The sequence below is a fragment of the Chryseobacterium sp. C3 genome (genome assembly GCF_014218905.1).
In the GTDB taxonomy this organism is placed as follows: Bacteria; Bacteroidota; Bacteroidia; order Flavobacteriales; family Weeksellaceae; genus Chryseobacterium; species Chryseobacterium mucoviscidosis.
Genome location: NZ_JACLCU010000009.1, coordinates 1 through 115,343, shown reverse-complemented (window position 1 = coordinate 115,343; position 115,343 = coordinate 1). Strand labels below are relative to the sequence as shown.

Below are 115,343 nucleotides of genomic sequence, written 5' to 3'. Positions count from 1 at the left end.
ATTCATTAGCATACAGCCAAGCCAATTGCGAAGCTCTCAAAAAGGATAATGAAACCTTACAATCGATGAATAAAACTTTGGCTTCAGAAAATGAATACCTTAAAAAAGTACTTGATATTAACAAGCCAATTCTTGAAACGGAAAAAGAAAATTCTTCATTCAAAATAACAAAAATTGTTGGAAATAAAGCCGAAAAAAGCATTGCCATTACCTTTCTTGTTGAAGCAAAAGATGAGAACAAAAAAATGACGATTGAGGATATTTTCACAGTAGATATTGAAGGAAATGAATATAAAATTGACTTTTTCAAATCCAGCAAGCCATATCCGGAGTTAGCATTGAATGTACCTGTTAAACTTACTTTCTCATTTAAAGACATACAAGGCGAACCTTTATTTATTAAAATTTTCAGGTTTAAAACCACTTCACAACCCGAAAGAAATTCTTTTGAAAAAACGAAATCGAATTTAGAATTTAGGGATTTAAAAGTCTTATGGAATTAATAATACTTTGAATAATAAAATTCAAGGTATTAAATAAAAAAGACCGCAACCTTTTTTAAAAACACAATGCAAAAGCTTCGGAATGTTTTTCAATGGGGTTGCCCCACTTTCAGCAAAAATGCGTTTCCGACCGCAGGGAGGAATTGCATTTTTGCCGCCCGAATTTTCTATGGCGGCAGAAATCATGCAATTTTTATGGGTTGGGAATGAAAGTTTTTAAGGTTAAGGAAAAATCCTCTATTCTCGGTTAATCCGTTTCTGAACAAGCTCCACAGCAAGGAGCTTCCCATTTGTGCCAATGTTGAGTTGATAAACAAATCCTGCTTTTCCAGTGCTTCTGCCAGTGAACAACTTGGTGTATCATCGGACTCTTCGGATTGTTTTAACAAATCCCCAAATTCATCAGTGACAAAAGGTAAATGATCTATCGTTTCATATTTCTCGGAATTGGGCTGTTTGATAGTTCCTACAGTAGCTAATATTGCCTGTGCAGTATTTTGATTATTCCCATAATCCAACCAATATAGGGGACGGTCAGCATAATAACGACCATTATTTAACCTTTTCAGTATATCAGCAATTTCAAATCTTGCACTCACACTGTCAACACAGGATATATAAATATTTGCAGAAATATTTTCGGAAAATTTTTCCGATTCATTCATTTTAAATTTTTGTGTTTCTGCTTTCCAGTTTGTCCCCATCCACCGATTAGCACGGTTGATTAACGCAACAGACTTATATAATCCTGTTTCTGATTCGGCAAAACGCTGTCTCCCTAAATTAGCTTCGGTAATAATATCATCATCCCAAAGTCGCACGGATAATCCTGCATGTCCTAATTGAATCAAACTGTAATTCATTTCCATTAATGCAGTTAATACTTTTGAACCTGTTCCTCCTGCACCGATTAGGTTGATGGTGACAGGGTTTGTAGAATTAATCAGGTAATTATCTGTAAAATGCACTTTTATTTTGTTGTTATTCATGGCAGTAAATTTTTAAGGGTTTTATTAGTTATTTTTAATATTTCTTTTGGAAAGCTTTTATCTGTATTTATCAGCTCTTTCCACATATTTACACAGTTGCTATTGGTAGGATTATGGTTTAAATGGCTGAACCTGCTGTTAAAAAAATAACTTTCCCAAGCTTGTATAAATTCTTCAACCGACGCCGAATTTTTAATATCTACACCAACTGTTCCCATACAGACACTTCCGTTTTCATACACATTAAAAAAAGGAGCATGAAATAAAACTGTTTTTTCTGTGGGTCTTTTGTCTGAAGTGAGAGCAAATACGGTAAGATGTTGCTTTGAAGCCATCCACAGCATAGGTGGAGTATGTGCTACACCATTAGGAATTTCAAGGGATTCGGTAAAGAATAGTTTTACTTTTTTGGCTTTGGTATACCATATCACTGAACCCTTTTCGGTAGGATTGATATATAAAACATGGGTGGGCAGAATACTTTCAGGTTTTAAAAATGCTTTGCTTTTTTCTTTTTCCGTATTAAGGGATTTTGCCAATATTTTAGCTTCCCTTTCACTCAGAGGGTGAGCATTAATGGGATTTCCGTTTTTATCCATATCGAAATGCTCCACATAGGTGTCCCCATTATCATCTTCGTTAGCCTGATAAATGATGAGTGCTGAAACGGGATGGTATAATGTTCCAAAATGATGGGTTATATCTTTCATGATGTTATATTTAAATGGTATTATAGTTTAAATGCTGTTCAGAATATCAATTAATCGTTCAATCAGGGGAAAAATGCAGTTTTCAAAATCAAGGTTATCATTGCTGACATTTGTTCCGTCAAATCTTTTTTGGGTGGACGGTTCTTCTATTTCCGTACATTCCTGAAATTCAGCATTAACAGAATCAAATAAAGTCTGAAATAATATTCCTTTATCATCTGCACAGAATGAAACATATTTTTCCATTGTGATGGTTCTTTCATGATAATTCTCGTCGTAGTCGTCATTATTTGTATTTCTTTCTTTCCTCTGAATATTTCTGTAAATAGTGGCATTGGGAAACATTTCGTAAAGAGCAAGGGTATCACAGGCTAAAAGGAGACAATCGGTTTCAAATGAATCTCTATTTTCAAAACGGTTGATCCTCTCTTTAAATAAGGTTAAATTCTGTGGATTGTATATTTTTTGTTCCATATAGTCACCAATCCACTCGCTTTGCCTTATTTCACGTAAATATTCAGGGGTATCTTCGGTTTCATCATTAATGAGCCAGTCCGAAATCATTTCGTACATCCAGCACAGGTAGCTGTCCTGCTGTCTGTAATAAGGGACATCTGCAATGTGATAAAGGTATGAGCAGACGGATTGCAAAAGCTGTGTAGCCTGTTTATAATTTGGATTTTTAGATAATCGGTACAGTGGAACGATTGGAATGTAATATAATGTTGCTCCTGTATTATATCCTTCTTCACTTAACAAGTACGTTTTCTTGTTATCCTGTACCAAGCGGATTTTCTCCCAATTCTTAACTTTAATTTTTAACTGCTTTTTGAGATCCTCTAAAGCAAAAGCAATATTGTAAGGAAAACCTAAGTGTTTTGAATGTGCAGGTGTGATTCCGTAATGTTCAGCCAATTGGGAAAGGGACTGATAAAAATCCCTTTCCATTTGGTCTGTTTCCTCCCAAGCCTGTACGGATGGTGTGTCTTTTAGTTTGGGCAGGAACGAACAGTTTAAAAAAGCATGGGTAGCATGGCTATCGGTACTGCTTTCATTTTGTCTTTCCGTATTTCGCCTGCATCCTTTGGTCTTTGCATCCAATGGGCGAACTCTCCCAACTGTTTGTGCAGTTGCTTTTGTTTTTGCTGTTCGGGAAGCTCTATTCTTCCTGATATGATTTTTCGTTGCATTCATCATAATTTAGTGATTGATATTGGGTAAATAGTGGTTGGGTTTTCAACTGATTTGCAGAAAACCCAACCACATAATTTTATCAGCCTTTCGTTCCCATTACACTTTCAAAACGGTATTCTACCGTGTCATTCCTGATTTGTGGTGCAGAAACTTTTGCAGTGGTTAAAATCGGATAGGTATTGGCGTAAAAATTCATCACGGCTTCTACACTCCATTTCGGTTCTGGGTCTGTCAATCGGATTTCCTGTCCGTTATCTATCAGGATAAAAACTCTTTCTAATTGGGTTGCAAGTAACATAACTGTTGATTTTCTGATTTGACGTATTTTATTTTACTATTTTTCTGCGCTTCATCTGCAGTCCGATGATTGCTGACAGTGGGCAATTTTCTATTGCCATTATCTGTTGTATGGCTCCCTGTTTTCCGCTCATAGAATTTATTTGAAGTCTTATTCTACCTTTATCATGTTGTAAGGTTGCTATGTAGGTTTCTATAATCATGGCTGTGGATTAAAGGTTATGGTAGGCGTTTTTTCCTCACTGAAAAGGTTATGTGTAAAGTGCCTTTCATATTCATCCTGCTTTTTGCGGATATTTTCTGCATAGTCGGGATATTCAGAAGCCTTTGGAAGTGCTGACCATGCCCCTTTGTAGTTGCCTTCTTTTTCGAGTTCTTCTGCTTTTTGAAAAGCATCTTTGCATTTTTTTTCTTTGGCTTCCTTTTCTTTTTTCTCCTTATCGGATTTTTCTTTTTCCATTGCGGATTGCTTTTTGGCTTCTTCTAATTGCTTCATAAAGGTTTCCATATCGACCATCAGTCCCGAAGCGGTTTGTAATGGGGCTTTAATGTGTTCAAAAAATCCGGCATCAAGCTCGTCTGCCGTTCCTTTAAGGTTAAGAGGAGGAATGATATTTTTTGCTTTATCTCCACATCCATCATTTTGTACTAATATGGAAGCCACTATTTGACTTTCGTTGGCTTTGGTAATGGCTAGAATCAGCTTACTGTTAATATCCATTTTGGCTATCAGATTGAAAAAATTGGTTTGCATAATTTGTTGGGTTATGGATTAATTACAAAATGAGTATTGAAGTCTATTAGTTCCCATAATGAAAACTCCACTGTCCTAAATTCTTCTTCCGTATGCTTTCCATAGGCTTTATAAATGGCATTTCCATCCTTAGATATCTGCATCTGGTAATGACACAGACTATTTTTAGGTTGTTTCATTTCTTTTAAATCCTCTTTCTCTAATTCAATGAAAACTCTGTTTCTCTCAGAGAGCCATTCTTCAACCACAGGATAATATACTTTCGAAAATCTAAAGAACTCCACATGGGTGTCGAAATAGTTTAGAGACTTTATATCTTCATCGGTTTCAATGATTTTTATAACTTCAAGGCGTTTCTTTAGGGTTTGTTTCCACTCCCCTGTAATATTGATAATAGCAAAGTCGCAAGCATCCCATTCACTGTTGGTTTTTGCTTTTACAAGTAAATATTCCGTTGATATATCAGATCGTTTCATTTTTTTGTTTTTTTATGTTATGAATTATTCTTTACAGAGGTAAAAACCCCATTTATGTAGTAGCCGATAAGTGTTTCCCAAAGACGTATCAGGCTGTTTGTATCTACATAATACTTTTCTGATCGGTTACAGTAAATTATATATACAGGCACATCTGCGTACTCTTTATTATAGCTATACGCTTTTGCCAGTTTTTTGGCTTCGGTTCTTGATTTTGTTTTCATTTTCAGGGATTTTCATAAATATATGTTCCACTTGTTTTGAGAGGGTTTGCGCCTTGTGTCAATCGGATTTCCTTGTTAAATTTTAGTGACAAGCTTCTTGCATAGTGTATCGCAGTTGCCCTGTCACACTGGATTTTGAGGTATATTGCTACCTGCTCCCATTCTGTTCGGTCATTTCGAGACTTCATCTGAAAATTATATTGTGATTCCATAAGTTTTTAAGATAATCTTGGGGTAATTATTAAAATGGTAAATCATCATCTATGTCCCCTGCAAAAGGGTTACTTGATTCTTGCATTGCGTTTTGTTTTGGTTCGCTTTCAGAATTTTTACCGCTACCATGAAGCTTAATATCTGAAGTATGGAAGTTCAGTCCTGAATGGATTTCCCCATCCTTCCCTATCCATGCATTTGAGCTTATTCTGCCTGATAATTCTACTAAAGTTCCTTTGGTAAGGATTTTGGCAACATTCGGGCTTATCCAGTACGAACAATTGTAATAGGTTGTCAGCTCTTTGCGTTCTCCCTGCTTGGTCTTGTAGCTGTCATTGATGGCTACTGAAAAGTTCACGACCTGTCTGTCGTTTTTTAATGTGTTGATCTCTGCGTTTTTGGTAATTCTACCGACAATTGTGTTCATAATATTTTGTTTTAATTGTTAAAAATTGTTTTTGCTAATTGTAAAATTTCGAGTGATTTGATTCGGTATCGAGGACACTCGGCTTCTTTCTTTTTCCTCTTCAAGGCTTGAAAAGCACTATTTTGTTGTTGTTTTTGTTGTTTTTTCTGCTGATGTTAAAGAGCACTTTGTTGAATTTGATTCGTATAACTGAGGTTCCGGCTTTTTCCTTGCCAATGACCATAGTACAGGTTCAAGCACTTAAAACCGAAATGGAAAGCATTGAAATAGAGGCTCCGAAATCTTTTTGTCCGAAGGATTTAGGAGTGTCTGGAAAAATTGTTGGAGCGAAATGGAAAGAATTTTTGTAGAAACCCAAAAAGATTTTTTTAAGTGAATGAACCTGAACTACATTTGCAATCGTAAAAGCTAGACCGCTTGTTAGCAGAAGGTTCAACAAAGTTTTGACATTAGCGAAAGACCATTGAAAATCAATTCGATGAGGTCTTTATCTAGTGTTTTAAGGAATAATTATGTTTTTTTTTTAATTCATTTTATTAAAAGAGCAAGAAAAACGACTTTAAAAGAGTTTTTGCATATAAAATCTATTATTTTATATTTGCAGCTTTAAAACATAAAACGATCTTTAATGAAAGAACTATTAGAAAAAATTAACACAGAATTCGAAGCTTTTAAAACTGATTCAAATCTTCAGTTTGAAAAAGGGAACAAAGCAGCCGGAACAAGAGCTAGAAAAGCAGCTTTGGAATTAAGCAAGATTCTAAAGGATTTTAGAAAAATTTCCGTTGAAGAAGCAAAAAAATAGTCTAAAGCTCCCAATTTTGGGAGCTTTATTTCTATAGTATCATTACAATTTAGTTCTTATAACTTCCTTTGGCAAAACCATTCATTAAGATCCTTAAAATCTCGATAAATTAGAGAACAATCCTCTACATGTTTATAATTCATTAATATTTTGTTTTTAGTGATATTTCCATTAGAATCATTATCAAGAAAAAGGTAAATTTTATCGTATTCACTAAGTGTTTTTATTGCTTTGAAAAGCATTACCGTAGAATTGAGAATCAAATAATCAGAATTTTTAGTTTTTTCTATATTTTTGAAAGTTAAATAATCTAAAAAACCCTCAAATACCGTAATTTCTTTATTGTTTTGTTCTCCATGGATCAAAGTCATATCCTTTTTTCCCAGACAGATTTTAGAATACGAATTGCGGATTTCAAAACCACCTGAATTATTTTCAAAAGCAATTCCGAAATAATTTTTCCCGTTTAATTCGTAATGCAGTTCTCTAACCATATCTATCTGCTGATAAACTTTCCTTAATTTCAGGTATTGAATTAACACAGGATGCCCAATTCTTTTTACTTCCAATATCCTGTAATGAGGCCCTGTTGTAATCTCTTCCTTTTGTTGTTGATCCTGTATTGAAAAATCAAATTTTCTAAGGTATTTCAAAGCTTCCGAAACAGAACATTTGTTCACCTGCTGAACAATAGAAATGATATCATAACTCTTTCCTGTTCCAAAATCAAATGCTTTATTTTTAATAAAATCGACAGAAAGACTGGGAATCTTTTCGTCCCTGTCCAGCGCAAAATAAAAGGCTGTTTTCCCGTTTTCTTTCACAGGAAAAAGATTGAAGGATTCTAAAACCGTCCGGATTCCGACTTTTTGCTTGATTTTTTCGCAATTCATTTTTTTTCTTTTTAAAGCAATTTTTTACCCTGGATTTTCCTTTTAATAAAAAAAAGACTTTTATTATCTTTTAAATAAACTTTTAATAGTTCGTGGTATCTGCCTGTCGCAAAGCGTTTGCAATGATTTTCAAATGAGCGCAATTCCGAATTTAGAATGAGTGCAATTCCGAAATACAGATGAGTGCAATTCCGAAAAGATGCCCTTTACCGCATGAGTGCAATTCCGAATTAAACTTTGTTCTCACCACTTATTTTTACTGTATCTACCATTTTCATCGGCTTTGCCATCCCTCAATGAGTGCAATTCCGAAATCAGCATCATAAAAATCTAAATTTTAACATTTTCTTAACTTCAGCGAGTGCAATTCCGAATTCCGAATGAGTACAAATCCGAAATACGAATGAGCGCAATTCCGAAATCAGAGAATCACAGGATAACCATTGGGCAGTATTTCCCCCATTTTTGTTTCCCTGTAGAATTGTATAATAAGCGCCTGCATTTTGTTTAAAAAAGCCGTTCCCTGATAATTCGTGGATTTTATTCCTTCCAGCCTGTTCATCCTTATAAATTCGCCAAAAGCCTTTTCTATAAGTTGACGAGTTTGCGGAATAGTTTTGTATTGGTAGGAAAACTGGAGTATTTCGCGTTGTCCCAGACCATACCTTTTCTGAAAATAATAGAGTCTCTTTGCAATTCTTGATTTCTCCGCTGTGTGCTCCGACATATTGGTACCGCTTACCATTTTATTGTAAAAAGGATGAATGAAAATAGAATCGCCTTTGTAATGATAATTGAATGAAAGGGTATTGTACTTGTTGAAATTTATTTTTGCAGTTTTGAGGAACTTGAAACAAAAATCATTCGCGGTTTTATAGTTCAGCCCAAACTTTTTGTTCAGTGACGAAAGTTTTATCATGGTTCCATCTTCAGGAAGTTTTGAAAGCCAGATGGCAAAAATAATGTGCTTGTTGTTTCTGATATTATACACCAGATTGTAAAGGATGTAGTTATATTCAGGTATAATCATCAGCTTTTTCAGCCAGTAGCTGCTGATAAGAAAGGAAGTATATCCCCTTTGGTCATAACTTGGTGTGGAAATAAGCCCACCGAATGTTCTAATCTCTTTTCCTTTTGAGTTTACGGATTTATACCAGCCCATTTTGAACCGGGCAAGAAACTCATAGGCTTCTACAACCTGTTTGGTTGAGCCACTCGGAGAGATTTTGCTGTTCCGGATTTTAATAGAGGCAAAAATATTATTTTCAGTTTCAAATTCTTCATCAAATAAAGAGAGCTGCTTTGGACGGTCTTCAGGGCGGAACTGCTCACTACTGATAATCGAGATAATATTAAAAATAACACGAAGCGCATTGATGGGAATATCAGCCGCCTCCTGATCTTCAAAAATAAAATCGTCCACAAAATGATTGCCCAAGCGTATTCTTTCGGGAATTCTCTCATCTTTATCTTCAAATATCCTCCTGACAAGCCTTACATCTTTTTCCGGAATAGCCATACTTTATATTTTAAGTGCTTTTAACTTTGTTATTCTAACAGAACTCTATTCTTTGCAAGACCTACAGCAATTTAATTTTCTCACTTTTTAATGTTTTTGAACCATCGATAAGATTATAATACAGGTAATCTCCTGTTTCATCAGCTCTGAAAACTCTTTTCTCCACTTTCCCGAAATTGGGTATTCTAACTTTTTGAATTCCTTGATACTCGGCGATAATGCCATTGAGGCTTACTTTTTGTCCTGGCTTTATATCTGATAGTTTCATTTTTTATCGTTTTAAAATTTTAAATAGATAAACATCAATACTTATGTTCATTAAAGGATCATTTTGGAGGTTTAATAACAGGGATTGAATCTAAAGACAATTGTCCGTTATCATTCCTGTTTTTTATATAGGGCAAAAGATTTTTCAGTGAGGATTTCCAGTTGGTTATCGGTTTTCCTAAATTATTGCACCAGTTACTATTTGCCCATAAAGCGTACCTCTCCTTAATAGCGGAATGCATAGATTCTTCATAGCCGCTCAGCGTTTTAGCATAGTCTATAAATTCTTCCAAAGAAGGGATGTTGGCTATTATTTTAAAAGGATGCCTATTATCAAAGGATGCCTTCTCTTTCTGTTCTGTAGTTTCGGGAGTATTGATGACGGGTAAACCATCCAATGGCAAATTTTCATTTTTTTCTATTACCGGAATCCGAAGGTTATTTTTTCTTTTTGCCTTTTGGTCTTTTTCATCCTTTTGGATTGATAAAGAATAATCTGGCACTATTCTGTAAGAACAGGAGTACCCATTTTTACTTTCGTACCGGACCAGCCCTGAGTTGAGCAGCGCTTCTTTTGCAGATTTTACCGTTTTTCTTGTTAGTCCTAGTGTATTACCAATCGCTACGTCGGAAACAGTAACATCATATCTGTTATTATCGTTCGCTAATTTCAGCAAATACAGGTATATTGCAACAGCAGTGGTACCCAGTTGCGCTTTTGGGCCAGATTCCCAAAACTTTTGTATAAGTTCCTGATAATACATCGCTACTTCCGGGCAAAAAGCTCTAATACTTTTTGCTTATCAATGATGATAATTTTGCCCTTTTGTATAATGGCTTCATCCAACATTCCGGAGGATTTGATTTCCGAAGCTTTTGAAACAGAACAGCCCAGAACTTTGGCTAATCCTTTCAGTCCGTATTCATGCCTGTTTTCCGAACCAAAGTTTTTGATAATTTCCAAAAATTCCTCAACCGTCAGTTTCCAAAGGGGTGTTTGCGGATCTATCTTTTTCATTTTCTTTCTCTTATTAATTTTAGCTACCTTTTTTTTCCTTAGAAATCCAATTCCTTGCAGCAGCCTGCCAGCAGTTCATTAATTTCCCGTCACTTAATTTCCAACCCTGAGAATCATAAAAGGAATAAAACCCATATGCCTGAGCAGAAGGTAGATCACGTTCATTAAAATATAATTCTACTTCATGAAATTCAGGTGCAGAAAAGTTGTTTTCTTTTGGTAGTAATAATTCTTGCTCCGGGAATACTTTATGTACAGAAATTCCAGATTCCTCAAAGTCAACAATATCAACCAGGCTTCCAATATAAGGGTCGTAACTGGGGGAATACATAATGAATCCTGCCAGATGTAGTTCTTTAATACACTTATGATAGGTTCCAAGGGATTTTACCTTACCCAATCTCATGACCTCACCACGATAAATACGAAAGGGGCTTTGAAACCGGTTCATGCTCCAGCACTGAAAAAGCGCAACATAAATACTGATATGGGATGGATGTAACCGGTTATCTTTAATCACATGCGCAAAAAAATTGATGATATCTTTGGTCTGATTCATGATTTCCTGTTTTCTGTGATTATTTAGAATCTGTAAGCAACTTCTCAATGTCTTTGTAATTATAATACAAGATCCCCCCTATCTTCGTATAAGAAAGGGTTCCGTTGATTCTAAGATTCTGTAAGGTCCCGGAAGAAATATTCAGAAGTTTTTTGACCTCCGAAGTACGAAGCCATAATTTTTGTTCTGTCGTTCTTACCTGAAGCAGGGCTTTAATATCATCCAGCAGCTCAATCTTAAATTGCTGGAGGTCTTCTTTTGTGATAATGGATACTGTCATGATTTCAAAAATTATTTTATTTGACAAATTTTGGGAATCATGCGGGATTTCTTTCGGTAGGTCTTCGGTACTACCGAAAGATTTTTATATACCCCTTATCAATAAAGAAATTGTGGGAAAAGTACTAATAATATGATTTATTGTGTACAAACAGGGAAAAATGGCTATTGATCACCATCTTGGAATGATTGATTCAAATGATCACTAAGCAGCTGAAGGAATTTAGTAGGGTTGGTTTTTCTGCTTTTTATCTCATGAAGTGTCTTATAAAAGTTTCCCAGGTTAATATTGAGTGACTTTTCAGTAAATTTAATAATCTCACTAAACTCAATATTGCCACCATTAAATGAACGGGTATTGTGGAGCGCATATAGAAGTTCCACCAAAGCAGATTTTGACGCAGACCATTGCAGCGGGGATTTATCGGTTATCTTTTCGTATACATACACATTAATTTCTGCAATGGATTTCAAAAGATATTTTTCCAATCGGTCATTAGCCATAATTTGGGAAATAAGGTGGTCATGTGAGGTGGCAAATTTTTCATCATAATCATAAAGACCGGCTTCTATTTTCGTTTTCAGATCAAACTGATTCCGGACGAAATATTTTTGATCAAGATAGGTGGCTCTACGTCTATAGTACTCATAAAAATCGATGTGGTTTTCATAAAAATTTTTCAACACTTCCAATTCGCATTCAAAATATTCTTTCAGGCTTAATTCTCCTGCATTTGGTTTGGCCGCCTCAATTGATAAAAGCTTTGAAAAATAAATAAACTGCGAGATGAAAACGGGCTTGATGTCCTTGAAGAAATAAACTTCGTCGGCAACCGTTGAAAACTGATATAAGCTTACCTCCTGTTTAATGATTCTTATTACAGAATCAATTTCCATCAATGATCTCTCATATAAATCAATAGGATTATTTTTTTGATCAAAACTAATCTGTTCAAGCTTTTTCCCTAAACTAGTCTCTAATCGCTTACACTTTTTAAAAAACGAATTGGCATGCATATTTTAAATAATAAGTATGAATTTTAAAGAATTATAACAAATGTTTAATGATAAATTACACAGCATGAAACCCAATAAAATTATGAATCACCAAACTCATCATTGATTTTTTGAATATATTCTGAAGGCGTTAAAGCTGTTAATTCAATAAAAAATGTAGAAAATTTGGGTCTTGTGGAAAATCCGCATTCATCGGCTATCGTATCAATGGAATACTTCCTCCATTGCACATTGGTTCTTAGCATTTCTTTAGCATAGTCGATCCGTAACCTATTGATGTACGTATTAAAATTAGCTCCTTTATATTCATTTATAACCGCCGATAAATAAGCAGTATTCGTTTTCAGCCTTTTCGCGAGCTGATTTTGAGTAAGCCTTTTTTCTAAATAAAATTTGTTTCGCTCCATAATTTCGAGCTTTTCCAATATTTCGTTTGTCAGATTCTCAGGCAACTTGGAATGTTTTATTGAAACTGTGTCTTCATGGACTTCTTTTTCTAAAATCGGGTCGTTAACAATTTGGTACTTTTTAGCACCTTTTCTTACCTTATAATACCTTGCGGATATTACGAGCAAAGCACCGAAAGAAATTCCTGCAATAACATATCCATAAAAAGCTGAAGATTCCAGTCTTTTTTTGGATGTAAGCAAGTCATTGGTATCATATTCTTTAATGATTTTTCCTGAAAGGTATTTAAAATCATTATGCATCATCCGGTCAAACCGCAGTAATTGTTTGGTATAATACAATTCTTTCTTGTTATCATTTTTATCTTTGTAATGTGTGATAAGCAGCTCAAACGCTTCCCTTACTGAAGGATGTGCAAAATTTCGTCCCAGAAATATACTATCTACTTTTTCTAAATAATTAATACCTTCATTTTCATTGTGATTTCTTAATAGAATTTTACCTTTTAAAAAATAGATCAGCGATGCATTGGTAAAATCACTTTTCTTTTCAATGCCTGCCAAAGCAATATTAAAATTCGACAATGCCTCTCGGTCATTTTCTCTTAGGTAGTCTAGAATCCCACTCAGCTTATAAAAATAGCTTCTTTCTATATAAAAATTTTTATCCTCGGCCGAAGCCTCCAATCCTTCATTAATAAGATCGGAAACCTCATTTATTTTTGATTGATAAAACAGACAGATACCCATCTGATGAAGGCTGTTCAAATATCCCTTCTTCATATTGTATCGAAGATTGGGAAAATCTGTGGGAACGCTTGTATCTCTATAATAAGATCGGCACTTTGAAAAAAGTGTAAAGGCTTCTTCATAATATCCTAGATAACTTTTGACAACTCCTATATGGTACATATTCTTATGATACAAATAGGGATCTTTACTTTTGTCTAAATATTGCCAAGCCTGCAGATACTGATCAAGAGCCTTCTGATATTTTCTGTAGGTAAAGTAGTAAACACTTCCTTTTGTTAGATAGGAATTTCCGATAAGATCGGGGTCATTTGTTTGGGAAGCAGCCCATACAGCACTATCTGCATATTCTATTTTTTTATTTCTCGAAAAGCTCACGGCGTCCCGATATGCCTGGGTCAGTTCCTTATAATTTTTAAATGCTTTCGCCTCTTTAATATAGATATTGACAAACTCAAGAGCACGTTCATCGTTTTCTTCAAAATTATCATAACGTACCCTGTAATCAGAATATCTCTGACCATTAACCAAAAAGCAAAATAAAACACAAAAACAGAATATTATTTTCAAAATAAAAATAATTTAACAGAATAATGTTAATTATATTATAAATATGATTCAAAATTAAGCAAAATGAATCAAGCAAAAAATTATTTCTACACTTTAGGAATCATGCATTACGAATACAATAAAACTATCTGACTTACAATCAATTAACTCATTAATAAACGAGGATCCGATTTATAAATCGGATCCTGAAAATTTATAAATCGAATCCATCACCCTTTTTTTTCGAAAAATTCATGCTCTAAATTCGCTTTCAGAATTCTAAAAAACTACCGGCCGGGATTGTTAATTATTTAATCCCAAAATCATGAAAACCAAAATATTAATACTGCATATTGTTGCAGGAATTTTACTTTCATTTGTTATTTTATCCTGTCGTGAAGAAAGCCTTCCGCAGATTCCTTATCCGGAGATGCCTGTTCTTACGACTGAAAGAATGGTCTTAAAAGCAGACAGTACTCAACTTGAAAATGAATTGGAAACCAGTGAAAAAGATCCGCCAAAGGACCGGGACAACTGGAAAACCAGTAAGTAACCAAATTTTGAACCAACATGGAGACTCAGGTGCAACTCATCATTGAATCGGGAATGGCCTGTCCCGTTAGTGGAATATGGAAAACCATAGGACCTCTTACTACTACCATCCCGGTAAATGAAAAATCTGCTATGCCTACCTATTGTGGCGTAAAAGTACTCTGGATATTATTATACCATTGTTAAAATCTTATTATGAAAAAGAAACTAACACAATTTCCGATATGGATTGCTTATTTTTTTATCCTGTTGTTTTGCTACGCAGCCATCAGCAAAATATTTGATTTTGAAAATTTTCAGGTGCAGATTGCCCAGTCTCCATTGTTAAGTGCTTATGCTATAATAATTACCTATGGAATACTTTTCCTTGAACTATTGGTCTGTTTCTTTTTGATATTTGATAAAACGAGATTTATTGGATTGTACAGTTCCTACATACTGATGGTTCTCTTTAGTATCTATATTTATCTTATCCTCAATTATAGTGAGTTTATTCCCTGTTCCTGCGGTGGGATTCTTGAAAAAATGGATTGGCAAACACATCTCATTTTTAACATAATATGCGTTGTGGTTGTCATAGTTGCTCTTAGTATAGACACCTATGTAAACCACAAAAAACAGGGGAAGCTCTTCTTCAGCCTTCTGATCACAGCAGGGCTCTGTATTACCGGAATGCTCATCATGTATCAAAAGTCAGAATATATTCTTAAGAAAGATAATGGTTTTCAAAGAAGATTTTTACAGCATCCTATCCTTAAAAATGGGACTTATGATTTAAAACTGAACTCCTATTATTTTGCCGGCTTTTCAGGCGACACCCTATATCTTGGGAATTACACAGCGCCGTTCTCACTCACAAAGATTACCAATTTTACGGGAATGGAACGAAGAAATCTGCAACTCGGCCGCACAGACATTAATTTCAGGTCTCCCCTGCTTGAAGTTACAGACAGTCTTATCACATTGTATGACGGAACAATCCCGATCATTTTTGAAGGAACAACCGGGAGCAATAAGCTCACTGAACAAAATATTGGAAAAACTTATTTCAGGAAAATCGAACGAATTGATTATAATCACTTTCTCATAGGTGCTTTCCACCGCAAAAAGCAGATTCAGAGTCTGGGGATTATCAGTAAAGGGAGCAAGGATTCTGTAAGGTTTAATCCACAGCTTTTGGAAAAGCATAAAGAAGGTTTTTTTGAGCCCGATGGACAATTAAATTATGATCCTTTTACAGGTAAGGTTGTTTATGTTTACCATTATAAAAACATGTTTGTAGTTACTGATCGAAATATTAAATCAAAACATGTATTCAGGACTATTGATACCGTCAGCATTCCACGGCTAGGCCTTTCCCACTTAGCCGATGGCAGCAGAAAACTTAACAATCCTTTGGTGGTTAACAAAAGGTCAATTGCCTATAAAGGGGTTTTGTTTGTGGAGTCGGACCGCAAAGGAAAGCTGGAAAAAGACAGGGGTAATAAAGCAATTATACTTGATCTTTATTCTATTCAAGAGCAGAAATACCTTGGCAGTATCAGTATTCCCAACAGAAATAAGGAGCAACGTGTACAATTTACTATACAGGGAAACCAATTGTATGTAATGATAGAAAATGAACTGATCAGATATCGTTTTGCGCAAAACATCACTCAACATTTCATTTCAGGGGAAGCCGAAAACCTGTACAAAGAGTAGGCACCAATAATAAATTTATAACAATGAAAAAAATGAGAAAAATCGCATTGCCATTGGCTATCCTGTTAATCGGAGCAGGCAGTGCGTATGCTACCAATGTAGCATCAGAGACTAAAAAAGCTGATATTCCTGGATGGAAAATTGATCTCGAAAATCCGGAACAGCCTTGTGTCATGACAAGTCAGCTTTGTACGACAGATAATACTGGTATTGTCTGTACAGTAAGTGACGCTTCTGGTGTCCATGACCTGTATGAATCCAGTTGCGAAACTGAATTATTCAGAATTCCTTAACTGTTAGTTATTACCAACTACTAAAAGAAGGGTGCGCTTTATTGAGCACCCTTTGTGTATTTCTGTATCCAGGGGATATTTTTTTTATTCTTCAAATGATAATTAAACCAATCCAGAATTTTAAGGGTCAGGTCTTTCTGAGCTTCAGCCTTGCTTAAACTGTGGCCTTCTTTATCATAAAACAAGGCAATAACAGGCTTGCGGTATTTCCTTAAGGCAATAAACATCGACTTAGTTCCTTCAGGGCTAACATTTCCGTCATCAGTCCCCGTCCACAACAGCATGGGTGCACTGACATTCTGAACAGACATGATCGGATTATTTTTGATGTATTTTTCCGGATTTTCCGCCACCGTGGCTTTGAACCAGTACTGACGGCCTTCATATCTGTAATAGTCGGGAGCATTAAAATGATAATTATACGCATAGTAGGTTCTTACCACATCCGAAACTGCTGATCCAGAGACATAGGCTGCAAAACGGTTCGAATGTCCGGCAATAAAGTTAGTTTCATAACCGCCAAAAGACTGCCCCATGAGCCCGATCTTTGTCATATCCACATTCCTGATTTTCTGTAATTCGTCTAAGGCATTATTAATGCTTTCCAGTGCTGAAATTCCTGCTCCTTTGTCGGATTGTGAGATATCAGCAAGCATTACGGCAAAGCCTTCCTCCATCAATAATGGAATGTTCAGTCCGGTCGGATTCGAGAAGGAAGGCCGCAGAAATCTTTTGGTCATATAATCTTGCTTCTCATATACATGGAGCACTACTGGGTATTTTTTTGAGCGGTCATAACCAAGCGGCATATACAAAGTACCGCTTATGGTTTCTCCATCCGAGCCTTTGTAAGAAATTTTAATCAGCTCTGCCTGTTCAAATTTTTGATTATTCTGATCTGAAACATACATAACCTTTGCGTCTTCTTTTCCTTTCTTTACCACGAGTCTAGGGCGCTTATTGTAGTTTTCTTCAATCCAGTAATAATTTTCACCCTGATTCATCTTTTTAAATTCCGTGATCTCATCAAGAGTCGGCTTTTGGATGATATGCAGCTTCCTGTTTTTTAAACTGGCATAGCTGGTATGGCTATTCTTCGGATTCGTGATTTTTACCAGCAAGCTCTTTTTGATATCTGCTGTCCTGAAGTCTCTACCGTATCCTAATTCCGTACTGGTTCTTGTAAAATCCACCATCTCGATTTCTGAATCATCATTGGCGGTAAACATTTCTTTCATTCTCTGAGTGGCCAGATTATATTCCAAGATCCTGTTTCCTCCTACCCACAGAACTTCTTTCTCAGAAGTAAAATAAGGAATCATAGCAGCAGAAACCTTTACATCTTCCATCACCAGGGTTAGCGTATTGTACAGCTGCCAGTTGTTTTCCCTCTGGATTAACAAATACTTACCGGATGGTGAGATGACCATCTGTTTCCGTAGATCCGTAATCAGGGTATAGGTACCGGTTACCGCATTCCACAAATACAGCCTGTCAAAGCTATTCCCTCCTGCTTTATCCATTTTGTCGACTTGCTGTTTGTCGGTTTCATACATCAGGTAGCGTGAATTGCCGATAGCAGTCTCCCCGAAATATCCGGGGCGGGTCATCAGGACTTGCTTACCGCTTACCGGCTCCCAGTCCACCCGGATAAATTCTGTGATCGCCTTTGCATGCTTTTTAAGGTCGAAGTCCGTTCCGTACCAGATATCAACCATTCCTTTTGAAGGCGGGATTTTCTTTCCTAATTTAAGGACAATACTATTATCAGAACGCGAAGGATTTAAGGTCATCTGATCATAGTCGGCGTACCCACTTCCGTCAAATATATATTGTTTTTTATCCTGAGAAATATTGCATAATTTGGTTTTTCCTTTCTTTCCGGTCTGAATTAGGAAGCCTTTCTGTTTCATGCCGGAAGGCAGAACATTGCTCAGTTCATCACGGGTCGAAAAGATCCCTTCAAAGATCCCTTTATTCAAAATCAAAGCTTCATTCAGATCACCTGTTTTCTTTTTAGCGATGGTCTCTTCACCTTCGGAATAGATATGCTGAATACCGGAAATGGTTTGCCTAAGGTTCGTATCATCATCATAAACTTCCAGCCTGTTTCCTTCTTTTTCGGTATACAGTACCATAAGAGTATTCTGCTGTTTATTGTAGATGCATTTTTTGACATGATAAAAAAAAAGGGATTTTCCTGTTTCGGGATTAAGGTATTCTAGGGTATCTTTTGCCTGTATCACAAGGTGATTCCCCACAAACATGATAAAATCAATATCTTTTCTTTTTTGTCTATTGTCTTTATCCACTGTGCTTTGCAGCATCATTTTCTTTGTCCCGTCAGAAGTGAAAATATACCATGCCAGCCATTTGCCGTTATCAGAAGCTTCGGGAAATTTCATTTCTTCGGTATCCTTAACCAGCTTTTCCAGATGCTCATACCGCTGGGCTGAAAGGTTTTGTGGCATAATAATGAGAAGAAATATCCATACTACTACATAGAAACTTCGCCTTAGGAAAGATTTGAAAGTGATATAATCAATATGTGACGCTTTAATATCCATCATTTTGTGGTGTTAAGTGACTATTCAAAAGCATTTCTTTCTGCGGGAGTGGCAGATATTGATTGGCCAGTTTCCAGTTAGGCTTTACCGTTTGTAAAAGGTCCAATTGTCCCCATCTTTTAAGGTCAATAAACCGGCTTCCGTGTTCTGCAAAAAATTCTTTTCTTCTTTCATTTTTTATTTCTTCCATCGCTTGGGCCTGTGAAATAGAGGTATTGAGAGGTGTTAGCCCCGCCCTTTGTCTTGTCTGATTGATAAAAGGAACTGCCTGGGCTGTTTTGTTCTGCATGGTTAAAGCTTCCGCCAGCATCAGGTACACATCTTCCAGTCTGTAAATGATAGAATACTCTGTCGTATTAGTAGCGGTAGTCACCTTATATTTGGTCTGTTTGTAATTGATCTGGGAACCAAATATCACTGGTGTGAAATAGTTTTGTCTTCTGAGGTCAGCCGAAGAAAAGGAAGCGATTAGATCCGGATTCAAAATAAATGAGGTAGGTGCGCCCACAAAATTATAAAGTACAGCTTCGCTTGTCGGGTCAGTATTGTTCTTAGGTTTCAGCTGCCAGATAATATGCTTTCCTGCTTTCTGAAATACTTTGGAAAGGTCATTTTGAAAAACATAGTCAGTATTCTGGATGACCGTTTGGCATAAGGCTTCTGTTTCCTGCCATTTTCCCAGCATCATTTTCAATTTAGCCTGTAAAACCAAGCCTGCTGCTTTGTTGACATAAATCCTTTCTGCATTCCGGTATGCTGAAGGCAGAAAGTTCACCGCTTCCAAAATATCGGCATCCAGCCTTGGCAGAAATTCAGTCTTAGGCATTCTGCTTAAGGTCGAATTATATACATAATCTGTCGTAGTAGTATATGGAATCTCCCCGTACATTTGGTACAGGTAATAATAGATAAGGCATCGGATGAGCATTGCTTCGCCCTTTATTCTGCTTTTTGCTGCTAAAGAAAGGCTTTGGGATTTTTCTACCCCTTCTATGATACTGTTGGCCATATACACCTGCTGATAAGCCGTCGTCCATACCTGGCTCACGGTAGCATTGGTCGCCAGCGGCTGGTTATGGTAGATATCCAGGATTCCGTTTCCGGCACTGGTAAAAACGCATGTAATATCATCGGTATAATTTCCCAGTAAAGCACCGGAGCCATCTGTGGTGCCGCTGATCACGGAACCGGTCCATAGTCCGGAGTACAATCCTGCGAGTGCCGCATCTGCGGTTTTCTCATCTTCAAATACCTGCTCTGTGGCCAGTTGGTTGTTCGGAAAATCTGTTTCTATAAATTTCTCACACGATACTGCGCTTAAAGCAGCATAAAGCATCAAAAGAAGTGCTATTATAGAGTTTATAATATTTTTCATTGTTAGTTGCTAAAAGTTATTACATATAAAATCATCAATCATCTCAATCGTTAATGATTTCAAATCATTAATGTTAATTGTTAAAAAGTCACCTGGAATCCTAATGAATAGGTCTTTAGCGGCGGAAGGTAGCCTACGAGGTAAAACTCGGGGTCCATTCCAAAATAATTGGTGATGGTCATAAGGTTTTGTCCTTGCACATAGATCATAGCTTCTTTGATGCCCATCTTTTGCATGGGAATGCGGTAGTTCAGCTGTACATTCTTAAGCCTGATATAGGAAGCATCACTTATTGCCGCTGTTGAGTTCTGAAAGAACCCGTGCAGGGAAAGCTTCTGGGGGTTGTATCCTGCTGAATATTCCATATAGCTGCCTCCTGGGTTAGATGGTGACCATGCATCCAGTACTTCTACGGGCTGATTGCTGAGTGCTCCGGGCAGAAGCATCTGGCGGTTGTAATTCCAGTTTCTCTGTTTTACAAACTGCCACAGGAAAGAAGCTGACCAGTTTCCCCACCTGAAATTATTCGACCATCCTCCGAAAAACCGGACACCCAGCTTTTCCACTGCCTTATTATCATCGGGGGAGGTAATCTTTCCGTCACCATTAAAATCCTTAAACTTATAGAGTCCGGTGGCAGGGTCTATGCCTTCATACTGGTACACCCTGGCAATGGTGGTAGGATATCCGATCACATACTGATTGGAATAGGTAGAGCCTTCGAGGTTTGGAAATTCTACAAGCGTATTATTGGGAATGCTTAGGTTAAAAGAGGTGTCATATCTGAACTTTCCTTTTCTCAAAACCTGAACCGAGGTATCTAATTCCCAACCTGTATTCCTGATCTTTGCCGGAAGATTAGACTGTACTGAAGGAAAGCCCGTGGTGGCTGGAAGCGGAATTCCCACCAGCTGATTGGAAGAAGTATTTTCATAATAAGCTCCTGAGAAATTAAAGCGTCCGTTCCAGAGTCCTAATTCCAGTGCCAATTCTTTTTTCAGGGTCTTTTCCCAGCTGAAATCAGGGTTATACAAACGGGCCGGATTTAAACCGGTCTGCCCGTTATAAATACCCGATGAAATGATATAGGTATTGAGATACTGGTAATCTCCTATTTTATCGTTCCCCGTGGTTCCGATGCTTCCCCGAAGCTTACCCAGACTCAGCCATTTTACATCTTTCAGAAATGGCTCTTCTGAGAAAAGCCACGCCGCGCCTACGGCTCCGAAGTTTCCGAAACGGTTATTAGCTCCAAAACGGCTGGAACCGTCACGCCTTCCGGTAAGATTCACAATATATCTTTTTTTCAGCTGGTAGTTAAAGCGGGCAAAAACGGCTGTATAGTTATACTGGCTGCGAACCTGGTCGGAGATGGTTTTTACGCTGGCGGCTCCAATATTATCAATCAAAGCATTGCTCTCAAAGCCTTTTCCCTGGATAGCTCCCTGTTCCGATTGTGTTTTTTGCAGGGTTGCTCCCAATAAAAATTCAAACTGGTGATTTCCGGTTTTGTAGGCTCCCACCAGCTGGGGTTCGAGGATATAGGAAAAGTTCACCTGGTTATTCCGGGAAGAAGTGGAATTCATGCTGGTCTGTCCGAAAGAAGGATTATTGATCGTATGAGGCTTTATCGATCGTTCTTCGAAATTCTGATAGCTAATTCCGGCGTTCATTTTTAGAGAAAGAAAAGGAAACAGCTTATAAGACACATTCAGCCCGTTATTAAAAAAGGCGGTCTTATTGGAATACTCACTCAAAAGCGAAGCCACCGGATTGTTAAAGGTTCCGTTCTCCCAGTTGATGCTCCCATCTGAGGTATAGAGTGCCGGAGCATTGGGACTCAGCATAATGCTCTTTAGCGTAAGATCATCATTCTGCACATTGTTTTGCTGAAAAGAGAAGGTGTTCACCAGGTTAAATTCCAGTTTTCTGTCTGGAGTAAGATAGCTGAAATTGGCATTAATATTATTGGTTTTATATTTAAAATCAGCTGGCAAAACAGTAGTCTGCTCATTATGGCCGTAACTGATTTGGTAAGAAAAGTTTTCAGAGCCGCCACTCATGGACAACTGAACGCTGTAGGCATCTGCCATGCTTCCGATCAGTTCTTTCTGCCAGTCGGTGTGTCGGGATTGATCCCAGGTTCCATTGATGTCATACATGGTAGCAGGATAGGCTACATTATCATTCTGGAATGCCTGACGACGCATACTGATGTACTGCTCCGTGTTCATCATTTCCATAGGCCTAGTAATCCTGCTTAAGGAATACGAGGTATTAAGCTTGAGCTCAGATCGTCCTTTCTTTCCTCTTTTAGTGGTTACAATGATCACCCCGTTGGCTCCTCTTGATCCGTAAATGGCTGTTGCATCAGCATCTTTTAAAATCTCAAAGCTCTCAATATCATTCGGATTGATGGCATTCAGGGGATTGATAGAGGACCACGGAAGGATTTTAGTGGAATACAGCGAAGGGGTCTCGGAAGCCTGAGGAACTCCGTCGATAATATATAAGGGTTCATTCCCTTCACGGCGGATACTGTTCTTTCCCCTGATCTGGATATCGAATCCGCCTCCCGGGGTTCCGGTATTCTGGGTAATGCTTACTCCTGACATTCTTCCCTGAGCAGCGGATAGCACATTGGTGACAGGCTGGTTTTCGATATCCTTAGCTGAAACTTTGGCTATGCTTCCGGTGCGTTCTTTATCTTTGACCTTATAATATCCTGCATTTAGCACTACTTCTTCAATGCTGCTTACTTTTTCCGAAAGAGGTTTATTTAAAGGGGATAAGGTATCGGTCTTTTCCCTGAGTACGGAAGCTTCAGGGGTATTCTTTCGGGAAATAGTATCAGAATTGCTCTGTATCTGTGCATGAAAAGAGACGCCTGCTACCGTCAGCATAACGACACATGAAACGTGCCCTATGCTGGTATAGGATTTTTTCATAAATTTGAAAAGTTTAATTCGTTAAACGACAGCTCTTTCTCTACGGTCTGCAAACTTTAAAGGAAAGGGCTTTTTTATTTCTTATTGTTCTGTAACAAAAAGATAACTAAGTATCATTATAATAGGTGCTGCTTATTTTCATTTGATGGTCTTTTATGGTTTCATTGTGTTTTTAAATATTGTCTAGGAGAAGGTTTTGGGAGATTACAAAACCTCCAACCTAAACACATCATAAAGAATTAATATGAATGAAATTAACCTCGAGTGTGAACTGTAAAGCTCCAATGGATGCGCTGCCATTGTATCCTATCTAATCTTTATAGTAAAAGCAGCTTAGAGAAATGTAGAGAAGGCGGACATCATTGAAAAAACAGCGTGGAACTCTACCTACCGTATCAGAGGTACTGGCATACCCTTTACCACGAATAAGAGAGCCCACGCTTAGAACGTGAGCAATCTGCTTATTGTCTTGTGGTAAAATGAAAAGTGCCAGTTTTCTGATACAAGATTCTAAGCGAATAGCTTCTAATATTTTTTGAAGTTTCGCAAAATTACAATTAAGTAACTTCTTTCACAAAGATAAGAAAAAATATTTTGGTATACAAAACTATACCAAAATATTTTTCATTATGTGCTTAATTGCATTTATGATTAAAGAAAGTGAAAAAATTATAATTATAAAAACTGCAATTACTTTGCGTAAAATGCTAAGTAACAATAAGAGTTCCTCAGCGAAATCGAATGGTAGTGTGGACATAGTCAATAGTTATGATAAAATAGCTGCAAACTCTAATTCAGAACTGACCAAAGCTACAGTAAATGGTGCTTTTAGCGGAAAGAAAAGGTCAACGATGGCAACTATTGTTCTTATTATTGAGTCAATGGGTTATAAAATGATTGATTTTGCTGAAATTTATGATAAGCTTTCGGAAAGAGATGTTAGTAAATTCAGAGAAGAAATGCTTAAAAAAAGTTAGTAAATTCCATAATTACATTTCAACCATTTTGCTATTTGTTAATAGACTGCAAGCATTTTATGGGAATAATGATAAAAGAATTAGAGAGCAAATTGCTCTCTAATTCTTCTAAAATATAAAATTGTACAATCTATTAAAATTGACCAGTGTTCAGTTGATTTTGGATGAATATAAATCGCCTTTTTCAATACCCTTTCTTAAAGGTCAGCTAAATCTTGCTGATAATACTGCATGTATCGCCATCGTAAAAAATCCACTCTTGGCCGTTATCATCGGTAAAATGAATTTCTTTATTATCAGGATAATAAAGCCCTACGAATCTTTCTCCTATTCGTATTGTAGAGCCTTGTTCTAATTCATGTTCAATTTTTAGAACTTCAAAAATAACATGATACTCAGTCATTATACATTTAATAATTTCTCATCGAACCATACATCTTCATAGCCTTTATTATCTATCAGAAATCGATTTCCTGCTGGAAGTCCTAAATATGAAATAACAAAAGAAGCATTTTCCAATAAATGATATGCGTGTGAAGGCTGAAAAAAATCAAATGCTTCTGAGTATTCTCCTGACCAAATATACCAACCATTTAATGTTTCTGTTCGAGGATGTCTTAATCCATTTATTTGAATATTGGGATTAAAATTTCTGCCCAATGCAATTAGCGTATCTAATTCAACCAAATCTGATATTTGAGAATATTTCATGCAAATTTTTAGTTGTTTTTCTAAATAGTCTTTATTCATCATTCAAAAAGATTTAATACTTTCCAATCTCCGTTTTTAGATCGCCATACCCATAATTTATTGAATGTAAAATTTCCGTTTTGATAGATAACTTTTTCTTCAATTAATCGCTGATTCTGTTTTTCTTCTACAAGAGCAAAACACCTTTCTATATTTTCGAAATTTGGAAATTCGTTTGATTGAAAAGTTTCGACTAAAGATGATTTTAATACTTCTGATATTTTACTTTTTGTCTCTTCGGTAATAATTGCGCCTCTTTCCTCCAGTAAATTTTCAGCTTCCATTTCAAAATCTTTACAAGAAATGACACCTTTTAAATCGTTATCTGAGTAATAATTTTCAATTTTAATTATAGCACCTTCGGGTGTAGTCAAATCCGGCTTGAAAAAATCATTACCAGCATCAATTTTTACTCCAAAATCAATATCAAAGTTTAGTTTTGCTTCATCATCAAGAGTATCTCTATAATGCCGTATAGTATAGCCACCGATTAACCTTCCATTCTCAATAATCATCCAATCAATAACATCATTTATCAGGATTTTTTGAGAATTACCGTTTTCTGCTAAGTTGCCTAAATAATAATTTTCTTCAATTTTTACATTTTCTAACCATACATAGACATTTTCAGAGTTTTTAAACTTTACAGACTTATATCCTGAAAACTCATTATTTATCAAATGGTTAAAATACCAAAGTGTATTTTTAGCTTTATATAAATGGTATGTATACTCTTTTGTTTCTTTTATTTTTCCACTATTTTTCATTCCAAAATGTCTTTTATCCACTGTGCGGATTTTAAAAATCGTTTTGCTGTATCGTCACACCATTGCACTCCATAATCAAATGCATAGATTTTACAGTTTTCATTTTTTAAAACGGTATGTACAATTTGTAAAAGCATTTTGTTATCAATAATTGCAGATAGTTCTTGAAATTTATTATTCCAACTGGAATTAGGATTAGCACCTCTGGCAGTATCTAAAAAATTAATTAACTGAATTTTTATCTTAAAGTCATTCCAATTATCTTTTAAAAAATCCAAATTCAAAATATCATTAATAATCTTATAGCAACCTTGTTTATTTTCTACTTGAAAGTTCTTCAGATAGGAAATTAATTCGGAATCTGTTTCTGATACTGATTTTAAAATCTTTTTAAAACAGATAATATCATGATGATAGGTTTTCTGATATATAATGTGTAATATATTTTTCAAAGTTTCAAACTTAACTTTGGTAGTAGCCTGTTTGAAAATACCACGAACATTTTCTATTTTTAGTATATCTTCTAAAAAGTTGCTATTGGGAGAAACAAAATAATTATCCCGGAGATAAATGGTAACATTGAAAAAATCTTCTGGTGAATAAACTAATTTCTTATCATTAACAAGTTTGGGTATCAAATTCTCTCTAAGTAAAAATCCCAACCTTGCAACATAAAGTGATCTTAAAAAAGCACCGTTGAATTCATTATTGTAATTCAATAATTTTGGAAGAATATATTTATAACTTTTCCTTTCGATTTCTGATGAAATAAGCTCGTTAAATTTGGCTTCTAATTCTTTTTCAGTTATTAATTGCTCTTCATGGTTGCTCGTTGCTTCTTCATGCTTCAATAGTAATAAGTCAAACCAAAATTGTATATTAATAAAATCAGTTTCTGAAATATTTAGCTCTTTGGCTAAAATTTTTGATTTTGCCAGTTCATCATTTTTAAAAGTCAAATATGGATTATTGGTCATAGTTTTTTTGCATTTTTTGGGACTTTACCTTCTAAAAATTCTTTTCTCTGTATTTCATCGCCTAAATCCATTGTAAAATTCGTCCATCCTCCAAAAAAGTTTTTAAGTGCCATATTCCATTCTCCTGTGACATAGTCTGAGAATTGCCAAAGAATATGATAACCATTCTCATTTGAAAATCCTTCATTATCTGCCTGAAAAATCCCGCCAACTTTACTCCAAATAACAGATTTGATAGTTTCAACAATAGAAAAATTTTCTTCTTTCATTGATGCATTAAGAAGCTGAAAAGCATAAATAACTTTTACTTTGTCTAAATATTTGTAGAGCCATTTAGAGGCAGAAACTGGCTTATATTCTAAAATCTCGTCTCTAAATTCTTCAATCTCTTCTTTGCCAACCCCTTCATTAGTTGTATTACGCTCAATTTGCATTAGATAATCGTCATTCAAATTCGACACATCAATAACAGTCCAATTATCAGGAGTCTCATTTTTATAAATACTAAATTTAGCGGATAAGCCATGATCATTCAATAGACTAATAATTTCATCAAGATGAATTTTATGGTCTGATGTACCTAATATTCTTATGTAATATGGCATACTTTATACTCAAGTAATATTTTTAATTCCAAAAGTGTTCAAATAATTGAGGACAAAGTTTTTTCATACTTTCAGGGTTTTCTTCTTTCCAATCAAATTCAAACTGAGGATAATTTCCTTCGGTTGTTTTAAAATTTTCATAGTCAATAAAATCATATAAGCTTTTCCCTGTCTTTTTATTAAATGCTTCTAATGCAACATACCAAAAACTTTCAAAGTCAAACATTTCATCCTCACCATTTTCTTTTTGACTTATAAGGGTGTTTGGATTTTCTTTCGCTTTATAATAGACATCTTTTCCTCTTGAAATAACCCAATTTCTAAAATATTCAAATCCATCATCCGAACATCCACCATTCATAATATATCCTGCACACCACATTTTTGAATTATAAGTGTCATACAGCAATTTGTCTGTTCTTAAACGAAAGCCAATAATTTCTTTAAGCGTTAATTTCTGAATTTCCTTTATTAAAAAAGCCTCTTGATTTTTTTGATTATTGGTATTTTTTAATGAATTATCAATTATATTCCAAAAAATATTTTCATCTAACATTTCAGCAGTTTTTTCAATATTGCTAAAATTTGGTTGACTGGATATTTTTTTGTCTAATTGTGATTTTCCAAAAAGTTTTCCGAATAGTCCCATAGAATTATTATTTTCAGTATTTGAACAACTTAAAAGTATTATTGAAATTGTAGCTAATAATAGTTTTTTTGCATTTTTTAATTAAATTTTCTCATTGGCGGTGGAGGTAATCGTTTTTGTGGCAGATAATTATCTATTTCATTTTGCTTTAGAATATCATTTTTTATTGCTTCAAAATCAATTTTAAACCCTGATGTTATTGCTATTTCGTCTTGTTTGTATATTTTTTCAGTCAGCAAATCCATAATTTCACTAAATTCAGGACTCATAAAAGGCTGAATAAAACACAGTCTTTCATCCTTATTTTTAACTTTGAAATTAATGTAATTTCTGCTTCCTGCATAGTAACTGTTATTTTCTAACTGCTTTTTGTCTACGAAATTTTGCAATTTGCTGGAAGATAATTTATTTACTTTTTCAATCTCTTCTTTAGTGAGTTGGTATTTATAAAAAACGGTATCATGATATCTCTTCAAACATACTTTTAGTATTCCGTTTTTATCTAACGTTGAATATGAAGATATTGAGACAGTACTGTTTTCAATATCATAAACAACAAGTTTAAAATTAGATAATTTGTTCTTTTGAGGATTTATTGCAACACTTAATATAAATAAAATGCTCAGGATTAAAGCACCAATAAATAATAATTTCTTCATTTTAATAAATTTATTCTGTGTTTGAATGATTTTAGAGTTTTAGTTTCCACTTCTCCACTCATGTAATACCATTTGAGCAGTAAAGGATTTATATAATTATTTTAAGATGATTTTGCTGCACCAGATTTCATTCCTTTTGTGTTAAATGATTTTAGAAACGTTTTCCATAGAGCCATTCATTAAGAATACCACCTGAACTTTTTAATCCTATTACATCCATTATTCTTTCAAAAAATCCACAGATATATTCTCTGTCTTCAGTATCTAAATTAAAAGAATCAAATTTTGAAATATTTTTTCTCATTAAATCCTGATATTGGTTATTGTTATATCCATTTTTAGCTCCTTTTTTAAATTCGTCAATGACTTCATCTAATTTTTTGGATAGAGCTTCTCTTTGTTGCTCATTTGCAAGACCCGGATATAACCCCTCTTGTTTAAACTTTGGTGCTTTTCTTAACTGTTCAAGTTTTTCAATTATCATTCCTGAGTTTTCATTTTTATTGCAGGAATAAATTATTGAGGAAAGAAGCAGAATTAAAATAACTTTTAAAGGAAAGTTTTTTCTAAGTATCATTGCCAAATTGTTTTATATAAATTCATTTTTTTTAAAGAAAATTTCGATATCGGATTTGAATTTTTCAGCATCAAAATCCTTGATTTTCTTTGAGAACTTGTCTAAGTGATTAAACGAATCTAATATCTTTAATATTAAAATCTTTTTACTATTTTCATCAGATGCCTCTACAAATTCATCATATAGATCATAGTCGAATTTAATATCATAACTAAAAGTTTTTATAATTTCCATAGGAAGCCCTGTAATGCGGTTTTTAGAAGCCTTATAAGCTGTATATTTAGGCTTTCTTTCTTTATACCATTCTTCATATCCGGGCTTTGTTTTAACTCCAACAAAACCGATAAGAAATGTTTCGATATCGGAGCCATAATTTTTGTCCTTTAGATAATTTTCTAAATCATTTGATACTTGTTGAATAATATCGCTTTTCTTTCCTGATCTTGTGTCTACTTCTTGTGTTATTGCAAATTTCATAATATTTTATCTGAAAATTTTATTACCCGGAGGTAGTGTACCATTTTGAAAGAAATAATTATAAATTTTAGTTTTTTCCATCATTTTAATTTGTCTTTGAGTTCCACTAAACTCATTTCGTTGTATAAGTCGTGCTTGATTTAATTCTCCTTGGGTATATCTACCTGTTGATGTAGTTTCCCCATATTTCCAGACATCTCCTTTATTCAAAAACGTAGAGCCTGTTGGAGTGGAAAAGCCAGAAGAATAAATAGGATATTGTCCAGATGCAGATGCACGTAATGAGTATTGCCATCCAGTAGGGCCATCCGGCTTTTCTTCTATTTTAGACATTTCATAATCCATTTTCTGGATTAATGCCCCTGTTGCGTAGATAGATAATATCCCTGCCGCAACAACATCCGCAGGAACATCTTCAGGACCACCTCCTACTGTAATTGCTCCTGCTGCCGCTGTAAGCCCTTGCTTCATTGTTTTTCCGGAATTATCTACTGCATAATCAGCATAGTCCACACCTCCTAAAAGCTGTGTTCCATTCTTCAAAACAAAGCCGTGATCTCCTAACTGATAATGGTTTCCGTCTGAAGCTGTATATGAACTTCCAGCCCCTCCCGGAGCAATATGCTGAGCACCTTTTCCATAAGCCTTTTCTGCTTCTGCTTGATTGGTAACACGACTGTCATAAAAAATTGCATTAGCCGTTCTTACCCAGTCTTTAGCTTCTCTCCCATCCGGATCAACAAACCGCGTGGGATTGTTAAAGGCAAAGTTGTAAGGTGTCCAGTTTGAAAACTCCTCACTCAAAGGATCTGGCGAAAACCAACGTCCTGCGGTATCGAGATAAGGCTGAGCATCCGGATCACTCAAATCTATTTCCCTGAACTCAACAATATCTCTTGTTTTTCTGTTGAAGCGTACAGAGCCAATATTGATGATACTGTCAATATCGTGAACCTCTAAATATTTTCCTTTGCTTAACGTAGCTATTTTAGGATAGAAACCATACTTTCTAAAAGGGTTAGCCAGTTCAATATTTTTTCTTCTTCTTTCGGCTTCCTGTGGAGAAAGTGAATCTCTGGACTTCAGAACTTCGCTCATATAAGGGCGTGATCTTTCTTCTCTTGTCAGCTTTACAGGATTAATATAAGGCTTTTCTGGCTTTTGAGTAGTCTTGCTTTTTACCTGAGCATGGGAAAATCCTATCAGCAGGAAAAAGATAAAGTAAAATAATTTTTTCATGATTGTGATTATTTGCTAAAGTTATTTAATAATTTTTTATTCTCATATTTATTTCTCTCTGTTTTTAGAGATACAAGCCATTCCAGATACATTTCTTCAGGCATCTGCCTGTAACCGATATCGTAGATATGACCATTTTCCTTTTTCATGAGTTCCATGAGTTCTTTTGCTTTCGGGTCTTTCAGGGCTATTTTAATGTTTTCCGGTACATCTTTGCTCAGGTTCAGTTTAAACATAATACTTTCAAACTGTTTTTTGTGGGTTTCAGCCCTTAAAATAAGAGCCTTTGCAAAATTGGGATAGACTTCTACTGACCTGTTTAAAAGTTTTAAAACAAATTCACCATCGTTCCCGGGATAACTTCTGTTATATGCCTGAGCGAGATCAAAAAGACATAAGGCAAGGCTTTCCTTGTTATTAAGAGCTTTCATAAACACCCCATTTTTAATGGCATCCAAATGAATATACCCAGAGGCCATTAGCCAACCGTCTTCCGGAAAAATACCACTCGTAAGCTCAGTATTAAACCAACCGACAGATTTAATATTATGTTTTATATAGACATGATTAGGAGCTAATGCAAGGTTGGCATCTGCACCTAATTCCTCCGCTAATATTTTGTACAGATAAGGCATAGAATTACAATTGCCTTTTTTGGTGGCCAGTAATTTAGATACAAACAGGTTAGGAAGGTCATTATGCCCAAAAACATCGGTAAAATCATATTCAAAGGGCTTATACTGAATAACAGAATCTTTTACAGCAACTGGAATAGTCCTGCACATGATAGAATAGACCGCAGAATATTTGCTTACCTTTTCCTTATCTGCTTCTTTATATTCCAGATCTCTATCTTTTAAAATACTCTGTGCAAAGTTCTTTAAAAATCTGATCTCCTTATTGAGTGCCGTAGTATCGAGTTTACCCTGATAATAGGCTTCTTCCACACTGAAAACAGCATCTTTAAAGCTGTATTTTTGCCTGCTTTCGAGCATATTGTCAATGGTCTGGTAGGCATCATTATAAAACTGGTTGTTTTGAGCTTTGGCTGTTCCGGAACAGAGCAACCAAATAAATATTGTGAATGGTAATAAATTTTTCATAGATATTAATTCATTATGTTTTAAGATAAAATAGTCTTCGTCTTTCTTCCTCTTCTTTCTTTTTCTTCTCTTCAATCCGTCTTTTTTCTTCCTGTGCTTTTTTCAGTTCCTCTTGTTTTTTTCTCTGCTTTTCAGCATTCATCTGCTTTATTCTTTCCGCAATTTCCTCGCTCTGTTGCCTATTGGCTTCCCTACCCATATTGCCGAGCCATTCCGAATAGGCAGAGCTTGACATGAATTTGAATCCTAAATTATCAATCCTGTCAAACTGTGCTTTAGTTTCCTGAAGTAATTCAACTGCTTTAGGAAAATAGCGGATGTTTTGCAGTTCTTCCGGATTTTCTGCGTTTTTAATTCCTAAATTATCGGTAACGTGCTTAAATCTTGCCTGTTGGTACATAGATTTGAGCAAATTGGCGTACATATTATTTGGGGAGTATTCCAAAGATTTATCCAATGTTTTACCTACAAATTCATCCATTCCATATTTATGAATGTAGCCGTTCGCCAGATCAGCATAAAATTGTGACATGAGTTCTTTTTTACTCAGACTGTTCATGTATAAGTTATTCTGCAAGGCTTCCGAGCCGATATATCCGGACTCCAAAATCATGGAATTAGTTGTGAAAATTCCGTTCGTCAGCTCGATGTTCTGCCACTGATCCTCACTATCTAAAAATTTAATATAGGTGTGGTTCGGAGCAGTAGCGAGAGAAGCCTGTGCGCCCATTTGCTCAGCGATCATCAGATACAACAAGGGCATTGAATGACATTGCCCCTTTCCTGTTTTCATGAGCTTTGTAGTAAACATTTTAGTCCAGTCTTTCGCCCCGAAATAATCGTCAAAATCATATTTGTAATTTTTTGAAAAGTGCTTAAACAGGGCAATGTTTTTCATGGTGTTGTCTTCAGTATCGAGCTTGTCAGTTCTCATTTTCTGAAGTACCTGTTTTGCTGTTTGTTGTATTCCGGCTTTAAACTGCTTAAAATTTTGTTTACCACCATAAAAAGCATTCTCTACGATAAAATTAGCTTCAGTTGTTGAATAGTTTTCAGAATCAAGAGCTGAAAGTTTATCAAAGGCATCATAATAGGCATTTGTTCCTGCCTTTCCTGAAAGGGAAGGCAGATTATATCCGGAATCTTCCAACGCCTTTACCCTGCTGTAAAATACAGCTCTTTCGGCTTCTGCCTGTTCCTGTTCAAACCGCCTGATATCTTCCTGCGCCCTTTTTACATCCTGTTGATATGCTTGGGGAGTTCTTATATTATTATTGTAGTTCTGGGGAACTACGGGAGTTGTACTGTTCCTTTTGGGATTTATAAAGCTCTGGTCAGAATAATTCTGAAATGTAGAGGGATTGGGATTTTCCATAGTTGGTAACTTAGGAATCTGAGCGAATCCTAAGGAGCTTAAACAGAGGAAAAAGGATTTTAAATAAAAATTTTTCATTGTATATTGTGATAACTGCAAAAATAAGTCTTTTTAAAATCACCCAATAGTGATCACTCAATATTCTACTTTACAAAACTAAATCAGATTAACGTCAAAACTTGACGTAAAATCTTTTATTTTCATTATTTGTAATTCTAAGAAAATTAGAAGAAATACATATAGGTATTTACACTCTTTTTCTTCCCGTATTTTTACGGATATTTTTCTTAACAATAAAAAGAGCGTGAATTGACATCACCCTCCGTTCAGGCTACTGGAATAGCCTACTAAAGAAATGAGCAAAACACGCCCCGAGAGGGCGCATCTTACAGTCATAATTCTTTAGTGATAATATTTCCAGTATTTGAACGAAGAAAATGAACTGCTTAACGCAATATTTTTATATGTATTTTCAGGCTACTCTTATAATTTTCTAATTTTAGATTTAAAACAAATATATTAAGAAAAGGTGGATCAAAAAAAATAAATGTAATTTCTAATAATATCTCTTTAAAATTGTTTAACTTAGAAGATGTGTAATAACATAGAAAAAATAGTATTTGATGCACTGTTTTAAGTAGACTTTATATATAAATGAATCGGAACTAATTCCAAAGAGACATTTAACAATTCTCATTGGGAAAACTAGGCAAACCACAGATAACAATAAAACCCTTTTGTAATTTTCGATTTTTTCACGATACTTACCATATTAGTGCTTGAAGATATTTCAAATCTTCCATAAAACTTTAATATATATGCATTAAAATACGAATGAAGTTACTATCTTTGATTTGTAAAATGAATCAAAAACCTACATTTTCAAAGTGAGTAATTCGGTGAGTAGCCTGAGACTCAGCTTTAAAAGATGTTGATAAATAAAGAGGTTTAAAGAGACGGTTCGAATCCCTCCAACTCCACCGTAATGAAAGGTTATGACACCTTTTAACAACTAAAACCCCTTTATATCAATGATATAGAGGGGTTTTTAATGATCCTTTTTGTTACATAATATCTCATTAGATATTATGTTGGTGGTAACACTGGTGGTAACAAGAATAAATCTTATATTATGTCATAAATATTTTCCTCATTATTATCCATTTTATGTATTATATGTATATTTGATAAAACAAATAACCTTTAAATTAGTTATGCCGATTCCTGATTTTGATCACAATCACGTCATACCACCACACTTAGGAGATCCGTCAAATAGAAGTGATGTTTCTCCTTTTGAGTGTACAACATTTGAATTATGTCAAAAATTTAGTACATCAAAAGAAAGAATTGAGATTTTACAAAAATTTTTGGATTTTCGAAAAAGGACTGTTAATAGTGGTATAAAAGTGGGTTTCCAATGGTTAGATGGAAGTTTTTTAGAGAATATTGAAGAATCTGAGGGTAGGAATCCGAATGACTTAGATGTTGTCACCTTTTATGGTGGACTAACAATGAATGATCAATTTATGGCAAAGACGTTTTTTCCAGAATTCTTCAGCCCTAAAATGGCAAGAGAGAAATTCTTAGTAGATCATTATGCCATTGACTTTAATTTTGATCCCGACGTTACTATAGACCAAACAAGATATTGGTTACAGCTATTCACTCACAAGAGGAATGGAATTTGGAAGGGAATGTTGAAAATTCCTTTAAACACCCTGAAGGATGATGAAAATGCATTAAACTACCTAAAGTCACTCTGATGAGTTTACACAATAGAATTCAATATTTAAATACGCAACTAATAGATTTAAATCGACTGTTAGAAAAAGTTGGTGATCATCCATTAATGGCAGAAGGACTTAAAGAAAGAATTGAGATGATAGAGGATGAACTTAAATCGATTCCATTAGAATCATTTGAACCATCTCTTCAACTTCTCTTTAGTGGTGATGCTGTTTTAGGTTCAAAAGGTATAAAATCAACTTTTTTAAGTAAGATAATGCCTCCACTCGAAGCTTTAGTAAAAACCCAATTAGCATTTAACAAATATGGAAAAGTTGGAAGGCGTGGGAGAGCAAGAAAAAGTTCTAATGCCGAATTATTCCTAACTGCCCTACCAAAAGGATCTTTCGGGATTGAACTATCACGATTAGATTTTGATGAGGAAGACTTGTATGATATAGTTGACACTTCTGATGCAATGAAAGATGTTATTACCCTGATTGCAAATACTACCGAGAGTGACCAATTATTTGAGAGTACAATCGAAACAACTCCAAAAAGAAACCTAAATAATCTTAAAAGGTTTTTACAGGAGGTTTCAAATGAAAGATCTATCTTAAAGATGGATAGTGGTAATGTACATATTGAATTATCAAAGGAAAAAATAGATAAGGCAGCTAGTAGAGTATCATTTGCACTTAAAGAGGACAATGAAATTTTTATTACCGGTACTTTTCGTGGAGTGCTATTAGATTCTAATAGATTCGATATTCTTGATGATGAGGGGCAACAAATTTCAGGATCAATAAGTCATGATCTTGATGAAGAACAATTGATCGAATATGATAAGAAATTTTTGAACAAATATTGTAGAATTCATTTACGAGTTTATAAGACAAAATTTAAAACATTGAATGAACGTACAGATTATGAATTGTTAGAAATTGTGGAGATTTAAAAACACAAGAAACTTGTATCGTTAAACCTTAATGTCTTTTGTTATATTTGGGATAATTAAGATGAGCCTCACGGTATTTACATAGTGTTCTTCTTGAAATTGGATATCCACTAGCATTTAAAATCTCGCATAGCAAGGTATCGGTATATCGATATTTTGGATCTTAATTAATTATTAAATCAAGCATTATACTCGAAATTTCGAATGCTGAATTACCGTCTACACCACCGGAATGAAACAGTGATTTTAAATTTTTCAAATATTAAAGAGCTTTACTTTTATTGCCCGCCACCTTCTTACTCCTGCTCTTTCGGTATTCCCAAGGCGAAACCGCATTCTTATCCATCCACAAACCAAGCTTTTTTGCTTTGGCGGTATCCTGTAACTTTTGCAGATCAATATTCTTAGAGGCTTTAAAATACCACCATCCGAAACCTGCCTTTATGATTTCTTCGGAAAGATATTTGTTATGATCATAAAAAATTTTGGCAACAGTTCTTTTGTATCGGTCTTTTGCCGTTCTGTAAAATGTAACTTTTTTGCCAAATACAGCATCACTGGTAAATTGTTTGGAATTTTTACCAAAAGCCTGACCTTTTTCAGGGCAATCGACTTCCGCAAGCCTTAAAGTTTCCTCGGTATTGTCGGATAATAACACAACTAACGTATCGCCGTCTTTTATCCTAATTACTTTACCTTCCGTCTGTGAAAAAATAAATATTGAGAATAAAAGAAACTGGATAAAAAGGATTTTTCTCATGAAAACAAAGAATATATAAAATAAAAAGAAGCTGCAAAAGTATAAATAATAAAGCTCTGATATAAAAAATACCATTTAAAATGCTTAATCAGACGGATTCTGTATTCAGGATAAAAAATGATGAATGATAAAGTTAAATAAGACAATGAAACGTTAAAATATAAACCCCTGAAAACTAAAACACTAAACCCACAATTTACAAAATACTCTCATGCAAACCACAAAAAAGACTAAAAAAATGTTTTATCGTAAAGAATTTTATATATTTGCACCATCTAACAATTAAAAAAAAATTTACTATGTCAGACATTGCATCAAGAGTAAAAGCTATCATCGCTGATAAGCTTGACGTTGAAGAAACAGAAGTAACTCCAGAAGCTAGCTTCACTAACGATTTAGGAGCTGATTCTTTGGATACAGTTGAACTTATCATGGAATTTGAAAAAGAATTCAATATTCAAATCCCTGATGATCAAGCAGAAAAAATTACTACTGTAGGACACGCTATCGCTTATATCGAAGAAGTAGTAAATAAATAATATTCTTCAACAAATAAGAAAATTAAACAAAGTTTATGGAATTAAAAAGAGTAGTTGTAACCGGTTTTGGAGCAATAACACCAATTGGAAATAATGCAAAAGAATACTGGGAAAATCTTGTGAAAGGTGAGAGCGGTGCTGCTCCTATTACTCTTTTTGATGCCACAAACTTTAAAACTAAGTTCGCTTGCGAAGTTAAAAATTTCAATCCATTAGACCATTTCGACAAGAAAGAGGCTAAAAAAATGGATAGAAATACACAACTTGGGCTTGTTGCTGCAAGAGAAGCAGTAACCCACTCAAGAATTATTGAAGATAACGTAGACAAAAACAGAGTCGGAGTAATCTGGGGTTCAGGAATCGGAGGTTTAGAGACTTTTGAGACTGAAGTTTTAGGATGGGCAAATACGGAAATTCCGAGATTCAACCCATTCTTTATTCCTAAAATGATTGCAGACATCACTCCGGGACATATTTCTATAGAATATGGTTTCCATGGTCCGAATTACACTACTGTTTCTGCATGTGCGTCTTCAGCAAACGCTTTAATTGATTCCAAAATGCTGATCCAGCTTGGAAAAGCAGACGTTATTGTGTGTGGAGGCTCAGAAGCAGCCGTTACAGCAAGTGGTGTCGGTGGTTTCAATGCAATGATGGCACTTTCTACAAGAAATGATGATCCTAAAACCGCTTCAAGACCTTTCGACAAAGACAGAGATGGATTTGTTCTTGGGGAAGGAGCAGGATGTATTATCCTTGAAGAATATGAGCACGCCGTAAAACGTGGTGCTACAATTTACGCAGAATTAAAAGGTGGAGGTCTGAGTGCAGATGCACATCACATGACAGCACCTCATCCTGAAGGTTTAGGCGCTTATCTAGTAATGAAGAACTGTTTGGAAGATGCAGGATTAACTGCTGATGAAGTAGATCACATCAATATGCATGGTACATCTACTCCATTAGGAGACATTGCAGAATCTAATGCCATTTCAAAATTATTGGGAGAACACGCTTTCGATATTCAGATTAATTCTACAAAATCAATGACCGGCCACCTTTTGGGTGCTGCAGGAGTTATTGAAGCTATTGCTGCGTTGGGAACTATTATTCATGGTATTGTTCCTCCTACCATCAACCATTTTACTGATGATGAAAATATCGATAGCAGACTGAATTTCACATTCAACGAAGCTGCTAAGAAAGATGTAAAAGTAGCCATGAGTAATACTTTTGGGTTTGGTGGGCACAATGCCTGCGTTCTATTTAAGAAAATCTAAATCTACTGAATGGAGTTACAGAAATACTTTTCTAAATTCCTTCTCAAAAAAAGAAAAAGACAACTAACGGAGAGAGATTATTTTCTCATTACTGAACTCAGCAAAATGCTTGGAACTGAGGTACAAAATGTTGCCCTCTACCGCGAAGCTTTTTCTTTAAAAAATTCTTCTAAAAACAAAGACAGCAATTACGAAAGGCTGGAATTTTTAGGAGATTCTGTTTTGGGTACAATTATTTCTTGTCATTTGTTTCATACCTATCCTCAAGCCAATGAAGGATATCTGACGCAGATGAAATCTAAGATTGTTAATAGGAAAAATCTTAATAAATTAGGAGAAGACTTAAAACTTACCAATCTTCTGCAGAAACAAAATTCTGTTGTTGCTTTAGGTGAAAACATCTCCGGAAATTTATTTGAAGCTTTAATTGGTGCTGTTTATCTAGACTTCCAGTATGAAACCTGTAAAAAGATCATTCTGGAAAGATTACTTACGCCTACAGAAATTAACAAACTAGAAAATAAAATTGTAAGCTACAAAGGTCTTCTGCTGGAATGGAGCCAGAAGAAGAAACTGAATATAAAGTACGAAACTTGCGAAGAAATTCAGGTAAATAAATCGATTGTTTTCCGATGTCATGTTTGGCTGGGAGAAGAAAAAATCGCGAATGCCACAGAAACTTCCAAGAAGAAAGCCGAAGAAAAGGCAGCCCAAAGAGCATTTTATATTTTAAACAAAAAAGAAAATATACTTGGAAATCCAAAGACTTTATGATATAGATGATATTGAATTTGAAGATATTACCATCGGATTGGTAAGATTAGCAAAGAATATACCCGATCATGAGTTTTTCTATAAAGTAAATCAAAACAACGATCTTACATTCAAAAGAATTGAAGATGTTATTCTTCATGGATCTTATTATGATTACTTTTTTCCAAGATTTGAGGCTTACCACAAATTTACAAAGACTTGTTTTACCTTCATTTCGAACAGATCTGCAGAAAGTAAACAAAAAAAATTACAGACTGAACTCTTCTCGGAAGAAGAAAACATTAAATTTTTATTAAATAATCAGGTAGAAGTGCAATATATTTTGCACAGTTCGGAACAGTTTCCTGATTTTTCCGTAATTTTGCTCCCTGAAAATCTTGTGTTTCCGATTCAAGATTATACATTAGGTTCTGAGGAAGAACTTTATCAAATTATCCAGTATTATGAATAAGTATTTAAAGAAGACAAAAATTATTGCAACGCTTGGTCCGGCTTCATCGTCGAAGGAAGTAATGTTAGGGTTAATGAAAGCAGGTGTTGATATTTTCAGAATCAATTTTTCACACGCTGATTACGACTTAGTTCGTTCAAATATCGAAATCATCAGAGAACTTAATAAAGAATATGGTTTCTCGGTTGGTATTTTAGGAGATTTACAGGGTCCGAAACTAAGAGTAGGCGTTGTAAAAGAAGGTTCTTACCTTAATCCGGGAGATATCCTTACTTTCACTAATGAAAAAATTGAGGGAGATTCTACAAAAGTGTACATGACGTACCAACAGTTTCCGCAGGATGTGAAGGTTGGAGAAAGAATCCTTATTGATGATGGTAAACTCGTTTTGGAAGTTACCGAAACCAATGAATTAGATACTGTAAAAGCAAAAACCATTCAGGGAGGACCATTGAGTTCTAAAAAAGGAGTAAACCTTCCGAATACGAATGTTTCTCTTCCTGCATTAACAGAAAAAGATATTCAGGATGCCAATTTCATGCTGGATCAGGAAGTAGACTGGATCGCACTTTCATTCGTTCGTCATGCACAGGACATTATTGATCTTAAAGAATTAATTTCAAAACATCCGAACGGAAAATTCAAAACGCCTATTATTGCGAAAATTGAAAAGCCGGAAGGGGTAAAAAATATAGAAGAAATTTTACTGGAATGCGACGGTTTAATGGTTGCACGTGGAGATTTAGGAGTGGAAGTTCCGATGGAAGAAGTTCCTGCCATCCAGAAAACGCTGGTGGAAAAAGCAAGATTCTATTCCAAGCCGGTAATTATCGCTACCCAGATGATGGAAACGATGATTAACAGTTTAACGCCAACAAGAGCGGAAGTAAATGACGTTGCAAACTCTGTATTGGACGGAGCAGATGCCGTAATGCTTTCAGGAGAAACTTCTGTAGGAAGATATCCGGTTCAGGTTGTGGAAAATATGGCGAAAATTGTAAAGAACATTGAAACTACGCATTTTTACCAACACAAAAATGAGCCTATCGAAAAGGATTTCAACTGTATTGATGATCGATTTATCACCAACAGAGTTTGTCTTGCTGCTGTAAGAATCGCAAAAACAACCAATGTCTCTGCAATTGTTACACTGACAAGTTCAGGCTATACAGCGTTCCAATTGGCAGCTCACAGACCGAATTCTCATATTATTGTTTACAGTGGAAACAAGAGAGTAATTACCATGCTGAATCTTCTTTGGGGAGTTCACGCTTATTATTATGATATGAAGAAATCTACTGATGAAACGATTATCCAGGTAAATATGTTAACGCATAACTATGGCTACATCGAGTCGGGAGACTTTGTCATCAACATCAATGCAACTCCATCTTACGAAGGCGGAAAAACAAATACCTTAAGATTAACGACAGTTTAATTAATACAAAACTGTTAATTATAAAACAAAAAACTCACGAAACTTATTCGTGAGTTTTTTTATTTTTCAGAGCCAAAAGCGGAAAGAATAAATATTGAAAGCTCATTAAGCAGCACTTCCATCTCCCCTCTTCAAACTTCCCTTCTACTCATAATTTCCTACCACAGTTCTTGCCGTTACAAATTCACGTAAAGCCAATAAAGAAAGCTCTGTTCCGTAACCTGAAGCTTTTGATCCACCGAATGGAAAACGAGGATCTGAACTCGTCATTCTGTTGATATTAACGGTTCCCGATTCAAGATTTTCTATGAAGAATAGTTGTCGTGACTGATCTTTTGTCCATACGGAATTTGAAAGTCCAAAAGGAATATCATTCGCCATTTTTAAAGCTTCTTCGTCATTTTTAGCAATCATCACCATTCCCAAAGGTCCGAAAAGCTCTTCCTGCAAAATAGGATTTCCTTCCTGCACACGAATTAAACCGGGTCTGAATTCATTTTCAGAAATTCTTTCCAGAGGAAGAATGATTTCAGCTCCGTGTTCCAGTGCTTTCTGAAACTGTTTTTCCAGTTCATCTGCCAGATCCGGTCTTGCCATTCCGGCAATTTTGGTTTCTTTATCCATCGGATCTCCAACCTCATATTTTTTATATTCTTCAATAAATATAGGAAGAAAAGCATCTTCAATTTTTTCATCAATGATGAATCTTTTTGCCGCGGTACAGGTTTGTCCGCAATTCTGAAGTCTTGATTTTACCCCTGCTTTTGCCGCTTCATCCAGATCTGCGTCGTCCAATACAATAAATGCATCACTTCCGCCAAGTTCAAGCAATGATTTTTTGATATTTAGTCCTGCAATAGAAGCTACTTCTCCTCCTGCTTTTCCGCTTCCTGTAAGACTGACTCCTTTTACCGCATCATGTTCGAGAATTCCTTTTACTTCTTTATGGCTTACCTCAAGATTCTGGAAAATTCCTTCCGGAAATCCTGCTTCCAAAAGTACTTCTTCTATAGCGTTTCCGCTTCCAAAACAAATTGAAGCATGTTTTAAAACAACGGTATTTCCGGCTAAAATCGCAGGAACGGCAAATCTCAAGACCTGCCAGAAAGGGAAATTCCAAGGCATTACTCCTAAAATTACCCCTTTTGGAACATAATGAACTTCAGAATAAGAAAATTCGGAATCGATTTTCTCTGGTTTTAAAATATTTTCAGCATCTGCATAATAGTTCATCATTAAAGCACATTTTTCAACCTCAGCAATAGATTCTGAAATAGGTTTGTTCATTTCCTGAGTAATGATTGTTCCAAATTTTTCAGAATTGTTCTTTAAGATTTCCGCTGCTTTAGCAATGAGTTTCTGTCTGTCTTCGAATGGTACTTTTCTCCATTCTGAAAATGCCTTATCTGCTTTGATAAGTTTATTTTCAATTAATTGTTCCATACTATAATTTCTGTTTTTAAATTCAGTCTGTGCCGAATTTAATTAATGCTTTTCTTCAAGCATCTTGGAAGCAACAAATCCTGTTCCTTCGGGTTATATAAAATAATGATTTTTTCTATCGGAATATTGTTAAATTTTATGTTAAATCATAAACCATTCATTTATAAGTGTTGCGGCAAGTCTCGCCGTTCTTTCCTGAATATCAAACTGCGGATTTAACTCTGCCACATCAAGTGCCAAAAGTTTTTCACTTTTCAGAATATGTCTGTAAAAATGCATGAATGTGGCATCAGCAAAAATTCCGTTATAAGCGGAAGCGGAAACTCCGGGAGCAATGGAAGCGTTGAAAACATCCATACAAATCGTAAGATACAGATAATCTACACTGTCGAGCAGATCATTAATTCTTTGGTAAACGGAAGGTAAATTTTCAAAGAAAAGTTCATCGGCAAGAATATATTTCATTCCGTACTGATGAGCGGTATCAAATAATTTCAAAGTATTTGAATTTCTCTGAATTCCGATATGCAGCGAATGCATTTCGCCTTCCTGAGCAATTTGCCAGAATCCGGTTCCGGAACTCGCTCCTACTCCATTTTCAGGCTGTCTGTTATCAAAATGAGCATCAATATTAATCATTCCTATTTTCTGTTCAGGAAAAGCTGTTTTTAAGCCTAAATAATGTGCATAAGTCACTTCATGACCTCCGCCTAAAACTACAGATCTCCCTCCTTTCAGTAACACTTTGGAAACATTTTTGGCAAGACTGTTTTGCGTATTCTCTAAATTCCCGTCTTCACAGGTAATATTTCCAAAATCCAGCAAAGAAAAATCAGGACGGATTACAGGAAAATTCGACATATTTTTACGGATAATATCCGGAGCATGTTTTGCGCCCTGCCTTCCCTTATTCCGTCTAACGCCTTCATCTACAGCAAATCCATGTAAAACGAAATCTTTAGGTGAAATAAGATCGTAGTTATTTTCTTCTTTTACCCTCTGAAATATTCTGTGGAAAAGAAGTTCTTCTCCGTCTAATCTTCCCTGCCAAATATTATTCATACTAATTTATGTTTTGTGATTTTGTTATTCTTTATACCTATAAATACTTATGAGGAATTTAATGATAAAATATATTATTAAAATAAATACGATGAACCAAATTATTAAAATAGCTGCATTTAAAATATTATTGGAATTGCTTTCTATTTTCTCTGTAAAAATTGCAAAAACGCCAACAAAAGACAGAAAAACAAATAATATCATTGATACTAAAATCAATAGGAAATGAATGATGATCTTTTTCATCTAACCTTAATTTTTAGCTTTATAATTTAATTATTTAATCCTGCCAACTAAATTTATGAATACACTTTTTAATATTTGGAAAACACTAAACACACATCTTGTTAAGAAATAAAAAGATATCAATATTAATAAAAGAAAACTTATAAAAACAAAACCTGAATATATAAGATTCAAAAACTGTCCTCCGGTTTTTATATTTCCAATATTAACCCAAAGAGATTGCAAGATAGAAAGTACATTTAATGATATTATAAGAAGTACGAAATAAATTACAAGATTTTTAATTCCTTTCAGCATGGCAAAGTTTTTTATAATAATTTACCATCAATATAAACCTTGTCCGCTTTCAAGCTTCCCTGATTATAAAGGACATTCTGGAAATTATTGGTTTTGAAAGTCACAAAATCTGCTTTTTGTCCTTCGGTTAATCTTCCTCTATCTTCCAGACCAAGCGCAAAAGCCGATCGGAAAGTCATTCCTGCTAAAACTTCTGCTGTCGTCAACTTTTCAAATGTTGCCAGAATGGAAGCCTGAGTAATTAAATTTCCCATCGGCGCAGAACCTGGATTCCAGTCACTTGCGATCGCTACAATCGCTCCTGCGTCCAGTAATTTTCTAGCCGGCGTAAATTTTTCTCCCAATCCTAAACTTGCACCCGGTAAAGCAGTTGCCACTGTATCGGACTTGGCTAAAAATTCAATATCGTCATCAATAGTAGCTTCCAGATGATCGGCAGATTTTGCCCCCACTTCAACTGCAATTCTTGAACTTCCCGGAGTAAACTGATCTCCATGTACGGTAATTTCAAAACCCAATTCTTTAGCTTTTAGCAAAAAGTTTTTGCTTTCTTCGGGCTGAAATGCCGATTTTTCAATAAAAATATCAACCCGCTTCGCCAAATCCTCTTCTCTTACTTTCGGTAAAATTTCCGTTACAATATAGTGCAAGTACTCTTCATTGCTTCCTTCAAAATCTCTTGGCTTCAGATGTGCGGAAAGACAGGTTGGAACCAGACTTGCTTTCGTCTGTTCCTGCGCTTTTTTAATGATGCGAAGCATTTTCAGTTCGTTTTCAGCGTCTAAACCATAACCGCTTTTTACTTCAATGGTTGTAATTCCAAGAGAAATTAAAAAATCAATTCTTTCCAGCAAAGTTTTTAACAATTCTTCCTCCGATGCATTTCTTGTATGCTGCACCGAGCTCCAGATTCCTCCCCCGCTTTCGGCAATTTCGAGGTACGTTTTTCCTGCGTTACGCATGGCAAAATCATTCGCTCGGTTTCCGCCAAAGCAAATATGCGTGTGGGAATCTACGAAAGCCGGAAGAACAATCTGCTCTCCTTCTACCGTTTCAATTTCTATATTGTGGTTTTCGGATTTTAGAATCTCAAAGTTTCCGACTTTCTCAATTTTATTATCAATTAAAATTCCTCCATCGGGAATGATTTCAAGCTGTTCGTCTGAAAGTTTTCCTCTTAAAGGAAGGTTTGCAAGTGTTACCACCTGCTTGAAAGGACCAATTAGTTTCATTATTATAAGATTAAGATTGAGGCTTAGATTAAGGATGAATTCTGTTTAAATGATTTGTTATCTTATTTAAATCATGTACAACTTCATTAATTAAATTTTTTATTTCTAAGCACTCATTTTCTGAAAAATATTTTACTCGGCTTCCGTATATCAAATGGCTTTTTGTCTCAAATGCAGATCCTCTGGAAATATCATAAAACCTGCTTTTACCTTTCGCTGTTCTTCTCCCAAAACCTTCAGCAATATTTGCTGAAATACTTTCCGCTGATCTTCTTAATTGTGAAGTCAATGCATAATCTTCTTTTTTGGGTAAACTTTCAGACATATTAAAACATTTTTCAGCAATATCCATTGCCTTTTGCCAAACGGGCATCTCAGTAAAATCTTTTATCATTTGTTATTACTATTTTGCCTCTCAAAAATACTTAAAATATATCAATATTGTAAAGCACAAATACACTTCCCCATAACCTTTAATTAAATCTCAGAATTCCACTAAAATTAATCTCAGCCTCAATCTTAATTTTTACCTCAATTTTCCTATCTTTACGGTAAATGAAATTGAATTAATGCCCGATTTTTTACATCCAGATAAAGACAATTATTCCCGCGAAGAACTTGCGCAGGAAGAACAGATTCGTCCCCAGAGTTTTAAAGATTTTGCCGGACAGAGAAAAACATTGGAAAATCTTGAAGTTTTCGTGACGGCTGCAAAAAGGCGTGGCGGAGCGCTGGATCATGTTCTTTTACACGGTCCTCCCGGTTTGGGAAAGACCACTTTGGCCAATATCATCGCGAATGAACTTGGGGTAAACTGCAAGATAACTTCGGGACCTGTTTTGGATAAACCCGGAAGTTTAGCCGGTTTATTAACCAATCTGGAAGAAAATGATGTGCTTTTCATTGATGAAATCCACCGTCTTTCTCCTGTTGTGGAAGAATATCTGTATTCTGCAATGGAAGATTATAAAATTGATATCATGCTGGAAACCGGTCCGAATGCGAGAAGTGTACAGATCGGGCTGAATCCTTTTACTTTGGTGGGAGCTACAACCCGAAGCGGAATGCTTACAAAACCGATGTTGGCAAGATTCGGAATCCAAAGCAGACTGGAATATTATACCATTGAACTTTTGTCGATGATTATTATCCGAAGCGCAAGAGTTCTGGGCGTAAAAATTTATGAAGATGCGGCCATTGAAATTGCGAGAAGAAGCCGAGGAACACCGAGAATTGCCAATGCTCTTTTGAGAAGAGTAAGGGATTTTGCAGAAATAAAAGGCAATGGCGAAATTGAAATTAATATTACAAAATATGCTTTAAATTCATTAAACGTTGATGAATTTGGTCTGGATGAGATGGATAACAAAATCATGCGTGTCATGATTGAAAATTTTAAAGGAAAACCTGTGGGAATTTCGGCTTTGGCAACATCTATTGCAGAAAACCCTGAAACTCTGGAAGAAGTTTATGAACCTTTTCTAATTCAGGAAGGATTTATCATCAGAACTCCGAGAGGAAGAGAGGTTACCGAAAAAGCATACAAACATCTGAATATTGCGGTACCGAGAAATCCGGGTGAATTGTTTTAAGTTTAACTTGATTTCGAAGTAAAATTTAGATTTTCATTCAAATAAAAAATAAACAACATTATAAAAAAACTCAATATTATATGAAGCTATATCCAATACAATGCGGAAAATTTAAGCTCGACGGCGGAGCGATGTTCGGAGTCGTCCCAAAGAGTTTGTGGGAAAAAACCAATCCTGCAGACGAAAGAAACCTGATTGAACTGGGAACACGTTCTCTTCTTGTGGAAGACGGAAAAAAATTAATCTTAATTGACTGTGGTCTTGGAAATAAGCAGGACGACAAATTTTTCGGTCATTATTCGCTTTGGGGAGATGATAATTTAGACAAAAACTTAAAGAAATATGGTTTTGTAAGAGAGGACATTACCGATGTTTTTCTTACTCACCTCCACTTCGATCACTGCGGTGGCGCAATTGAATGGAATGATGATAAAACAGGTTACAAACCTGCCTTCAAAAATGCACAGTTCTGGACGAATGAAAATCACTGGAAATGGGCAACGGAACCTAATGCAAGAGAAAAAGCGAGTTTTCTGAAGGAGAACATTATTCCGATTCAGGAAAGCGGACAATTAAATTTTTTATCCCTTCCTGCAACCGGAAATTATGGTTTTGCACCAGATTTGAAAATGGATGTGATTTTTGTGGATGGTCATACGGAAAAACAAATGCTTCCTGTGATTCAATATCAGGAAAAAACAATTGTTTTCGCGGCAGATTTAATTCCGACTGCGGGACATATTCCTCAGGTTTATGTAATGGGTTACGATACGCGTCCTCTTTTAACTTTAGAAGAAAAGGGTAAATTTCTTAAGCAGTGTGTGGATAATGAATATTTACTATTCTTTGAGCATGACGCACATAACGAACTGGCAAGTCTGAAAATGACTGAAAAAGGGGTAAGATTAGACGAGACGTTTAGTTTTAATGATGTTTTTGGATATTAATTTTTGATTATGGAGGAATTACATTCAGAAACTCAGAAAGCAGAACCTGATCCCTTATCTGCACCCAAAATTATTGGTTTAACAGGCGGAATTGGTTCCGGAAAAACTACGGTTGCCAAATTCATTGAAGAGTTCGGATTTCCGGTTTATTATTCGGATGACAGGGCGAAAGATATCGTAAACGACAATGATGATTTAAAGCTGAAAATCAAGGAACTTTTAGGAGATGAAGCTTATGACGAAAAAGGATTTTATAATCGGAAATTTGTTGCTGAAAAGGTTTTTAACGATAAAGATCTTCTTCAGAGCTTAAATGAAATTATTCATCCTGCTGTAAGAACAGATTTTGAAGAGTGGGTGAAAAAGCAGACAAAGTATCTGGTTTTTAAAGAAACAGCTTTATTGTTTGAATTAAAATTAAACCAGCAATGTTATAAGTCTTTACTTGTTACCGCTGAAGATAATATCAGAATAAAAAGAGTAATGGACCGGGACGGAAAAACCTACCGCGAAGTTCAGGCAGTGATGGAAAAACAGATGCCGGAAAAAGACAAAATAAAACTTGCAGACTGCATTATTTATAACAATACCAATCTTGAAGATATCAAGGAACAAACCGAAAAGATCGTCTTCGATATCGAATAAAATTAAGCTCGTTGGATTATTTCTAACGAGTTTTTTCATGCTTCTGTTCTTCAGGTAAAAAAACAGGCTCTCATTTCTGAGAGCCTGCTTAAGTTGATTAATGATTAAATGTATTATTCTTTAATAAATTTCTTCTGAACAGAAATGGTATCTCCATCCAAGATGTCTATTACATAAAGTCCATTTATCAGGTTATGAACGTCAATCTTGTTGTTTAAGATAATACCGCTTGACAATAATTGTCCTGCTGAATTATAGATCTTATAATTCGCTTTTTTGCTGATATTTTTCACATACAATACTGAGCTCACCGGATTCGGATAAATCATAACATCTGTCTGATTGATCGAATTAGCAACCGGAAGTTTAGAAATTCTTACCGTGTAATCTTCTACTTCACCATCTGGGAAGCTATTACAGTTTACTGGAATGATATCTTTGCCCATTGCCACTCTCATCACTACATATTTGTAGTCTACCAGACTGATGAATGCATCTGCAGGTACTGTAAATGTAGTGCTCGCGGTAGGATTGCTGTTTGGTCCGTCAGCAAGGATTCTTTCGTTGATATCGAAATATCCGTTTCTGTTGAAATCGATCCAGACTGCAACTCCTGCTTTATTGTTTCCTGCTAGTTTTTTATCGATCACGATCTTGTTATCCGTAGATCCCTGAATCAGCTCGATAAATTTAGCCGGAACACCTGTATAATCTGAATAATTAGATCCTACAGAAATATTCGTCATCTGAGGTTTACCGTTTGGCGTTACTGTAACTTTAGAAATATATTCTGAAGTTATAGCCCCTGTAGATGCCATCTGACAGTACACAATAGTTGGTGTAGTGAAGTAATAAGGCAGTGTATACGTTCCCGGAGTTCCGCTACAAACGTTTGCTACCTGCATTTCATACTGTGTCAATTCAGATAAACCTGTAAGGGTAATCGTATTGGTATTAGACGGAACCATTGTCCAGCTCGGAATTCCTACCTTTCTGTATCTCAAGATATAAGTAGCACCTGGGAAAGGATCCCATGTTACCTGAGCTGTTGTCGGTGTAATCGCTGTAATAGTAAGTCCCGGCGGAGGCAACTGACAAGTTCTTTCCGTAGTGAATACTTTAGGATTAGACCAAGGATTAACAGTTGTTTCTCCGTTACAGATATTTGCCACCTGTACTTCATAAGTTGTATAAGGGCTTAAACCTGTAAGAGTATACGTATTTAATGGTGCTGCAGTAACGTTGATTGTAGCCCATGTTGCTGTACCTACAATTCTATATCTGATTACATAAGTAGCACTTGGTACAACTGGAGCCCATGTTACTACTGCTGAATTTGTGGTAACCGTTCCGATTGTTACATTCGGAGGGGTTGGATCACATCTTGTTGTGAATGTCTGAGTAGGTGTAAATGTTCCAGGAGTTGTTCCACAGCTTCCAGCGATCTGTACTTCATACGTTGTAGCCGGTGTTAAACCTGTTAAAGCCAATGGAGGATTACCTGTTAATGTTGATACAACCACCTGAGTCCAAGTAGTAGTTCCCGCTACTCTGTATCTTACGATAAATGTAAGACCACCTGTAGGTACCGTCCATGTAACATTCGCAGAAGTATGCGTAATAGTATTGAAGGCTAAGTTAGTTGGTGTTGTAGTAGAGCAAGGTCTTAATTTCACCGCATAATCTTCTACTTCTCCATTTACTGCATTCTGACACATAACAGGAGCACTTGTACGTTTAAGAACAACTCTCATTGTCGTTGTTAAAGGTCCGTTATATGCTGTTGCAGGAACGTTAAACAATGCTGTAACAGGAGTTGTTGTACTTGCTGCAGAAGCCATTATTTGCTCTGAAGTTTCAAATACGCCATTTCTGTTAAAGTCTATCCAAGCCGAAACTGCATCATTTTGTGCTCCGCCTTTAGCTACTGAAATCTGGTTTCCTGTAGAACCTATTTCTAAGTTCACCAATGTTGCCGGAGTGGTATAGCTGATATAATTTGTCTGTACAGAAGTATTACTCATTGGAGGAATACCCGGATTCACAGAAGTTATTGTAACGTTTGAAATAAAGTCAGTCGTTCCAGTACCCGTCATATTACAATAAGTAATTGGCGTAGTCGTAAACAGCACAGACGTAGACCAAGGTCCCTGAACTCCACCGCAGATTGTTGCTACCTGAACTTCATAAGCAGTCTGCTCAGTAAGTCCGGTAATGTTGTAAGTATTTCCTGTAATTACAGCAGATGTATTCCAAGTTCCAACCGGGTTAGTAGTTCTCCATCTTACCAAATAAGTTGCCCCGGTAGAAGAGATCCAGGATACTGTAGCTGTAGTTGCTGCAATATTGGACATTGTAATACCAGTAGGAGCAGCCGTGGTACATGGCTGGATGTCTACAAATTTAACCTGATAGTCTTCAACTTCACCGTTGCTTGTAAGTGGAGAACAAGCATCTGTAGGTGTTAAGAAATATACAATAACACGCATTTTCACTTTATTCGTACCAGAATAAGCTCCGGCAGGAACAGGGAAAGTAGCAGTAACCGGAGTTGTGGAAGAATATCCTAAGTTCATTATTCTTTCTCCACCGGCAACTGTTGTTGGGTTGTTATTAAAAATTCCATCACCGTTAAAATCTATCCAGGCATAAGTAGAATATGTACTTGATAAGATTGTTCTTCCTACAGAAAGTACGTTACCTGTAGAATTACGAGCTAATGTAATAATCTTTGTTGCATCATTAGAATAATCTGTATAGGTACTAGGTCCGGAGTTGTTAGACATCATCGGTGTATTCGTACCTGTAACCGTAATATTATTGATGTATCCGTCAGTTACAGTTGCAGTACCTGAATTACAATATGAAATTGCAGGCGTTGTAAAGTTGGTTGAAGCAGACCAAGCTCCTGTAACACCACCACAAATAGTTGCAACCTGTACTTCATAAGTAGTAGCTGCATTTAAGTTTATAATAGTGTAAGGGTTAGTTGCCGGAGCAATTACAGTCCATGCTCCAGTACCTGTTCTGTATCTTAATGTATAAGTTGCACCTGTTGCATTGATCCAAGAAACCAAAGCTGTAGAAGCTGTAACGTTTGAAACAATAACAGGAGTTGGAGGAGCTGTAGTACAAGCAGCAAGATCTATAATCTTAACCGCATAATCTTCAATTTCTCCGTTTGCAACTGTTGCACAAGGATCTGTAATTGTAGAAGTAGAGAAAATAACTCTCATTCTAAGTGTTAACGGACCATTATAAGCAGTTGCAGGAACTGTAAATGTAGCCGTAATAGGAGTTGTTGTACTCGCTGTAGTACTGATTACTCTTTCTCCTGTTTCAAAAATACCGTTTCTGTTAAAGTCAATCCACGCACCAACAGCTAAAGAAGATGTTGTGGTTGTTAGCCAAGATTTAGAAACAGAGATTGTGTTGTTCGTAGAGTTACGAACCAATGTTACCAATTTGGCTGGATCCGGAGAATAGTTTGTATATGAATTGGCTCCTGAATTATTACTCATTACGTAAGAATTCGTTGGAGCAACTGTCACATTAGAAATATAACCGTTCGTATTATTTGTAGAAGTAATATTACAATAGGTTACCGCCGGCGTTGTAAACTGATAAGGAGCAGTAAACGTACCTGTAGTTCCTGAACAAACATACGCCACCTGAACTTCATATTGAGTTTGTTCAAGAAGGTTGTTTATAGTGTAAGCATTTGTTGTTAAAGGAACTGTAATCCAGGTTGGAGAACCTACCTGTCTGTATTGTAATATGTATGTTGCTCCTATTGCAGGATCCCACATTACATAAGCTGAAGTTGCTGTAATATTTGTAACAGAAAGATTTAATGGAGCATTACTTGTACAAGGAATAGGCTGAATTAATTTAACTGCGTAGTCCTCAACTTCTCCATCACCAAAACTTTGACACATTACAGGAGATGTGATATATCTCATAGCTACTCTCATCCTTGTCGTTGCTGGTCCATTATAAGCTGTTGCAGGAACGTTGAAAGTTGCTGAAACTGGAGTTGTAGTGCTTGAAGGTGAATTCATTACCTGCTCAGTCGCTTCAAAAACTCCATTTCTGTTAAAGTCTATCCATACACCTACTGCTTCGCTCCATACTGTACCTGGAAAGAATTTTGTAACAGAAACAGTATTTCCTGTAGAACCGATTACTAAGTTTACCAAAGCACTTGGAGTAGCAGAATAATCAGTATAAGTAGATCCCGCAGAGTTATTACTCATTACAGCAGCACCTACAGGTGTTACCGTTACATTAGAGATATACTCTGAAGCAAAGTTACTGGATGTCATTGTACAGTAAGTAAGACCTAAAGTCGTAAAGTTGGTAGAAGCAGAGAATGGTCCCTGTACTCCATTACAAACTGTAGAAACCTGAACTTCATATTGAATGCCATCAGTAAGACCTGTAAGGTTTATTGAGTTTGTTGCTGCATTCACTGTGATCCAAGTTGTACTTCCTACCGGACGGTAACGAACTACATAAGTGGAGTTCGTAGTAGCTGCCCAGGTAACTGTAGCTGTAGTCTGGGTAATCGCAGAAACAACAATACCTGTAGGAGCTGCTCCTGTACAAGTAAGTAAAGAAGTTACTGTTGCACTTCCGATGGCATAGAATACATTTCCTATTGAACTCACTCTGATCTTAACTGTTCCTCCAACAGTAAGACCTGTTAAGTTAAGAGATTCACTACCATCGTTTGGGGTTGAAGCTACCGCTACTGTCCATGTTACTCCGTTATCTGTGGTGTAATCAATTTTTACATTCGCAACATTGTATGGAGCAGCGGTGGTATTAACTACGTCCCAAGTTACGTTTGTTGCACCATTATTATAGGCATTGGTTGTCGTTACTTTAAACGGACCGTCATTTCCAACTATAATCTGCTGATTGGCAAACTCGGTTTGCTGTTGAGTAGGAACCGGATTATTATCTCTTACTGTTACTCTGAAATTCGTTGTTCTTGCAATAGTGGAAACAGATTCCCATCCATTGTTAGAGTTGTTTAAAACTCCAGCCAATACAGAAGATAATTTAGGGAAATATCTTGTTGGGCTTGTCGTTGGATTAAATGATCTGAACGTAGCACCACTTGCAGTAGTTCCTAAGTTATTCTTATTAATTGTTACACTGGCGTTATCTACTTGTTCCCAACAATATGTCATCGGATCATTTTCAGCATCTGTAGCAGAAGCTGTTAAAACAAACGCCGTTCCTTTAGGAATATTATAAGTAGGCAGTGGTGCAATTACAGGAGGGTTGTTTGTAATTGGAGTTTCAACATCACACGTTCTGCTGATTAATCTGTTCTGTACCTGAGTAATGCTTACTGCATGGAAGTAAGGATCTGAGTGAGCCTGAACATCAGTATTTGCTCCTGTGATTCCTGCATATCCCATAATTGTTGACCCGGATCCCGGCTCAACGTTTACTCCGGCTGTTTCCAAACCATGGGAGAATGTATGATTTGCACCCAATTGATGACCTATCTCGTGGGCTACATAATCTATATCAAAATTATCTCCCTGAGGAATACCATCCGCAGGAGAAGTATATCCTGATCCTTTCTGCTGAGAAGTGGGACCTGTAGGATCTACACAAATACATCCTATACATCCTGCATTACCTCCACCACCGGAAGCACCAAATAGGTGACCGATATCGTAGTTGGCATTCCCAACGTTAGCAGTAAGTGTTTGCTGAAGTTCCAAATTCCAGTTATTCATCTGGGCTGCAGGCGAATAAGGATCTGTTGCAGCATTGGTATAAATTACGTTTGGAAAATTCTGTAAATTAAGGTGTAATGCAAAATCTTTTTCAAATACCCCATTTACTCTGGTTAGTGTTGCATTGATTGCTGTTAAAGCATTAGCAACGGTACCGCCGAAGTACTGCGTATATTCACCTGTTACAGACATTGCCAGTCTCATCGTTCTGTACTTTTTGTCGGATGACTTGGCAAAGTTTGTTGTCTGATTGGCAAATGATTTTCCCTCTGCATAAAGATTGGCTATCTCTTGTTTGGATAGTCTGTCTTCGTTCATAGAGCAAAGAAAACCTTCATTGCTTTTATCAGTTTTTGGATGCACACCATAAACTGTTTTGTTTTTATCAGCAGGTTCTATGAATTCATATTTACCATCCTTAATGATCATCGACTGAAAATCATCGGGTGCTAAACTGAATCTCAGATATTTGCCGGGATCATCTACCCCGACTCCTACATAAGATCCTAACTGATACTGATCTGCCAGTTCTTTTACGACCACAGGGAAGCTGTAAACGGCAAATTTTTCAATTTTCCCATCTAAAGTTGGCAAAGAAATCGTGACGGGTTTTGCATTTTTTCCCGTTTCCTGAGCTTTCGCCAATTGAGACTTTAGCAGAGAAATGTCCAAAGAGTAATAGTTCTTAATATCAGAACTAGCTCTGGCTTTTTCCCCTCGAAATGTCGTGGGACTCCATTGTGCACTGGTAATCGCAAACAAAAAGAGGAAAAAGAAAGAAGTAAAATTTTTCTTCATAACTTTCTCAATATATTAATTATACAAATCTAAACAAATTTAATTATTAAATTAAAAATATTTCTATTTTTTTTATACAGACTTTTCAACAATTCAATTCAAAGCATTGGGAATAAGTAAACAAATAAATAATATATGAGAAATTAAAAAACTGAAGTTATCTTATCTTTACCATATTTATACTATACATAATACACCTGAAACCCTACAATTTATTAAAAATCAATTACAAAAAAATCCCCAGGTAAACCTGAGGATTATATTTATTGAAAGTTACTTTAATTATTTTTTGATGAATTTAGAATTGAAAGATTCTTTTCCTTTTTCTTCAATAGTAATCACGTATCCCCCTTTAATTAATTCAGAAACATTAATCTGTCCGTTATTGATATTTCCTTGTTTTACCAATTGTCCAGTTGCTCCATAAATTTTATAAGTCGCTTTATCTGAAACTTTGGTAATATTTAAAATATCTGATACCGGGTTTGGATAGATCTGAATATCATTTTTAGGGTTTGCTACATCACTGGTTGCTAACTGAACCTCAGAAACAACAACATTATAATCTTCATATTCCCCATACGTATTAATAGTTCCACAAGAATAATTGTGAACATATCCAGAAGTACCATAATACAATAATCCGATTCTCATTCTTAATCCTAAACCAGATACTGCAGAAGCAGGAACTGTGAATGATGAAGTTACAGGATTAGCTGTTACCGTATTTGCACTTTGCATAATTCTTTCAGAATCTTCGAATGTACCATTTCTGTTGAAATCAATCCATGCAGTAATCATTTCCGGAACCGCAGAACTTGTCCAACCTTTTGTTACAGATAAAGTGTAAGTATTGCCTTTAATAAGATTTACCTGAAGAGCTGGATTTGACACATAACTTGTATACGTACTTGGTCCTGAAGTATTGGTCATCGTTCCTAAAGAAACCCCTGCAATATGATCATCTGTAGCATTGTTAGTAGCTACCGCACAATAAGTCCCCATTGTAATGGTAGTAAAATTCACAGAAGCAGAGTATGGACTCGGTGTCCCAGAACAAACAGCAGCAATCTGAACTTCATAAGCAGTTCCGTCTGGCAAGTTTGATAAAGTAACACTTAAAGCACTTGTATTAATTATAGTCCAGGTTGTTTCTGAAACCTTCTTATATCTTACAATATAAGTAGCCCCTGAAATAGGAGCCCAGCTTATATCCGCCGAACTTACCGTAACATTATTTGCAGTAATAGAAGTCGGAGCATTACCGTTACAAGGCGCAAAAGCAGTTACAGAAACCGATTTTACAGCATAGAATACATTTCCAATAGCAGATACTCTTACTTTTATTGTCTGCCCATTAAGAGAAGATGGTAAATTTACGTTTTCAGAACCATCATTTGGAGTTGAAGCTAAAAGTACAGTCCAAGACGCTCCATTGTTTGTTGTATAATCAATTTTAACATTTGCTACATTGTAAGGAGCCGCATTTGTATTTACAACATCCCAAGTAATTGGTGAAGGAGCGGCACTGTTTGCAAACTGAGAATTTATTTTAAATGGTCCGTTATTTCCAACAATTATCTGTTGTGTTTTCGTACTTGTTTGCTGTTGATCTGCAAATGGGCTATTGTCTCTTACGGTAACCGCAAAATTTGTTGTTCTTGCAACTTGAGAAACAGCCTCCCAAGTATTATTGCTATTATCCAAGTATCCGTTAAGTACCGATTCTAATTTAGGGAAGTAACGAGTTGGATTAGATGTTGGGCTTACGGATCTAAATGTAGCTCCCGTAGTAGTTGTTCCTAAATTTGTTTTATTAATCACTACATTGGTATTATCAACTTCTTCCCAAGTATACGTCATTGGATTATTTTCAGGATCTGTTGCGGAAGCTGTTAATACAAACGCAGTACCTTTAGGAATGTTATAAGTTGGTAAATCATCAATCACTGGTGGAAAATTATTAGTAGAAGTTTCTACATCACAGGTTTTTGTAATTAAGTTAGCCTGAACCTGATCGATACTTCCTTTAAAGAAATAAGGATCTGAGTGCGGCTGAACATCTGTGGTTGTACCTGTAATACCTGCGTATCCCATAATCGTAGACCCTGAACCCGGTTCCATTTGCACAGGACTTCCCTGCATTGTATGAGCAAAAGTATGATTGGCTCCCAATTGATGGCCAATCTCGTGAGCTACATAATCAATATCGAAATTATCACCAGAAGGAGGGTTTGCTGCAGATGGCAAAGTACTTCCTGTAGCAGGAGAAGTAATACCTGATCCTTTACCATATCCTACAACAGAGTCATACCCTGTACCAACAGGACTCATACAAACACATCCGATACACCCTGCGTTACCTCCACCTCCGGAAGCACCAAATAAATGTCCGATATCGTAATTAGCCTGTCCTACATTATTTGCTAAAACATCTCTAAGAGAAGTATTCCATGTAGCAGGTGGAGATGAGGCACTTGTAACAGCATCATAAGGATCGGTAGCCGGATCTGGATAAATTAATGCAGGATAACTTAATAGATTTAAATGAACAGCAAAGTCTTTTTCAAATACTGCATTTACTCTTGTTATGGTAGCATTTATCTGAGCTAATGCTCCTGCAACACCTCCGAAAAACTGAGTATATTCTCCAGTAGTAGACATTACTAATCTTAATGTTCTGTACTTTTTATCAGAATTTTTAGAGAAATCTGTTGGCTGATTAGCAAATGAATGTCCCGCTTTTAGCATTTGATTTATTTGCTGTTGCGCAGCCGGGCCTTCTTCTGTAGAACATACAAAACCATTTTCATTCTTTTTAGATTTCGGATGAATAGCATAAATGGTCTTATCCGCTTTTGTAGGCTCAATAAATTCATATTGTCCGTTATTGATGACCATAGATTGGAAATCACCAGGAGCTACTGAAAATCTAAGGTATTTAGCCGGATCGTCTATTCCAACTCCAGCATAGGAGCCAAGCTGATACTGTTCAGCAAGATCTTTTGCCATAACAGGAAAACTGTATACAGCAAATTTTTCGATTTTTCCGCTTAACGTAGGCAAAGAAATAATTACAGGTTTTGCACTAGGACCCATTTCCTGAGCTCCTCTAAGTTGGGTTCTGATCTGATCGATATCCAGCTTATAATAATTCCGTTCAAGAGATAATTCCATTTTAGAACTACTCTTTGGCGTAGTGGGAGACCACTGAGCCATAGCCGAACCGCCTATTAAACCGAGTAATAAAGCAGTAAAAAGTTTCTTCATAGTTTTTTAAATTAAATTTACCCGCCAAATATAGCTATTTTCAGATCATAAATATTGTATTGACACGCTTTTTAACCTAAAAAATATTTTTTGGTATTGTAACTTCATAAAAAATAAATAATCTCCAGAAATATCTGGAGATTATTTTATCATTAATAATTAGATTAATTTCTTATTATTTTTTAATGAATTTTGACGTAAATAATTCTTTACCTCTTTCTTCAACGGAAATTACATACCCACCTTTAATTAATTCAGAAACAAAAATTTGTCCATTCTTAATATTTCCTTGTTTTATTAATTGTCCGGTAGCTCCATAAATTTTGTAACTAGCTTTATCTGAAACTTTAGTTATGTTTAAAACATCTGAAGCTGGATTTGGATATATCTGAATATTACTTTCCGGATTACTAATATCGCTTGTTGATAAAATAGTTGATGTAATGAATACGTTATAGTCTTCAACTTCCCCATAAGTATAAGATGTACATGCTTCTGGTGATGTACTATAACGTAATGCAACTCTCATTTTAAGCATCTTATTTTGAACTGCTGTAGATGGTACTGTAAACGTAGCACTTACTGTTGGAGTTGAATTTGCTGCTGCATTCATTACCATTTCACTTGTATCAAATGTTCCATCTCTATTGAAATCAATCCATACTCTTACTGCCTCAGAATATATATCAATCGGCCAAGTCTTGGTTACGGAAACTGTATTATTATTAGATCCGCTTATCAGATTAATAGTTTTTGTAGGGTCAGTTCCGTAATCTGTATAGGTACTTGCTCCTGAAGTGTTATTAAGATTTGCCAATGTAACATTAGAAATGTATTCTTCTGATGGATCAGCTGATGATAATGCACAATATGAAACTGATGATTGAGTAACGAATTGATTATTCGCAGAGAATGTACCTAAAGTTCCTGAGCAAACTGCTGCAACTTGTACATCATATTTAACTCCTTCTTCCAGACTATTTAAAGTAACAGTATTGGTAGAAGAAGTTGTTTGTTGCCATGCTGTTTCAGTAACTTTTTTATATCTTATCTGGTAAGTAGCATTTAAAATTGAGTTCCAACTTATCACAGCAGAAGAAGTTGTAACATTAGAAATTGCAATACCAGTAGGAGCACTTCCATTACAAGTTGCAGCACTTGTTACCAACATTTGCTTAACTGCATAGAAAACATTTCCTATTGATGAAATTCTTAATTTAATATTCTGTCCATTTAATGCAGCCGGAAAAGTATAAGTTTCTGATCCATCATTAGGCGTAGAAGCAGAAAGAACAGTCCAAGTTGTTCCGTTATTTGTTGTATAATCAATTTTTACGTTTGCAGAATTATACGGAGCAGCAGCAGTATTTGCTACATCCCATGATACAATTGATGGAGCATTGTGATAAACCTGAGTAGTGTTGATTTTAAATGGTCCGTCATTACTTACCGTAACCGTTAAAATATCACTTTGTGTTTGCTGAGATGTTGTGGTTGGGTTATTATCTCTTACTGTTAATACAAAATTGGTAGGTCTTGCAACATTCGAAACTGTTTCCCAGTCTGCAGGAACTGTAAGGTTTCCGGCTAATACTGAAGATAATTTTGGAAAATATCTTGTATTTCCTGTAGCTGTTGGAGACAAAGATCTAAACAATGCTCCTGTTGTGTTATTTCCTGTTACACTTGTTACCGGAATATCTGTATCATCAAATTGTTCCCAAGTATAAGTCATTGGATCATTTTCAGGATCTGTAGCTGTTCCCGTAAGAACAAATGCAGTTCCTTTCGGAATTGTATAATCTGAAAGGGCTCCTATTACCGGAGGATTATTTGTAACAGAAGTTTCAATATCACAGGTTGTGGTAGTAAGATTATCTTCAACCTGCAAAATACTTGCAACATGGAAGTAAGGATCTGAGTGCGCCTGTACATCTGTAGCCCCAGTAATACCAGCGTATCCCATAATAGTAGAACCTGATCCTGGTTCCATATTAACACCTGTTCCTTCTACATCCATAGAAAATGTGTGGTTAGCTCCTAATTGATGCCCCATCTCGTGAGCTACGTAATCTATATCAAAATTGTCTCCCTGAGGAATTCCATCTGCAGGAGAGGTGAATCCAGATCCTTTACCTTCTGGTTCAGCAGTAGTAGGATCTGTACATACACAACCAATACATCCTGCATTTCCCCCACCTCCGGAAGCACCGAATAAATGACCAATGTCATAGTTCGCATTTCCTACATTTGCTGTTAAGGTATTTTGTAATTCAAGATTCCAAGCACCTCCTGAACCGGCTGCTGCTGCAGAATATGGATCTGTGGAAGCATTCGTATATATAACTCCCGGGAAATTTTGTAGAATTAGGTGCAATGCAAAATCTTTTTCAAAAACACCATTTACTCTGGTCATTGTAGCATTAATTGCAGTAAGAGCTCCTGCTACCGTTCCACCAAAAAACTGCGTATACTCACCTGTTACAGACATTGCTAATCTCATGGTTCTGTATTTCTGATCAGAAGATTTAGCAAAGTTAGTAGGGTTTTTATCAAATGTTTTTCCTCTTGAATATAAAGCGTCTATTTGTTTTTTCGATAATACACTTTCATTCATACTACAAACAAAACCTCCTTGAGCCTTATTAGTTTTAGGATGTACTCCGTAAATTGTTTTATCAGCATTTTGAGGTTCAATAAATTCGTAAACTCCATCTTTAATAACCATTGACTGGAAATCATTTGGAGCAACTGAAAATCTCAAATATTTAGAAGGATCATCAATTCCTACTCCAACATATGACCCTAATTGATACTGATCTGCTAATTCTTTTACTACAACAGGAAAGCTATACACTGAAAATCTTTCGATCTTACCATCCATCGTTGGCAATGAAATTTCTACGGGTTTAGCATTTTTTCCTGATTCTTGTGCATCTTTAAGTTGGCTTCTTATTTTTACAAGATCTAACTTATAGTAACTTCTAACATTAGAAGATTTTTCCGATCTACCAGGAAATGTAGCTGGAGTCCATTGTGCAATAGCTGTACCTCCAATTAAACTACATAAAAAAGTAGTAATGAGTTTTTTCATATAAAGAATATTTTTAATATTTCAAAAATACTCATACATTACCTAAAAATCAAAGAAAAAATATTAAAAAATTAAACTTTAATTAAAAAAACAACATAAAAACAACATTTATATATTAATTTTAACAATTAACATATATTAGATTAAAATTTTCATTTAAAATATAACACTTTAAAAATTCAAAAGAATTACTTTGCTTAATGTGCTGATTTAAAATTTATACGCCAGATTCCACGCGAAGCCCATTCCGAATTTAGAAGAGCTTCTTCCGAATCCCGGAACGATCATGGGCTGGATTTCGTCCTGTTTTGTGGTATACACCAGATATCGCGGCTGAAGATTGACATCAATATAGAAATTGGATTCAAAAAGCTGCACTCTTCCTCCCAATGTTCCTTCCAGCCAATAGGATGACTGTGTAGAAGAAGGAAAGGATATTGCAGAGCTGCTTCCGCCGTAACCACGAACGGGAACCGCCATATATTCCTGTTTATAAAAGGAACCCGCTATTTTTCCACCCGCATAAAATCCATTGAATTCATTTTCAAGATCTTTTGCCAACATATAGAATGCCCCGATTTTTACGAAAGGGCCATTTGCTTTTCCGTCATAACCGTTTTTTTGGTAAATATTAGATTCAAAACCGGCTTCTGCTATGGCATGAAGATTATCTTTCAGCTTTGAAGATACAAATCCCTGATACAGCTTTCTGTCTGAAAAGAAAGAAACTCCCGTATTCAGAACATCAAAACCAATCATAAAATTCGGTTCATATTTCCATTTTTCCTTTGCAGTTTCCTTATCTTTCTTCTCCTGAGCAAAACCCAGAAGACTGATTATACTAAAAAAGAAGGAAAAGATTAGTCTTGTCTTCATTCTCTATAAAATTTTGTCCGGCCTGGATTTCTTTTACCGGAGTGGTTGTCGTTGGATCTAATACTGAATTTAAATTTTCGTAGGTAAGCTTTATTCCGCAACCCGGAGAAACATATGCAGATTTCGTAGTGTAGTTTACTCTTACTTTAGATTCCGCACCTTTATTAGTAATTCTGAAATAAATATCTGTATATGCAGAATTGTCTACTCTTAAAGGAATAACTCTTGATGTAATTTCAGCCTGTCCTCCCAACTGTACTTTTCCGGAGCCATAATCTACTGCTACATACAGAGAATCCAGTGTTTTTTCCTTATCGGTTGCCTGTGTTTTAAAAGAAACTTTCATTCGTGGAGTTCCTTCCCCGCTTTCACAGATATCGTTATCGCCGCCACATGAAAAAAGCAGACTGATAAAAGAAATGGCGATTAAAAATTTAAAATATTTCATCTGAACATTTTGTTTTACTTTACCGGACAAATCCGGCATTTCATCTTAAGATTTGATTCCTTCAAAAGTAATTAAATTATTTCTTAATCAGCAAAGCAATATTTTCTACGTGATGTGTCTGCGGGAACATATCCACCGGTAAAATCTTTACCACATCATACTGTTCTTTCATTAAGGCTAAATCTCTTGCCTGTGTAGCAGAGTTGCAGCTTACGTAAACTACTTTTTCAGGAGAAAGTTTTAAAATCTGCTCAACCACTTTCTGGTGCATTCCGTCTCTTGGAGGATCTGTGATCAGGACATCTGCTTTCGGATGATTTGCAAGGAAATCGTCATTAAAAATATCTTTCATATCTCCGCAATAGAACGTTGTATTCGTAAGACCGTTCAGTTCTGCGTGTTCAATGGCTGCATCTATGGCTTCCTGTACAGATTCTATTCCGATGACCTGCTTTGCATTTCTTGCGACATACTGAGCGATTGTTCCTGTACCTGTATAAAGATCATACACAACTTCATCTCCTTTTAAATCTGCAAATTCAAGCGTTTTTCTATATAATTCCAAAGCCTGTTTGTAGTTGGTCTGAAAGAAAGATTTTGGACCGATTTTAAACTTTAAACCATCCATTTCTTCCATTAAATAACCTTCCCCGAAATACACATTGATATCCAGATCATAAATAGAATCGTTGGCTTTCGGATTAATCGCGTAGACCAGAGTTTTGATCTGTGGGAATTTTTCAAGCAAAAATCCGAATAGTTTTTCTCTGTTTTCTTTTTCTTCTCTGAAAAGCTGGAAAAGGACCATCCATTCGCCTTTTGAGTTTTGTCTCATCATTAAAGTTCTTAAAAAACCTTCGTGATTGCGGACATCAAAGAAGTCTAAACCTTCATTTACAGCATATTGTTTTACTGCCAATCGGATCGCGTTTGAAGGATCTTCCTGAAGGAAACATTCTTTAAGATCAAGAATTTTGCTCCACATCCCCGGAATATGAAACCCTAAAGCATCTCTGCTGCCGAAATTTTCTTCGGAACTGATCTCATATTGGGTTAGCCAACGGGAATTTGAGAAAGAAAACTCCATTTTATTTCGGTAAAAATACTGCTCTTCAGAACCTAAAATCGGAACGGTCTCAAAATTTTCAATACCTCCGATTCGTTTAATATTATTGTACACTTCTTCCTGTTTGAAAGCGAGCTGCTTTTCATAGCTCATATTCTGCCATTTGCAGCCTCCGCAGACTCCGAAGTGAACACATTTCGGCTCTACTCTGTAAGGCGATTTTTCAAGAACTTCCAAAGCTTCCCCTTCAAAGTATTTGGACTTTGCTTTTTTCACTCTTACATTCACCACATCTCCCGGAATTGCTCCGGAAACCATTACGGTTTTCCCTTCTTCCGTTCTTCCTATTGCCACTCCTTTAGCTCCTGCATTTAAGAGTTTTATATTTTCAAGAATTAAATTTTTCTTATTCTTTCTGCTCATTGTACGATTTTCTATTTTCCTAATGAAACTTTTACGTTTCAGTCTGCAAAAATACAATAAAAAAAACCTTATCCGAAGATAAGGTTTATATCTGTACTCAATTTAAATTATTTCGTCTGAGCCGGCTGAGGATTTGCCTGTTGCTGAGGAGCCTGTTGTGCTGCTTGCTGCTGCTGAGCCGCAACCACCGCAGGATCCATTCCTAATCCCGGTTGTAACTGAACGTTAGGATTTACCTTTGGAGCGGAAAGACCTGTTTGCTTGTCTAAAACCGTCACCAATTCCGGATCTCCTAAGTTGAAGAACGGCTTGCTTGCAATTTTACCGTCTTTATCTACCACGATAAAGCAAGGTAACTTAAATCCGTAAACTCCGTATTTTTTAGCAATATCAGAATTTAAACCGTTTTCACCGTAAACATTCGTTCCTGTAATTCCTTTTAATAAAGAGCTGCTTGTTTTCACAAACTGGTCTTTTGTATCGTCAACATTTACAAAAACAAAGTTCATTTTAGATTTGTAAAAATTCACTACTTCCTTCAATACAGGAATGGTAGCTTCTCCGATATAAGGATTCCAAGAAGCGTAAAAAGATAATAAATATGGTTTTCCTTTATTTTCAGAAAGATTGTAAGATTTTCCGTCTGCTTTTACCAAAGAAGCTTCAGGAGCCTGCTCTCCAATTTTGAATCCGTTGATGGCAAACTGAATTTTCTTTAGATCTTCTTTAATGGTAGCATCTTTAATATCTTCGTCGATAATTTTTTTGATCTTCTCAACCGTTTTTTCAGGTGAACCCGGATGAATATCCGACTGCGCCATTACGAATGCCAATAAATAGTCTTTAGCAGTCTGTGAAAGATCTTTTTGGTTTTTCTTTAAATATTCTGTGAATAATTCTGAAGTAGTAACATCAGTTTTCCCAGCAGTTTTTGCCTGAGCATATTTCTGGAAATCTGGGCTCATTTTGGTTAAAAGATATTCTCTGTATAAAGGATGTTCTTTTACCAATACATCTTTGTTCTCTTCCAGTTTATTAGTGAAATCTGTAAAAGCTTTCGTTACTTTAAATGAAGGATTGCCCATTTGCTTATGTCCCATTTCATATTGGTTCAGGATGGTAAGCAAAGTTGTTGAAAGATCGTTTTTCTTCCACGTAACCACTTCATTATCCGGACTAAACTTCTTAACATTTTCATCGATGTTTTTATTAACATCTGCCTGAACTTTTTCTATTCCTTTAAGGAAGGTTTTTTCATCTTTCGTCATCAGCTCATTCATATTAACTGTCTGAGCATACGTTGCAAGATATTTCTGGGTAGCCATGAAGAAATCGTTGTTGTTCTTCGCATCTCCCGTGATCACATATTCAGTCGGGAAAGTCATTGCATTTCCTGAAATTTCAAGTTTCTGACCGCCTTTAAGGTAGATTAAATTTCTTTTTCCCCCGTAAGAAAGCAGATACATTCCGCTTTTCGGAGCATCGAAATTTCCTGTGAAAGTTCCGTCTTTATTTACCCCGATATTCATTAATGGTAAAGTTGCTACTCCCGAAGCTTCTATTAATTCGATTCTCTCCAATGGAGAACCTCCCGTGATTTTTCCTTTTACTTCTACTTTTTTAGAGCAAGACATCGCAAAAACCGCGATGATAAACAATAAAAGATATTTTTTCATTTTGAATTTTATAATTACGCAAAAATAGTTTTTTCATTAAACTAAAAGCAATTAAATATTACTTTTATGAAAGATTTAACTAAAAAAAATCGCCATCCGGTGAGGAGACGATTTTTTATGTTATCTCGATAGATTTTATCCTCTGTCAGCAAAAGCTGTGATAAATTCTCTGTTCATTCGGGCAATGTTTTCAAGAGAAATTCCTTTCGGACATTCCACTTCACAAGCTCCTGTGTTTGAACAGTTTCCGAATCCTTCTTCGTCCATAGCTTTCACCATGTTCAGTACCCTTCTCTTCGCTTCTACTCTACCCTGCGGTAAAAGTGCGTACTGAGAAACTTTAGCCCCAACGAATAGCATTGCAGATCCGTTTTTACAGGTAGCCACACAAGCTCCGCATCCGATACAAGCTGCAGCGTCCATTGCTTTGTCTGCATCTTCTTTAGGAACCGGAATCGCATTGGCGTCCAAAGTATTTCCTGAAGTGTTCACTGAAATGAAACCACCTGCAGCCATTACTCTGTCGAATGCGCTTCTGTCTACCATTAAGTCTTTAATAACCGGGAAAGCCGCACTTCTCCATGGTTCGATAACGATGGTTTCACCGTCTTTGAACATTCTCATGTGAAGCTGACAGGTTGTAATTCCTGTATCCGGACCGTGTGCTCTACCGTTGATGTAAAGGGAACACATTCCGCAGATTCCTTCACGACAGTCGTGATCGAAAGCTACCGGCTCTTTTCCTTCGTTAATTAAATTTTCGTTTAGGATGTCCAACATCTCCAGAAATGAAGAATCCGTAGAAACATCCGATATTTTATAAGTCTCAAACTGACCTTTAGATTTATTATTTTTTTGTCTCCAAATTTTCAGCGTAAGATGTAAGCCTTTTTTTGCACTCATAATTGTATATTTAAAAGATTGGAGATTATTTGTAACTTCTTGTTTTAACTTCGATGTTGTCGTAGATCAGTTCTTCTTTATGCAACACTTCCGCGTTGATATCGCTTCCCTGATATTCCCAAGCTCCTACATATTTGTAATTTTCGTCATCTCTTTCAGCCTCTCCATCCGGAGTTGAGTGATCTTCACGGAAATGTCCTCCACAAGATTCGTTTCTGTGCAATGCATCGATAGCCATTAACTGTCCAAGCTCTAAGAAATCGGCAACTCTGAACGCTTTTTCAAGCTCAGTATTCATTCCGTCGTTATCTCCGGGAACTTTTACGTTTTTCCAGAAATTATTTCTTACTTCTTCAATTTCTCTGATGGCTTCTCTTAAACCATCTGGAGTTCTTCCCATCCCTACTTTATTCCACATAATGTTTCCTAACTGCTTGTGGAAATAATCTACTGAATGGGTTCCTTTATTATTTAAGAAGAAATCAATTTTTTCTTTAATTCCTTTTTCAGCCTCTGTAAAAGCAGAAGAATCTGTAGGAATTGCTCCTGTTCTGATATCTGCTGAAAGATAATCTGCAATGGTGTAAGGAAGTACGAAGTATCCGTCTGCAAGTCCCTGCATCAAAGCGGAAGCTCCCAATCTGTTTGCTCCGTGATCTGAGAAGTTCGCTTCCCCGATAACGAAACATCCCGGAATAGTAGACTGTAAGTTGTAATCTACCCAAACTCCACCCATGGTATAGTGAACCGCAGGATAAATCTTCATCGGAGTTTTGTAAGGATCGTCTGCTGTAATTTTTTCGTACATTACGAAAAGGTTACCGTATTTCTCCTCAACCCACTTTTTACCCAAATCATAAATCTGCTGATCTGTAGGATTGCTGATGTGTTTCTCAATAGCGGCTTCTCTACCTTTTTTCATGATCTCTGTAGAGAAATCAAGGTAAACACCTTCCTGAGTATCGTTATTTTCGATTCCGTATCCGGCATCACATCTTTCTTTAGCAGCTCTTGAAGCAACGTCTCTAGGAACAAGGTTACCGAATGCAGGATATCTTCTTTCCAGATAATAATCTCTGTCTTCTTCTTTAATGTTTTCAGGTCTTAATTTTCCTGCTCTGATTGCTTGTGCATCTTCAATCTTTTTAGGAACCCAGATTCTTCCGGAGTTTCTTAAAGATTCAGACATCAAAGTAAGCTTAGACTGCTGTGTTCCGTGAACCGGAATACACGTTGGGTGAATCTGTACATAACAAGGATTTGCGAAATACGCTCCTTTTTTGTGAATCTTCCATGCTGCAGAAACGTTAGAACCCATTGCGTTTGTAGAAAGGAAATATACGTTTCCGTATCCTCCTGAAGCAATAACCACTGCGTGTGCAGAGTGTCTTTCGATTTCACCTGTCACAAGATTTCTTGCGATGATTCCTCTTGCTTTTCCGTCTACGATCACAAGATCCATCATTTCATGACGGTTGTACATCTTGATTCTGCCTTTACCGATCTGACGGCTCATTGCAGAATAAGCACCTAATAATAACTGCTGACCTGTCTGTCCTTTTGCGTAGAAGGTTCTTTTTACCTGAACCCCACCAAATGAACGGTTATCTAACTGACCGCCGTACTCACGCCCGAAAGGAACTCCCTGAGCAACGCACTGGTCTATAATATTTGCAGAAACTTCAGCCAATCTGTAAACGTTTGCCTCTCTTGCTCTGTAGTCTCCCCCTTTAATGGTATCATAGAACAATCTGTACGTAGAGTCACCGTCTCCCTGATAGTTTTTAGCTGCGTTGATACCTCCCTGAGCTGCGATAGAGTGCGCTCTTCTTGGAGAATCCTGATAGCAGAATGCTTTTACATTGTATCCCTGCTCAGCTAAAGTAGCTGCCGCAGAACCACCTGCCAAACCTGTACCTACAACAATAATATCAATCTTGTCTCTGTTGTTTGGTGCAACAAGGTTCATATGGTCTTTATGATTTTTCCATTTATCCTTAAGAGGACCCGCTGGAATTTTTGAATCTAATTTACTCATATTAGTATATTGATATTATTGAGTTACAAAGTGAAAAATTGCGATAATGATAAAACCTGCAGGAATCAGGATAGAATACCATTTTCCGAAAGCCTTTATTACCGGCGTATATTTTGGATGTCTTGCCCCGATTGACTGGAATGAAGACTGGAACCCGTGAGCCAGGTGCAACCCTAACAAAACGAAAGAAATTACATACAAAGCCACTCTCCAGATATCTGCGAACTTCTCGTGAAGTTCCGGCCAGAAACGTTCAGAATCCGGAGTAATTTGCTCAACATACTTGTAGTTGATCTCATGCCACCAGAAATCATAAAAGTGAAGCGCCAGAAAAGCCAACACTACAGATCCGGAAATAATCATATTTCTGGACATCCATGAAGAATTTGCAGAAGCGTTGTTTGCTGCATACTTCACAGGACGTGCTTTGTTATTCTTAATTTCAAGAACAAATCCCATAATGAAATGGAAAAAGACTGCAAAACCAAGAATAGGCTGCATTAAGAACTGCACAAAAGGATTATAGCCCATAAATTCTGATGCGGTATTGAATGCATCACGGTTTAGGACTGATAACAAATTGGTCGTCAAATGCAGTATAAGAAAAATCAGCAAAAACAGAGCTGATAATGCCATAGCATATTTTCTACCTATCGTAGAACTCGTTAAACCTGCCATATAAGTTTAAATTTGATTTTCCACAAAATTAAGAAATGTTAACAACATCAAAAAGTGAGAAATCTCAGAAAAACCCAGTTTGTAATCTTTCTAAATAAGAGTTAAAATATTATAAATAAAGGAAAAACAGAAAATGTAATGATTAATTAAAGTTATAAATTTTGCCATTATAAACTACTTTTGTTACATCTTTCGGGAAGGTTTTAATCTGATAATTACTAATCCTTCTTGAAGAACAGTAAGGATTAATAACAAACTGAATAATTTTGCTTTGATCTGAATTTTCTTCAATCCAGAAACAGGCATTGTTCCCTTTTTTTACAGACAAAACTTGGGTTTTAGAAAAATAATGAAACAGAATTTCGTCACGCTGATTTTCATAGAAATTACAACCTGTTCTTAAAACGTAAAAAATAAAAACTGTCATCAATACTATTGTCCGGTTTTTAAGTTTCGGTTTCAGAATAAAAAATCTCAGAAAATAAACGATTAGAAATAAAGCAAAAACTTCAACAACATTCATCGGTATATTTTCATGGAACAACAGATCGAAATCTGCAAACCAATGAATGATTGTAAGTAAAATATTAATAACAAAATCATAGGCGACATTCATCAAATTGAAATCAAGATGAAAAGCAATTAAAGTGGTCATTAAAAATGAAAAAACAATGATTGCTTCAGAAAAAGGAACAATGAAAAAGTTGGCAATAATTGAAATAAATGAAAACTGATGAAAATAGTACAGAATCAGAGGAAGCGTTGCTAACTGAGCAGAAACAGAAATCGAAATTGTATTAAAGATCAGTTTTTTAAACCGGTTATCCTGTATCGGAAAATAGTTTAAAATCGGCTGATTCAGCCAGTAAATTCCGAGAACCGCACAAAAGCTCAACTGAAAACCGACATCAAAAAGCTGTTGAGTATCAAATATTAAAATAATGAAAGCAGACAGAGAAAGTGAATGCAGCAGATCAGATTTCCTTTGCAGCAAAATGTAAATAAAATAAATACTCAGCATTAAACCTGAACGTACGACAGAACTTCCAAATCCGATAAAAATTATAAACAACCAGATAAAAATTAAACTGAAAATAACCGCATATTTTCTAAAACTTAAAGGTAAAATTTTAATCAGCAAAATATAAAACAATCCGAAAATTACGACAATATGTGTTCCTGAAATGGCAAGAAAATGCACCAGTCCGGAACGGTTAAAATCCTGAATCGTCTGCGCATCCATTTCCGTTCGGTCGGCAAGAATAATTCCTTTTAAAAATTCTTTTGACTTTGAAGACATTCCGGTTTCATCAATTCTTTGCAAAACTTCCAGTCTTTTCTGGGAAAACTTCTCTGTAAAGCTTAGATCTTTCCTTTCTGCTTCCTTAATTTCATTATTGATATAACACTGGTATTCAATATTTTTCCTTAAGAGATATTTCGAATAATCAAACTGAAAATCATATTGTGGCGGCTTCGGCTTTGAAATGTAAGCCTGAGCTTGATAATAATGTTTAAAATCAAGTTCCTTTTCGCTTTTCGGGATGTAAACAACAGCATTGAAAGTTTGGTTTCTGGCTTGTATCACGCCTTCATACTTCCGATTTTTAGCACTGGAATTCAGTTTTTTAGCTATTTTAAAAACAATGGTTTCATTTTTAGAAACCGAACTATTTCCGGAAGCAAAAGCATTGAAAAAATGCAGGATAATTCCGACCCCGAAAAACATAAAGCCGAGTAAGTAAGGTTTCGCTTTATGGAGATAGTAATTTTTAAGAAAAGTAATGGCTAAAATGAAAGCACAAATGATGATAATGATGTAAACAAAATTTTCATCCAAAGAAAAAAAATCCTGAACAAAAATCCCCAAAATAAATGAGATGGCAAGAATTAAAATCGGCTGTTTATTCAATTTCAAAATTTTTGCATCTCAAAAATATTTAATTGAATAACAATCGGCAAATCAAAATTTAAAAATCTTAAATTTTGACTTAAATTCATGATATAAAAGAAAAATCGCAGAAAAATTTTCTACGATTTTTTATAGTTTATTTGATTTTTTAAACCTTTAAAATGACATCCGCCGCATTTTCACTGGCTCCTTTTCCGCCTAATTTTTCTCTCAACAAATCGTAATCTCTTAAAAGCTGTGTTCTTTTCTCGGTTTCTAAAATCTTTTTCAGTTCTTCCACCAGATTATTTGTGTTAAGATCATTCTGAATCAGTTCTTTAACGACTTCACGATCCATAATTAAATTCACCAGAGAAATATATTTGATGTTTTTAACGAGCCTTTTCGCAATTGCATAAGAAATTTTGCTTCCACGGTAGCAAACCACTTCCGGAACATTCAGTAAAGCAGTCTCTAACGTGGCAGTTCCCGATGTTACCAAAGCTGCTTTCGAACATCTCAGCAAATCATACGTTTTATTGGAAACAAAATGCACATTTTCGTCTACATAATTCTGATAAAATTCTTTCGGCAAACTCGGCGCTCCTGCGATAACAAACTGATATTCTTTAAAGTAAGGTCTTACGGAAAGCATCATTTCCAGCATTTTTTCCACTTCCTGTTTTCTGGAACCCGGCAAAAGCGCAATAATTTCTTTTTCGTTTAAATTATTTTCCTTTTTAAATTCTTCAACGTCAATATTTTGCAGCGTTGAAATCGCATCAAGCAACGGATGACCTACAAAATGCGAATGTACCCCATGTTTTTTGTAGAAATCTTCCTCAAACGGAAGGATCACCATCATTTCATCCACATATTTTTTAATGATCTCTACTCTACCCTCTTTCCATGCCCAAAGCTGCGGCGAAATATAGTAAACGACTTTAATGCCTAATTCTTTGGCAAATTTTGCAATCCTTAAATTGAATCCGGGATAATCTACCAAAATTAAAACATCCGGTCTGTTGTTTTTAATATCTTGTTTGCAGAATTTAATATTATTCAGAATGGTCCGCAGATTCATGGCTACTTCCAGAAATCCCATGAAAGCAAGATCGCGGTAATGTTTCACCAAAGTTCCGCCCTGTTGCGCCATTAAATCGCCACCCCAGAATCTGAATTCGGCTGTGGAATCTTTCTGCTTCAAAGCTTTCATTAAATTGCTTCCATGCAAATCTCCGGAAGCCTCTCCTGCGATAATGTAATATTTCATTTCTATAATCAGAATAGAGAACAAATAAGACGTTGTACGATCTTAATTTGTAAATTTGTTCAAAGATAATGATAAAAAATGTCAGAAGAATTTGAAATACGGAATAAAGTTGCGGAAAGCGGCTTAATCAATTTTGATCTTACGGATCTTGTTCCGAAGGGAGCCAGAAAGGGAATTGATCTTAAAGATTTTCTTTTCATGGAAATGGTCTTAAAGGAAAAAGATTTCCGCGAAAAAGTGGCAGCCATTGATGTTGAAGAGTATCGTGATGCGTATTTGTACATCTACAATTCTGCGGATGCGATCGTTCCGCTTTGGGCATATTTCCTGATTACGGCAAGACTTACCGGAGTAACCAAAAAAATAGTTTTCGGAAACCGTGAAGATCTGGAAGTTATTTTGATGCACAACGCCATTCAAAGCCATGATTTTGATGAAATGCGCGGAAAAAGAGTGTTGGTAAAAGGCTGCTCAGACAAAGAGATTCCTGAAAACGCGTACATCGAACTGGTTGAACAGCTTCAGCCGATCGTTAAATCGCTGATGTTTGGTGAAGCATGTTCCAATGTTCCGATCTTAAAAAATTAATTATTGATAATCAATAACTTATAGGTAATTTCAAAAATAAATCTCAAATTTTGATTAAAAAAAATCTTTGGGGAATATTTTTTGATAACTTTGGTTGACTTAACAATAAAATAAACACAAACTATGAGTTTAATCGACCTACTTACAGGGAACACTGGCAACCAGGTTGCTGAACAGGCTGAAAACAAATTCGGGATCAGCAAAACGCAGGTAATTGCTTTACTGGCAGTTGCGGCACCGCTTATCATTTCTTACCTTAGAAACAAATCTCAGGACGCGAATGAAGCTGAAGCTTTAAATAACGCTTTGGATAAAGATCACGACGGAAGTATTCTGGACGACGTTTCTCAGGCAGATGCGAGACAGGCTGAAGGAGGTTCTATATTAAGCCATATTTTTGGTGGAAATAAATCGAATGTAGAAAATCAGCTTTCACAAAATACAGGAATTTCCATTGATAAAGTGGGACCTATTTTAGCGATGCTGGCTCCGGTAATTATGGGCTACATCGGAAAAGAAAAGCAACAGAACAATGTAGGAGCAGGAGGTTTAGGCGATCTTTTGGGAGGAATTCTTGGGAATGCATCCAATCAGGCTCAGCAACAACAGTCTAACCCTTTAAATGATATTTTAGGAAGCGTTTTGGGCGGAGGAAATTCTCAGTCCGGAAATCCTTTGAATGACATTCTGGGGAGCGTTCTTGGAGGAGGCAATCAGAAGCAGCAAGGCGGAGGCGGATTGGGAGATATCCTTGGCGGATTTTTTGGAAAATAATTTAATTTTGTTACATAAAAAAGACCGGAGAAAAAATAATCTCCGGTCTTTTTATTTTAATTTTTAGTTTTTTCTTCTGAAGCAGCAACTGTTTTCGAAGCTTTTCTCGGTCTTCTTTTTCCATAGCTTCCATTGTTGATCTTACCTCTTCTAGATTTTTTGTCTCCTTTTCCCATAGAAATAAATTTTAGTTGATTGACTACGAAATTAAAAAATACCCTGTAAAAATCAAAGATTGGAGCTGTTAAAATTTTTATAATTCTGTAGCGGGAGGTTGAAAGACAGAGGCTGGAAGTTTATTACTGAAGCGTAAATCGACCTTTGTTAAAAAAACCTAGCATCCATACTTTTTACACTTTTACCGTTTTCCATTTTCCTTTTTTAAACAGTATAAAAGCAACGATGGTGATTAAAGTTTCGGTTACGGGAATCGATATAAAGACACCTTTCGGTCCCATTCCGAAATATTTTGAAAGAAAATACGCTAAAGGAATCTGGAACAGCCAGAATCCGCACAAATTAACCCAAGTCGGAGTCCAGGTATCTCCTGCTCCGTTAAAAGCATTAATCATCACCATTCCTATTCCGTAGAAAATAAATCCTACCGCCATAATATGCAAAGCATTGGTAGCAATAGTCTTAATTTCAGATTCGTTAGTGAAAAATCCGACTAAAAAATCTCCCATAAAAAAGAAAATAACACTTACGGTTACCATAAAGATCACATTATACTTTACAGTTTTCATAACGGACTGTTCTGCTCTCAACATTTCGTTGGCTCCCATATTTTGTCCGACTAACGTTGATGCGGCGTTGCTTAATCCCCAAGCCGGAAGCAAAAAGAACATCATTAAACGTAAAGCTGTCTGATACCCTGCGGAAGCATTTTCTCCGCCGGTTGTTGCGACCAGTTGAGCCAGAAAAATCCAACTGCAGGAAGCAATTACAAACTGAAAAATTCCGGGAGTTGCAATTTTGATAACCGATTTAATGATTTCAAAGTCGGGTTTAAAATATTTTGACTGAATTCTGATCTGCGTATCTGCAATCAAAAGATGATACAATTGATAGATCACTCCAATACTTCTGCCGATGGTCGTTGCCAAAGCTGCTCCCGTTAATCCCATTGCCGGAACCGGACCAAAACCTTTGATTAAAAGCGGACATAAAATTATATTGGCAATATTAGCGATCCAGAGAGATTTCATTGCAATGGCAGCATTTCCGGCGCCACGAAAAATTCCGTTGATTAAGAATAAAAGCATGATGATGACACTGCTTCCCATCATAATTCTTGTGAATTCTTTTCCGTATGCTGCTGCTTCGGGCTTTGAACCCATCAGAATTAAAATTTCCTCAGCGTAGATCACTCCAAGCAGACTCAATAGAAAAGTAATGGCAAAAGAGACCAGTAAAACCTGTGCAGCACTTCTTGAAGCCTGTTCGGGATTTTTCTCCCCCACTCTTCTTGCTACCATGGCTGTTGCCGCCATACTCATCCCGATTGCGATGGAATACATCACGGAAAGTACAGATTCTGTTAATCCCACTGTCTGTATTGCAAATCCGCTTTCTTTAAGATGACCTACAAAATACAGATCCACCAATGCGAATACAGATTCCATTGCCATTTCCAGCATCATGGGAATGGCGAGAAGAAGAACCGCGCTTCGTATCGTTGCTTTAGTGTAATCTACTTCTTCACCGCTTAGCGCTTTTTTAAGAAAATTGAAATATTCTGACATGGATTCGGTTTTATATTCCGCAAAAATATAGATTCAAAAATGATTATAACCTGGCTTATGGAAAGTTTATGAAAAAGATTCTGAACAGATCAGTCGAAGCGCATTTATCAACTCAGAAAAATAAAAAATAAAAAATTCAATAATTTTTTATCGTAAAACAATAAATAATTATATATTTGCAATAATAAAATAACAAACTCATGAAAATTATCGGGAAGAATTCTGTTTCACAATACATCAGTTATCTGCTTTTATTTCTGGCAGCTTTTTTTGCTCTTCAGCTTATTTACATTACCATTGGTTTTGCTGTTTCTTTTTATAATTTCAAGACAGGCAATAATATTCTTTCAGATTTTTTTATCATTGGAACAGATGTAGGCTGGTCTAAGAATGAATGGACACAACCGATGGAATATATGATGAAATTTAAGTTCTTTATTCCTTTCACCGAGCAGAATCTTCTTACTGGACTTTTTAATCCGGGAAGTGTGCTGAGTCATATTTTCAACGAAATTTTTATAACCCTTCTTTTTATCATCAGTTATAAATTTTTACGAGAAATCAGCAAAGAAAATGTGTTCAATGCTAATGCTTTACTTTGGCTGAAAAGGTTCGGCTGGCTTAATATTATTTATACAGCCATTACATTGGCTATCGTTCCTTTTACGGTAAAAAGTTTCTTTGCGGTAATGTATTCTGTTGTAATATTCTTATTTTTCGGAGCCTTAATATTATTCATCGTCGAATTCTTCAAAAAAGGACTGGAACTCCAGGAACAAGTAGATTTAACAATTTAAAACTTCAACAAAATATGAAAATAATAGGCACAAATTCTCTTTTATACTGGCTTAGAATACCATTTGCCATATACGTTATTGGCTTTATCATGAGTTCTTTATGGATCACAGGTTTAATAGGATTTTATATTTTTTCAGGAAGTGAAAATCGTTTCATATGGAAAAGCAATTGGGAGGTTCCAAATAATAATGAAACTATTGCTTCAGAAATTATTCAGTTTAAGTATCCATTCTCCAAAATGTGTCTGTCTACAGAAAACTCAACCGAAGGAATTCTTTTGGCTTTAACAGGCATAATTTCTTTCAGCTATATTCTCTTTTATGCACTTCGCATAACTCTCAAGCTTTCTAAGGATAATTTTTTCACAGCTGATATTGTAAAAGATTTGAAATTTGCAGGATTTGGATTAATTATATTCGGTATCGCAATCTTATTGATAGATGTTACGAATGGTTTTAGTAAATACTATAATTCTTATGATTTAACTCCACCTTTCTTCTATCTTCTTTTTGGTCTGATTTTAATTTTTATTAAAGAAATTTTTCAAAAGGCTAAAAACATTCAGGAAGAAAACGAACTTACCATCTAAATTATGCCAATTATTATTAACGTAGACGTAATGCTCGCCAAACGCAAAATGCAGTCTCAGGAACTTGCCGAAAAAATTGGCATCACACAAGCTAATCTTTCTATTTTAAAAACAGGGAAGGCTAAAGCTATAAAACTTTCAACTTTGGAAGCCATCTGTAAAGTTCTGGATTGCCAACCGGGAGACTTAATTGAATATAAACCTTGAAAATATACTATCATGAAGAAATTATTTTCCGCTTCATTTATTTTACTGTTACTTGCTACAATATCTGCACAGGAGATTACTTCGGAAATCAAAATGATGTTTAAAAATGATGACATTACAAATTTTAAAAAAATTATTAGTCCTGAGATGATTAATAAATGTTATTCTATTGAAAATTCTTCATATTCATTATTGGCTCTTTCCATTAAAATGGACAGACCTAAAATTTTCAATAAATTAATAGAGGAAAAAGCTAATCTTCATTTAATTTGTGATGATAAATCACCGTTGATGTATGCCGCCAAATATGGAAATGCAGATTTTACACAAAAACTTTTAGAAAAAGGTGTTGACAAAAATCAAAAATCGGCAAAAGGAAATACGGCTCTTTACTATGCCAATAAGTACAGCCATTCGGAAATAATAAAAATGTTACAGTAATCTGAACATCATATTTATTAAAAAAATATCGATACCCATTCTTTAGAAATCTTATCAAGATAAAAATTAATATTCTTTAAGATTTTAAAACTAAAAAATTCGTTAAAAATATTCCCAAACCTCACAAACTTCCTTAAAACCAATATTCACAAACAATAATATCAGATCTGTCTTTTTAGATTTGACAAAAAAATTTAATCACTATGAAAAAATATTTCATCGTCCCATTTCTTCTATGGGGAATGACTTCTTTTGCCCAGCAAAAAATTGAAAATCTCGATTTTGAAACCTCGGAAAACAATTCTCCTGCATTATGGAAATTAATGGGAAATAATTCTGCAAAAGTATTTTCCGATTTTAATGAAAAACAGCAGGGAAAGGCATCTGCCGTGATAGAATCTGAAGGTACAGAAGGCTTCAGAGCAATCATGTACACACTTCCCAACAATTATGCAGGAAGAAAAATTACGCTTTCCGGATATCTCAAAACAGAAAATGTAACGGATGGATTTGCAGGATTATGGATGAGAATTGATCCTGAAGTTGCTTTTAACAATATGCAAAACGTTGGTCTGAAAGGCACAAACGACTGGAAAAAGTACGAAATTACGCTTAATATGTCTCCCGAAAACACGCAGCAAATTGTTATAGGAGCATTGCTTTCAGGAAAAGGAAAAATCTGGGTAGACGACTTAAAAGTTTCCATTGACGGAAAAGACATTGAAAATGCTAAAATTTTCGAAAAAAAATTAACGAAAGTTGAGCTTGATAAAGAATTTGATAAAGGCTCTAAAATATCCAACATCAGCCTCGATCAGAATAATATTGAAAACCTTAAAAAACTGGGATTAATCTGGGGGTATCTGAAATATTATCATCCAAGCGTAGCCGAAGGAAACTACAACTGGGATTACGAACTTTTCAGAATTTATAAAAAAACTGAAAATGCTTCTGCTGAACAGAGAGATCAGATTTTAACAGACTGGATCAAAGGTTTAGGGAAATTTCAGACAGCAAAAAATTCTGAGCCTAAAAATGTGAAGATCAAGCCGGATCTCGACTGGATCACCAATTCCGGCTTCTCGAAAGAATTTACAGAGCTGCTTTTACAACTGAAAGATGCTAAAAGACCAAAAGTCAATTATTACGTCGATTTCTTTCCGAATGTAGACAATCCTGATTTCAGGCATGAAAATCCTTACAGAGAGATGAAGTATCCTGATGAAGGTTTCAGACTGCTTTCTCTTTACAGATACTGGAACATGATTCAGTATTATTTTCCTTACAAAAACCTCATCGAGGAAGACTGGAAAGGCGTGCTCAAAGAATTTATCCCAAAATTCATCAACGCAAAAGACGAAACGGAATACAATCTCGCTTCTCTGGAACTGATCGGAAGAATTCACGACACTCATGCCAACATTTGGGGAAACAGCAAATCGCTTGAAAAATATTTTGGCGAAAGGTATTCTCCGGTAAAATTAACTTTTGCAGAAAATAAACCTGTGGTTGAAGGCTTTTATGACGAAAATTTAGGAACACAGACCGGATTGAAAAAAGGAGATGTCATCACGGAAATTAATGGTGAAAATATGGACAACATCATTAAAAATATGCTGAAATATCTTCCTGCTTCCAATTATCCTACTCAACTTCGGGACATTTCGAGAAAATTGTTGCGAAGCAATGCAGAAACCATCAATCTTACCATTTTAAGAGACGGAAAAACAGAAGAAAAAACTATAAAAACCTATGCTTATTCAGATATTAAAATAAAAAAAGAGCCAAAAGAGTTTTTTAAAATGCTCGATGGCAACATTGCTTATGTTTATATGGGAAGTGTAAATGCCGATCTTCTTCCTGAAGTTTTTGAAAAAATTAAAAATACGAAAGGTTTAGTTATCGATTTCAGAAGCTATCCTTCAGATTTTGTGGTTTTTAAAATGGGAAAACTGCTAAAACCGGAATCCTCGGATTTCGTAAAATTCACGAATACAAGCAACAGTCAGCCGGGACTTTTCACTTTTACACCAAGTTTAAAAACACAGGGAACCGGAAAAAAATCTTATGAGGGTAAAATTGCCATTTTAATTAATGAAACCACGCAAAGCAGTGCGGAATATCACACCATGGCTTTCAGAACCGCACCGAATGCAAAAGTTTTCGGTTCTACAACGGCAGGAGCCGATGGAAATGTTTCTGATATAAAACTCCCGGGAAATATTTCGACCATGATCAGCGGAATCGGCATCTATTATCCCGACGGAAAAGAAACCCAGAGAATAGGAATTGTTCCCGATGTTGAAGTAAAACCTACAATAGACGGAATTAAATACAATAAGGACGAAGTTTTGGAAAAAGCAACGAAATGGATTAATAATTAGCAACATTGATCGAAAAATTTTATTTAGCTTTGTATATTCTTTAGATAAATCAAGTTTTATGAAAAAAATAATTACAGCAACTTTGCTATTCGGACTTTCTGTTTTTGCCAACGGATTATTTGCACAGGAGTTATCAGCAGAACAATTGAATACGTTCCGTACCGATAATCTGGAAGGTTTTCAGAAAGCTTTCAGCCAGGAAGATTTTTCAAAATGCTATACGGTAAATGGTACCAAAACAGATTTACTTTCTTTGAGTGTAAAAGAAAACAAAAAAAATGTGTTCAATTATCTGGTGAGTAAAACTGACGTAAATAAATCATGTAGCGATGTTACTCCTTTGATGAACGCAGCAGCTTCCGGAAATATGGATGCCGCAAAAATGCTGATGAAATTCGGGGCAAAAAAAGCGGCAAAAGACAGCAAAGGCAAAACGGCAAAAGACTACGCTGTTAAAAATAAACAGTCTGCAATGGCAATGGTTCTTTAATTTTTTTAGAGATAAATAATTTAAAACTTCCTTCGGGAAGTTTTTTTGTTTTTAAAACCTGCAAAAATCTTATCTTTGCCAACGGAAAATTCAAGGTTCGGATCTGAGCCTTATACATTGAACTTTAAACAAATAATTATGTTTCGATCGCACACAAACGGAGAATTATCTCTTAAAAATCTTAATGAAGAAGTTACACTTTCAGGATGGGTACAGACTATCCGTGATAAAGGATTTATGATTTGGATAGATCTTCGGGATCGTTACGGAATTACGCAGCTTGTTTTCGACCAGGATCGTTCTACAGCGGAACTGATGGAAAATGCTAAAAAACTGGGACGTGAATTTGTGATTCAGGTTACCGGAAAAGTTATCGAAAGAGTCAGCAAAAACCCCAATATTCCGACAGGAGAAATTGAAATTTTAGTAGAAAAACTAACGGTTCTTAATGAATCTCAGCTTCCGCCTTTCACCATTGAAGACGAAACGGACGGTGGCGAAGAATTGAGAATGAAATACCGTTATCTGGATATCAGAAGAAATCCTGTAAAAGATAAATTGATTTTCCGTCACAAAATGGCGCAGAAAGTAAGAAACTATCTTTCAGACAACGGATTTATTGAGGTTGAAACTCCGGTTTTAATTAAATCTACTCCGGAAGGTGCGAGAGATTTCGTGGTTCCGAGCAGAATGAATCCGGGACAATTTTATGCTTTGCCGCAGTCTCCGCAGACTTTCAAACAGTTATTGATGGTCGGCGGAATGGATAAGTATTTCCAGATCGTAAAATGTTTCCGTGACGAGGATTTAAGAGCCGACAGACAGCCGGAATTTACACAAATCGACTGCGAAATGGCTTTCGTAGAGCAGGAAGATGTGATGAATGTTTTCGAAGGAATGACGAAAACTTTATTGAAAGATATCACCGGTCAGGAATTCGGAGATTTCCCAAGAATGACTTTCGCTGATGCGATGCAGAAATACGGAAACGACAAACCGGACATCCGTTTCGGAATGGAATTCGTGGAACTGAATGATTTAGTAAAAGGCAAAGATTTCAAAATATTTGATGAAGCAGAACTGGTTGTGGGAATCAATGTTGAAGGTTGTGCAGATCATACAAGAAAACAGATCGACGAGCTTGTGGATTGGATAAAAAGACCACAAATCGGCGCTTCGGGAATGGTTTGGGTAAAATTCCAGAATGACGGGGTAAAAACGTCTTCAGTAAATAAATTCTACAGCGAGGAAGATTTAGCAAAAATTATTGAGAAATTCGGAGCTAAAGAAGGAGACTTAATGTTGATTCTTTCCGGAAACGAAAATAAGGTAAGAACGCAGCTTTCAGCTTTAAGAATGGAACTTGGAAACCGTTTAGGATTAAGAAAAGGAAACGAATTCGCGCCACTTTGGGTAGTTGATTTCCCTCTTTTGGAATTTGATGAAGAAAGCGGACGTTATCACGCGATGCACCACCCTTTCACGTCTCCAAAACCTGAAGATATTCATTTACTGGAAACAGATCCGGGAAAAGCAAGAGCAAACGCTTACGATATGGTGTTGAACGGAAACGAAATCGGCGGAGGTTCCATCAGAATTTTTGATAAAGATCTTCAGTCTAAAATGTTCGATCTTTTAGGATTCTCCAAAGAAGAAGCGGAAGCACAGTTTGGTTTCTTAATGAACGCCTTCAAATACGGAGCGCCGCCTCACGGTGGATTAGCTTTCGGATTTGACCGTTTGGTAGCAATTCTAGACGGAAACGAAGTGATCAGAGATTATATTGCTTTCCCTAAAAATAATTCAGGACGTGATGTGATGATCGATGCGCCTTCTTCGATTGCTGATGAACAGCTAGACGAACTGGAACTTAAATTAAATTTAAAAGCATAAATTAGAAGCGGGGATTTTTTCTCCGCTTTTTTTATGAAAACACTAATTTCTCTAATAGCCACTTTAGGATATATTTCTGGAATAGCCTGTGCAGTTTATTTCATACTCATATTTATAAAGAAAATACTTTATTACCCTCCGAACGTAAAAGAAAAAGCTTACGAAGAAATAATGAAGCTTTCTTACATTTCAGGATTATTGCTTGTATTTAGCTCAACCTGCTTCTATGTAGCTAAAGAAATCGTAGAATATGATTTTAAAAGAACATTGAGAAAACACACTATTGTTTCAGCAGATATTGAAAACATATTTTTCAGTCAGGAGGATATGAAAGGTATTTTTGATCATTTCGAAAATGATGAGGGACGTTACAGGTGCGAAAGCTTTAGCGGAATTATTAATCTGGATAACAACGAATCGATTTCTGTTGAAATTATAAAGCATTGCTATGAAAAGAACAGATACATTATTGTTTCTAAACAATACAGCGTAGAATCTACCATTGGAGACATCAAAACAGATAAGTTTGATTATTTAAAAAGCGACAGCATAAATACTGAATAATTCATAAAAATCTATATTCACAGAAAAAATAAAAACTAATATCTGAAAACATGAACGAAGAAATTCTTACTTACAACACACCTTCCTCCGAGGAAATTTTAAAACAGATTAATCAATATGAATTTAAAAGGATTTGGGAAAATAACCTTACGAAAAACAATAAAAATCTTTTTTGGGGAATATTATTTACCATACTCGGAGTTATTACCATAATTTTCGAAAACTACACTTTTGCAGGATTCTTTTTAGGCTTTCAGTCGCTGTAATTTCAACATATTTCAATTATATGACCCAATATAAAAAGTATAAAAAGGCTTTTTATGAAAAATTAGATCGTGAAATCTCAAATCTTGAAGGAAACTCCAAAGATATCTTCTTGGAATTTAGCCCATATCACTTTAGTTTTAAAAATTACAAATCTGAATATAAATTTATCTGGAACGAAATTACCTATTGTATTTTAGACGATCGATATCTTTACATTACAGCTAACTCGTCTATGAATTTTATTTTGGATAAAGCCAATGTTGATAAAGAAAATCTTGATAAAACACTATTATATCTCGAGATGAAAGCAAAGTTTAAAAAAATTTAAAAATACCACACCTCCCGTAAATTCATCATACAACACAACCCTTATACAATTTACCTACAAAAAAGCAATATAAAAAGGAACAATTTAAATCCTTCAACATTACTGCTGATCAATAAAAATAAAAAGGTCTGAATTTCTTCTGACCTCTATTGGTTTTTTCTCCGCTCATTTATGAGGATGATTATTATGTTGATGTAATGGGTGTATTTTTATCAGCGATAAGAAAGCTTTTGCAAAAACTGAAAATCTTTTTATAGAGAATAAAAAGATTTGTCAGTCTTTGTGAAGAAATGAATTTTTAATTGATAAAAGAAAATTTATTTACAAACATATTACCGATAAGCGGTAGTGGAGTTTCTTTTTCATTTGCGGCATTTATTATTCCCAAAATCATTAAGATAAAGAATAAATAGCCAATGTATCCTAAAAAGTGCAATGACGGAACAATAGCAGCAACGATCGTCAGCGCAATATTAAATAACGTGGAAACAATTGCCAATCCCAAACTCTGGCTGAGATGAAAATTAACCAGCCTGTCTTTTTGCGATTTGTCTCTTAAAAAAAATGCGATAAGCCATCCGACAAGCGTGATATACGAAATAATTGCTAAAACTTTTTTGTTCATGTTTTGAGTTTTTAAATTTCTGAATAAAATTATTTTCAACCCGGCAAAGATATTATCGGCAAATCAGCAACAGCAATTTTGAGTGTCTATAAAGTGTCTATGAGGAAATTAAAAACGTCTACAAAGCGTCTACAATAAAATTAACACGCTTATTTTAAACCAATTACAACTAAGAAAGATGCTGTATAAACTGATCCAGATCTTCGTCTTTCCCCAGATTAAGCTTCTGCTTTATTCTGTAACGTGCCATTCTTATACTTTTGGGCTCAACATTCATCTGGGATGCAATTTCTTTAGTGGAAAGTTTCATCAAAATAAAACCACAATATTTTAAATCCAGTTGAGTAAGATTCTGGTTGGCTTTATCCAATAATTTATTGAAAAATTCAGGATAAATGGTATTGAAATTAGATCTGAACTTTTCAAAATCATCATCTACCAAAATCCCTTCGTCTATCGCTTTAAAAATCTGATGATCTATGACAGAAGGCGCGGCAGACTTTTTTTCCATCAGTTTTTCTTTAAGATTATTCAAAATTTCATTTTTCTTTTCAAGATGAAGCACACTGCCGATCAATTCTTTACGAACCTGATTTCTCTCAATCTCTAATTGCTTATTTTTCTCCGAAATAAGATGCATTTTCAGCTTATTATTCTTCTGATACTGAAACCAGATGATCAGCATTAATATAATCACAACAATCATGATCAGGATGTAGATTCTCTGGTTGAAATTTTTAGAAGTCAGAGTTTCTATTTTTTCTTCCTTCTCTTTCATTTCATATTTTATAATGCTGTTTTGTATCGCTTTGTTTACATTTTCATCGTTTGCTTTCTTACTTGCAGCCTGAAAAAGCTGGTCGATCCTGTAGAATTCTTCCCAATCTTTTTGAGTCGCTGCGATTTTCTTCAGATCATCATAAAATAAAAGCTCAGTAACAGCATCCGGATAAGGCATTTCCTGTGCTTCCTTCAATCCCCGATAAAAAAAAGCTTTAGCTTCATCTATTCTATTCTCTTCCAGAAGAATATCTCCTTTTGCACCGTAATAATTCCTGTATATGGACAGATAGTTATACTTTTTAGCAAGCTTTAATGCTTTATTAAGATAAACATCGCCTTCCGGATTTTTCTTATAAAAAAGCAAATTATATCCGTAATTAAAATATAATGATGCTAAAGCAAATTTCTGGGTGGTTTCATTTTCATTCTGTATCAGATCTGCCGTTTCCTGTAGATATTTTAAAAGCTGATCCGAATTGTATTTTGAAGCCCGGTTAGTATTAAAATCATTCTTCATATAATTGGCAAATCCGCATCTGGCATTAATAATTGCTCCCACATCTTTGCTTCGGTCCGCCAGTTCAAGAGATTCATTCAAAATTTTCACATCCTTATAATTGGAAATATAGAAAACAGAGACTCCTGCATCACTTGCCATTGCAAAATTATCATTCAGCTTAAAAAGTCTGAAACTCTTTAAAAAGTAATTTATTGACTTGTCATTAATCTCCAGGATCATGTACAGCTTTCCTGTTGCAAAATTGTAATAGGCTTCTCCTGAAGAACTCCCATTTGTATTAGAAAATTTTTCAGCTTCGGTAATATACTTTTTCGCAGATTCGTAATCTTTTCTGGTAATGTAGGTTAATGCCAGTAAAGAATTCAGAAGCAGTTGGCTTTCATTAGCTTTCGCAGATTTCTTTAATACAGATAAATCTTTTACTGCTTTGTTTAAATCTTCGTTTCTGTTATTAAAAATATCAATAGCTTTTTCGTTCTGTGCTAAAAGCAACGTCTGAAATAAGAATAAAAAAAATACTGTGATTAGTTTAAATTTCATAGAATTTTACAGATATATCTTGCTGTGATTAAATAAATGTTACAGTAAAGGTAATATTATACTTCCGGATTCTAACGGAGTATTTCTTACATAACCTGTTCCTAAAAAAACATAAATAACTCAATTGTAATTATTTAAAATATCAAACGACAGTTACACGGCACAATCATTGTACGTTTTACTGAAAATAAAGTACAATGAAAGCAATCTGGAACGGCGCCATTGGCTTTGGATTAGTCAATATTCCTGTCAAAATATATTCTGCTACCGAAACCACCAAACTGGATTTGGATATGCTTGATAAGTCTGATTTTTCGAATATCAGATTTAAAAGAGTGAACGAAAATACAGGCAAGGAAGTGAAATGGGAAAATATTGTAAAAGGATACCTCATGGATGACAAATACATTATTCTGGATGAAGAAGATTATGAAGCTGCAAGTCCTGAAAAATCCAAAATCCTTTCCATCGATCAGTTTGTAAAAGAAAGTGAAGTAGATTCTGTTTATTTTGAAAATCCGTACTATCTCGAACCTCAGAAAAATGGGGAAAATGCTTATCGCCTTTTGCTGAAAGCTCTGGCAAAAACAGAAATGGTGGGAGTAGGAACATTTGTTCTGCGCGAAAGTGAAGCCATCGGAATGATCCGCCCTTATAACAATGAAGTGTTGGTTTTAAACCGATTGAGATTCGCACAGGAAATCAGGGATTACGGAGATCTTAAAATTCCGGCGGCGAAAGCTCCGAAACCTGCTGAATTAAAAATGGCGGTGAACCTCATCGAACAGCTTTCACAGGAATTTGATCCTGAAATGTACAAAGACACGTATTCTGAAGCTTTGATGAAAATCATTAAACAGAAAGCGAAAGGTAAGAACATCAAAACGAAAAAAGCCGAACCTGCAAAAGAAGGAAAAGTAATTGATCTGATGGCACAACTAAAAGCCAGTTTACAAAATACCAAGTCCAAAAACGCATCATAATGGCTCTAAAAGATTACAACGAAAAGCGGAAATTCGATGAAACCAGCGAACCGAAAGGAAAAACAAAAAAGAGCAAAGATCAGCTTATTTTTGTGATTCAGCGACACGCTGCATCACGACTGCATTATGATTTCCGTCTTGAAATGGATGGCGTGCTGAAAAGCTGGGCAGTTCCGAAAGGACCTTCCTTAGATCCTAAAGACAAACGTCTTGCCATGATGGTGGAAGATCATCCCTACGATTACAAAGACTTTGAAGGAAATATTCCGGAAGGAAATTACGGAGCAGGACAGGTGGAAATCTGGGACAGCGGAACGTACGAACCCCTTGACAACAATTCCAAACTTTCTGACGAAAAAGAGTTATTGAACGAATTGAAAGCAGGATCATTAAAATTTATCCTTCACGGAAAAAAGCTGAAAGGTGAATTTGCTTTGGTTAAAATGAAAAATACGGAAGAAAATTCATGGCTCTTAATCAAACATAAAGACAATTTTGCAGAAAGTGATTATGATGCCGAAGAAAACACCGCAAAAAATTCTCAAGTCACAAAATTTTTAGAGGAAAAAAAAAGCCTCAAAAGCAGCAAAAAAAAGTCATAACCTCAGAAACAAAGCCCAAATTCAAACTGTACAATTCGTTAGTTGACGAAAAAAGGCTTGAAAATTTCATCAAACCCATGTTGGCAAAACCGCATGAAGGGGCTTTTGATGATGAAGATTGGCTATTTGAAATCAAGTGGGACGGTTATCGTGCTGTTGCCGATTTAAGCACCGATCAAACTCTCTTCTACTCCCGAAATGGGATCTCTTTCTTTTCAAAATTTGAAAAAATATCACGGGATTTTGAAAATCAGATTCATCATATGATTCTTGACGGTGAAATTGTTGCCTACGATGAAAACGGAAAACCTAATTTCCAATGGCTTCAGCAGATCGGTGACAATCCAAATCTGGCTCTCACCTATCAGGTTTTTGATATTTTATGGCTGAATGGTCACTCTACCGAAGAACTTCCTTTGATTCAGCGGAAAGAACTTTTAAAAGAAGCTTTAGTGGAAACCGATGTGATCAGATATTGTGATCACGTTTCGGAAAAAGGGATCGAATTTTTTAATCAGATGAAAAAGATGAAGCTTGAAGGGATGATTGCTAAAAAAGCCAACAGCATTTATGTAGAAAATCACCGAAGTTCCGACTGGCTGAAAATCAAGTTCACCAATACTGAAGAAGCCATTATTTGCGGTTTTACAGAACCTCGCGGTTCAAGAGAAGGTTTCGGAGCTTTGATTTTAGGAAAATATATTGACGGAAAGCTTACCTACAGCGGACATACAGGAACAGGATTTAACCGTGAACTGATTCAGGAAATTCTTCAGAAATTAGAAAAAATTACGGTCTCAAAATCACCTTTCGAGATCAAACCCAAAACCAATATGCCGGTAACATGGACAAAACCTGAACTGGTCTGCGAAATAAAATATTCCGAAATTACCAAAGACGGAATTTTCAGACATCCTGTTTTTATCGCGCTCAGAGAAGACAAAAATCCTGAAGATGTTGAAAATACTTCCGAAGAAACAGAAACTATTTCCCAACCCAAAATGACTAAAATGACAACTTCAAAAAAGATAAAATCTTCTGAAAACGAGCAAGAAATTACCCTGAACCGACACAAAGTAAAACTAACCAATCAACACAAAATATATTTTCCGAAAGATGAAATTACAAAAAGCGATGTCATCGAATATTACCAGTCGGTTGCAGAGTATATTTTACCCCATCTTAAAAACCGTCCGCTTTCGCTAAACCGCTTTCCGAACGGAATCGAAGAGCAGAACTTTTATCAGAAAGATGCCGGTGACAGTATTCCGGACTGGGTTAAAACAACGAAGGTTTACTCGGAATCGAATGATAAAGACATTGATTATATTTACTGTAATGACAAAGCTACTTTGGCTTATTTAAACAATTTAGGCTGTATTGATATGAATCCGTGGAACTCTTCACTTCCCGATCTCGATCACCCTGACTTTCTGGTTTTAGACCTCGATCCTTCGAAAAAGAATACGTTTGATGAGGTTATTGAAACCGCTTTGCAGGTAAATGAAGTTTTAGAAACTGTAAAAATCGACGGATACTGCAAAACTTCCGGAAGCACGGGAATTCACATTTATATTCCGATGGGCGGAAAATACGATTTTGATCAGGTGAAAGATTTTGCGCACCTTTTAATGAAACAAGTCAATGAAAAATTGCCAAAACTCACGACACTGGAAAGAAGCTTACAAAAGCGTGACAACAAGAAAATCTACCTCGATTATCTTCAAAACAGAACCGGACAGACTTTAGCAAGTGCTTACAGTTTGCGGCCAAAAGAAGGAGCTTCCGTTTCAATGCCTCTGGAATGGAAAGAACTGAAAAAAGGCTTACAACCTACAGATTTCAACATTCACAATGCTTTAGACAGAATTAAAGAAAAGGGAGATTTGTTTAAACCTGTTCTGGGAAAGGGAATTGATATGATGAAGGCGCTGGAATTGTTGGGGGATGTTGAGTAATTTTTAATATTTTAGTATAAACTAAAAGTAATGATTAAAAATTTAATTTTATTATTTGTACTAATTTCTTTAGTAAGCTGTTCAAATAAATCTCAAGAAAAACCGAACTTTACTAAATATTCATTTGAGAATATTTTAAGTTATAATAATGAAGATACGATATTCATAAAATCTAAATTTCCCGATTGTGGAGAATGGGGAGGTCATGAAGAATTAATTAAAATTTATCGTTCAGAAGATCGAAATCCAAAGTTAAGTTATACTAAATTTAAGGTTGATTGCGGAGTAAGAGACTCTAGAGGATCGATAATCCAAACAAAAATGCTTACCAAAGATATTTTTTTATCAAATTCTCAGCAATTGGTTTTAATGAAATATATGAATGATTTAATGAAATCTAAATTCCTCAATAAGGAAATTTCAAATTCTGGAAATTCTTTTTACTTAAGCAATACCAAAGAAGATTTGAAAATTTCTCATCATGGAAATCAGCAAATACTTTTAGAAAGTTACAATAATTTAATGACATCTTTAAAGCTGCCAAAAGTAAATATTGATAATAAATGATTATGGCAATTTCGCTACCAAATTTTCTGGTAAGATTTTCAAAATCAGATAAATGATTTTCCATTTGAAATTCGGAACAATGGTGAAAGAATTTTCTGCGTTTACGATATGTTTTGCCACATAATCAGCTTCCATCATTAAAGATTCATTCAACTGTAAGCCTTCATTGATTTTTGTACGAATGTAGCCAATCACCAAAGCATTGACTTTTATATTTCTTGAAGCCAGTTCCTGCCTTAAACCAGCCAAATACGTGGCAAAAGCAGCTTTTGTACTGCCGTAAACAAAATTGCTTTTTCTCCCGCGGACTCCCGAAAGCGAAGATAATCCGATAATTCTTTCCAGATTTTTATTGTTTTTATCCGTCGCAATAATATTCAGAATAGAAACGGCTCCCATATAATTGACCAGCATCATTTGCTGAGCTCCTTTAAAATCGGTTAAAGCGGTTTCATTATCCACTAAAAAACCTGCGGCATACACCACAATATGAGGTTTTGCAGGAAGTTCAGCATAAAATTTCTGGTGAGAATCAAAATCAACAGCATCGAAAGATAAAATCTTCACTTTGGAATTCAGATTATGTTCTGAAACAAATTGTTCTAAAGATTTTGTATTTCGGGAAGCGGCAATTACGAAAAATCCTTTTTCAACGTATTGTTTCACAGTCTGTTTTGCAACATCGGAATTCGCGCCTAAAATGAGAACAGTTTTTTCTGTGTTTTGATTCATGGGGCAAAGATAAATTAAACCACAAACAACACAAATATTTTCAATAATGGCACAAAGATTTACCGCCATTTTTGTCATTTCGACGAAGGAAAAATCTATTTTTAAACCGTTAAGATTTAGTTGAGGAGTTAAGACTATTAAGGTAGGAGCTTCGCTTTTAATTTCCTGGAGATTTTTTAAACACTAATTGCACAAATGGTTTTCACGAATAAACACAATTGCTAAATACTCTTTTGGCATTTCGACGAAGGAGAAATCTAATTTTTACCATTAAGATTTTAGTTGAGAAGTTAAGATTATTAAGGTAGAAGCTTCGCTTTTAATTTCCCGGAGATTTTTTAAACACTAATTGCACGAATGTTTTTCGCGAATAAACACAATTGCTAAATGCTCTCCTGTCATTTCGACAGAGGAGAAATCTATCCTTTAAACCGTTAAGATTGAGTTGAGGAGTTAAGATTATTAAGGTAGGAGCTTCGCTTTTAATTTTCAGAGATTTTTTTAAACACGAATTGCACGAATGTTTTTTCACGAATAAACACAATTGCTAAATGCTCTCCTGTCATTTCGACGAAGGAGAAATCTATTTTTTAACCGTTAAGATTTAGTTAAAGGATTAAACACGAATTTCACAAATGGTTTCACAAATAAACACAGATATGTTTAATGTATTTTGGCATTTCGACGAAGGAGAAATCTTTTTTAAACCGTTAAGATTGAGTTGAGGAGTTAAATTATTAAGGTGAATTCTTCTCTCCGTTTCGCTGCGGTCAGAATGACAATCCTATGTTAAAAATAATTGCGGCTTAGATTCCTAGGAATGATAATCTTTCCAGATATTAAAATCGAAAAGTATTCATATAAAAAGTTTCGGCGGGGTGAGCAAAGCTCACCCCGCCGAAACGAAATATTTTAAAAACTGAAAAATTACTTTTTCTCAGTTTCGATTTCTTTTTTGTCTTCCGCTTTATCAGAAGTCTTGGATTTATCTCCGAAACGCGCTTCCGTAAATTCTCTGGAAACGGCAGCTTTTTCGAATTTCAGCTTTCCGGATAATGTTTCAATAACGAAACCATCTTCCTGAACCTGAGCAATCCTTCCGTGAAGTCCGGAAGTAAGAACCACTCTTGTTCCCACTTTCAGAGTTTCCTGAAAGTTTTTCTCCTGCTTCTGCTTTCTCATCTGAGGTCTGATCATCAGGAAGTAAAAACCTATCACCATCACTCCCATCATGATCATCATCATTCCTCCGCCACCTTGTGGCTGTGCCTGTAAAAATATGGATAATAAATTCATGATCTTATGGTTGAATATTAGCAGTGAAATTGATTCGGATCGGAGCTTTTTCTACGTTTGCAAAAACATCAGCAAATTTGTTAACATTTCCGTCGAAGTTTGTAGAATCGAAATGCAAAGTAATCTTTCCTTTTTTACCCGGCATAATCGGGTCTTTTGTAAAATCAGGAGCTGTACATCCGCATCCGGGCTTTACTTCAGAGATTATCAATGGATTTGTTCCGGTATTGGTAATTTCGTAAATGTGCTCTACTTTATCGCCTTTTTTAATTTTTCCGAAATCAAAATTGCTTTCAGAAAGGGCAACCGTAGTGAGTGGCTGATTGGAAGCCGGAGCAGCAGTTGTTTCTCCCGAAACCGGAGCTACAGCAGTAGAGTCTCCCGAAGTTGCAGGCATTGAAGCTGCAGTAGAATCTGTTGCAGCAGTTTCAGTTCCTGTAACCTCTTTATTTTCTTTTTTGCAGGAAACGAATCCAAAGCCTATGACAGACAAAGCAATGATGGATAATGTATTTTTCATATGAAGATAATTTATATTCTGTTTAAATCTTTACAATATTTATCTAAAATTCCATTAATGAAAATGTTTGAACGGTCGGTAGCAAAAACTTTTGCGATCTCAATATATTCATTAATGATAACTCTTGAAGGGGTAAAAGGAAAATTGTCCAGCTCTGCCATTGCTGTTGATAAGATCACTTTATCCATTAGAGAAACTCTTTCAAGATCCCAGTTTTCAAGTCTTTCTTCCAGTTTCTTTTCGTTGTTTTCCCAACTGTCCAAAGTATTTCTAAGAAGTTTCATTGCAAACGTTTTATCTTCTTCGTCTTTAATCATTTTAATTAAAGTACGGCTTTCTTCATCTTCTTTCAGGAAACCGATGGTTTTCTGCACCATTGAGTTCGCGATGTGAATATCATCATACCATGAAAGTTCTTTATCACCAAGATAATCATGAAAATCATCGTTTTCAGCAATGTATCTTAAGAATAATTTCCCGATAAACTTCTGATCTTCTTCAAAAGAATATCCTTCTTCTTTCATAAAATCCTGATAACGCTTTCCGGCAGACATTCTCTGGAAAGTTTTTACCAAAAGATCATCATGCAGGTCCCATTTCAATTGCTTGTGCTGTCCTGTGAAAAATAATCTCTCAGGGTTTTCTTCCAATTTAACTAAAACTTGATTGTTGATGAATTTTTGGTTAGGATTAATGTCAGCATCGGTTTTGATGTATTTGTTTTTACCGATCTCAATCTGATTTTCTGCCAGTTCTTTCAGCGCAACCAAGAAATTTAACTGATAGATGTAGAGATAATAGATTTTCTCTATTCCGGCAAACATATTTTTCTCTAACACATCAAACTTTACAGGATTCTGGTAATAAGAATACACAGTCTGTACTACTTTTTCACGGATTTGTCGTCTTCCTAACATTCAAAGAGCTTTTTTATGGGTGCAAAGATACGAAATTTAAAATTTATGAAATTCGTAGTCTGAGGTGATTTTTGTAATTTTGTGAAACTTTATGAAAGCGCTAAAAACATTAAACCCCTATTTCTGGAAGCACAAAATATTGTTGTTCTGGGGAGTATTATTCATCATTGCAAGTAATTTTTTCAATATATATAAGGTTCAGTTTGTAGGAAAATCTGTGGACGAGCTTACGAAAAACGGGAATTTAGGTTTCAACAGACAGGTGTTAATCTATGTTGCCATTATTGTCGGCTGTTCTTTACTCACCGGATTTTTCACCTTCATGATGCGGCAGACTATTATTGTGGCTTCAAGAAGAATAGAATATGAACTTAAAAATAAAATTTACAGACATTATCAGGATTTATCTTTAACGGATTACAAACAAACCACGATCGGAGATTTAATGAACCGTTTGAGTGAAGATGTGGTTGCAGTAAGGATGTATCTTGGTCCGGGCGTGATGTATGTTGCCAATCTTATTGTTCTTGTGGTGATTACCGCAATTTATATGCTTACTACGGATGTCTCGATGACGCTCTGGACTTTGCTTCCCCTTCCGATTTTATCCTTTGCAATTTATAAAGTAAGCTCTATCATCAATCAGAAATCGAAGATTATGCAGAAAAGCCAGTCGGCGATTTCTACTTTTGTACAGGACAGTTTTTCGGGAATCCGCGTGGTGAAATTTTTTGCAAGGGAAAATTATATCAAAAAAAATTATGGTACGAAGGTAACCGACTATCAGAACAAAGCTTTGGATCTGGCAAAAACGGAAGCTTATTTCTTTACGATTATTTTATTTGTTATTGGTTTGCTGAATGTTGCCATTATCTGGATCGGCGGACAGAAATACATTGCCGGAGAATTAAGCATTGGTAAAATTGCTGACTTTTTCATGTATATCAATACGCTTATTTTTCCTTTCTCAATGGTTGGTTGGGTAACTTCGGTGAATCAGAGAGCAGAAGCTTCCATGCAGAGAATTAACGAATTCATGGATAAAAAATCTGAAATCGTTAATAAAAACTTCGACAAATATGAAATTAAAGGCGACATTGAGTTCCGAAATGTTTCTTATGTCTATCCAAATACGGGAATCAGAGCTCTGGATAATCTAAGTTTTACTCTGAAAGCCGGAGAATCTTTGGCGATCATGGGAAAAACAGGAAGCGGAAAATCTACGATTGCATTGCTTCTCTGCCGTTTGATTGATCCGACTGAAGGTGAAATTTTAATTGACGGTAAAAATTTAAAAGAACATAATTTAGAAAACTACAGAAATTTCATCGGATATATTCCTCAGGAAAGTTATCTGTTCTCAGATTCTATTGAAAACAACATCGGATTTGCCATCGACAGACCTTCTCATGAAAAAGTGGTGGAATATGCCAAAATTGCTGATGTTGATAAAAATATCGTTGAGTTCAAGGAACAGTACAAAACTATGGTTGGTGAGCGTGGTGTAATGCTTTCCGGAGGTCAGAAACAGCGAATCTGTATTGCCCGAGCTCTGATTAAAGATCCTAATATCATTATTTTTGATGATTCCCTGTCTGCTTTGGATACTGAAACAGAACAGAACATTCTTGAAAATATAGACCGAAAAATCCGTAATGCAACTTCTATAATCATCACACACAGAGAGTCTAGCGCACAGAGAGCCGACAAAATCCTCAACTTAACCGAAATTAACAATTCCGTAACCGCATAGCAAAATCGTTCACAAATGTTAAATAAATCATAAAAAAAATTTTGTGATTAAAAGAAAACTTTTATATTTGTTCTTAACAAGATTAAAAAATATCTAACAATGAGTGAATACAAGGAACGCCATGAAAATGAAATTTTCACGAAGGTGTTAAAAGCAGGGAGAAGAACTTATTTCTTTGATGTGCGCGAGACGAAAGCAGGAGATTATTATCTTACGATTACCGAAAGTAAGAAGAATTTCGGAGAGAATGGAGAAGCTACATTCGAGAAGCATAAAATTTACCTTTACAAGGAAGATTTTAAGAGTTTTCAGGAGATGTTTAATGAGTCCACAGATTTCATCATTAACGAGAAGGGTGAGGATGTAATATCAGAAAAACACGACAAAGACTTCAAAAGCAGATCTTACACCATCGATTCTGACGACGAAGTTTAAAAAAGAATAATTCTAAAAACACAAGCATCTGAAAAAGGGTGCTTTTTTTGTGCCTGTATATTATCTGCGCAGAGCATATTTTTCTTTTTCCTGAGGAAAATAAATTATCCCAAAATCTAAATCCGCCACACAAATAATTGTGAGACGGATTCTTATATTACAGGCACGAATTATCAATTTGTGCTATCGGTTTTTTTGATTATTAGAGCTTATATTTATGGCTAATAATACTATCTTTTTTATGGATGCTAAAAACCAACTCGCCTTTCTTCTTCACAATAGTATCACCAACTGCTATTTCATTTTTAGATGAACTCCACCATCTATTATAGTGATTACACTCGCAAGGTTTCTTAGTTATTGGGTTGTAGCCTTTAGTTTTAAACATTTCAGAGGTATATGATGAAGGTGGTGTTTCTACTACTAAAATACATTGTTCCTCTGCAAGTCTCTTTGCATTACTCTGATGATCTATACGATTTGTTAAAAGAAAAAAAATCAGTACAATTATTAAACAGATAATTAAGCCTATTTTTCGTTTCATAATTTAATTAAATTGAAGAGGACATTTAATATTTTCTGAAGTCAGTTATCAATCGATGATGGAGCATTATTAACTTGTTTTGTTAAATCAATAGTATAGGTTCTTGAAAATCCTACATCATATCTGGTAACTAAATTAAAACCTTTAGTTAGAGTTCTATAAGGGACTTACATAACACTTTTTTAATCGGATGTCGCGGTTCTATTACAGGCACGGATTACAAATCCGCGCTATTGGGTTTTTCAGGTGCTGATTATATTTTTCAAGAAATGTTAAGGAGTCTTCTTTAATTATAGAATTTGTATGATTTTTCATTTCATTACACATCAAATAGAGCCCATTGACATCCTTATTATCTAAATATATACCATATAGCGCATGATAAGCTCTAATTTTATTATTAACAGATATATCATTTTCAAGTATATCATATAATTTATCCATTATTTTATTTACATATTTAACATCATTTATTCTCGTTTCATTCAAAATATCGCATCCATAAAATCTCATATAATCTATATCCGAATTTAATAGTATTAAAATATCTTTTCGATCTCGCCCACCTCTAAATTCATTATATAAATTATCCATAAGCATTCCTATCTCGTCCCTATTAGGATGATTTTTTATTTTCAAAAACTCTTCAATAATCATAACATACTTTTATTTATTGGATATAGCGGATTTGTAATCCGTGGCTATATCACATAAAGCCTACTTCAATATACTATTTAAATCTGCACAATTTCTTGCAACGATAAAATAATAATTCTCTGCCTCTTTCACTACTTTTCTCTCTACTTTATGAATCTTATATTATCGTAAAAATAATCTTTCTAAAAACAAAAACCTTGCAATCTGCAAAGTTTTTGTTGTTTTATAAGCACGGATTACAAATCTGCGCTATCGGGTATCACCATAAGTTTTTCTATGAGTTACAAATCCGTGCTATCGGGCAATTTTCATTTTGAATAAACTTTCCAAGTAGCATTAAGTATTATATATTTAATAACTTTAGTACCTTCAGGAATATTTCCCACTTGTGGAGGAATTCCTGAAGAATCTCTAAGTAATCTCCCTACTTTATATCTTTTTATAACTAAATTACCTTTAACTATAACTTTTTTATTATGAACACCAAGTGGCCATCCCCCTAAATTATCAATATCATACATTTGATCATCAGCAAGGAGTTTAGCTCCTTCTTTAAAATCAAGAGCAGTTCCTACCAAAACAACTTCTTTTTTAACATTATTAGAAGGTTGTTGAGAGCAGTATTTACATGAAAACAAGGATAAAATTATTACAAAATATTTCATTTTTAAGTTATTTTTTTTTAGGATCAATTGCATATGCAGGAACAAAAATTATTCTATTAAAATCTTCTAATGGTCTAGTAAAATATTTGAATGAACTTTCATAAACTGTCATCTCTCCTATATCTGCTCTACACTTATGACAGTGGTCTGCATGAAACCAAGATTTTCTACCACTAAAATCATATAATCCAAAATCAAAATTAACATAATTACTATCTTCTTTATCAAAAATTCCGTTTTTATTTTTATCAAAAAAACCAGGTCTTGTAAGAGGTTCACTCCAATTAAATTTTGACATATCTACTTTCCCGTCTTTATCTGTTAAAAAGGTATTGTCTTTAGCATAAAATCTCATTGCATAAATAACTACTTTAGTTCCTTCTGCATAACTCCCTGGATTATCTTTAAGTACTTTATTCATTTTTTTTGCCATATCAAGAGCTTTATATATTCCTTTTTCCCCTCCATATGCTGGAGACACTGGTTGTGGAAGTCCTCCTCCATAACCCAAATTTAATAATGTAATTCCAACACATCCTTTGTTCAATATACTTATCTGTTGCTTCGACATTTTCATTCCATGATTATTTTCCCAATATTTAATATAATCTTCTCTTGAAGCCCATTGATGATCCTTTCCATTTAATAGAGATGGAAAATTTTGTTTTCCATTGGGATCAACATACATTATAGGACTATTATAAGTATAAATATACGGATTCAAATTCCCAGAGTTTTTAACTCCTCCATTGTGTTCTCCATCAATATAATGCTCGCTATTATAGAAAGGATTGTAGTCCGCCAATGGATCGACATTCAACCAGAGAGAAACTCTTGGATTGTAATATCTTGCTCCATAATAGTAATACCCAGTTTCGCCATCCTGTTCTTTGCCATTAAACTTATATTGACTGTTCAAGCCATCATTCATATGGTTTTCTACGAAGATTTCTCCACTTGGGAAATACTCCATAATCTGGGTTACTTCGCCATCTAATCCGGTAATGAAAGAACTGCTGCCCAAATGATCGGGATGGAACCAATAGATTTCCTTCTCCTCAACATTACTTGCATACGAAGATACGCAATTTCCGGTATACCCTCCATTCTGCCCATAATTGATCGGCGGGGTAAGGTTATTGGTCTGCATAATCACCAGATTGCTTTGGGTAGCCGTTTGCAAGATCTGGTTAGAAACATTTATAGGATTAATCGGCGGTGTTGTACCTCCAAACGGGATGATGAGCCATGCACAGTCAAATGCTCCTACATTTCCGCTGTTTCCGTTTTTAGACTGTATTCTCTGGCTTCCTGCATAATAATGCTTGGTGTAGCTTGGCTCCTGCAACATTCCATTCTGCAAATCGTAGGTAAGATTAAGTGTAATCAATCCGCTTGGATAAATCGATGCTTCATGAATGGTTTCGCCACTTACTTCTATATGGTTGCTGTTATATTTTCCTATTTTTCCTTTAAACAGAACATCTTTTATAATACGTTCTCCTCCTGCATCATAGGTATAAATTGCCGCCCCATCTGCTTCCGGTGTTGTAGGATTGGTATCTACAAATCGTAAACGGTTTTCTTCATCCCACAGATACACTGCTTTTTCTTCCTGATTGGTACACGTCTGCTGTAAGATCTTCGTAGGATTTCCTTTAGGATCATATTGATAATCCTGGAATTTCACTCCCGGATCGTCCGGATTACAGCATGTAGCATTCGGAACAAGATTCGGTTCGTCTATAATTCTGGATGGCGCATGCGGATGCGAAGGATCCTGATATTTATAGTTCAGACGGTAGGAAGTCGGTTCAAGAGCTGCCCAGTTATTGGAAGTAGGACCGGTTACCCACTCATGTTTCTGGGTTTTGCTCATGATGTTGTGCATATTATCATACGTCATCCCTACGGTGAAACGGTGTCTTTCTTCTTCACCTGCGCTGTTTATTCCTCTCCAGTTCCCTGACGAAGACGTAAGGCGGTACAGATCGTCATATCCATACGCATAGTTGGTTCCTCCTCCCAATAATCCCTGTACCACAGGCGCGTTGTTGTGTACCTGCATTACATTCGATACCACATCATATTGGTAAGTGTTCTGCATAAAGTATCTGTTGCTGTTTTTAGCATACATTTTAAGCAGTCTTCTGCGGTTGGTTTCGTATTCATAGGTCGTTTCCGTACCATTTCCATACTGAAGATAAACCCTCTGCTCAAATTTATCATACCCCAGATTTTTTATAATGTCTTTGCTAAAGCCATCTTTTACAGAGTTCATCTTGAAAAGATTACCTGCCTTATTGTAGGTATATTTCACTTCTTCTCCATCCGGATAGGTGATCTTTTTCACACGGTTCCATGTGTCATATTCCCAAGATGTTCCAAACCAATATACTCCGGCATCCGGAACGGCAACAGAACGGCGTTGGTAGGTAAGTTCGCCCAATCTTCCGTATTTCAGATACTGCGTTCCTGTAGCATCTGTCTGATACCAAAGTCTTCCCACCGCATTATTATCCATTGCAGATGCATCCATTGCAGCTCCATAATAATATTTAACATTATTTTCAGGATACACAGGATAGTTTACTTCTTTCAGCCTTGTATAATCATACTTATAATTAACAATTTCATTGGCAGCATTGGTTTTCGAGTTCATATTTCCTGCCGGATCATACTTATAAGTGGTAATGCCACTATCAGGATGCTTGTATGAAATTCTTCTTCCTAAATCGTCATATTGTGACGTCGTGATATTTCCTGCCACATCTTCCACCTGAAGGATCTGCCCGATCGCATCATGCGTAAATTTTGTTTTAATATCTCCGGTGTTCGAAACTTCCCAGACAGAAGTTGTTCTGCCTTTGATGTCTGTATAAGATTTTTTAATGCTTCCCAGTTCATCTTTAAAGATGGTTGCAAACATCTGTCTTCCCTGTACATCAGCAGCAAAGCCATATTCTATGGTTGAGAAGAGATTTTCTCCCGGTAGTTTTGTATACACTACCCTATCCAACACATCATACTGATTAATTGTTGGCTCAGTAGTGTCCACAGAAGCATTGTACAAGGTGTTTCCACTTCCTACGTTTTCTGTTGTAGGATAGTATGTTTTTAACGCTCTTCCGAAAGCATCTGATTCTACTTTTCCGGCAACAATATATTTAACTCCATCATTATAAATGTCACCCGTTTTCTTCACCTGAATGGCTTCACCAAAACCATCCGCAATGGTGATGGTATTAATGGTGCTTGTTCCTTGATATTCTGGATCATAATGCTTGGTTACTGCGTAAGACTGTGCATTGGTAGCATTAAGCGGAGCATCGGTAATAGGGTTGTATTCAAACTTTATTGTCCAAGGAATATTATTGAACATTTCATACGGTCCTGTAATTTCAGTAGTTCTTGCTTTTGCATCATACGCAAACTTCATTGGCTGCAAATTCATGTCTTCCGTAAGCGTCGGTACACCGAAACGGAAATCGTACTGCGTTTTGCTGCTGTACCCAAATGCGTCCTGAACTTTTACAGGATAAGTCTTCACATTATCATCATACGTATACTGATGGAAGAATCTTTGGTTTGCACTGTTTGCAGGACCAGTAGATTTTGTAATGTTTCCGTACACATCATATTCAAAATCATATACAGAATAATCTGCACCTTGATTTTTGATCACCATTTTCTTCAGATCACCAGTTGATGGATCATATTCTGCTCTTTTTTCTCTGACAATACCTGTTGCAGTATTTTTGACTGTTTTAGGAGCAATGATATATTTCCCAGGAGCAACTTCTTCGTAAGTAACTTTAGATATAATCCCATCCGATCCTAACACCTGCGTTGATCCACTGATCTCAAAATCCCCAAAATCGGAAACTTGTTTGACATTTCCCCATTGATCATATTCATCTATTATTGTTTTGGTTGACTTTGTTGCAACCCCTGTTCCTTCATAAAATTTAGAATCTGTATTTTTTAGCGCAACAAAGCAAGCATAATCCGTATGATTCTTTTCTGATTCTTTTTCCAGATTTAATAGGGTATTTAATGTACTTGTGCTATGAATTTTTCTAAGCTCATAAGTATTATTTTTTTCAGTCCAAATTTTCCCAGAAGCATCTAATAATTTTTCATTAAGCAATGCTCCTTTTAAATAGTAGTTTTTATTATTGAACGTTTGCTCTGTTTTTCTGTAAATTACATTTGAGGAAATTCCTCCCTGTTTTGTGTCAATCTGATTAACCGTAACTTTTTCAAAACCGTAGAAAGTACGTTCTCTTCTGCTGTGATAAGGATTTGCATACTGAATGGTAACTTTTGAAACATCAGGGCTGAATGCATTATCTCCGGTAAATCCATCATTGGTAATTACCGTTTTTAATACATATTTGCTTTGTGGCATATCGTATGTATTCCCAACTCTCTCATATTCAACTTCCCAGCTTCCTCCGGATGGAGTGGTTACTTTGTGAAGGAGGTTGGTGGTGCCGATTTGATTGAGTTGTACCGTGACAGAGTTAGTATCATCCGATGTTACAAAGTCCGGATAGCCGTCTCCATTCATATCTTTGAAGGTAGATTTGGTCTTTGATACGCTATTAGCAGAATTGATATTGATTCCCGGAACAATTTTTATCCCTGCCAAAACATTTGTTGAGTAATCAACTACAATTGGAATTGGTATCGGTATTGATAATCCGAAATTGGCACCTAAACTTCCTGTAGTACTTCTTACTTTATCAACGGAAAGAGTTTGGTAATCCACAAATTTATTTCCTAAATTCAGAAAATATTTTGATGTTTTCAGATTGATATAATCCTGAAGTCCGTCACCATTTAGGTCAAACATTTCTTCTTCTATATCGTTGGTACTCCCGCTAAGGCTTGCTCCTCCCTGAAAAGATCCATTGAAGAGAGAAACTCCTAAACCTGCTCCCCAGTTTTCATTTCGTGAATAACTGGTATTAAAACTTACTGATGAATTAGACGGATAAAAACTATAACCTAAGCCTAACTCAATATTCCCATTTTCGATTCTGTCCGGAATACCATCACCATTAATATCGAAATAGGTCTTTTTAATCTTCTCTTTTTCAAATCCGAAGTTACCACTTAGAGATGCAGAAAAATCATTTTTTTGACTTAATGCGAATGAAGTTGGGAAATAGGTATTTCTGTAAAATGTAAATGCAGCGCTACCGTGAGTAAACGATGTTCCCGCACCAACTCCAATTGCTTCTTCGGTTCTGCTTATGGAATAACTTCCAATATTTGAATTTTTAGAAGATAAGAATCCATTAGCGTTTGTATACTGAAGGTTTGAATCTACAATATGATCCGGAAAACCGTCGGCATTCATGTCTGCCATTGCGGTAACAGCTTTATTTTCAGCAAATATTGTACTTGAAAAATTACCATCTCCACCAACCCCTGCCGGACTGCTGTATGAGATCCCCGCTTTACCACTTACACTGTATAATTTACTTTTTTGAATAAGTGAAGGAATCTGATATGAGTTAAAGCTAAAAACTGGAGACTGATTAGAAAATGTCTCGTCTATATTGTCATCTCCTAACCTGGAGGTACTTACGGTTTGTTTTGTAATATAATTATTTTCATCTAAGCCCATCCAGTATTTTACTCCCTGTTTATTAATTACAGGAGTTGTCATCACAAAATACTGATTGCTCATTGCTGAATTATCAGGATTATAAGGTGTCGGCAATCCTGTTGCCGGATCTATAGTCGGGTTTAAAGGAGCATTATTTGTAGAATTTGTAGAAGATTGCGGAATAAATAATTTCGTTTCATCAATCTTCATCTCCGCTGCAGATCCGTTATTCGCAAAATCTGAATTCAGATTTGACAAATGGTTTTGTACAATGGTATTGTTCGACTGGTTATTTCCATTTATTACAAAGCTTCCCCATCCACGGTATAATTGTCCAAAACGAGTATCATAATCCTCCGAAGAAAGAAGTTGGGTAATATTACGAGCAGTTAAAGGACTAAATACAAATGTCTTATTTTTAGTTTTAGAAACCGAGACATATGAATTACTTCCATAATAAGATGCCTGTCCATTATAATTAATACTTGCCTCATATTCGTAAGTACCTGGACTTAGATTCAAAGTTTGGGATAGAATACTTTGGGAAGCAGATGATTGTAAAACTACAGGTCCAGTCCAAGTTGTATTTCCTACGATTCTATATCTAAAACTTCCTGAAGGATATCCTGAAGATGAAGGAGGACCACTATTAATGAAGTTTAAAATAATTGACTGACCCGAAGCTAAGCTAACAGTTCCACCGACTATTGAATTGGTTTGACCACTTGCTGCCTGTTCGTTTATTATTAATTCTAAATTTATACTTTTTAAATAATCCAGAAAAGCCTGATTATTAGTTCTGTTCTCTTGAGTAGTAATTTCTACATAGAGATTTTCGTTAATATCCTGTGAAGTGAATTTATTTAATACATATCCATAAGTGCTTCCATTAGCAGATAAAATTCCATTATTCAAAGTATAAATAAATTTACCAATAATTCTGTTTTTTATCTTAGCACTTACTGTGAAACTTCCATTTAATGAATTGGTAATATTTACTGGTTTTAAGGAAAATACTTTTCCTGCATCACTTGGAGAAACAAGATAGGTAAAAGGGTTACTTACTGTCGATTGCTGGTAATTAAACATTCCATACTCTGTAAACAAATAATTAATCTTTCCTGAAATTGTTGTAAACACAGGATTAACTTCCACATCAGACCAATGTACATTTGTATTACTTAAAAGTTTAACAGAAATATTATCGCCAGCAATAAAAGATACAGGAACAGGAATATTGGACACAATATTATCCGTAGGAGAATAAATTGTACTCCACACTTCTGTATTATTTTTTAAAACCGAAACCTTAAGATAATCTGATGTATTGGGTTTATTTACTGCCAGATTAAGAGTTCCAGCCTCGGGAGCAGAAAATCCTGAGTTTCCGGAAACAATAAAATCATCATTAAAATTATAATTATTTAAACTCCTATTGCTTCCATCAATATCCGGTGATGTATTGGATGTATATTGTATAACAGGGTTCCAGTTGACCTGATCATAACGTCCATCATATTTTGAGCTTACTCTAAAATAAATTTTATCTCCCTTACTGATATTATTATAAGACAGTACGGTATTTTTAACTGTAGTATCATCCTTTGGGATATTTAATACATAATCTGGCAGATTATTTCCCTTTTGGATTGAAATTGCAACCCCATCTACAGAAGTATTATCGTCATTAGGGTCATAAGATGCCGGAAGCAAATTACAATTACTTGTAACCGTAATATTTCCGTTTTTAGGCGCAACCCAAACTTTTACTATATCATGTAAAGGGTTTTGCTCCAGCATGATTTTTTTATCATTACTATTGAATGTAGGAGCTACCGTAGAAATACTTGAAGATAATACCCGTATTGGAGATGGAGAAAGTTGACTTGAATAATCAAATTTTGGTATAAAAGTATTGGAAGTGGTAAGACTGGCATTTGGGTTATAACCAAATTTTACTTTTCCATTATCTGAAACGTCTACTAAACCGTCCGCATTAAAATCTTCAAAGTAAATTTTATTGTCTGTAGTAGAATTAGAATAGTCAAATCCTACACCAGTACTCAACCCAGTCCCTACTGCATAATTTCCATCAATCCCAACATTCCAGTTTCTAGACTTTGTAAGCCCAAGTCCAGGAATATTAATTTTATTGGCAGTATCCAGATTAAAAGAACCATTGTTGTTTTTAGCATAGTAATAATCATCTCCTATCTTATAGGTAACATCAGGAAGATTATCCCCATCCATGTCTAATAAATTTACCTGAGTACGGCTGTTACTATTACCAAAGCCTCCTTGAGCTCCAATGCTATATCTACCGTTTTCCGTAATTACTAATGGTATAAATGAGGCTATTGGAGATGGTAAATAAATCAGTGTAGTACTTTGGGTATAAGTCCAAAAGCCTAATCTGAATCCCGAATTTTTACTTTCTGAGGTATTAGTGTTAATAGCATTATATTTACCTCCAAAAGTTTCGCTCGCAGCAGGCGGAGAAAAAGAATCTGAAAAGTATTGACTTTCTACTCCATTTGCATTATTCACATTCCATGTTTGCGGAGCACCAAATAGTTCATTAGGAGCCGAGTGATACTCCATTCTATTGGTGTAAAAAATCTCATCATTTGCATCCTTTTCAGTAATGGTTTCCAGCAATGTTTTTTTAAATGCACCATCACCATCTTTATAGCCAAACTCATAACTTCTTACCTTATCGGTGCCATAAAGAACCTTAATACTTTTTAGCTTCTTAGAAGTAACCTGTACAAAACCTAAACGAGCACTAACCTGTACATCTGGTCTTTGATCATAATAATCGAAATTTACAGTATAGGTTGTTAATGTATTTTGGGCATTATATTTTGTATACTCTATTTTTCCTATATACATTTCCTGACCGCCTTTCCCCATCACATTATCAGAAGAATTATAATTGGGCGGTCTGTTATACGTATACTCAACATAATTTCCATTGGTATCAATCGTTTTATACAATGCCCAATGTCCTATATTATTTGTTCCTGACTGTCTTAATATTGCATTTTCAACAATATTTCCGTTTTCATCACCTCCAAAACAAGATCTTGTCCCGTCTTTAGAAATTACAATCCACACATAATTATTTGGATTATTACCTTTACGTATAATCTTGCTGTATCCTCCTTCTACTCTCGGATAAAATCTTTTGGTATTATCCGGCTCCAAGTTTGCAGACCTACTTTTCTCAAAACCCTCATTTCTGTTGGGCAAAACATAACTATCTCCTACTTTAAAGGTTAATTGCTCTCCGCCCAAAGTATAAATCTCAGTTTCAAAGTTTTGGTCATACGTAGGAACCCCCCATCGTGTATCAATGGAGATGGATGGAATAGAAAGATCCCAGCCTAATCCTAACCAGCCATTACCTCCTTCACTGCTATAATTCACTGAAAGTGAAGGCTGCATCCCGCCTCTTCCTGCCGGTAATTTAATTGGGAAACTTGTATTAACAGTTCCCATATTGTTCGCTGCAGGAGGTGCAATAGATACGATTCCTTCTGTTGGATTCGCAGCTTTAATATCTTTTATAGAATTGGGAGCATAACTTCCTGTCTCGGGAGATTCGGGAACTTTGATGATCCCGTTTACCATATCCGTAAAATGGGTTGTTTTAGATACAATAATATTACTGCCTTTTTGAAGAGAATCTCTTTCGGCTTTCTCTAAAGGAATCCATTTTTTCTGAGTAAGATCAAAATAAAAGGTTTTGATATCCTGTTCGGTATATCCTGCCGGTATTTTAGATTTATCATATCCAATGGATACTTTTGCCGGCACCGAAAAATTCTCTCCGTGAGGTAAAAATCTATATCCGAAATGATCTGCCGTTACATTTACCATTTCAGGAGTAAGAGCAGGCATATCAATGTCTCTGAGAGCAGTAATGGAATAGACTGCAGTATTTTTCACAGAACTTCCTCCTATTTTTAAGGTAGCTGAATTTAAACTTAATTCTTCTGCCTGGCTTTGAGCATTTATATATTTAGAGTTGGTTTGCCCCACATATGAATTCGCAAATTCTGAAGGAGTACTCTTTTTATCCGAAGCAACTATACGAAGATTTCTGATTTTGTAGCTGTAATCGGAAGAATTAGGAATTGTAAATACAATAATATTTTTGCCTTCTTTAACAGCAGTTGCTTTTACCGGCTCTGTTTGGTGCGTCCAAACTGTTGTTTTTTCTACGTTTTGACCTCCTACAGCCAATTCATCATTGATAACTTTGCTTACCTGCTTATAATCTTTTAATCCATAAAGATCATATTCCAAGCTATATTGCTTATCAGATCTGATTTTTTCGTTGACTGTTACATTAAATATATTATCGTATATCTGGTCTATCGGATGTTCGGAGTCTTTTCCTATAATTCCTTCTTTTATATCAGAAATATAAAATCCCGATACCGGTTGATTAATAATAGTTTTTTGACTTTTAATCAACGTTTTATTTCCATTTCCTGATGGACTGTAGATATTTTCAGAATCAATATTCTTCTCATTTGAATACGAAATATTATTCCGTAAAGCAGTATCGATTGCCGAAGGTTTCTCATTATTCTTCAGAAAGCTGCTGTTATTTTGAACAACAGTTGAATAATGAAAATCTGCACCCGGTAAAGTTTCTTTGGGTTTGTTTAAGTACGCTGTATTTGCGTAGGCATGAAGCTGTGTCCATGAAGTAAGAAAAACCAGAACTTTTACAATTTTAGGATTTTCTCTTAATCTACTTAATATCGAATTTCTCATTTGTGTATATGCTTTTCAACTACAAAATGATTACCTGTAAAATATTTGAAAGAATTTCAGGCAATTAGTTTTTGTTTAATTCCTTTTTATCTATAATAGATAGTTAATTAGTGACGATAAGTTTAAACACTTTTAATTCAGAAGTCGTTTTTACAACGATTACATAAGCTCCCTCTACTAAAAGCGAATCTTTAATTTCATAATAGTCTTTTCCATTATCCTGAATGGTCTTTACAAGCCTTCCCGAAGCATCATATATCTTGATATCTACATTTTCTTTTATATCCGATATAATTCTTATGGTAAATAACTGACCTTTAGGTACCGGATTAGGGTATAGGACTATTCCGTTTTCTCTTTTACGGGTCACTTTCACAGTATCTTTTTTCGTACATCCATCCGGTGTGTTAACTGTTACCGTATAAGTTCCCGGTTCATAAACCGTAATATTAGCCGAAGAACTGCTGAATCCATTATCCGAAGTCCATTGGTAGGTTGCATTAGGATCTGAAATCTGTGTACCTGCATCAAAATGGGCAGATCCTCCGGAATTTATTACCACATCGGGTCCCAAATCCAGATTTATAGAGTTAAAATCATTTACTGTAAAATTCTGGTCTATTATATTTCCGTCTGCATCGGTAATGATAAGATGATAGATTCCGATTTCCAAATCTGGAAAAGATAACTGCGCTGTAGAAACGTTCAGATTTTGATTAACACCATTACCTGTTAACTGGATGTGATAAGGAGCTTTACCACCTTTAACATTTACAATCAAAGTTCCTTTCTTCTGTATACAGGTAGGCTGTTGAAGTTCATTGATAGATAATATCTTATTCCCTAAAGCAAAAGTAAAAACATCTGTTCCTGATAAATCCTGATCAAAAGTGATATTATTAAAATGAACATTTTGATCTGTATCCACATAATCCATAGGATACACCTCAACATTAGAAGAATTAAAATTCCCCTGCCCTGTTTTATCTATAAACAGCCATAATTTTTTATCCGCAGGTATGGTAAGTATATTTTTAATAGAAAAAACCACTTCAGTTGGGATAGTCTGAGATGTTTCCGTGGAAAATCTTGCTTTCCATTTCCTTTTAAATAGTTGATATCCGGAAGTAGGAGTATCCAACAGTAACTGCTCTTTATTATCTCCCCATACAAGAAAACTCTGATCAGGAAAATCTGCATCATTACTATTATTATCTACAGCTAATTTCTTTGCCGCAATATTTAACCTCTTATTTTCTGAAGAACTTGTTGCCTGTTTCTGGTATAAGTTTGAGTATTTATCTCTGGCGATTCCTGTAATGTTTGCGGGATAATCAGTAAAATCATCCTGCCTCCATATCTTTTTACTTTTAGAACTGTAGTATTCTGTATATGGCATGGTAACTGCATATTTTACAGCCAGATAGGAATTTACACGATTTCTTTCATTCTGAGTGAGAATTTTACGATATATAAAAAACTCGGGTAGTTTTCCTTTAAAATTTTGCCAGGCTGTACTTCTTATATCCTTTCCCACGTACATAGAAGATATCCCCGTTCTTCCTATAACTGAATGTATTTTTTCAGAAGGAATTCCAAATCTTGTGTACATACTGAATGAAGGCAGATCATCTACTACACTGGTATTGATGTAGTTAATCTGCTCATTATTATATCTGAAAATATTTTTTGTGCTGAAATACATTTCCTTTTCATACGACTGTTCTGAAGAAAACATAGCCGTTTCCGTAGACGTATTTTGATTCTGATACGCTGTAAAAAAGGTAGTTTTATCCATCGTTTCCATGAGATAGGGAAATTTCAGATAATCATCCACTCCGTCAAAATCCAGACTTTCATTATAATTAAATAATGTATAATTAGGTTGATTCTGCGTAGATATCGCTTTAATTTCATTCTGATTCCCACTATAATCCTGATAAGTTAATGCAGGAGTTTGTGCAGAATTAGCTTTAAACCAAACACTCACCCCCGAAACACCACCAGGAGACTGGGCAAAACACATATCCAGTAAAAGGATATGAAAAAAGAAAAAGATTTTTTTCATCATAAGTGTTTATTTCGATATTATGAAAATTTTGTAATCGCTGAGAATCGTCTGAAAAATATTTTTCGAACATATTAACGGTACATTCGATTCTCGGGGATTTTATTTTTTAATCAATTTTTTAGTTTCTTTAAAGTCATTACACTCTAAACTAACCAGATAAACTCCAGAAGCATAATCACTCACATCAATTGTTTTTAAATATTCGCCTTTTGGAAAGGCTTCACTGCTTTGGTTCACAAAAATAATTTTTCCGGAAGCATCATATACTGAAATTTTTACAGCTGATGCATTTTCTAATCTGAACTTGATGTGGGCTTCATCTTTTGTAGGATTCGGAAAGATTGTAAAATTACTTTCGCTTTTTATAGTTTCCGGAAGCACATCCTGATCCGAAACTCTTTTCTGCGCAATATATCTGAATGCTGAAATAATATCGAAACACGGAGTAATGAGAGCATGAAATCCTGCAGCATTTTCTGCATGGAAGTCTGGTTTTAATGTGATATCTTTTGAAGCGATGTATTCTACATTTTGTACAGGAGCAATAATTTTATTGCTTGCCACGATCTGTTTTGCCCAGATAGTTTGTGGAGTACTGATGTCATCAACCGGACTTGTCAATATTTTAAGATCTTCTTTATAACAGAAATCCACATTAGAAACCACAATAGAAAAATTCTGAATACCGTTTGGAAGTAATGGAGTCGTACTCGTTTTAGGAGATACAATAATTTTGTAAGTATCTTTTGTAGGATTCTTAATATCTACCCTTTCAGTAGTATCTACATTATTGGGAGAGTTTTTCGTTGCAGCGGCCGTGAGATTATTCATTCCTCCTAATTTCCAAGGGTAATAAACAGTCTCTGTACCATTTGAATTTACTTTAACAATTTTGAGATCAAGATCATTGACTAAATTAGGAGTAGAAAGATCTACTGTATTACTTACAAGATTTCCCTGAGGATCGGTCCAAGATATAGTGGCTGAAAAAGGTTGTGTAATATCTAAAGGAACCACATACAACGTATATTTATTTCCCTGATTAAGAGAAATTTCCTTTATTAAAGTCGATTTTTTATAGTCACCGATAATTCCTTCTATATTGTCGTGTATGGCTGCAGAAGCTCTTTTCGCATCTGCCATTCCCCATCCGTAAATATAATCTGGTCCTTCTGTTCCTTTATCATTGGCTGTATGAGCCAACAAAGCACGAACTGTAGAAGATTGCATATAACTTTGAGAAGGACTCACAGATTTATAATATTGCTGTAATAAAGTAATAATCCCTGAAACTACTGCAGTCGCAGATGAAGTTCCTTTATAGGTTCCGTAAGCAGAATCATAAGTTTCAATTGATGAATAAATAGTTTCACCAGGTGCACATAAGTCTGGCTTAATCCTTCCATCGTCAGTTGGACCATAACTGCTGAATGAAGAAATATCAAAATCTTCATCAGAATTCATATTAAGATTCTTTTTAGCAGAAGCCACCACCAAAACATTTTTAGCAATTCCTGCTCCTTCAAGTAAATCATATCCTCCCTTCGCAGTTACCTGAGGAACAAGAGCAGGATCTATTTCTTTGGAATTTCCCGCAGCTTTAACAATTTGTAAATATGGTCTTAAATACATCAGGTTATCCCAATTCTGTGCTGTGGAATTATATTTTCCAAACTGATAAGTCTGAATGTATAATGGATCGAAGCCATAACTGTTGTTGGCAACCAAAATACCAGCGGTGTTATTAGGAGAATAGGCTTCATTAAGCATTTCCGATACATCATTTACCCAGTCGTATGCGTGAAGTGTAGCATTAAAAGCAATTCCTCTTGCATTTGCGTCTCCATTACTTCCAACCATGGTTCCTGCAATGTTCGTACTGTGTCTTGTTATAGTTTGATTTTGAGAGGAATCATAAGTAATCTTTCCGGAAAGCAGTTCATGAGTAGTCCTTGGCTTTGAATAATCCCATTGCCCTATGATCATATTTTGACCAGAGATATTCAATCCTGCACTTCCTCCGGCATACAATATATTGGCTTTTGTCATCTGTGCAGCCCCTGAATTCAATGTAGTATAGTACATTGGTCTTCCGCTTTCATCGGACCCAATTAATTGTTTATCATTTCCATCTTTGCTGATAAACTCAGGAATACCCAAAGATTTTAACCGTTCTACTTCCTGCTTTTGTTTGCTTTCTTTTTTTGTAATTTCTGTTTGAAATTTTTTCTGATCTTCCAGTAATTTCCTACCAATATCATTATTATCCTGAGAAAAGACAGATATGAAAAACAATACAGAAACTCCAAAAACTGACTTTTGGTAAATTTTATACATCGGATAATGTTTTTAAGGGTTATTTCTGCTTTGCCTTTTCTATTTTCTCTAATCTTTTATTTAAAGACTTAAGAATATCTGTCTGACTTTTAATTAAAGCCTCTTGCTCTTTATTTTTTTTATTAAGATCAATAGAATACAAAGTAAGTTCTTCTATTTTTTGAAGCAGTTTAATCTGGAACTCTCCTACATTTACTCCTTCTTTCTCCATTTCTTTTGCAGAAGCTATTTCTGGTAAATGCTTGTTTTCTTTTACAAATTTTTCAACTTCTTCAAGTTTTGATAAACCATATTCCTTTTCAAAAACAAAATCTGCTGTTGGTGTAAGCGTTACTTTTATTTCTTTTGCTTCTAATTTTCCATCTACTTTTACATTTCCAAATGCATTTTTGTATGCCAGTGTTTTAGTAATACTTCCTGTGATGGGCTCATCAGCAATTGTCCATCCTTGATAATATGATGGATCACCTCCTCCGATAGCTTTAACTCCAAAATTTATACAATATGTCTTGTCATCCAAAAAGATTACAACCTTTCCGTTTTCATTTGCCAACTTTACAATTGGTGTATAACCTCCATAAGAACTCACATTTGATGCCAAATAAAACTCATTCTGCCATACATACCAATTAATATTTATTCCTATTGTTTTGCTCTCGCCATAAGCAAACCCTTCAATATTAACAGTAGGCATTTCTCCTCCTGAGCCACTTGCTGGGAAAGGAATGTTGGTTTTTATTTTTACACCGTTGTTAATCACTGCACATCCAGAATGATAATAGAGAATATTATTATAGATGTTATTACTTTGTAAACTATTTGTAATAGATCCTCTCTTCACAAATCCTTGCGCATCAACTACCAAAGCTTGATCCGTTGATGATGTAGAAGTAGGAATATTTGCTATTCTTACGTCTCCACTTACATCCAGCTTAGCTTGAGGAGTGATATTTCCTATTCCTACGTTACCGTTTATTAAATTAAATTGAGGATTTGGATTTCCATTTGTAAACATTCTTATCCCATTATTTCCTGAAATCCATAAATCCGCACTACCAGATGTATTCGGAGCCGCAATACCATATTGAGGCATAGAAAATGTATTTAAAGAAGTTGATAAACTTGGTACATTTGCGTTTGTTACAGTAAATCTCACATCATCCTGAAATGTCAGAGAAGAAGCCGCCACTCCATAGATATCTCCATTTACAGTTAATTTTCTTGAAGGGTTAATTCCTATTCCTACGTTACCCGATTGTGCTTTAACAACAAAAGCACCACTAGTAGAGTTAGGTTCTATTACTACATCTCCATTTCCTCCCCGGATAATTGTTTTACTATGATAATGTCCCCCAGGATTACCAAAAAATAATGTATTATCAGCACTTTCTAAATAACTAATAATAGGGATATTATATCCGTTAGAATTTAACTTAATATAGTAAGAGCCATCATTACCATTATTATATCTTTCGTTAGCAATAACAGAACCATTGACATCTAATTTTTGAGTTGGTGTATTAGTCCCTACTCCTACATTTCCATTAAGAGTAATTCTTACCTTTTCAGAATTGTTTGTCCTAAATATTAAGGGTTGAGCATCTATTGTACCTAAGAAATCTGTAGATGAATTTGTTCCGCTGTTTCCGGTAGTATTCCAGATTTGTGCTGAAGAGAATACAGCGATCAGAGAACTTATCGTAAGTAATATTTTTTTCATTCCTGTATTTTTTTTTCGCAAATATATATAATTTTTTTGCTCTAAAAAATTGGCAAGAAATAATATTAAATGGCAAGAAATTAATTAGAATTACATATGTAAATACTTAAATTAAAATTTAAATCATAACTCAAATTTATTTTATTTTTATTATTAATAATTAATTATAATTAGTTAGATTTTTTTAAAAAAATTACTAATTAGATAAATAATAGTAATTATTTCATTTAGGAATTACTTAAAATAAGGAGCTTAAAATGAAATTAATACTAAATTTTAAATCAGCAAATTGCTTTTTCTGAACAAGTAATATTAGAGTTTTATTGCACTAAACTATTTTTCACATTTTAAGAGCCTGTTTATAGCCTGTTTAAATTTTAATAAAAATTTTGTTAAAGGCTTTCCGAGGTTGGATATTTGAAAAAAAAAATAAAATGTACCCAACCGATTTAACAGAAAGCCAATGGCAATACATAAAGAAAACGATAAACCTGAAAGAGCGAAAAAGAAAATATCAATGTTGTTAAATTAAAATATACTTCATAAATTAGTATTATGAAATGTTATAAATGTCAATCATTAGATAAAGTAAAAGCGGGTTTTACAAGAGGTTTGC

At 35.4% G+C, this 115,343-nt stretch carries 99 protein-coding genes and 1 pseudogene (1 of these 100 running past the window's edge); 35 read left to right on the top strand and 65 right to left on the bottom strand.

Annotated features, from left to right (window positions below):
- Positions 1–503, top strand: partial view of a transposase gene (locus H6W53_RS18725; protein ID WP_098972179.1) — the 3' portion only. Its footprint begins 37 nt before the window's first position; only the last 503 of its 540 coding nucleotides appear in the window; its start codon lies off the left edge, out of view; its stop codon occupies positions 501–503.
- A 182-nt stretch (positions 504–685) separates the two neighbouring features.
- On the opposite strand, the gene H6W53_RS18720 is transcribed toward H6W53_RS18725, so the two are convergent.
- The 8 genes from H6W53_RS18720 to H6W53_RS18685 all read right to left on the bottom strand — a co-directional run bounded on the left by H6W53_RS18720 (position 686) and on the right by H6W53_RS18685 (position 5,787).
- Positions 686–1,492: a PRTRC system ThiF family protein gene (locus tag H6W53_RS18720; protein ID WP_098972181.1), complete on the bottom strand. Its 807-nt coding sequence runs from the start codon at positions 1,490–1,492 to the stop codon at positions 686–688.
- Positions 1,489–2,202: a PRTRC system protein B gene (locus tag H6W53_RS18715; RefSeq protein WP_098972182.1), complete on the bottom strand. Its 714-nt coding sequence runs from the start codon at positions 2,200–2,202 to the stop codon at positions 1,489–1,491. Before H6W53_RS18715 ends, H6W53_RS18720 begins: the two co-directional genes overlap by 4 nt.
- A 27-nt stretch (positions 2,203–2,229) precedes the next feature.
- Positions 2,230–3,399 (bottom strand): hypothetical protein, encoded by a 1,170-nt coding sequence (locus H6W53_RS18710; protein ID WP_098972184.1) that lies wholly within the window; start codon positions 3,397–3,399, stop codon positions 2,230–2,232.
- A 76-nt stretch (positions 3,400–3,475) separates the two neighbouring features.
- Positions 3,476–3,694 carry a PRTRC system protein C gene (locus H6W53_RS18705; protein ID WP_098972186.1) on the bottom strand — a complete coding sequence of 73 codons (219 nt, stop codon included), beginning with the start codon at positions 3,692–3,694 and terminating at the stop codon, positions 3,476–3,478.
- 198 nt (positions 3,695–3,892) lie between these two features.
- Positions 3,893–4,447 (bottom strand): PRTRC system protein E, encoded by a 555-nt coding sequence (locus tag H6W53_RS18700; RefSeq protein WP_098972188.1) that lies wholly within the window; start codon positions 4,445–4,447, stop codon positions 3,893–3,895.
- Between the two features lie 11 nt (positions 4,448–4,458).
- Positions 4,459–4,923, bottom strand: a complete 465-nt coding sequence (locus H6W53_RS18695) for a hypothetical protein (RefSeq protein ID WP_123840830.1) — start codon at positions 4,921–4,923, stop codon at positions 4,459–4,461.
- A gap of 17 nt (positions 4,924–4,940) precedes the next feature.
- Positions 4,941–5,147 (bottom strand): DNA-binding protein, encoded by a 207-nt coding sequence (locus H6W53_RS18690; protein WP_098972190.1) that lies wholly within the window; start codon positions 5,145–5,147, stop codon positions 4,941–4,943.
- A gap of 241 nt (positions 5,148–5,388) precedes the next feature.
- On the bottom strand, positions 5,389–5,787 hold the full coding sequence (locus H6W53_RS18685) for a single-stranded DNA-binding protein (protein ID WP_098972194.1): 399 nt from the start codon (positions 5,785–5,787) through the stop codon (positions 5,389–5,391).
- 628 nt (positions 5,788–6,415) lie between these two features.
- Between H6W53_RS18685 and H6W53_RS18680 the strand changes: the two genes are divergently transcribed.
- On the top strand, positions 6,416–6,592 hold the full coding sequence (locus tag H6W53_RS18680) for a histone H1 (protein WP_098972196.1): 177 nt from the start codon (positions 6,416–6,418) through the stop codon (positions 6,590–6,592).
- Between the two features lie 56 nt (positions 6,593–6,648).
- On the opposite strand, the gene H6W53_RS18675 is transcribed toward H6W53_RS18680, so the two are convergent.
- The 9 genes from H6W53_RS18675 to H6W53_RS18635 all read right to left on the bottom strand — a co-directional run bounded on the left by H6W53_RS18675 (position 6,649) and on the right by H6W53_RS18635 (position 13,871).
- Positions 6,649–7,485 (bottom strand): toprim domain-containing protein, encoded by an 837-nt coding sequence (locus H6W53_RS18675; protein WP_098972198.1) that lies wholly within the window; start codon positions 7,483–7,485, stop codon positions 6,649–6,651.
- 421 nt (positions 7,486–7,906) lie between these two features.
- Positions 7,907–9,004, bottom strand: coding sequence for a hypothetical protein (locus H6W53_RS18670; protein ID WP_098972200.1), 1,098 nt, complete (start codon positions 9,002–9,004; stop codon positions 7,907–7,909).
- Between the two features lie 61 nt (positions 9,005–9,065).
- Positions 9,066–9,272, bottom strand: a complete 207-nt coding sequence (locus H6W53_RS18665) for a hypothetical protein (RefSeq protein WP_098972202.1) — start codon at positions 9,270–9,272, stop codon at positions 9,066–9,068.
- Positions 9,273–9,330: 58 nt separating this feature from the next.
- Positions 9,331–10,035 (bottom strand): hypothetical protein, encoded by a 705-nt coding sequence (locus H6W53_RS18660; protein WP_098972203.1) that lies wholly within the window; start codon positions 10,033–10,035, stop codon positions 9,331–9,333.
- Positions 10,036–10,037: 2 nt separating this feature from the next.
- Positions 10,038–10,289, bottom strand: a complete 252-nt coding sequence (locus H6W53_RS18655) for a DUF3853 family protein (RefSeq protein WP_098972205.1) — start codon at positions 10,287–10,289, stop codon at positions 10,038–10,040.
- A 19-nt stretch (positions 10,290–10,308) separates the two neighbouring features.
- Positions 10,309–10,848, bottom strand: coding sequence for a hypothetical protein (locus tag H6W53_RS18650; protein WP_098972207.1), 540 nt, complete (start codon positions 10,846–10,848; stop codon positions 10,309–10,311).
- A gap of 19 nt (positions 10,849–10,867) precedes the next feature.
- Positions 10,868–11,128, bottom strand: a complete 261-nt coding sequence (locus H6W53_RS18645; RefSeq protein ID WP_098972243.1) for a helix-turn-helix domain-containing protein — start codon at positions 11,126–11,128, stop codon at positions 10,868–10,870.
- 164 nt (positions 11,129–11,292) lie between these two features.
- A complete protein-coding gene (locus H6W53_RS18640; RefSeq protein WP_228426248.1) occupies positions 11,293–12,024 on the bottom strand; it encodes an RteC domain-containing protein in 732 nt (243 codons plus the stop codon).
- 200 nt (positions 12,025–12,224) lie between these two features.
- Positions 12,225–13,871, bottom strand: a complete 1,647-nt coding sequence (locus H6W53_RS18635; protein WP_123840828.1) for a helix-turn-helix domain-containing protein — start codon at positions 13,869–13,871, stop codon at positions 12,225–12,227.
- Positions 13,872–14,175: 304 nt separating this feature from the next.
- On the opposite strand from H6W53_RS18635, the gene H6W53_RS18630 reads away from it, so the two are divergent.
- The 4 genes from H6W53_RS18630 to H6W53_RS18615 are packed head-to-tail and all read left to right on the top strand — an operon-like array spanning position 14,176 to position 16,396.
- Positions 14,176–14,403, top strand: a complete 228-nt coding sequence (locus H6W53_RS18630) for a hypothetical protein (RefSeq protein WP_098972248.1) — start codon at positions 14,176–14,178, stop codon at positions 14,401–14,403.
- 17 nt (positions 14,404–14,420) lie between these two features.
- Positions 14,421–14,588 (top strand): hypothetical protein, encoded by a 168-nt coding sequence (locus H6W53_RS18625; protein WP_172957637.1) that lies wholly within the window; start codon positions 14,421–14,423, stop codon positions 14,586–14,588.
- A gap of 9 nt (positions 14,589–14,597) precedes the next feature.
- The gene (locus H6W53_RS18620) at positions 14,598–16,103 is read left to right on the top strand and encodes a MauE/DoxX family redox-associated membrane protein (protein WP_098972250.1); all 1,506 of its coding nucleotides are present in this window, start codon (positions 14,598–14,600) and stop codon (positions 16,101–16,103) included.
- A gap of 32 nt (positions 16,104–16,135) precedes the next feature.
- Positions 16,136–16,396: a DUF6520 family protein gene (locus H6W53_RS18615; protein WP_128572504.1), complete on the top strand. Its 261-nt coding sequence runs from the start codon at positions 16,136–16,138 to the stop codon at positions 16,394–16,396.
- Positions 16,397–16,434: 38 nt separating this feature from the next.
- On the opposite strand, the gene H6W53_RS18610 is transcribed toward H6W53_RS18615, so the two are convergent.
- From H6W53_RS18610 to H6W53_RS18600, 3 genes are all read right to left on the bottom strand, one after another.
- Positions 16,435–18,966: an alpha/beta hydrolase family protein gene (locus tag H6W53_RS18610; protein WP_098972252.1), complete on the bottom strand. Its 2,532-nt coding sequence runs from the start codon at positions 18,964–18,966 to the stop codon at positions 16,435–16,437.
- Positions 18,953–20,338, bottom strand: coding sequence for a RagB/SusD family nutrient uptake outer membrane protein (locus H6W53_RS18605; protein ID WP_098972254.1), 1,386 nt, complete (start codon positions 20,336–20,338; stop codon positions 18,953–18,955). The genes H6W53_RS18610 and H6W53_RS18605 overlap by 14 nt, the downstream gene beginning before the upstream one ends.
- An 80-nt stretch (positions 20,339–20,418) precedes the next feature.
- Entirely contained in the window at positions 20,419–23,286 is a 2,868-nt protein-coding gene (locus H6W53_RS18600) for a SusC/RagA family TonB-linked outer membrane protein (RefSeq protein WP_098972256.1), read from the bottom strand.
- A gap of 647 nt (positions 23,287–23,933) precedes the next feature.
- Between H6W53_RS18600 and H6W53_RS18595 the strand changes: the two genes are divergently transcribed.
- Entirely contained in the window at positions 23,934–24,263 is a 330-nt protein-coding gene (locus tag H6W53_RS18595) for a hypothetical protein (protein WP_098972258.1), read from the top strand.
- 208 nt (positions 24,264–24,471) lie between these two features.
- Here the strand turns inward: H6W53_RS18595 and H6W53_RS18590 are convergent, their stop codons facing one another.
- The 12 genes from H6W53_RS18590 to H6W53_RS18535 all read right to left on the bottom strand — a co-directional run bounded on the left by H6W53_RS18590 (position 24,472) and on the right by H6W53_RS18535 (position 33,441).
- A complete protein-coding gene (locus tag H6W53_RS18590; protein ID WP_098972260.1) occupies positions 24,472–24,666 on the bottom strand; it encodes a hypothetical protein in 195 nt (64 codons plus the stop codon).
- Positions 24,666–25,016, bottom strand: coding sequence for a hypothetical protein (locus H6W53_RS18585; protein ID WP_098972261.1), 351 nt, complete (start codon positions 25,014–25,016; stop codon positions 24,666–24,668). The genes H6W53_RS18590 and H6W53_RS18585 overlap by 1 nt, the downstream gene beginning before the upstream one ends.
- Positions 25,013–25,780 (bottom strand): DUF2314 domain-containing protein, encoded by a 768-nt coding sequence (locus tag H6W53_RS18580; protein WP_098972263.1) that lies wholly within the window; start codon positions 25,778–25,780, stop codon positions 25,013–25,015. The genes H6W53_RS18585 and H6W53_RS18580 overlap by 4 nt, the downstream gene beginning before the upstream one ends.
- Entirely contained in the window at positions 25,777–26,757 is a 981-nt protein-coding gene (locus H6W53_RS18575) for a hypothetical protein (protein ID WP_098972265.1), read from the bottom strand. Before H6W53_RS18575 ends, H6W53_RS18580 begins: the two co-directional genes overlap by 4 nt.
- Positions 26,754–27,362, bottom strand: coding sequence for a hypothetical protein (locus H6W53_RS18570; RefSeq protein ID WP_098972266.1), 609 nt, complete (start codon positions 27,360–27,362; stop codon positions 26,754–26,756). Before H6W53_RS18570 ends, H6W53_RS18575 begins: the two co-directional genes overlap by 4 nt.
- Positions 27,363–27,384: 22 nt before the next feature.
- The gene (locus H6W53_RS18565; protein WP_098972268.1) at positions 27,385–28,011 is read right to left on the bottom strand and encodes a DUF4240 domain-containing protein; all 627 of its coding nucleotides are present in this window, start codon (positions 28,009–28,011) and stop codon (positions 27,385–27,387) included.
- A 77-nt stretch (positions 28,012–28,088) separates the two neighbouring features.
- Positions 28,089–28,670, bottom strand: coding sequence for a hypothetical protein (locus H6W53_RS18560; protein WP_098972270.1), 582 nt, complete (start codon positions 28,668–28,670; stop codon positions 28,089–28,091).
- A 151-nt stretch (positions 28,671–28,821) separates the two neighbouring features.
- The gene (locus tag H6W53_RS18555) at positions 28,822–29,247 is read right to left on the bottom strand and encodes a DUF4844 domain-containing protein (protein WP_098972272.1); all 426 of its coding nucleotides are present in this window, start codon (positions 29,245–29,247) and stop codon (positions 28,822–28,824) included.
- Between the two features lie 12 nt (positions 29,248–29,259).
- Complete coding sequence (locus tag H6W53_RS18550; RefSeq protein WP_098972274.1) at positions 29,260–29,724, bottom strand: hypothetical protein; 465 nt, start codon at positions 29,722–29,724, stop codon at positions 29,260–29,262.
- Between the two features lie 6 nt (positions 29,725–29,730).
- Complete coding sequence (locus tag H6W53_RS18545; RefSeq protein WP_098972275.1) at positions 29,731–30,963, bottom strand: hypothetical protein; 1,233 nt, start codon at positions 30,961–30,963, stop codon at positions 29,731–29,733.
- An 8-nt stretch (positions 30,964–30,971) separates the two neighbouring features.
- Complete coding sequence (locus H6W53_RS18540; RefSeq protein ID WP_185208941.1) at positions 30,972–32,066, bottom strand: hypothetical protein; 1,095 nt, start codon at positions 32,064–32,066, stop codon at positions 30,972–30,974.
- Between the two features lie 13 nt (positions 32,067–32,079).
- On the bottom strand, positions 32,080–33,441 hold the full coding sequence (locus H6W53_RS18535; RefSeq protein WP_138143213.1) for a hypothetical protein: 1,362 nt from the start codon (positions 33,439–33,441) through the stop codon (positions 32,080–32,082).
- A gap of 1,214 nt (positions 33,442–34,655) precedes the next feature.
- Here H6W53_RS18535 and H6W53_RS18530 point away from each other — a divergent pair.
- Positions 34,656–35,207, top strand: coding sequence for a DUF6932 family protein (locus tag H6W53_RS18530; protein ID WP_185208939.1), 552 nt, complete (start codon positions 34,656–34,658; stop codon positions 35,205–35,207).
- A complete protein-coding gene (locus H6W53_RS18525) occupies positions 35,207–36,127 on the top strand; it encodes a hypothetical protein (protein ID WP_185208937.1) in 921 nt (306 codons plus the stop codon). Before H6W53_RS18530 ends, H6W53_RS18525 begins: the two co-directional genes overlap by 1 nt.
- 28 nt (positions 36,128–36,155) lie before the next feature.
- Here the strand turns inward: H6W53_RS18525 and H6W53_RS21735 are convergent.
- Positions 36,156–36,275 (bottom strand): annotated as a pseudogene (locus tag H6W53_RS21735) (hypothetical protein); the annotation flags it as partial.
- A gap of 114 nt (positions 36,276–36,389) precedes the next feature.
- Positions 36,390–36,887, bottom strand: coding sequence for a thermonuclease family protein (locus H6W53_RS18515; protein ID WP_185208933.1), 498 nt, complete (start codon positions 36,885–36,887; stop codon positions 36,390–36,392).
- 299 nt (positions 36,888–37,186) lie between these two features.
- Between H6W53_RS18515 and H6W53_RS18510 the strand changes: the two genes are divergently transcribed.
- Genes H6W53_RS18510 through pyk form a run of 5 tightly spaced genes read left to right on the top strand, consistent with a single transcriptional unit; the run spans position 37,187 to position 41,369 of the window.
- Positions 37,187–37,426 carry an acyl carrier protein gene (locus H6W53_RS18510; RefSeq protein WP_002976354.1) on the top strand — a complete coding sequence of 80 codons (240 nt, stop codon included), beginning with the start codon at positions 37,187–37,189 and terminating at the stop codon, positions 37,424–37,426.
- Positions 37,427–37,461: 35 nt separating this feature from the next.
- Positions 37,462–38,706 (top strand): beta-ketoacyl-ACP synthase II, encoded by a 1,245-nt coding sequence (gene fabF, locus H6W53_RS18505; RefSeq protein WP_076390692.1) that lies wholly within the window; start codon positions 37,462–37,464, stop codon positions 38,704–38,706.
- Between the two features lie 9 nt (positions 38,707–38,715).
- Complete coding sequence (gene rnc / locus H6W53_RS18500) at positions 38,716–39,480, top strand: ribonuclease III (protein ID WP_076390691.1); 765 nt, start codon at positions 38,716–38,718, stop codon at positions 39,478–39,480.
- Positions 39,458–39,931 carry an IPExxxVDY family protein gene (locus H6W53_RS18495; RefSeq protein ID WP_076390690.1) on the top strand — a complete coding sequence of 158 codons (474 nt, stop codon included), beginning with the start codon at positions 39,458–39,460 and terminating at the stop codon, positions 39,929–39,931. The genes rnc and H6W53_RS18495 overlap by 23 nt, the downstream gene beginning before the upstream one ends.
- Entirely contained in the window at positions 39,924–41,369 is a 1,446-nt protein-coding gene (gene pyk, locus H6W53_RS18490) for a pyruvate kinase (RefSeq protein ID WP_087709637.1), read from the top strand. The genes H6W53_RS18495 and pyk overlap by 8 nt, the downstream gene beginning before the upstream one ends.
- Before the next feature lie 144 nt (positions 41,370–41,513).
- Here the strand turns inward: pyk and H6W53_RS18485 are convergent, their stop codons facing one another.
- The 4 genes from H6W53_RS18485 to H6W53_RS18470 form a co-directional block, all read right to left on the bottom strand.
- Complete coding sequence (locus tag H6W53_RS18485) at positions 41,514–42,812, bottom strand: NAD-dependent succinate-semialdehyde dehydrogenase (RefSeq protein ID WP_185208931.1); 1,299 nt, start codon at positions 42,810–42,812, stop codon at positions 41,514–41,516.
- A gap of 141 nt (positions 42,813–42,953) precedes the next feature.
- Positions 42,954–43,874: a formimidoylglutamase gene (gene hutG / locus H6W53_RS18480; RefSeq protein WP_185208909.1), complete on the bottom strand. Its 921-nt coding sequence runs from the start codon at positions 43,872–43,874 to the stop codon at positions 42,954–42,956.
- Positions 43,875–44,428: 554 nt separating this feature from the next.
- Positions 44,429–45,649 carry an imidazolonepropionase gene (gene hutI, locus H6W53_RS18475; protein ID WP_185208905.1) on the bottom strand — a complete coding sequence of 407 codons (1,221 nt, stop codon included), beginning with the start codon at positions 45,647–45,649 and terminating at the stop codon, positions 44,429–44,431.
- A 28-nt stretch (positions 45,650–45,677) separates the two neighbouring features.
- Complete coding sequence (locus H6W53_RS18470) at positions 45,678–46,043, bottom strand: four helix bundle protein (RefSeq protein ID WP_185208903.1); 366 nt, start codon at positions 46,041–46,043, stop codon at positions 45,678–45,680.
- A 175-nt stretch (positions 46,044–46,218) separates the two neighbouring features.
- Between H6W53_RS18470 and ruvB the strand changes: the two genes are divergently transcribed.
- The 3 genes from ruvB (at position 46,219) to coaE (ending at position 48,833) form a co-directional block, all read left to right on the top strand.
- On the top strand, positions 46,219–47,241 hold the full coding sequence (ruvB, locus tag H6W53_RS18465) for a Holliday junction branch migration DNA helicase RuvB (protein WP_185208901.1): 1,023 nt from the start codon (positions 46,219–46,221) through the stop codon (positions 47,239–47,241).
- An 80-nt stretch (positions 47,242–47,321) separates the two neighbouring features.
- Entirely contained in the window at positions 47,322–48,188 is an 867-nt protein-coding gene (locus H6W53_RS18460; RefSeq protein ID WP_185208899.1) for an MBL fold metallo-hydrolase, read from the top strand.
- A 9-nt stretch (positions 48,189–48,197) separates the two neighbouring features.
- Positions 48,198–48,833, top strand: coding sequence for a dephospho-CoA kinase (gene coaE, locus H6W53_RS18455; protein WP_185208896.1), 636 nt, complete (start codon positions 48,198–48,200; stop codon positions 48,831–48,833).
- A 113-nt stretch (positions 48,834–48,946) separates the two neighbouring features.
- Here coaE and H6W53_RS18450 read toward each other — a convergent pair whose 3' ends face one another.
- The 12 genes from H6W53_RS18450 to lpxB form a co-directional block, all read right to left on the bottom strand.
- Entirely contained in the window at positions 48,947–55,390 is a 6,444-nt protein-coding gene (locus tag H6W53_RS18450) for a GEVED domain-containing protein (protein WP_185208894.1), read from the bottom strand.
- A 282-nt stretch (positions 55,391–55,672) separates the two neighbouring features.
- Positions 55,673–58,660, bottom strand: a complete 2,988-nt coding sequence (locus H6W53_RS18445) for a reprolysin-like metallopeptidase (protein ID WP_185208892.1) — start codon at positions 58,658–58,660, stop codon at positions 55,673–55,675.
- A gap of 175 nt (positions 58,661–58,835) precedes the next feature.
- Complete coding sequence (locus H6W53_RS18440; protein WP_228457834.1) at positions 58,836–61,544, bottom strand: reprolysin-like metallopeptidase; 2,709 nt, start codon at positions 61,542–61,544, stop codon at positions 58,836–58,838.
- 420 nt (positions 61,545–61,964) lie between these two features.
- Entirely contained in the window at positions 61,965–62,630 is a 666-nt protein-coding gene (locus H6W53_RS18435; RefSeq protein WP_185208888.1) for a DUF6048 family protein, read from the bottom strand.
- Positions 62,596–63,078: a DUF6452 family protein gene (locus H6W53_RS18430; protein WP_185208886.1), complete on the bottom strand. Its 483-nt coding sequence runs from the start codon at positions 63,076–63,078 to the stop codon at positions 62,596–62,598. The genes H6W53_RS18435 and H6W53_RS18430 overlap by 35 nt, the downstream gene beginning before the upstream one ends.
- Positions 63,079–63,154: 76 nt before the next feature.
- The gene (gene rlmD, locus H6W53_RS18425) at positions 63,155–64,567 is read right to left on the bottom strand and encodes a 23S rRNA (uracil(1939)-C(5))-methyltransferase RlmD (protein WP_185208884.1); all 1,413 of its coding nucleotides are present in this window, start codon (positions 64,565–64,567) and stop codon (positions 63,155–63,157) included.
- A gap of 107 nt (positions 64,568–64,674) precedes the next feature.
- Complete coding sequence (locus H6W53_RS18420; protein WP_185208882.1) at positions 64,675–66,243, bottom strand: TlpA family protein disulfide reductase; 1,569 nt, start codon at positions 66,241–66,243, stop codon at positions 64,675–64,677.
- 135 nt (positions 66,244–66,378) lie between these two features.
- Positions 66,379–67,146: a succinate dehydrogenase/fumarate reductase iron-sulfur subunit gene (locus tag H6W53_RS18415; protein WP_185208880.1), complete on the bottom strand. Its 768-nt coding sequence runs from the start codon at positions 67,144–67,146 to the stop codon at positions 66,379–66,381.
- A 25-nt stretch (positions 67,147–67,171) separates the two neighbouring features.
- Positions 67,172–69,184: a fumarate reductase/succinate dehydrogenase flavoprotein subunit gene (locus H6W53_RS18410; protein WP_185208878.1), complete on the bottom strand. Its 2,013-nt coding sequence runs from the start codon at positions 69,182–69,184 to the stop codon at positions 67,172–67,174.
- A 15-nt stretch (positions 69,185–69,199) separates the two neighbouring features.
- The gene (locus tag H6W53_RS18405) at positions 69,200–69,862 is read right to left on the bottom strand and encodes a succinate dehydrogenase cytochrome b subunit (RefSeq protein WP_185208876.1); all 663 of its coding nucleotides are present in this window, start codon (positions 69,860–69,862) and stop codon (positions 69,200–69,202) included.
- A gap of 142 nt (positions 69,863–70,004) precedes the next feature.
- Positions 70,005–71,780 carry a ComEC/Rec2 family competence protein gene (locus H6W53_RS18400; protein ID WP_228457833.1) on the bottom strand — a complete coding sequence of 592 codons (1,776 nt, stop codon included), beginning with the start codon at positions 71,778–71,780 and terminating at the stop codon, positions 70,005–70,007.
- Between the two features lie 142 nt (positions 71,781–71,922).
- The gene (lpxB, locus tag H6W53_RS18395; protein ID WP_185208874.1) at positions 71,923–73,026 is read right to left on the bottom strand and encodes a lipid-A-disaccharide synthase; all 1,104 of its coding nucleotides are present in this window, start codon (positions 73,024–73,026) and stop codon (positions 71,923–71,925) included.
- Positions 73,027–73,104: 78 nt separating this feature from the next.
- Between lpxB and H6W53_RS18390 the strand changes: the two genes are divergently transcribed.
- Both H6W53_RS18390 and H6W53_RS18385 read left to right on the top strand, forming a co-directional pair.
- The gene (locus tag H6W53_RS18390; protein WP_185208872.1) at positions 73,105–73,614 is read left to right on the top strand and encodes a DUF2480 family protein; all 510 of its coding nucleotides are present in this window, start codon (positions 73,105–73,107) and stop codon (positions 73,612–73,614) included.
- A 123-nt stretch (positions 73,615–73,737) separates the two neighbouring features.
- Entirely contained in the window at positions 73,738–74,388 is a 651-nt protein-coding gene (locus H6W53_RS18385; RefSeq protein ID WP_185208870.1) for a DUF937 domain-containing protein, read from the top strand.
- A 56-nt stretch (positions 74,389–74,444) separates the two neighbouring features.
- Here H6W53_RS18385 and H6W53_RS18380 read toward each other — a convergent pair whose 3' ends face one another.
- Both H6W53_RS18380 and H6W53_RS18375 read right to left on the bottom strand, forming a co-directional pair.
- Positions 74,445–74,564: a 30S ribosomal protein THX gene (locus H6W53_RS18380; protein WP_076390669.1), complete on the bottom strand. Its 120-nt coding sequence runs from the start codon at positions 74,562–74,564 to the stop codon at positions 74,445–74,447.
- Between the two features lie 174 nt (positions 74,565–74,738).
- Positions 74,739–76,133, bottom strand: coding sequence for an MATE family efflux transporter (locus H6W53_RS18375; RefSeq protein WP_185208868.1), 1,395 nt, complete (start codon positions 76,131–76,133; stop codon positions 74,739–74,741).
- A 200-nt stretch (positions 76,134–76,333) separates the two neighbouring features.
- On the opposite strand from H6W53_RS18375, the gene H6W53_RS18370 reads away from it, so the two are divergent.
- From H6W53_RS18370 to H6W53_RS18325, 10 genes are all read left to right on the top strand, one after another.
- A complete protein-coding gene (locus H6W53_RS18370) occupies positions 76,334–76,930 on the top strand; it encodes a DUF2975 domain-containing protein (protein ID WP_185208866.1) in 597 nt (198 codons plus the stop codon).
- A gap of 14 nt (positions 76,931–76,944) precedes the next feature.
- Entirely contained in the window at positions 76,945–77,520 is a 576-nt protein-coding gene (locus H6W53_RS18365) for a DUF2975 domain-containing protein (RefSeq protein WP_185208864.1), read from the top strand.
- Between the two features lie 3 nt (positions 77,521–77,523).
- Positions 77,524–77,727: a helix-turn-helix domain-containing protein gene (locus tag H6W53_RS18360; RefSeq protein WP_185208862.1), complete on the top strand. Its 204-nt coding sequence runs from the start codon at positions 77,524–77,526 to the stop codon at positions 77,725–77,727.
- Positions 77,728–77,739: 12 nt separating this feature from the next.
- Positions 77,740–78,168, top strand: a complete 429-nt coding sequence (locus tag H6W53_RS18355) for an ankyrin repeat domain-containing protein (protein WP_185208860.1) — start codon at positions 77,740–77,742, stop codon at positions 78,166–78,168.
- Positions 78,169–78,371: 203 nt separating this feature from the next.
- Entirely contained in the window at positions 78,372–80,552 is a 2,181-nt protein-coding gene (locus H6W53_RS18350; RefSeq protein ID WP_185208858.1) for a S41 family peptidase, read from the top strand.
- Between the two features lie 58 nt (positions 80,553–80,610).
- On the top strand, positions 80,611–81,042 hold the full coding sequence (locus H6W53_RS18345; RefSeq protein ID WP_185208856.1) for an ankyrin repeat domain-containing protein: 432 nt from the start codon (positions 80,611–80,613) through the stop codon (positions 81,040–81,042).
- A 138-nt stretch (positions 81,043–81,180) separates the two neighbouring features.
- Positions 81,181–82,935 (top strand): aspartate--tRNA ligase, encoded by a 1,755-nt coding sequence (aspS, locus tag H6W53_RS18340; protein ID WP_185208855.1) that lies wholly within the window; start codon positions 81,181–81,183, stop codon positions 82,933–82,935.
- A 33-nt stretch (positions 82,936–82,968) separates the two neighbouring features.
- On the top strand, positions 82,969–83,499 hold the full coding sequence (locus H6W53_RS18335) for a hypothetical protein (RefSeq protein WP_185208854.1): 531 nt from the start codon (positions 82,969–82,971) through the stop codon (positions 83,497–83,499).
- Positions 83,500–83,549: 50 nt separating this feature from the next.
- Complete coding sequence (locus H6W53_RS18330; protein WP_185208853.1) at positions 83,550–83,765, top strand: hypothetical protein; 216 nt, start codon at positions 83,550–83,552, stop codon at positions 83,763–83,765.
- A gap of 20 nt (positions 83,766–83,785) precedes the next feature.
- Positions 83,786–84,094, top strand: coding sequence for a hypothetical protein (locus H6W53_RS18325; protein WP_185208852.1), 309 nt, complete (start codon positions 83,786–83,788; stop codon positions 84,092–84,094).
- A 298-nt stretch (positions 84,095–84,392) separates the two neighbouring features.
- Here H6W53_RS18325 and H6W53_RS18320 read toward each other — a convergent pair whose 3' ends face one another.
- Positions 84,393–84,719, bottom strand: a complete 327-nt coding sequence (locus H6W53_RS18320) for a DUF4870 domain-containing protein (protein WP_185208851.1) — start codon at positions 84,717–84,719, stop codon at positions 84,393–84,395.
- A 169-nt stretch (positions 84,720–84,888) separates the two neighbouring features.
- Positions 84,889–86,562: a helix-turn-helix transcriptional regulator gene (locus H6W53_RS18315; protein ID WP_185208850.1), complete on the bottom strand. Its 1,674-nt coding sequence runs from the start codon at positions 86,560–86,562 to the stop codon at positions 84,889–84,891.
- Between the two features lie 197 nt (positions 86,563–86,759).
- Between H6W53_RS18315 and H6W53_RS18310 the strand changes: the two genes are divergently transcribed.
- The 4 genes from H6W53_RS18310 to H6W53_RS18295 all read left to right on the top strand — a co-directional run bounded on the left by H6W53_RS18310 (position 86,760) and on the right by H6W53_RS18295 (position 90,672).
- Complete coding sequence (locus H6W53_RS18310) at positions 86,760–87,545, top strand: Ku protein (RefSeq protein WP_185208849.1); 786 nt, start codon at positions 86,760–86,762, stop codon at positions 87,543–87,545.
- On the top strand, positions 87,545–88,147 hold the full coding sequence (locus H6W53_RS18305; protein WP_185208848.1) for a DNA polymerase ligase N-terminal domain-containing protein: 603 nt from the start codon (positions 87,545–87,547) through the stop codon (positions 88,145–88,147). The genes H6W53_RS18310 and H6W53_RS18305 overlap by 1 nt, the downstream gene beginning before the upstream one ends.
- Positions 88,148–88,224: 77 nt before the next feature.
- Positions 88,225–90,105 (top strand): DNA ligase D, encoded by a 1,881-nt coding sequence (gene ligD, locus H6W53_RS18300; RefSeq protein ID WP_185208847.1) that lies wholly within the window; start codon positions 88,225–88,227, stop codon positions 90,103–90,105.
- A gap of 30 nt (positions 90,106–90,135) precedes the next feature.
- Positions 90,136–90,672, top strand: a complete 537-nt coding sequence (locus tag H6W53_RS18295; RefSeq protein WP_185208846.1) for a hypothetical protein — start codon at positions 90,136–90,138, stop codon at positions 90,670–90,672.
- Here the strand turns inward: H6W53_RS18295 and H6W53_RS18290 are convergent, their stop codons facing one another.
- The 4 genes from H6W53_RS18290 to nusB form a co-directional block, all read right to left on the bottom strand.
- Positions 90,673–91,404 (bottom strand): SDR family NAD(P)-dependent oxidoreductase, encoded by a 732-nt coding sequence (locus H6W53_RS18290; protein WP_185208845.1) that lies wholly within the window; start codon positions 91,402–91,404, stop codon positions 90,673–90,675. It lies immediately after the preceding gene.
- Positions 91,405–92,331: 927 nt separating this feature from the next.
- Positions 92,332–92,700: a preprotein translocase subunit YajC gene (yajC, locus tag H6W53_RS18285; RefSeq protein ID WP_185208844.1), complete on the bottom strand. Its 369-nt coding sequence runs from the start codon at positions 92,698–92,700 to the stop codon at positions 92,332–92,334.
- Between the two features lie 4 nt (positions 92,701–92,704).
- A complete protein-coding gene (locus H6W53_RS18280) occupies positions 92,705–93,220 on the bottom strand; it encodes a DUF1573 domain-containing protein (RefSeq protein WP_185208843.1) in 516 nt (171 codons plus the stop codon).
- Between the two features lie 11 nt (positions 93,221–93,231).
- Positions 93,232–94,137 (bottom strand): transcription antitermination factor NusB, encoded by a 906-nt coding sequence (nusB, locus tag H6W53_RS18275; protein WP_185208842.1) that lies wholly within the window; start codon positions 94,135–94,137, stop codon positions 93,232–93,234.
- A gap of 91 nt (positions 94,138–94,228) precedes the next feature.
- On the opposite strand from nusB, the gene H6W53_RS18270 reads away from it, so the two are divergent.
- Both H6W53_RS18270 and H6W53_RS18265 read left to right on the top strand, forming a co-directional pair.
- Complete coding sequence (locus H6W53_RS18270; RefSeq protein ID WP_185208841.1) at positions 94,229–95,890, top strand: ABC transporter ATP-binding protein; 1,662 nt, start codon at positions 94,229–94,231, stop codon at positions 95,888–95,890.
- Positions 95,891–95,989: 99 nt separating this feature from the next.
- The gene (locus tag H6W53_RS18265) at positions 95,990–96,325 is read left to right on the top strand and encodes a DUF3276 family protein (protein ID WP_002976288.1); all 336 of its coding nucleotides are present in this window, start codon (positions 95,990–95,992) and stop codon (positions 96,323–96,325) included.
- A 202-nt stretch (positions 96,326–96,527) separates the two neighbouring features.
- Here the strand turns inward: H6W53_RS18265 and H6W53_RS18260 are convergent, their stop codons facing one another.
- The 7 genes from H6W53_RS18260 to H6W53_RS21570 all read right to left on the bottom strand — a co-directional run bounded on the left by H6W53_RS18260 (position 96,528) and on the right by H6W53_RS21570 (position 114,727).
- On the bottom strand, positions 96,528–96,869 hold the full coding sequence (locus tag H6W53_RS18260; RefSeq protein WP_185208840.1) for a hypothetical protein: 342 nt from the start codon (positions 96,867–96,869) through the stop codon (positions 96,528–96,530).
- Between the two features lie 204 nt (positions 96,870–97,073).
- On the bottom strand, positions 97,074–97,526 hold the full coding sequence (locus H6W53_RS18255) for a hypothetical protein (RefSeq protein WP_185208839.1): 453 nt from the start codon (positions 97,524–97,526) through the stop codon (positions 97,074–97,076).
- Between the two features lie 308 nt (positions 97,527–97,834).
- Positions 97,835–98,191 carry a hypothetical protein gene (locus H6W53_RS18250; RefSeq protein WP_123956608.1) on the bottom strand — a complete coding sequence of 119 codons (357 nt, stop codon included), beginning with the start codon at positions 98,189–98,191 and terminating at the stop codon, positions 97,835–97,837.
- Positions 98,192–98,198: 7 nt separating this feature from the next.
- Entirely contained in the window at positions 98,199–108,599 is a 10,401-nt protein-coding gene (locus tag H6W53_RS18245; protein WP_185208837.1) for a SpvB/TcaC N-terminal domain-containing protein, read from the bottom strand.
- 103 nt (positions 108,600–108,702) lie between these two features.
- Positions 108,703–110,670 (bottom strand): T9SS type A sorting domain-containing protein, encoded by a 1,968-nt coding sequence (locus H6W53_RS18240; protein ID WP_185208835.1) that lies wholly within the window; start codon positions 110,668–110,670, stop codon positions 108,703–108,705.
- A gap of 99 nt (positions 110,671–110,769) precedes the next feature.
- Positions 110,770–113,007, bottom strand: a complete 2,238-nt coding sequence (locus tag H6W53_RS18235; RefSeq protein WP_185208832.1) for a S8 family serine peptidase — start codon at positions 113,005–113,007, stop codon at positions 110,770–110,772.
- Positions 113,008–113,026: 19 nt separating this feature from the next.
- Complete coding sequence (locus H6W53_RS21570; RefSeq protein WP_228457832.1) at positions 113,027–114,727, bottom strand: hypothetical protein; 1,701 nt, start codon at positions 114,725–114,727, stop codon at positions 113,027–113,029.
- Positions 114,728–115,343 lie beyond the last annotated feature (616 nt).

Coding starts and splice junctions, on each gene's coding strand:
- rnc (WP_076390691.1), top strand. CDS start 38,716: ATGGAGTTACAGAAATACTTTTCTAAATTCCTTCTCAAAAAAAGAAAA.
- lpxB (WP_185208874.1), bottom strand. CDS start 73,026: ATGAAATATTACATTATCGCAGGAGAGGCTTCCGGAGATTTGCATGGA.
- H6W53_RS18690 (WP_098972190.1), bottom strand. CDS start 5,147: ATGAAAACAAAATCAAGAACCGAAGCCAAAAAACTGGCAAAAGCGTAT.
- H6W53_RS18370 (WP_185208866.1), top strand. CDS start 76,334: ATGAAAATTATCGGGAAGAATTCTGTTTCACAATACATCAGTTATCTG.
- H6W53_RS21570 (WP_228457832.1), bottom strand. CDS start 114,727: ATGAAAAAAATATTACTTACGATAAGTTCTCTGATCGCTGTATTCTCT.
- H6W53_RS18540 (WP_185208941.1), bottom strand. CDS start 32,066: ATGAAAAATTTATTACCATTCACAATATTTATTTGGTTGCTCTGTTCC.
- H6W53_RS18695 (WP_123840830.1), bottom strand. CDS start 4,923: ATGAAACGATCTGATATATCAACGGAATATTTACTTGTAAAAGCAAAA.
- H6W53_RS18600 (WP_098972256.1), bottom strand. CDS start 23,286: ATGAAAAAATCCTATACCAGCATAGGGCACGTTTCATGTGTCGTTATG.
- H6W53_RS18260 (WP_185208840.1), bottom strand. CDS start 96,869: ATGAAACGAAAAATAGGCTTAATTATCTGTTTAATAATTGTACTGATT.
- H6W53_RS18570 (WP_098972266.1), bottom strand. CDS start 27,362: ATGCCATATTACATAAGAATATTAGGTACATCAGACCATAAAATTCAT.
- H6W53_RS18385 (WP_185208870.1), top strand. CDS start 73,738: ATGAGTTTAATCGACCTACTTACAGGGAACACTGGCAACCAGGTTGCT.
- H6W53_RS18335 (WP_185208854.1), top strand. CDS start 82,969: ATGAAAACACTAATTTCTCTAATAGCCACTTTAGGATATATTTCTGGA.
- H6W53_RS18550 (WP_098972274.1), bottom strand. CDS start 29,724: ATGAAATTTGCAATAACACAAGAAGTAGACACAAGATCAGGAAAGAAA.
- H6W53_RS18655 (WP_098972205.1), bottom strand. CDS start 10,289: ATGAAAAAGATAGATCCGCAAACACCCCTTTGGAAACTGACGGTTGAG.
- H6W53_RS18720 (WP_098972181.1), bottom strand. CDS start 1,492: ATGAATAACAACAAAATAAAAGTGCATTTTACAGATAATTACCTGATT.
- H6W53_RS18650 (WP_098972207.1), bottom strand. CDS start 10,848: ATGAATCAGACCAAAGATATCATCAATTTTTTTGCGCATGTGATTAAA.
- H6W53_RS18245 (WP_185208837.1), bottom strand. CDS start 108,599: ATGAGAAATTCGATATTAAGTAGATTAAGAGAAAATCCTAAAATTGTA.
- H6W53_RS18235 (WP_185208832.1), bottom strand. CDS start 113,007: ATGTATAAAATTTACCAAAAGTCAGTTTTTGGAGTTTCTGTATTGTTT.
- H6W53_RS18470 (WP_185208903.1), bottom strand. CDS start 46,043: ATGATAAAAGATTTTACTGAGATGCCCGTTTGGCAAAAGGCAATGGAT.
- H6W53_RS18685 (WP_098972194.1), bottom strand. CDS start 5,787: ATGAACACAATTGTCGGTAGAATTACCAAAAACGCAGAGATCAACACA.
- H6W53_RS18580 (WP_098972263.1), bottom strand. CDS start 25,780: ATGAAAAATAGTGGAAAAATAAAAGAAACAAAAGAGTATACATACCAT.
- H6W53_RS18710 (WP_098972184.1), bottom strand. CDS start 3,399: ATGATGAATGCAACGAAAAATCATATCAGGAAGAATAGAGCTTCCCGA.
- H6W53_RS18305 (WP_185208848.1), top strand. CDS start 87,545: ATGGCTCTAAAAGATTACAACGAAAAGCGGAAATTCGATGAAACCAGC.
- H6W53_RS18290 (WP_185208845.1), bottom strand. CDS start 91,404: ATGAATCAAAACACAGAAAAAACTGTTCTCATTTTAGGCGCGAATTCC.
- H6W53_RS18315 (WP_185208850.1), bottom strand. CDS start 86,562: ATGAAATTTAAACTAATCACAGTATTTTTTTTATTCTTATTTCAGACG.
- H6W53_RS18365 (WP_185208864.1), top strand. CDS start 76,945: ATGAAAATAATAGGCACAAATTCTCTTTTATACTGGCTTAGAATACCA.
- H6W53_RS18415 (WP_185208880.1), bottom strand. CDS start 67,146: ATGAGTGCAAAAAAAGGCTTACATCTTACGCTGAAAATTTGGAGACAA.
- H6W53_RS18375 (WP_185208868.1), bottom strand. CDS start 76,133: ATGTCAGAATATTTCAATTTTCTTAAAAAAGCGCTAAGCGGTGAAGAA.
- H6W53_RS18360 (WP_185208862.1), top strand. CDS start 77,524: ATGCCAATTATTATTAACGTAGACGTAATGCTCGCCAAACGCAAAATG.
- H6W53_RS18605 (WP_098972254.1), bottom strand. CDS start 20,338: ATGAAAAATATTATAAACTCTATAATAGCACTTCTTTTGATGCTTTAT.
- ruvB (WP_185208901.1), top strand. CDS start 46,219: ATGCCCGATTTTTTACATCCAGATAAAGACAATTATTCCCGCGAAGAA.
- H6W53_RS18390 (WP_185208872.1), top strand. CDS start 73,105: ATGTCAGAAGAATTTGAAATACGGAATAAAGTTGCGGAAAGCGGCTTA.
- H6W53_RS18515 (WP_185208933.1), bottom strand. CDS start 36,887: ATGAGAAAAATCCTTTTTATCCAGTTTCTTTTATTCTCAATATTTATT.
- aspS (WP_185208855.1), top strand. CDS start 81,181: ATGTTTCGATCGCACACAAACGGAGAATTATCTCTTAAAAATCTTAAT.
- rlmD (WP_185208884.1), bottom strand. CDS start 64,567: ATGAGCAGAAAGAATAAGAAAAATTTAATTCTTGAAAATATAAAACTC.
- H6W53_RS18680 (WP_098972196.1), top strand. CDS start 6,416: ATGAAAGAACTATTAGAAAAAATTAACACAGAATTCGAAGCTTTTAAA.
- H6W53_RS18700 (WP_098972188.1), bottom strand. CDS start 4,447: ATGCAAACCAATTTTTTCAATCTGATAGCCAAAATGGATATTAACAGT.
- H6W53_RS18640 (WP_228426248.1), bottom strand. CDS start 12,024: ATGGAAATTGATTCTGTAATAAGAATCATTAAACAGGAGGTAAGCTTA.
- H6W53_RS18610 (WP_098972252.1), bottom strand. CDS start 18,966: ATGATGGATATTAAAGCGTCACATATTGATTATATCACTTTCAAATCT.
- H6W53_RS18430 (WP_185208886.1), bottom strand. CDS start 63,078: ATGAAATATTTTAAATTTTTAATCGCCATTTCTTTTATCAGTCTGCTT.
- H6W53_RS18660 (WP_098972203.1), bottom strand. CDS start 10,035: ATGTATTATCAGGAACTTATACAAAAGTTTTGGGAATCTGGCCCAAAA.
- H6W53_RS18325 (WP_185208852.1), top strand. CDS start 83,786: ATGACCCAATATAAAAAGTATAAAAAGGCTTTTTATGAAAAATTAGAT.
- nusB (WP_185208842.1), bottom strand. CDS start 94,137: ATGTTAGGAAGACGACAAATCCGTGAAAAAGTAGTACAGACTGTGTAT.
- H6W53_RS18460 (WP_185208899.1), top strand. CDS start 47,322: ATGAAGCTATATCCAATACAATGCGGAAAATTTAAGCTCGACGGCGGA.
- H6W53_RS18240 (WP_185208835.1), bottom strand. CDS start 110,670: ATGATGAAAAAAATCTTTTTCTTTTTTCATATCCTTTTACTGGATATG.
- H6W53_RS18595 (WP_098972258.1), top strand. CDS start 23,934: ATGATTAAAGAAAGTGAAAAAATTATAATTATAAAAACTGCAATTACT.
- H6W53_RS18435 (WP_185208888.1), bottom strand. CDS start 62,630: ATGAAGACAAGACTAATCTTTTCCTTCTTTTTTAGTATAATCAGTCTT.
- H6W53_RS18575 (WP_098972265.1), bottom strand. CDS start 26,757: ATGACCAATAATCCATATTTGACTTTTAAAAATGATGAACTGGCAAAA.
- H6W53_RS18665 (WP_098972202.1), bottom strand. CDS start 9,272: ATGAAACTATCAGATATAAAGCCAGGACAAAAAGTAAGCCTCAATGGC.
- H6W53_RS18485 (WP_185208931.1), bottom strand. CDS start 42,812: ATGGAACAATTAATTGAAAATAAACTTATCAAAGCAGATAAGGCATTT.
- H6W53_RS18565 (WP_098972268.1), bottom strand. CDS start 28,011: ATGGGACTATTCGGAAAACTTTTTGGAAAATCACAATTAGACAAAAAA.
- fabF (WP_076390692.1), top strand. CDS start 37,462: ATGGAATTAAAAAGAGTAGTTGTAACCGGTTTTGGAGCAATAACACCA.
- H6W53_RS18255 (WP_185208839.1), bottom strand. CDS start 97,526: ATGATTATTGAAGAGTTTTTGAAAATAAAAAATCATCCTAATAGGGAC.
- H6W53_RS18625 (WP_172957637.1), top strand. CDS start 14,421: ATGGAGACTCAGGTGCAACTCATCATTGAATCGGGAATGGCCTGTCCC.
- H6W53_RS18615 (WP_128572504.1), top strand. CDS start 16,136: ATGAGAAAAATCGCATTGCCATTGGCTATCCTGTTAATCGGAGCAGGC.
- H6W53_RS18320 (WP_185208851.1), bottom strand. CDS start 84,719: ATGAACAAAAAAGTTTTAGCAATTATTTCGTATATCACGCTTGTCGGA.
- H6W53_RS18295 (WP_185208846.1), top strand. CDS start 90,136: ATGATTAAAAATTTAATTTTATTATTTGTACTAATTTCTTTAGTAAGC.
- H6W53_RS18330 (WP_185208853.1), top strand. CDS start 83,550: ATGAACGAAGAAATTCTTACTTACAACACACCTTCCTCCGAGGAAATT.
- H6W53_RS18270 (WP_185208841.1), top strand. CDS start 94,229: ATGAAAGCGCTAAAAACATTAAACCCCTATTTCTGGAAGCACAAAATA.
- H6W53_RS18630 (WP_098972248.1), top strand. CDS start 14,176: ATGAAAACCAAAATATTAATACTGCATATTGTTGCAGGAATTTTACTT.
- H6W53_RS18620 (WP_098972250.1), top strand. CDS start 14,598: ATGAAAAAGAAACTAACACAATTTCCGATATGGATTGCTTATTTTTTT.
- H6W53_RS18535 (WP_138143213.1), bottom strand. CDS start 33,441: ATGGAAAATCCCAATCCCTCTACATTTCAGAATTATTCTGACCAGAGC.
- H6W53_RS18670 (WP_098972200.1), bottom strand. CDS start 9,004: ATGGCTATTCCGGAAAAAGATGTAAGGCTTGTCAGGAGGATATTTGAA.
- ligD (WP_185208847.1), top strand. CDS start 88,225: ATGTTGGCAAAACCGCATGAAGGGGCTTTTGATGATGAAGATTGGCTA.
- yajC (WP_185208844.1), bottom strand. CDS start 92,700: ATGAATTTATTATCCATATTTTTACAGGCACAGCCACAAGGTGGCGGA.
- H6W53_RS18675 (WP_098972198.1), bottom strand. CDS start 7,485: ATGAATTGCGAAAAAATCAAGCAAAAAGTCGGAATCCGGACGGTTTTA.
- H6W53_RS18510 (WP_002976354.1), top strand. CDS start 37,187: ATGTCAGACATTGCATCAAGAGTAAAAGCTATCATCGCTGATAAGCTT.
- H6W53_RS18530 (WP_185208939.1), top strand. CDS start 34,656: ATGCCGATTCCTGATTTTGATCACAATCACGTCATACCACCACACTTA.
- H6W53_RS18280 (WP_185208843.1), bottom strand. CDS start 93,220: ATGAAAAATACATTATCCATCATTGCTTTGTCTGTCATAGGCTTTGGA.
- hutI (WP_185208905.1), bottom strand. CDS start 45,649: ATGAAACTAATTGGTCCTTTCAAGCAGGTGGTAACACTTGCAAACCTT.
- H6W53_RS18265 (WP_002976288.1), top strand. CDS start 95,990: ATGAGTGAATACAAGGAACGCCATGAAAATGAAATTTTCACGAAGGTG.
- H6W53_RS18405 (WP_185208876.1), bottom strand. CDS start 69,862: ATGGCAGGTTTAACGAGTTCTACGATAGGTAGAAAATATGCTATGGCA.
- pyk (WP_087709637.1), top strand. CDS start 39,924: ATGAATAAGTATTTAAAGAAGACAAAAATTATTGCAACGCTTGGTCCG.
- H6W53_RS18350 (WP_185208858.1), top strand. CDS start 78,372: ATGAAAAAATATTTCATCGTCCCATTTCTTCTATGGGGAATGACTTCT.
- H6W53_RS18380 (WP_076390669.1), bottom strand. CDS start 74,564: ATGGGAAAAGGAGACAAAAAATCTAGAAGAGGTAAGATCAACAATGGA.
- H6W53_RS18445 (WP_185208892.1), bottom strand. CDS start 58,660: ATGAAGAAACTTTTTACTGCTTTATTACTCGGTTTAATAGGCGGTTCG.
- coaE (WP_185208896.1), top strand. CDS start 48,198: ATGGAGGAATTACATTCAGAAACTCAGAAAGCAGAACCTGATCCCTTA.
- H6W53_RS18525 (WP_185208937.1), top strand. CDS start 35,207: ATGAGTTTACACAATAGAATTCAATATTTAAATACGCAACTAATAGAT.
- H6W53_RS18715 (WP_098972182.1), bottom strand. CDS start 2,202: ATGAAAGATATAACCCATCATTTTGGAACATTATACCATCCCGTTTCA.
- H6W53_RS18555 (WP_098972272.1), bottom strand. CDS start 29,247: ATGATACTTAGAAAAAACTTTCCTTTAAAAGTTATTTTAATTCTGCTT.
- H6W53_RS18310 (WP_185208849.1), top strand. CDS start 86,760: ATGAAAGCAATCTGGAACGGCGCCATTGGCTTTGGATTAGTCAATATT.
- H6W53_RS18355 (WP_185208860.1), top strand. CDS start 77,740: ATGAAGAAATTATTTTCCGCTTCATTTATTTTACTGTTACTTGCTACA.
- H6W53_RS18545 (WP_098972275.1), bottom strand. CDS start 30,963: ATGAAAAAATTATTTTACTTTATCTTTTTCCTGCTGATAGGATTTTCC.
- H6W53_RS18410 (WP_185208878.1), bottom strand. CDS start 69,184: ATGAGTAAATTAGATTCAAAAATTCCAGCGGGTCCTCTTAAGGATAAA.
- H6W53_RS18585 (WP_098972261.1), bottom strand. CDS start 25,016: ATGATGAATAAAGACTATTTAGAAAAACAACTAAAAATTTGCATGAAA.
- H6W53_RS18590 (WP_098972260.1), bottom strand. CDS start 24,666: ATGACTGAGTATCATGTTATTTTTGAAGTTCTAAAAATTGAACATGAA.
- hutG (WP_185208909.1), bottom strand. CDS start 43,874: ATGAATAATATTTGGCAGGGAAGATTAGACGGAGAAGAACTTCTTTTC.
- H6W53_RS18250 (WP_123956608.1), bottom strand. CDS start 98,191: ATGAAATATTTTGTAATAATTTTATCCTTGTTTTCATGTAAATACTGC.
- H6W53_RS18645 (WP_098972243.1), bottom strand. CDS start 11,128: ATGACAGTATCCATTATCACAAAAGAAGACCTCCAGCAATTTAAGATT.
- H6W53_RS18420 (WP_185208882.1), bottom strand. CDS start 66,243: ATGAAAAAATATCTTTTATTGTTTATCATCGCGGTTTTTGCGATGTCT.
- H6W53_RS18345 (WP_185208856.1), top strand. CDS start 80,611: ATGAAAAAAATAATTACAGCAACTTTGCTATTCGGACTTTCTGTTTTT.
- H6W53_RS18560 (WP_098972270.1), bottom strand. CDS start 28,670: ATGAAGAAATTATTATTTATTGGTGCTTTAATCCTGAGCATTTTATTT.
- H6W53_RS18450 (WP_185208894.1), bottom strand. CDS start 55,390: ATGAAGAAAAATTTTACTTCTTTCTTTTTCCTCTTTTTGTTTGCGATT.
- H6W53_RS18440 (WP_228457834.1), bottom strand. CDS start 61,544: ATGGATGGTAAGATCGAAAGATTTTCAGTGTATAGCTTTCCTGTTGTA.
- H6W53_RS18705 (WP_098972186.1), bottom strand. CDS start 3,694: ATGTTACTTGCAACCCAATTAGAAAGAGTTTTTATCCTGATAGATAAC.